Annotated in this window: 96 protein-coding genes and 5 tRNA genes (2 of these 101 running past the window's edge); 91 read left to right on the top strand and 10 right to left on the bottom strand. The window is 24.7% G+C overall.

Features of this window, described 5'->3' with window-relative positions; all coding sequences use genetic code 4:
- The 3 genes from STABA_RS04125 to STABA_RS04115 all read left to right on the top strand — a co-directional run.
- A protein-coding gene (locus STABA_RS04125) for a DDE-type integrase/transposase/recombinase (RefSeq protein ID WP_170264701.1) crosses the window boundary here: on the top strand, positions 1-343 show its 3' end. 1,013 nt of this gene lie to the left of the window's left edge; the window shows 343 of its 1,356 coding nt (coding positions 1,014-1,356); the start codon falls outside the window, past its left edge; its stop codon occupies positions 341-343.
- A 179-nt stretch (positions 344-522) separates the two neighbouring features.
- Complete coding sequence (locus tag STABA_RS04120; RefSeq protein WP_156006821.1) at positions 523-1,233, top strand: lipoprotein; 711 nt, start codon at positions 523-525, stop codon at positions 1,231-1,233.
- Positions 1,234-1,335: 102 nt separating this feature from the next.
- Positions 1,336-1,509, top strand: a complete 174-nt coding sequence (locus tag STABA_RS04115) for a hypothetical protein (RefSeq protein ID WP_156006819.1) — start codon at positions 1,336-1,338, stop codon at positions 1,507-1,509.
- A 159-nt stretch (positions 1,510-1,668) separates the two neighbouring features.
- On the opposite strand, the gene STABA_RS04110 is transcribed toward STABA_RS04115, so the two are convergent.
- Entirely contained in the window at positions 1,669-2,139 is a 471-nt protein-coding gene (locus STABA_RS04110; RefSeq protein ID WP_156006817.1) for a hypothetical protein, read from the bottom strand.
- 73 nt (positions 2,140-2,212) lie between these two features.
- On the opposite strand from STABA_RS04110, the gene oppB reads away from it, so the two are divergent.
- The 17 genes from oppB to STABA_RS04020 all read left to right on the top strand — a co-directional run bounded on the left by oppB (position 2,213) and on the right by STABA_RS04020 (position 25,168).
- The gene (oppB, locus tag STABA_RS04105) at positions 2,213-3,436 is read left to right on the top strand and encodes an oligopeptide ABC transporter permease OppB (protein ID WP_156006816.1); all 1,224 of its coding nucleotides are present in this window, start codon (positions 2,213-2,215) and stop codon (positions 3,434-3,436) included.
- 10 nt (positions 3,437-3,446) lie between these two features.
- Positions 3,447-4,412 carry an oligopeptide ABC transporter permease OppC gene (oppC, locus tag STABA_RS04100; protein WP_156006813.1) on the top strand — a complete coding sequence of 322 codons (966 nt, stop codon included), beginning with the start codon at positions 3,447-3,449 and terminating at the stop codon, positions 4,410-4,412.
- Between the two features lie 14 nt (positions 4,413-4,426).
- Complete coding sequence (locus tag STABA_RS06020) at positions 4,427-6,436, top strand: oligopeptide/dipeptide ABC transporter ATP-binding protein (protein WP_281349596.1); 2,010 nt, start codon at positions 4,427-4,429, stop codon at positions 6,434-6,436.
- Position 6,437: 1 nt separating this feature from the next.
- Positions 6,438-8,609, top strand: coding sequence for an oligopeptide ABC transporter ATP-binding protein OppF (gene oppF / locus STABA_RS06015; protein WP_156006811.1), 2,172 nt, complete (start codon positions 6,438-6,440; stop codon positions 8,607-8,609).
- Positions 8,610-8,658: 49 nt separating this feature from the next.
- Complete coding sequence (locus STABA_RS04080) at positions 8,659-11,142, top strand: ABC transporter substrate-binding protein (protein WP_156006809.1); 2,484 nt, start codon at positions 8,659-8,661, stop codon at positions 11,140-11,142.
- 86 nt (positions 11,143-11,228) lie between these two features.
- On the top strand, positions 11,229-12,167 hold the full coding sequence (locus STABA_RS04075; RefSeq protein WP_156006807.1) for an alpha/beta hydrolase: 939 nt from the start codon (positions 11,229-11,231) through the stop codon (positions 12,165-12,167).
- A gap of 19 nt (positions 12,168-12,186) precedes the next feature.
- On the top strand, positions 12,187-13,566 hold the full coding sequence (locus STABA_RS04070; protein ID WP_156006805.1) for an ATP-binding cassette domain-containing protein: 1,380 nt from the start codon (positions 12,187-12,189) through the stop codon (positions 13,564-13,566).
- A gap of 6 nt (positions 13,567-13,572) precedes the next feature.
- On the top strand, positions 13,573-14,616 hold the full coding sequence (locus STABA_RS04065) for an ABC transporter permease (RefSeq protein WP_156006803.1): 1,044 nt from the start codon (positions 13,573-13,575) through the stop codon (positions 14,614-14,616).
- Positions 14,579-15,628 carry a hypothetical protein gene (locus STABA_RS04060; RefSeq protein WP_156006801.1) on the top strand — a complete coding sequence of 350 codons (1,050 nt, stop codon included), beginning with the start codon at positions 14,579-14,581 and terminating at the stop codon, positions 15,626-15,628. The genes STABA_RS04065 and STABA_RS04060 overlap by 38 nt, the downstream gene beginning before the upstream one ends.
- 18 nt (positions 15,629-15,646) lie before the next feature.
- Entirely contained in the window at positions 15,647-16,501 is an 855-nt protein-coding gene (locus STABA_RS04055) for a MurR/RpiR family transcriptional regulator (protein WP_156006798.1), read from the top strand.
- Position 16,502: 1 nt separating this feature from the next.
- Positions 16,503-16,844, top strand: a complete 342-nt coding sequence (locus tag STABA_RS04050) for a hypothetical protein (protein WP_156006796.1) — start codon at positions 16,503-16,505, stop codon at positions 16,842-16,844.
- A 291-nt stretch (positions 16,845-17,135) separates the two neighbouring features.
- Positions 17,136-19,850: an isoleucine--tRNA ligase gene (ileS, locus tag STABA_RS04045; RefSeq protein ID WP_156006794.1), complete on the top strand. Its 2,715-nt coding sequence runs from the start codon at positions 17,136-17,138 to the stop codon at positions 19,848-19,850.
- A gap of 14 nt (positions 19,851-19,864) precedes the next feature.
- The gene (locus STABA_RS04040) at positions 19,865-20,659 is read left to right on the top strand and encodes a signal peptidase II (protein WP_156006792.1); all 795 of its coding nucleotides are present in this window, start codon (positions 19,865-19,867) and stop codon (positions 20,657-20,659) included.
- Between the two features lie 2 nt (positions 20,660-20,661).
- Positions 20,662-21,576: an RluA family pseudouridine synthase gene (locus STABA_RS04035; protein ID WP_156006790.1), complete on the top strand. Its 915-nt coding sequence runs from the start codon at positions 20,662-20,664 to the stop codon at positions 21,574-21,576.
- A gap of 9 nt (positions 21,577-21,585) precedes the next feature.
- A complete protein-coding gene (locus STABA_RS04030) occupies positions 21,586-22,914 on the top strand; it encodes a hypothetical protein (protein ID WP_156006788.1) in 1,329 nt (442 codons plus the stop codon).
- A gap of 14 nt (positions 22,915-22,928) precedes the next feature.
- Positions 22,929-23,405 carry a deoxycytidylate deaminase gene (locus STABA_RS04025; RefSeq protein WP_156006786.1) on the top strand — a complete coding sequence of 159 codons (477 nt, stop codon included), beginning with the start codon at positions 22,929-22,931 and terminating at the stop codon, positions 23,403-23,405.
- 278 nt (positions 23,406-23,683) lie between these two features.
- Positions 23,684-25,168: an NCS2 family permease gene (locus tag STABA_RS04020; protein ID WP_156006784.1), complete on the top strand. Its 1,485-nt coding sequence runs from the start codon at positions 23,684-23,686 to the stop codon at positions 25,166-25,168.
- Between the two features lie 86 nt (positions 25,169-25,254).
- Here the strand turns inward: STABA_RS04020 and STABA_RS04015 are convergent, their stop codons facing one another.
- Positions 25,255-26,625, bottom strand: a complete 1,371-nt coding sequence (locus STABA_RS04015) for an ISNCY family transposase (RefSeq protein ID WP_156006782.1) — start codon at positions 26,623-26,625, stop codon at positions 25,255-25,257.
- Between the two features lie 180 nt (positions 26,626-26,805).
- Between STABA_RS04015 and STABA_RS04010 the strand changes: the two genes are divergently transcribed.
- Positions 26,806-27,795, top strand: a complete 990-nt coding sequence (locus tag STABA_RS04010; RefSeq protein WP_156006780.1) for a lipoprotein — start codon at positions 26,806-26,808, stop codon at positions 27,793-27,795.
- Positions 27,796-27,831: 36 nt separating this feature from the next.
- Here STABA_RS04010 and rnhC read toward each other — a convergent pair whose 3' ends face one another.
- Entirely contained in the window at positions 27,832-28,749 is a 918-nt protein-coding gene (rnhC, locus tag STABA_RS04005; RefSeq protein ID WP_156006778.1) for a ribonuclease HIII, read from the bottom strand.
- 99 nt (positions 28,750-28,848) lie between these two features.
- Here rnhC and STABA_RS04000 point away from each other — a divergent pair, with 99 nt between their 5' ends.
- The 8 genes from STABA_RS04000 (at position 28,849) to STABA_RS03965 (ending at position 37,478) form a co-directional block, all read left to right on the top strand.
- A complete protein-coding gene (locus STABA_RS04000; protein WP_156006776.1) occupies positions 28,849-30,555 on the top strand; it encodes a hypothetical protein in 1,707 nt (568 codons plus the stop codon).
- A gap of 1 nt (position 30,556) precedes the next feature.
- Positions 30,557-30,880 carry a holo-ACP synthase gene (locus tag STABA_RS03995; protein WP_156006774.1) on the top strand — a complete coding sequence of 108 codons (324 nt, stop codon included), beginning with the start codon at positions 30,557-30,559 and terminating at the stop codon, positions 30,878-30,880.
- Positions 30,881-30,894: 14 nt separating this feature from the next.
- A complete protein-coding gene (locus tag STABA_RS03990; RefSeq protein ID WP_156006772.1) occupies positions 30,895-31,764 on the top strand; it encodes a thymidylate synthase in 870 nt (289 codons plus the stop codon).
- Entirely contained in the window at positions 31,764-32,237 is a 474-nt protein-coding gene (locus STABA_RS03985; protein ID WP_156006770.1) for a dihydrofolate reductase, read from the top strand. Before STABA_RS03990 ends, STABA_RS03985 begins: the two co-directional genes overlap by 1 nt.
- Positions 32,237-33,151, top strand: coding sequence for a lysophospholipid acyltransferase family protein (locus tag STABA_RS03980; RefSeq protein WP_156006768.1), 915 nt, complete (start codon positions 32,237-32,239; stop codon positions 33,149-33,151). Before STABA_RS03985 ends, STABA_RS03980 begins: the two co-directional genes overlap by 1 nt.
- 16 nt (positions 33,152-33,167) lie before the next feature.
- Positions 33,168-34,466 (top strand): thymidine phosphorylase, encoded by a 1,299-nt coding sequence (locus tag STABA_RS03975; RefSeq protein ID WP_156006766.1) that lies wholly within the window; start codon positions 33,168-33,170, stop codon positions 34,464-34,466.
- A gap of 52 nt (positions 34,467-34,518) precedes the next feature.
- On the top strand, positions 34,519-35,286 hold the full coding sequence (locus STABA_RS03970) for a hypothetical protein (protein ID WP_156006764.1): 768 nt from the start codon (positions 34,519-34,521) through the stop codon (positions 35,284-35,286).
- Positions 35,287-35,597: 311 nt separating this feature from the next.
- Positions 35,598-37,478, top strand: coding sequence for an ABC transporter ATP-binding protein (locus STABA_RS03965; RefSeq protein ID WP_156006762.1), 1,881 nt, complete (start codon positions 35,598-35,600; stop codon positions 37,476-37,478).
- Positions 37,479-37,501: 23 nt separating this feature from the next.
- Here STABA_RS03965 and STABA_RS03960 read toward each other — a convergent pair whose 3' ends face one another.
- Positions 37,502-38,332: a hypothetical protein gene (locus STABA_RS03960; RefSeq protein WP_156006760.1), complete on the bottom strand. Its 831-nt coding sequence runs from the start codon at positions 38,330-38,332 to the stop codon at positions 37,502-37,504.
- A gap of 180 nt (positions 38,333-38,512) precedes the next feature.
- On the opposite strand from STABA_RS03960, the gene STABA_RS03955 reads away from it, so the two are divergent.
- From STABA_RS03955 to STABA_RS03935, 5 genes are all read left to right on the top strand, one after another.
- A tRNA-Thr gene (locus STABA_RS03955) sits at positions 38,513-38,588 on the top strand.
- A 12-nt stretch (positions 38,589-38,600) separates the two neighbouring features.
- A tRNA-Tyr gene (locus STABA_RS03950) sits at positions 38,601-38,684 on the top strand.
- Between the two features lie 5 nt (positions 38,685-38,689).
- Positions 38,690-38,764: transfer RNA gene (locus STABA_RS03945), tRNA-Gln, on the top strand.
- A gap of 18 nt (positions 38,765-38,782) precedes the next feature.
- Positions 38,783-38,858: transfer RNA gene (locus tag STABA_RS03940), tRNA-Lys, on the top strand.
- A 13-nt stretch (positions 38,859-38,871) separates the two neighbouring features.
- Positions 38,872-38,960 (top strand) — tRNA-Leu (locus STABA_RS03935).
- 91 nt (positions 38,961-39,051) lie between these two features.
- Here the strand turns inward: STABA_RS03935 and STABA_RS03930 are convergent.
- Positions 39,052-39,963, bottom strand: coding sequence for a hypothetical protein (locus tag STABA_RS03930; RefSeq protein WP_156006758.1), 912 nt, complete (start codon positions 39,961-39,963; stop codon positions 39,052-39,054).
- Between the two features lie 150 nt (positions 39,964-40,113).
- Between STABA_RS03930 and rpmG the strand changes: the two genes are divergently transcribed.
- The 24 genes from rpmG (at position 40,114) to STABA_RS03810 (ending at position 66,164) form a co-directional block, all read left to right on the top strand.
- Positions 40,114-40,257: a 50S ribosomal protein L33 gene (gene rpmG, locus STABA_RS03925; protein ID WP_156006756.1), complete on the top strand. Its 144-nt coding sequence runs from the start codon at positions 40,114-40,116 to the stop codon at positions 40,255-40,257.
- A gap of 53 nt (positions 40,258-40,310) precedes the next feature.
- Positions 40,311-41,381, top strand: a complete 1,071-nt coding sequence (locus tag STABA_RS03920) for an aminopeptidase P family protein (RefSeq protein ID WP_156006754.1) — start codon at positions 40,311-40,313, stop codon at positions 41,379-41,381.
- A 20-nt stretch (positions 41,382-41,401) separates the two neighbouring features.
- Positions 41,402-42,115: a polyprenyl diphosphate synthase gene (gene uppS / locus STABA_RS03915; RefSeq protein ID WP_170264700.1), complete on the top strand. Its 714-nt coding sequence runs from the start codon at positions 41,402-41,404 to the stop codon at positions 42,113-42,115.
- Between the two features lie 2 nt (positions 42,116-42,117).
- The gene (locus STABA_RS03910) at positions 42,118-43,194 is read left to right on the top strand and encodes a phosphatidate cytidylyltransferase (RefSeq protein WP_156006750.1); all 1,077 of its coding nucleotides are present in this window, start codon (positions 42,118-42,120) and stop codon (positions 43,192-43,194) included.
- 4 nt (positions 43,195-43,198) lie between these two features.
- The gene (gene dxr / locus STABA_RS03905) at positions 43,199-44,332 is read left to right on the top strand and encodes a 1-deoxy-D-xylulose-5-phosphate reductoisomerase (RefSeq protein WP_156006748.1); all 1,134 of its coding nucleotides are present in this window, start codon (positions 43,199-43,201) and stop codon (positions 44,330-44,332) included.
- Positions 44,333-45,592: a site-2 protease family protein gene (locus STABA_RS03900; protein ID WP_156006746.1), complete on the top strand. Its 1,260-nt coding sequence runs from the start codon at positions 44,333-44,335 to the stop codon at positions 45,590-45,592.
- A gap of 18 nt (positions 45,593-45,610) precedes the next feature.
- A complete protein-coding gene (locus tag STABA_RS03895; RefSeq protein ID WP_156006744.1) occupies positions 45,611-50,041 on the top strand; it encodes a PolC-type DNA polymerase III in 4,431 nt (1,476 codons plus the stop codon).
- Between the two features lie 72 nt (positions 50,042-50,113).
- Positions 50,114-50,605: an LSm family protein gene (locus tag STABA_RS03890; protein WP_156006742.1), complete on the top strand. Its 492-nt coding sequence runs from the start codon at positions 50,114-50,116 to the stop codon at positions 50,603-50,605.
- A 32-nt stretch (positions 50,606-50,637) separates the two neighbouring features.
- Positions 50,638-51,516, top strand: coding sequence for a hypothetical protein (locus tag STABA_RS03885; RefSeq protein WP_156006740.1), 879 nt, complete (start codon positions 50,638-50,640; stop codon positions 51,514-51,516).
- A 55-nt stretch (positions 51,517-51,571) separates the two neighbouring features.
- Positions 51,572-53,593 carry a cysteine peptidase family C39 domain-containing protein gene (locus tag STABA_RS03880; protein ID WP_156006738.1) on the top strand — a complete coding sequence of 674 codons (2,022 nt, stop codon included), beginning with the start codon at positions 51,572-51,574 and terminating at the stop codon, positions 53,591-53,593.
- 2 nt (positions 53,594-53,595) lie between these two features.
- On the top strand, positions 53,596-53,973 hold the full coding sequence (locus STABA_RS03875) for a hypothetical protein (RefSeq protein ID WP_156006736.1): 378 nt from the start codon (positions 53,596-53,598) through the stop codon (positions 53,971-53,973).
- A 31-nt stretch (positions 53,974-54,004) separates the two neighbouring features.
- On the top strand, positions 54,005-54,478 hold the full coding sequence (gene ybeY / locus STABA_RS03870) for an rRNA maturation RNase YbeY (protein WP_156006734.1): 474 nt from the start codon (positions 54,005-54,007) through the stop codon (positions 54,476-54,478).
- 19 nt (positions 54,479-54,497) lie between these two features.
- Positions 54,498-54,902 (top strand): diacylglycerol kinase family protein, encoded by a 405-nt coding sequence (locus STABA_RS03865; RefSeq protein WP_156006731.1) that lies wholly within the window; start codon positions 54,498-54,500, stop codon positions 54,900-54,902.
- A 28-nt stretch (positions 54,903-54,930) separates the two neighbouring features.
- Positions 54,931-55,332, top strand: a complete 402-nt coding sequence (cdd, locus tag STABA_RS03860; protein WP_246157311.1) for a cytidine deaminase — start codon at positions 54,931-54,933, stop codon at positions 55,330-55,332.
- A gap of 82 nt (positions 55,333-55,414) precedes the next feature.
- Complete coding sequence (locus tag STABA_RS03855; RefSeq protein WP_156006730.1) at positions 55,415-56,149, top strand: hypothetical protein; 735 nt, start codon at positions 55,415-55,417, stop codon at positions 56,147-56,149.
- Positions 56,150-56,232: 83 nt separating this feature from the next.
- Entirely contained in the window at positions 56,233-56,904 is a 672-nt protein-coding gene (locus STABA_RS03850) for a hypothetical protein (RefSeq protein ID WP_156006727.1), read from the top strand.
- 13 nt (positions 56,905-56,917) lie between these two features.
- Positions 56,918-58,114, top strand: coding sequence for a hypothetical protein (locus STABA_RS03845; protein WP_156006725.1), 1,197 nt, complete (start codon positions 56,918-56,920; stop codon positions 58,112-58,114).
- Positions 58,115-58,126: 12 nt separating this feature from the next.
- Positions 58,127-59,029: a GTPase Era gene (gene era / locus STABA_RS03840; RefSeq protein ID WP_156006723.1), complete on the top strand. Its 903-nt coding sequence runs from the start codon at positions 58,127-58,129 to the stop codon at positions 59,027-59,029.
- A gap of 8 nt (positions 59,030-59,037) precedes the next feature.
- On the top strand, positions 59,038-59,820 hold the full coding sequence (recO, locus tag STABA_RS03835) for a DNA repair protein RecO (RefSeq protein WP_156006721.1): 783 nt from the start codon (positions 59,038-59,040) through the stop codon (positions 59,818-59,820).
- 107 nt (positions 59,821-59,927) lie between these two features.
- On the top strand, positions 59,928-61,301 hold the full coding sequence (locus STABA_RS03830) for a glycine--tRNA ligase (RefSeq protein WP_156006719.1): 1,374 nt from the start codon (positions 59,928-59,930) through the stop codon (positions 61,299-61,301).
- 15 nt (positions 61,302-61,316) lie between these two features.
- The gene (dnaG, locus tag STABA_RS03825; RefSeq protein WP_156006717.1) at positions 61,317-63,272 is read left to right on the top strand and encodes a DNA primase; all 1,956 of its coding nucleotides are present in this window, start codon (positions 61,317-61,319) and stop codon (positions 63,270-63,272) included.
- Positions 63,256-64,680: a sigma-70 family RNA polymerase sigma factor gene (locus STABA_RS03820; RefSeq protein ID WP_156006715.1), complete on the top strand. Its 1,425-nt coding sequence runs from the start codon at positions 63,256-63,258 to the stop codon at positions 64,678-64,680. The genes dnaG and STABA_RS03820 overlap by 17 nt, the downstream gene beginning before the upstream one ends.
- Position 64,681: 1 nt before the next feature.
- Positions 64,682-65,383 carry a tRNA (adenine(22)-N(1))-methyltransferase gene (locus tag STABA_RS03815; protein WP_156006713.1) on the top strand — a complete coding sequence of 234 codons (702 nt, stop codon included), beginning with the start codon at positions 64,682-64,684 and terminating at the stop codon, positions 65,381-65,383.
- Entirely contained in the window at positions 65,370-66,164 is a 795-nt protein-coding gene (locus tag STABA_RS03810) for a Nif3-like dinuclear metal center hexameric protein (RefSeq protein ID WP_156006711.1), read from the top strand. The genes STABA_RS03815 and STABA_RS03810 overlap by 14 nt, the downstream gene beginning before the upstream one ends.
- Before the next feature lie 24 nt (positions 66,165-66,188).
- On the opposite strand, the gene ispH is transcribed toward STABA_RS03810, so the two are convergent.
- The gene (gene ispH, locus STABA_RS03805) at positions 66,189-67,061 is read right to left on the bottom strand and encodes a 4-hydroxy-3-methylbut-2-enyl diphosphate reductase (protein ID WP_156006709.1); all 873 of its coding nucleotides are present in this window, start codon (positions 67,059-67,061) and stop codon (positions 66,189-66,191) included.
- A 98-nt stretch (positions 67,062-67,159) separates the two neighbouring features.
- Between ispH and STABA_RS03800 the strand changes: the two genes are divergently transcribed.
- From STABA_RS03800 to STABA_RS03735, 14 genes are all read left to right on the top strand, one after another.
- On the top strand, positions 67,160-67,864 hold the full coding sequence (locus STABA_RS03800; RefSeq protein WP_156006707.1) for a hypothetical protein: 705 nt from the start codon (positions 67,160-67,162) through the stop codon (positions 67,862-67,864).
- An 81-nt stretch (positions 67,865-67,945) separates the two neighbouring features.
- Positions 67,946-70,498 carry a hypothetical protein gene (locus STABA_RS03795; protein WP_156006705.1) on the top strand — a complete coding sequence of 851 codons (2,553 nt, stop codon included), beginning with the start codon at positions 67,946-67,948 and terminating at the stop codon, positions 70,496-70,498.
- A gap of 399 nt (positions 70,499-70,897) precedes the next feature.
- Positions 70,898-72,631 carry a hypothetical protein gene (locus STABA_RS03790; RefSeq protein ID WP_156006703.1) on the top strand — a complete coding sequence of 578 codons (1,734 nt, stop codon included), beginning with the start codon at positions 70,898-70,900 and terminating at the stop codon, positions 72,629-72,631.
- 81 nt (positions 72,632-72,712) lie between these two features.
- On the top strand, positions 72,713-73,570 hold the full coding sequence (locus STABA_RS03785; protein WP_156006701.1) for a Cof-type HAD-IIB family hydrolase: 858 nt from the start codon (positions 72,713-72,715) through the stop codon (positions 73,568-73,570).
- Positions 73,570-74,682, top strand: a complete 1,113-nt coding sequence (locus tag STABA_RS03780) for a nicotinate-nucleotide adenylyltransferase (RefSeq protein ID WP_156006699.1) — start codon at positions 73,570-73,572, stop codon at positions 74,680-74,682. Before STABA_RS03785 ends, STABA_RS03780 begins: the two co-directional genes overlap by 1 nt.
- Complete coding sequence (locus STABA_RS03775; RefSeq protein WP_156006697.1) at positions 74,675-75,361, top strand: 5'-methylthioadenosine/S-adenosylhomocysteine nucleosidase family protein; 687 nt, start codon at positions 74,675-74,677, stop codon at positions 75,359-75,361. The genes STABA_RS03780 and STABA_RS03775 overlap by 8 nt, the downstream gene beginning before the upstream one ends.
- A 67-nt stretch (positions 75,362-75,428) precedes the next feature.
- Complete coding sequence (locus STABA_RS03770) at positions 75,429-76,163, top strand: methyltransferase domain-containing protein (RefSeq protein ID WP_156006695.1); 735 nt, start codon at positions 75,429-75,431, stop codon at positions 76,161-76,163.
- Between the two features lie 62 nt (positions 76,164-76,225).
- A complete protein-coding gene (locus tag STABA_RS03765; protein ID WP_156006693.1) occupies positions 76,226-77,536 on the top strand; it encodes a hypothetical protein in 1,311 nt (436 codons plus the stop codon).
- A gap of 106 nt (positions 77,537-77,642) precedes the next feature.
- The gene (locus STABA_RS03760) at positions 77,643-78,293 is read left to right on the top strand and encodes a hypothetical protein (protein ID WP_156006691.1); all 651 of its coding nucleotides are present in this window, start codon (positions 77,643-77,645) and stop codon (positions 78,291-78,293) included.
- 76 nt (positions 78,294-78,369) lie between these two features.
- Positions 78,370-80,388, top strand: coding sequence for an ABC transporter ATP-binding protein (locus tag STABA_RS03755; RefSeq protein WP_170264699.1), 2,019 nt, complete (start codon positions 78,370-78,372; stop codon positions 80,386-80,388).
- A 127-nt stretch (positions 80,389-80,515) separates the two neighbouring features.
- Entirely contained in the window at positions 80,516-81,442 is a 927-nt protein-coding gene (locus STABA_RS03750) for a hypothetical protein (RefSeq protein WP_156006688.1), read from the top strand.
- Complete coding sequence (locus tag STABA_RS03745) at positions 81,442-82,602, top strand: SGNH/GDSL hydrolase family protein (RefSeq protein ID WP_156006686.1); 1,161 nt, start codon at positions 81,442-81,444, stop codon at positions 82,600-82,602. The genes STABA_RS03750 and STABA_RS03745 overlap by 1 nt, the downstream gene beginning before the upstream one ends.
- Positions 82,603-82,617: 15 nt before the next feature.
- The gene (locus tag STABA_RS03740; RefSeq protein WP_156006684.1) at positions 82,618-84,813 is read left to right on the top strand and encodes a lipoprotein; all 2,196 of its coding nucleotides are present in this window, start codon (positions 82,618-82,620) and stop codon (positions 84,811-84,813) included.
- A gap of 114 nt (positions 84,814-84,927) precedes the next feature.
- Positions 84,928-85,917, top strand: a complete 990-nt coding sequence (locus STABA_RS03735; protein WP_156006682.1) for an alpha/beta fold hydrolase — start codon at positions 84,928-84,930, stop codon at positions 85,915-85,917.
- Here the strand turns inward: STABA_RS03735 and STABA_RS03730 are convergent.
- Positions 85,914-88,490, bottom strand: a complete 2,577-nt coding sequence (locus tag STABA_RS03730; protein WP_156006680.1) for a hypothetical protein — start codon at positions 88,488-88,490, stop codon at positions 85,914-85,916. The two genes, STABA_RS03735 and STABA_RS03730, sit on opposite strands and share 4 nt — an antisense overlap.
- Before the next feature lie 120 nt (positions 88,491-88,610).
- On the opposite strand from STABA_RS03730, the gene STABA_RS03725 reads away from it, so the two are divergent.
- Positions 88,611-94,058 (top strand): ABC transporter permease, encoded by a 5,448-nt coding sequence (locus STABA_RS03725; protein WP_156006677.1) that lies wholly within the window; start codon positions 88,611-88,613, stop codon positions 94,056-94,058.
- Between the two features lie 40 nt (positions 94,059-94,098).
- On the opposite strand, the gene STABA_RS03720 is transcribed toward STABA_RS03725, so the two are convergent.
- Entirely contained in the window at positions 94,099-95,523 is a 1,425-nt protein-coding gene (locus tag STABA_RS03720; RefSeq protein ID WP_156006675.1) for a lipoprotein, read from the bottom strand.
- Between the two features lie 150 nt (positions 95,524-95,673).
- Between STABA_RS03720 and STABA_RS03715 the strand changes: the two genes are divergently transcribed.
- The 17 genes from STABA_RS03715 (at position 95,674) to STABA_RS03635 (ending at position 113,128) form a co-directional block, all read left to right on the top strand.
- Positions 95,674-96,456 (top strand): hypothetical protein, encoded by a 783-nt coding sequence (locus STABA_RS03715; RefSeq protein ID WP_156006673.1) that lies wholly within the window; start codon positions 95,674-95,676, stop codon positions 96,454-96,456.
- A gap of 119 nt (positions 96,457-96,575) precedes the next feature.
- Positions 96,576-97,622, top strand: a complete 1,047-nt coding sequence (locus STABA_RS03710) for an alcohol dehydrogenase catalytic domain-containing protein (protein WP_156006670.1) — start codon at positions 96,576-96,578, stop codon at positions 97,620-97,622.
- Between the two features lie 848 nt (positions 97,623-98,470).
- Positions 98,471-98,923, top strand: a complete 453-nt coding sequence (locus STABA_RS03700) for a hypothetical protein (protein ID WP_156006668.1) — start codon at positions 98,471-98,473, stop codon at positions 98,921-98,923.
- A 795-nt stretch (positions 98,924-99,718) separates the two neighbouring features.
- A complete protein-coding gene (locus tag STABA_RS03695) occupies positions 99,719-100,012 on the top strand; it encodes a hypothetical protein (protein WP_156006666.1) in 294 nt (97 codons plus the stop codon).
- Between the two features lie 65 nt (positions 100,013-100,077).
- Positions 100,078-100,239, top strand: a complete 162-nt coding sequence (locus STABA_RS05955) for an ATP-binding cassette domain-containing protein (protein WP_343031707.1) — start codon at positions 100,078-100,080, stop codon at positions 100,237-100,239.
- A 3-nt stretch (positions 100,240-100,242) separates the two neighbouring features.
- The gene (locus tag STABA_RS05950) at positions 100,243-100,725 is read left to right on the top strand and encodes an AAA family ATPase (protein ID WP_425505173.1); all 483 of its coding nucleotides are present in this window, start codon (positions 100,243-100,245) and stop codon (positions 100,723-100,725) included.
- Positions 100,726-100,884: 159 nt separating this feature from the next.
- Complete coding sequence (locus STABA_RS03685; RefSeq protein WP_156006664.1) at positions 100,885-101,709, top strand: MurR/RpiR family transcriptional regulator; 825 nt, start codon at positions 100,885-100,887, stop codon at positions 101,707-101,709.
- A gap of 90 nt (positions 101,710-101,799) precedes the next feature.
- Positions 101,800-103,434 (top strand): PTS transporter subunit EIIC, encoded by a 1,635-nt coding sequence (locus STABA_RS03680; RefSeq protein WP_156006663.1) that lies wholly within the window; start codon positions 101,800-101,802, stop codon positions 103,432-103,434.
- Positions 103,434-103,934 (top strand): protein-tyrosine phosphatase family protein, encoded by a 501-nt coding sequence (locus STABA_RS03675; RefSeq protein ID WP_156006662.1) that lies wholly within the window; start codon positions 103,434-103,436, stop codon positions 103,932-103,934. The genes STABA_RS03680 and STABA_RS03675 overlap by 1 nt, the downstream gene beginning before the upstream one ends.
- Entirely contained in the window at positions 103,934-104,662 is a 729-nt protein-coding gene (locus STABA_RS03670; protein ID WP_156006661.1) for a hypothetical protein, read from the top strand. Before STABA_RS03675 ends, STABA_RS03670 begins: the two co-directional genes overlap by 1 nt.
- Before the next feature lie 324 nt (positions 104,663-104,986).
- On the top strand, positions 104,987-106,867 hold the full coding sequence (locus STABA_RS03665) for a DUF2075 domain-containing protein (RefSeq protein WP_156006659.1): 1,881 nt from the start codon (positions 104,987-104,989) through the stop codon (positions 106,865-106,867).
- Between the two features lie 17 nt (positions 106,868-106,884).
- The gene (locus STABA_RS03660; protein WP_156006657.1) at positions 106,885-109,398 is read left to right on the top strand and encodes a DEAD/DEAH box helicase family protein; all 2,514 of its coding nucleotides are present in this window, start codon (positions 106,885-106,887) and stop codon (positions 109,396-109,398) included.
- An 81-nt stretch (positions 109,399-109,479) separates the two neighbouring features.
- On the top strand, positions 109,480-110,649 hold the full coding sequence (gene rmuC / locus STABA_RS03655) for a DNA recombination protein RmuC (RefSeq protein WP_156006655.1): 1,170 nt from the start codon (positions 109,480-109,482) through the stop codon (positions 110,647-110,649).
- A gap of 111 nt (positions 110,650-110,760) precedes the next feature.
- Positions 110,761-111,783 (top strand): hypothetical protein, encoded by a 1,023-nt coding sequence (locus tag STABA_RS03650; protein ID WP_156006653.1) that lies wholly within the window; start codon positions 110,761-110,763, stop codon positions 111,781-111,783.
- Positions 111,784-111,874: 91 nt separating this feature from the next.
- Entirely contained in the window at positions 111,875-112,132 is a 258-nt protein-coding gene (locus tag STABA_RS03645) for a hypothetical protein (protein ID WP_156006651.1), read from the top strand.
- Positions 112,133-112,361: 229 nt separating this feature from the next.
- Entirely contained in the window at positions 112,362-112,670 is a 309-nt protein-coding gene (locus STABA_RS03640) for an IS3 family transposase (RefSeq protein WP_156006649.1), read from the top strand.
- Positions 112,616-113,128 (top strand): DDE-type integrase/transposase/recombinase, encoded by a 513-nt coding sequence (locus tag STABA_RS03635; RefSeq protein ID WP_156006648.1) that lies wholly within the window; start codon positions 112,616-112,618, stop codon positions 113,126-113,128. Before STABA_RS03640 ends, STABA_RS03635 begins: the two co-directional genes overlap by 55 nt.
- 179 nt (positions 113,129-113,307) lie before the next feature.
- Here STABA_RS03635 and STABA_RS03630 read toward each other — a convergent pair whose 3' ends face one another.
- Positions 113,308-113,862 carry an IS3 family transposase gene (locus STABA_RS03630; protein WP_281349618.1) on the bottom strand — a complete coding sequence of 185 codons (555 nt, stop codon included), beginning with the start codon at positions 113,860-113,862 and terminating at the stop codon, positions 113,308-113,310.
- A 41-nt stretch (positions 113,863-113,903) separates the two neighbouring features.
- Positions 113,904-114,464, bottom strand: a complete 561-nt coding sequence (locus tag STABA_RS03625) for an IS3 family transposase (RefSeq protein ID WP_156006644.1) — start codon at positions 114,462-114,464, stop codon at positions 113,904-113,906.
- Between the two features lie 293 nt (positions 114,465-114,757).
- Here STABA_RS03625 and STABA_RS03620 point away from each other — a divergent pair, with 293 nt between their 5' ends.
- Positions 114,758-115,343, top strand: partial view of an alpha/beta hydrolase gene (locus tag STABA_RS03620; protein WP_170264698.1) — the 5' portion only. Its footprint extends 449 nt past the window's final position; the window shows 586 of its 1,035 coding nt (coding positions 1-586); it begins with the start codon at positions 114,758-114,760; the stop codon falls past the right edge of the window.

The following is a 115,343-nucleotide window of genomic DNA, read 5'->3' as shown; positions in this document are numbered from 1 at the left end:
TATTGTTTTTTCATATAGAACCACAAGAATCGTCAATAAAGGTTCAAGTATTGATTATGATAATAAAAAATGGTTTGTTTGTTCAGGGTATGAGCCGCTGTATTTAAAACCAAAAACAAAAGTTATGGTTATGAAAACTCAGGATAATAAATATTATTCTTCAATTGATAATGATGTATATAACTTAATAGAAATAGATGACAATAGGCTTCACGGTAATAAATATACAATTAAAAAAGAAGAACTAGAGTCTATTAAACCACCAAAAACTGATAGTCCATGAAAATATAGTAATTGATACTTCTTTAATAAAAAAAGAAGAAATACAAGAAGCATATATTAATATATTGTTTTTTTTGTGACATAATCGCTTACAATCAACAAAATAAATACTTTTTTTGAGATTTCATATTTATTTCTTTTTTTTTTTAAAATATAAAATAAAGTGCTTTTTTTCTTGCCTAAAATCAGTATTAAACATATAATAATAATACGGTCTAACCGTGAATAGGAGAAAAATTTATGAAAAAATTATTAAGTTTATTAGGTGCAATGGGAATGGTTGCTGCTTCAAGTAGTGTTGCTGTTGCATGTAAAAACGACAAATCAAGTTCAGAACCTGCTGATTTGTCTAAATTAACAGCACAAAGTTTAACAGTTGCTCCTACAGCAAATGATGAAGCTGCTGCTAAAGTTGCTGTTATTACAAAAATAAAAACTGAATTAAGCAAACAAGTTGTAGAAACTACTGATGTTATTTTCGATAGATTCTCAGCTGCTACAAAAGAAAAAGCTGGATCAATAATTGTGAAAGCTGCTGAAAAAAGTAATTTAGTAACTGGAACAGCAACATTTACTCTTACTTTTAAAGATTCTAGTGAGTCAAGTACAGATCCTCAACCAGAACAAAGTCCTGAATTGTCATTTGTTACATTAGATCATTTACAAAATAATGTTTTAGAATTACAAGATAAAAATCCTGTTACAGTTACTATTAAAGTTGCTAACAAAAAAGCCGATGCTCAAGTACAATTTGATGAGATATCTGAAAAACCTCAATCATTCACAATTGAAGCAAATGAAAGTAATGCTGTTAATTTAGAAGAATATAAATTTAACATTTCATCATCAGCTGTTATTGCTGAAAACGGAATTAAAATAACATTTAAATACAGTGGAGCAAATAATTTAGAATTAACTGTTAAAACTAAAAGTGATTTTTCTGTTGGCTAAATATATATATTTAAAATAAAATAATTGTAATAAAAAATTGAATTTTATTGCAATTATTTTTTAATTTTGTTAGTATTTACATAGGCGATGGAGGTATACATAATGAGAAAATATGAAATAAACCATTTTTTAAGTAGTTTAGAACAATCATTTGTTTTATCTTTATTGTCATTGAAAAATAACTTTTTTAATGATTTTTTAGTGTGCAAAAATATTAATGGCAAAACCATTAAAACTGCCGCTAAACGTGCTATTAAGTTCATTATGCTTAAATAGGTGCTATTAATTAGAAAGCTATTTTTAAATGTGTTATTAGAGATAATATGAAATTTTTAAAAATAATAAAAAAAACGTTCTAATTTAAATAAGTACCTATTAAATGTGATTTTAGTACTTGTTTAAGTTAGAACGTTTATTTTTTATGGCAAACTTTTGCTAAATTGAAAAATAGCATATTAAACTTATAATTAACAATATTATTGAACCAAAAAAGAAACATTTATTAATCCTTCTGCTTAGTGCTTCTTCAGGAGATAAGGTTGAAGAATATCTTCTTCTTGAATCGTTATAAAACTTAGCAGTTCTTCTGTTTATGACAAATCCATAAACAATTCAGATAAAGAGACCTAGAAAACCAGCAGCTGCTGTGAAATAATTTGTTCTAGTAATATCTTTAAAACCATAAATAGATATAATAAATGATAAACCAGTTATTAAAATTGAAATAAAAACTATAATTATATAATCGTACCATCTTAGTTTTTTAGAGCTTATGTATTCAGAATGCTTTTCAACATAATCATCAAGAACTTCATCAACTTTATTATTAACGAAGTCTTTATGAGCGTCTCTTTGATCTTTTCTAAGCTCTTTAAGTACATTATATTTATTCTTATTGTTTTTCATGAATTCACCTCTGTATTAATTATTGTATAGTAAAAATTTATGTTTATAAAATAATAAGTTGGAAAGGATAAAAATGAAAAATGATTTAACTTCTCAAAATGAATTAATTGAGCAAGATTTACAATCAGTCTTTGATAGAATCGAACTAAAAGACGAAATTGGTAAAACAAAAGTACCTATTTATAAAAAACTTGGTTACTTATATGCAAAATTTAATTCAGGTCGTAGAGAATTTTTAGCAAAGACTCCTTTGCTAAGTTATTCGGTTAAAAGAATTTTATATGCTTTTTTAACATTTTATTTAGCCGTTGCTGTTGTTTATGTTTTAATGGTTGCCTTTTTAAAGGATGATGCACTTTTAAGTGATTATGATCCAATAAAAAACCCAATAAAACCAAATACTCCTGAGTTTTATGACTTAATAGAAAATAAACGAAAAGCATTTGGTTTATACGGAAGTATGATAAAACAAGTTCTTATATTTTGAAGAAATATAACACCATTTATTCCAAAAACAATTATGGAGGTTACAAAAGTAAGTTCTACAGGAGTTTATGGTAATGAAACTAAAAAATGATTCTGATTAGGAATGATTATGAACGGAACAAACGGTAACTTATATAATTCTGTTCTAGATACTTTTAAAGATGCTATGCCTATATCATTTATTTTAGGATTTTCTTCAACTATCATAACTTACTTGATTGGAGTTCCGATGGGTATAGTTATGGCAAGGTTTAAAGAAAAACCATTAGATAACTCTTTAAATTGAATCTTTTTAGGATTTACAGCAGTACCATCAGTAATTATTGTTTCAATTTATTGAACAGTTACAGTTAAATATTTCAACTCCGCCGGTGTGTGGGACATGAACGACTATACAAAATTTGTTGCAATATTTGCACTTGTTATATTAGGAGTTCCTGGTCTATCGATTATAACAAGAAGATTTATAATTGATGAAATGACAGCAGATTATACAAAATTTGCACAATCAAAAGGTTTAAGTAATTCTTATGTTTTCTATATTCATATTTTTAGAAATGCAGGAATAAGAATTATTAGAACAATACCAGCAAGTATTATTTATTCATTATTTGGATCAAGTATTCTTGTTGAGCAATTTTATGTAGCTCCAGGTATGAGTAAATACATTCTTAAAGGTGTTGGTACAAATGATATATACATTGTTTTAGGATATATTGTACTATCTGCAGGAATTGGTATATTTGTGTCATTATTAAGTGACTTATTAATGGCTGTATTAGACCCAAGAGTTAAATTATCTAAAAAATAGAAAGGTATTTATGGAAGTAATTTTACATAATCAAAAAGAAATTGAAATTAGTTCTATAGATGCATCTCTTTTTAAGTTTGTTGAGAAGAGAGAAGAATCTATAGAAAAAATCAATTCAAAACCATATAGTTATTGAAAATCAGTATCTAAGTTGGTTTTGAAAAGCAAGGTTTTTATAATATCTTCAATAATACTCATAAGCTTTGTACTTATGGCTTTTATAATAGGTAAAAATGCAGACATTTCTTCTGTGTCTAGTGATCCATTTCATCCAGAATCTCCAAGTGTTAAACATTGATTCGGGATCGGTTACAATGGTGAAGATTTATGAAATAAAATGTGACTTGGTTCAAGAAAAACTATAATATTTGCCTTTATTATATCGGCAATAGAAATATCATTAGGTTTAGTTTTAGGAGCTATTTGAGGATACTACTCTAAACTAGACATATTATTTATAGAATTTATTAGATTTATGACAATCATTCCATCTCTAATATTGTGATTATTCATTATATTCTTATTTGGTGGAAAAGCAGATTTATTTAAAATAATTGTTGCTATATCAATTACAAGTTGGATTGGTTTAGCAGAGACAATGAGAATTCAAATGATTTTAGTTAGAAATTCAGAATATAATGTTGCTTCTCAAGTTCTTGGTACAAGAGGTCCAAGAATTATTGTGAAAAACATTTTACCAAAAATTTTACCAATCATTATTCAAACAATATCATTCTCAATTCCTGGAGCAATTGGTTTAGATGCAGCGCTATCATACTATAGCTTTGGATTTATAGAAAATTATGCATCTGATGCCTCATTAGGTACAATTTTAAACCAGGCATTACAAAGTCCATATACTTTATATCCGCATTTACTTTATATACCACTTTCATTTATCGGTGTTATATCATTATTGTTCTACTTTAATGGAAAAATATTTGCAGACTCACTAGATCCAAAATTACATAGATAGGAATTTTAAAAAAAATGGAAAAAAGCAAAATATTAGCTATAAGAAATTTAGAAGTAAAATTTCAAGTTAGACAACGTTTTTTAACAGCAATTAGAAACATTTCTTTAGATATTTACGACAAAGAAGTGTTGGCAATTGTTGGAGAATCAGGTAGTGGTAAATCAGTTATAACCAAAACGTTCACAGGTATGTTGGAATCAAATGGTTATATAAGTGATGGATCAATTATATACAGTCCAAATCAAGAATCTATAGATGATAAAAAAGCTTATTTTAAAAAACCTATCAATCTAGTAAACTTTCAAAGATTAATTATGGACGGAAGTACTGTAAAAAATATTGTTAAAATAAATAAAAATTCTATAAAAAAATTAAAAAACGAAATTAAAAATTTTGAAAAATTAAAAGAAGAAAAGCTAAAAGCTACTAAAGATGATTTGTTAAAAAAAATAGACAAATTAAGAGCAGGATTAAACTTTTCTAAAAGTAATACTAATAGTTATAAAATAGGATTGCTTGAAGAAAAAGTAAAAGAAGTAACAAGTAAGCTTGAAGTTATTTTTGATGAAGATAAAAAGCAAAAATATTTTGAAGATTTAAATTTTAAAATTGAGTTACTTAAACAAGATATTACCAAAGTTAAAGGAATATCTTTAATAAGTAAAATATTAAATAGAATTAATGTTGATAGATTATTAAAAGCTAAAGAATTTGTTAAAACACATGGATTTGAAGCATTTAAAAATCAATTAAGCATATTAAAGTTAAATACTAAAATTAATTTTATAAATAGTTTAATAAATAACTTTAATTCATATAGTGAAGAAAAAATTTTATCTGAAATTAAAAATATCGAAAAAAAAGAATTTCTTTTTAAAGAATATAAATTAAATTGTTTACATAATTTTAAAAAAGAGATTTTAGAAAAAGAATTAAATAATTTACAAGCTGAGCTTGAAAATATAAATGTAAAAAAAGAAGTTGCTTTGAATGATGCAAAATTAAATTCAAACAATTTACATTTATTCTCTATAAAAGAGTTGGATTCATTTTATAGATGATATGAACACAGAAATTATCACTTTAAAATAGAAGCAGAGTTAAAAAGTTTAGTTGATGATTATTGGAATGAAAAAGAAATTGATAATGATCACTTTGAAAATTTATTAACAGACTGAAATAGAGTTAAAGGTATCTTTGGTACTTTTAATAAATTAAAAGCAGCAAGAGAAATAAGAAAATTACGTGGAAAAACTATTGCTACAATATTTCAAGATCCTATGACATCTTTAAACCCGTTGTTATCTGTTGGATTTCAAATAACCGAAGTTTTAAGAAAGCAATTAGGTCTTTCAAGAAGAGAAGCGAAAGCAGAAGCGATTAATTTATTAGGTAAGGTTGGAATACCAGAACCAGAAAAAAGATATAAAGATATACCAGGAAGATATTCTGGGGGGATGAGACAAAGAGTTGTTATAGCTATTGCTTTAGCATGTAGACCTAAAATTCTTATTTGTGATGAACCAACAACCGCGCTTGATGTAACTATTCAAGCTCAAATACTAGATTTAATTAGAGAACTTCAAGAAGAGTATAAATTTACAGTTATTTTTATTACACATGACTTAGGAGTTGTTGCAAAACTAGCTGATAGAATTGCTGTTATGTATGCGGGTCAAATTGTTGAGTATGGAACATCAGATGAAATATTTCATGATCCAAAACATCCATATACATGAGCATTATTATCATCATTACCACAATTAAGTAATAAAGGAGAAGAATTGTTTTCAATATCAGGAACACCTCCATCATTATTTAATAACTTAACAGGTGATGCATTTGCACCAAGAAATAATTACGCAATGGAGATCGATTATCTATATGAACCGCCAATGTTTAAAGTTAGTGATACACATTATGCAAAAACCTGATTGTTAGATAAAAGAGCACCAAAAATAAACAAACCAGAAGCAATTACGAACTTAAAAGAAAAAATAAAAAACCAAGGAAAGCGAGATTAATATGTCTACAAAAAACAGAGAAAATAATTCTTTTTTAAAAATTAGAAATATAGAAGTTGTTTTCAGAAATAGTGGTCATAAGTTTTATGCTGTAAAACAAACTTCGTTAGATGTTCAAAAAGGTGAAATATTTGGTTTAGTAGGAGAATCTGGTAGTGGTAAAACAACAATAGCAAGAGCTATAGTTGGTGTTCAACCTTTATATGATGGAGCAATTTATATGGATGAAAAATTAATTGCAGGTAAACCATCAAGTTTATATCAATTGAATAGACAAATAACTAGAAAGTTATTTGATATGAAAAGAAAAATGAACTTCACAAGTATTTATTTAAAACAATTTATTGATATATTGAGAAGTTTTTATGAAAGAGATAATTCTCTTTCAAGTATAACAAAAAAAGAATTTTTAAAAAAATTTAAATTATCAAGTGTAGAGTTTATAGATGATGTTTTTCTATCAAACTTAAAGCACGTAAATGAGATCATAAATAACCAAGAAAGAATAATTAGATTTATATCTAACATTCATTCACAAATACCTAAAATTTCACAAGAATTAGAAGATGCGATTTTAGAAAAGCAAGAACAAACCAATGAAGTTGTTTATGAAATAAAAGAAGTTTTAGCAAACAACTATAAACTTATTCATCCTTTAGTAAAACATAGGAAAAAAATGGAAAAAGATGAAGAAGTCGATATGAATAATGTTGTTAAAAAATTACTAGTAAGTATTGAAGAAATTGTAAAACATCACAAAGAAACAATTAATAAAGTTGATGTTGCAGTTAATATTCAAAAAGAGAATGAATTACTAACCGCTCCGGTTACAATTAAAAATAAAGTTATTAAAGAATACTATAAAAAATTATATGTATTTAGAGAAGATTTTATTAAAGAATGCGAAAATCAAATTGCACGCTTATCTACACTTCCAAATTATGAGAATAACCCAGAATATATTAAAGCTTTTCATCATAAAAAAGATTTTTGATCAAAAGGAAATATAAATATAAGTTGTTTATTCCTAATTTTAGAAGAATTTAAAAAAGAAGAAATAAACTATGATTTATTAGACAAGCATAGCAATAATTTATTTGAAACGGATTTTGAATTAAATATTAAATTAGCTATTCAAAATAGATCATTTGATAAAAAAGATTTACAAAAATTAGAAAAACAATTAAAATACATTGATAAAATAGTAAAAAGAAATGTTGTTAAAGATAAAAGTGCAATCGAAGATTACTATAATTGAAAAAATATTAATAAGGAAGTAAACAGCGAAATAAATGAAGATGAGTTAGAAAAATTTATTGAATTCTTAGAACTACCTTCTATTGATAGATTGGTAAAAAAATCTTTCTTATTTGAAAAAATAACTAGTAAGCAAAAACGCTTAAATAGAAAAAATACCCAAATGATTTTTCAAGATCCTGGAAGTTCATTAAACGATAGAATGGCTGTTGAAGAAATTATTGGAGAGGGTTTAATTAACTTTCCAAAAACATATAAAAATCCAGAAGTAGTGAATGAGTATTTATTAGATTACAACCAAAAAAATCCTAATAATAAAATTTCAATAGATCAAGTTAAGTACAGAGATGTTAAAAAATATTTAATTTTAAAGGCTTTAACTTCTGTGGGGTTAATACCAGAACATTTGTCAAGATATCCACATGAATTTTCAGGAGGTCAAAGACAAAGAATTGGAATTGCTAGAAGTTTAATTCTTAAACCAAAAATTATCGTTGCAGATGAACCAATATCTGCATTAGATGTTTCAATTAGAGCGCAAGTTCTTAACTTGTTCAAAAAATTCCAACAAGAATTAGGAATTACATTTATATTTGTAGCTCACGATTTATCAGTTGTTAAATTTATTGCTGATAAAATTGCAGTTATTTATAGAGGTCAAATTGTTGAAGTAGCTGCGGCTGAAGAATTATTTAATAATCCACTTCATCCTTATACAAGATCATTATTATCAGCAATTCCTCAACCTGAACCATCAATTGCAAAAGAAACTAAAAATATTATTTATAACCCTGAGCAAGAGCATTTTGATTATGTCTTTGATTTACCAAAATTAGTTGAAGTTTCTCCTGGTCATCAAGTATTTTTAAATTCTAGAGAACTTGCAAATATAAAAAAACAAATACAAAATAAATAAAATTAGCAATCTTATTCATAATAAAATATGAATAGAAAGGAAATAAAAAATGAGAAAATTAATGTCAAGTTTATTGGCTATATCTTTAGTTTCTACTTCGTCAGCATCATTAGTTGCTTGTGGAAAAGCAAAAGATCCAGCCAAAACTTTTAAAACAGCATATACAGCAGAAATTTCAAACTGAAATACTGCTTATTCTGCTAGTGGAGAAGATTCACAATTTACTGCATCAACAAATGCTACTTTATTGGGAATAGATAGTTATGGTAGAACTTATGGAGACTTAGTAGACCCAAGTTCTAACCCTAATTACGGATCAAGTGATAAGTCATTAGCTAGTCACCCAGGTTCAGATAAAAAAGTTTATCAATATAAAATTAGATCTAATGCAACATGAAGTAATTTCAAAGGAAAATTAGTTAGAAACATTGAAATGAATGACTTTTTAAATACAGCTAGATATGTATTAAATCCTCAAAATGGTTCAGCTGTTTATTCTTTATGAGCAAGTTTCATCAAAGGAGCAGAAGAATATCATGATGGTTTAAAAGATTTAATTGAAGAAAAAGGAGATAGTTTTAGTGATGAAGATCTAAAAAAATATGAAGATGATAACTTACTAAAAAAAGTTGGTATTGCGGTTAATGATACTGATAGAACAGTAACATATACTTTACAAAGAGATATGCCGTATTTTGAATCATTATTAACTTATCATGCATTTTCACCAATTCCAGTTGAAATGTTAGATATAAACTCAAACATTAACACTGATTATACAAAAGGTTTATATTCAGGAGAATACATTCCAACTAGTCATGTTAAAGAAAGTTCATTAATCTTAGACAAAAACCAAAATTATCACTTGAAAGATGATGTACATGTAAATAGAATAAGATATACTTTCTTAGGAAAATCAGATGCAACAACTACAAGAAAATTATTTGAAGGTGGAAGTTTAAGTTCATTTGGACCAAGTCAAGCAGACGAAGAAGGATTCCAAAAATATGTAGGAGACATTGCAAATCCAAAAGCTACTGATGGATTAGCAATGTATACAACATCTGCTGGTGATTATTCATCAGTTATTAACTACTTTAACTTCTTCAACTCAGATATATTAAATAAAAAAATAAATGATAAAAATATAGCATTACTAAAATCAAGATTATTCCAATTAAAAAGTGTTAGAGAATTTTTTGCAAAAGACATTAATAGAAGTTATTATTTAAAATATGCAACTAACCTTTATGATGGGGCAAACAATAAATATTCAAATTATCTTAGAAATGCTTATGTACCTGATGGAATGCACTCTGAAGAAGCTAGTCAAGTTGAAGCAGGACATAGTAGCGGAATGAACACTAGTGGTAAAAAAGGATATGTAGAATATTTATCAGAGCAATTAAAAACATCAGAAAGTGTGAGGTCAGCTGAATGAGCAACTGTTAATAAAGCAGCAGACGGTAAAGGTAGTGCTGCAGAGAAATTCTCATATGATTGATTAAAAGACGGAGTTGATCCATTCTATGTAGGTTCATTTAATGAAGAAGATATGAAAGCTGGAAAAATAACAGATCAACAAAGTAAATTAATACAAGCTATGTTAAAAGACATTAATGCTGATACTAATTTAAAAAGTTACTTTAAAGTTTCAGGTAGTGATGGTAGTCTAAAAATAGATACTAGTGTTGCAAAACTTCCAGTAAATATAATAATGACTCAACAATCTGGATCTCAATCAGAAGTAAGATTACAAAAAATGTGAGATTACTTCAATGCAATTCCAAATAACCCATTTGAAGTTAAATTATTATATCAAAACTCTTATCAAGACTTTTTAAGTCTTGTTAGAGGGGGATACCAAGACTTCTCCGGAAGTTCATGAAGTCCAGATTATGATGATCCTTATTCATATGTTCAAACATGAGAAACAGGAGAAATTTATGATCAAATGTATATGCATAGAGGTTCTCTATTCATTTCAAATAATCCTGACCCAAAAACTAATGCTGTTAAAGTTAACGGAGTTAATGTAACAAATGTTAACCAAAAAGATGAAATGGGTGAGTTTGTAATTAAACAAGAAAGCGACTTACAACAAGCTATGGACCCAGGAGTATTTGTAAAAGGTTCATCGTGAGCGTTATTAGAAGCAAGTAGAGCTTATGATGCTGGAATAGAAAAAACTGATAAAACAGAAACATCAAGTGATGTTAATGCAGACAAAGATAAAAGATATCAAGGATTTGCAAAAGCGGAATCAAGTTTAATGTATGAAAACTATTTAGGATTATACTACTACAAACCTTTTGCTGGAAAATCATTTACAGTTTCTTACAACGTTCCATTTGTTCAATCAAAAGTTGCTTATGGATTATCTGCAAATAAATTTATAAACTTTAAATTAGTGGATAAACTATTAACACATGAAGAAATTGAATACTTAAGAAATGAATGAGAAACATTTACAAAAGAAGTTAGTGCAAACCCAAAATCTCATCAAGATACTGCAGCTTGAAAATCAAGTTAAAAAAGTTTTTAAAAATTAATATTATAAAAAATCACTCATTTTGAGTGATTTTTTATATTAAAATATCATTTATAGGAGTAAAAAAAATGAACAATTTAATAATTGATAAATTAATAAAAGTAATAAATAATACAAAAGCGAATAATAAAAAATTTTATGAAGAATATGGTTGAGAACAGTTGCTACATTTATATCAACAGTCATTAGTAACCGAATATGAATTAAAAGAAATAGATTTCTCTAACTTTGACGGATGAGAAAAAAAAATAATAAATAATCGTATTCATGCAATCTATCACATTAATAAAAATAATAGTGATAAATGAATTGTTGGTTGCCATGGATATAGTAGTTCAAAAGAATCAAGTGCTTTATCAACATACTTATTTGATAATTTGGGATATAACATTATGGTTTTTGATTTTATAAATCATGGGGAATCAATTGATGGTTATGTTTCATTTGGAGTAAATGAACTAAATGCATTGCTAGAAGTTTTAGATCATTTGATAAATAATTTTCAAGTAGAACATCTTGGCTTAATTGGATTTAGTATGGGAGCATTCACTGTAAATTTATTTTCAGTTGCAGATAAAAATTATATCGATAAATATAAAGTAAAGTTTACAATTTCTGACTCAACTTATATGTTTATTAAACAAGTTTTTAAAACTATTTTAGTTTTTTCAAATCAACAGTTTCAAGATTATGTTGAAAGTTTTATGGACAAAATTATTGAAAAATATCAAAAAGATTATAAAATAAATGTATTAGAATATGATATTGTTAAATTAATTGAAAAAAATGAAAAAACAGTTCCAACTCTTTTTATTCATTCAAAAAAAGATTTAGTTACTTATCCAAAAGATAGTGAAGCTTTATTTAAATACCGAACAAAAATCTCTAAGCAAGACCAAATACTATTATTTGATACTGGTGCTCACGTTAAAACCCAACTTGAACACACTAGCGATTATATAAATGCTATAAAAAAATTCTTACAATCAATTGATTTATTAAAATAAGAAAGGTAAAAATCTGGTTATGGAAAATAAAAAAGAGCTTTTAGTAGAGTTAGAAAATGTAAGTAAGATTTTCGATAAAAAAATATGAGCTATTAAAAAAATTAACTTAAGAATTTATAAAGGTGAAGGTATTTCTATAATTGGGCCAAATCAATCAGGAAAAACAGTTTTAGGAAGATTGATAGCAAATCAAATTCCTCAAACTAGTGGAATTATTGAATATAACTTTACAAGAGAATATGCTTTAAGTTCAATTGGATTTCAATTTAGACAAACTGCATGACCAGATGGATTTACTGTTAGAGATGTAATTGAATTGTATAAAGGTATTTATGATATAAAAGATGAAGAGTGACTAGATAAATTATTTACTACTTTTGAAATTAATAATAGATTAGATAAAAGATTAGCAACTTGTGCTGTTTCATGATTACAGTTGTTTTCTTTATTTTTAGCATTTTTACATAAACCAGAACTTGTAGTTTTAGATGAAGTTTCAAATACAATTGGTTTAGATATGAAAACAAAGGTAATTGAGTTTTTAAAAAATTATAAAAAAGATCATAATGCAACTTATGTAATAGTTTCTCCAGATAAATCAATTTTTCAAGCATTGTGTGACAGAATTGTTGTTATGGAAATGGGATTAATTTTATCTGATGACTATATTGATGAAACAACTTTAAATTTTGATTATGATGAATATGCTTATAAAATTTTAGCAGCGATTGAAGCCAAACAAACTACTTTAAAACCAGATCCTGTTTTTAAACCAATTTTAAAAAAATTTGAAAAATATTTAGAAAAGTTTAATGCAGATTATGAAAAGTTAAATTCAAAAGAAGAAATATTAGATTTTTTTGACACTGATAAAATTTTAGTTATGGTAAAAAACATAAACTTTTATATTCAAGAAATGCATACAAAATTTATAACTGTAGCATCAAGTGGTTTAAATCGTTTGTTGATTGAAGAACTTAAAGTAAGTATCAAAAATGTTATAAATAAAATTAAAGAATTATCAAAGACTTGAAAAAAACATCGTGAAGCTTATAAATGAAAATCTTATTTAGATAAGTTTATTCAAAAAATTAAACCATTTTTTTTATATTTAAAAACTGATTTTTATCCAATTTTTAAAAATAAAAGAACAATCATTTATGAAAACGAAAATACAGGAGAGTTGTCAAAACAAGAGTTGACAAAACTTCGTTTTTTAAAGAAAAAATATATTCAAGAAGAAATAAGAATTATGAAATTAGAAGCAAAAATATTAAAACGTCAACAAAAATTAAGAACATTTGGTGATGCAAAAGATATTGAACAAAAAGAACTTGAAAAAGCTTTAGAACAAGAAATAGAAAACACACAATCAGAAGAGATAGTAGTAGGAGAATAGTTAAAAATGTCAAAATGGAGTATTTTTAAGAAATTATTTGTTATGCAATACAAAAACTACATAAGAGATAAGTTTAACCTTTTTTCTGGATGATTTGTAACTATTATTACATTAGTTGGATGACTAACATTTAGAGATACTTCTCAAAGTAGTTTGTCTTATGATCCTTTCGTTTTGGCAAGTGCACTTGGAGTTTGTGGAATTAGAAATTGTATGTATAATTTTGTAAAAACAATTCACGAATTTAGAAAAAAAGACTTTTTTAACAGATTATTTTCAACAAATATCTCAAAAAAATTTATTTTTATGACAATGGTTGTATTTAATTTATCTGCAAATATGGTTGTAACTTTAGTAACCTTAGCAATTGCAATGTTATATCCTGAACAAAGAGAAACTATTCTACATGTCAATTGACCAATATTTTTAGTTGGATATATATTATTATTAATACTTTCAAATTTAATGGCATTTTTGATTGCTTTTTGAACAAAGTCAATTGAATGATGTTTTACAATAGGTAATTTTTATTATTTTGGATCTGTTTATTTACTAGGACTTGGAATTCCTTATAATGTTTTAGTTTCTGAAAAATGAGTAATATATGTTTCGTACTTATTTCCTCAGCGATATATGTCCAATATTATGGCAGCAGGCTGGATAAATGCACCAGACTTCCATTATAAGGGAAATAATGGAAACAATATTGATTTTGGATATGGCAATTTTGCTTGGATACCATATGTGGTTAGTTTATTAATAATTTTAGTACTTTCATTTTTAGTTTTAATAATGTTTAAAAAAGCATTTGAGTTTGAAAATAGAAGATATAAAAAGTTTAAAAATCAACATAAACATTTAGCAATAATTTATGCAATTAATAGAAGTTCTACAGTTGAAGAATTAGAAAGTTTAATTGAAGTTAGAGATAATATTAATTTAAATAAGAAAAAATTAAATAACACTTTAAAAGATTTAAAACATCAAGTTTCAGAAAGGAAAAATGCAAAAAATGGCAAAAAACATGTTGAGCTCAAAAGTAAAAAATAGAATGTATGTTTTTTGAAAGTTTTATCGACTTTCTACAAAAACTTATTTTTGTTCGCCAATTAATGTTTTTTTAGGGATATTTTTATTTTATTTTATAACCTTGATTTGATTATTGTATCGTAGTACTGACCCATTTATTTTGGCATCTGCAACAGGAGCTATTACAGTTAGAAATGCTATCCATATGCTATATCGTAATTTAAATATTCATAGAGAAACTGGATTTAGCTCAAAAGTTGATTTTCTACCAGTTAGTCCATTTCGAGTATTATTTGCAAATATTTTAGCAAATTTTGTTATTGTATTTATTGCAAATTCTGGACTGATTTTAATCACATATTTAGCATATCCTCATCAAAGAACCTTAATTGCAAATGTAAACTGATCAATGTATATTTCAAGCATATTAATGCTTTATTTTTTAATGGTTATTTTATGTTATATAATGTATATTTACATAAAAGACCCAATGGTTTCTATGATTTTAGCAAATGTAATTTATATATTTACATGATATTTTTTAGGTTGTGCATATCCGTATAACATTGTTACTCACTATAAATGGTTGAATATAGTGATGTATGCATTTCCGCCGCGATACATGATGAATGTTATGCAAGCTGGATGAGTAAATGCTCCTGATTTGAAATATGTAGATACTTTTAATACTTCAAGTCATAATTATAGTGTTGAATGAAATTTAGGGGGAAATTTAGCAATTCCTTATGCAGCAACTATTGGTATAATCTTATTTTTTGGATTCTTTTTAGTATTACATTTTTTAATCAAATTAAGAAGAAGAACAAAAGATGACTATGGAACAAGCATTATTTTAAAACTATCAAATCGTTATATTAGAGATATAAAACGTTGTTCAAGTATCGAACAATTAGCAAATTTAAGATCTTCTCATTTAAAAGAGATGGGATATAGCAATGATAACTTATCCTATGATAAAATAATAAAGTGGCAGGCAAAAGATAAAAAACATCATAAACCTAAACACAAATAAAAGAAGAGGTATTTAGTAATGAAAATACTAAAATTAAGTGAAGATAAATTAAATAGTACAGAACAAGCGATAGTTAATGAGATTAATAATAATCCTGATTATTTTTGTTCACACAATATTCAAGAGGTTTCAAGAGCTAGTAATGTAAGTTCAAGTACAATGACAAGAGTTTGTCAAAAACTTGGTTTTAAAAGCTTTAAAGCAGCACAAATGTTTGTGTATGAAAAATCAAGAATGCAAACAGAATACTATAAACTTGGTGAAGATAAGACTCCTGAACAAGTTATTCATAACGTAAAAGGTAGTGCTTTATTTACAATTAATGAAACATTAAATAATTTAGACCCTGAATATGCTAATCAAATTGCAAAAAAAATATATGAAGCCAGAAGTATCATAGTTTTTGGTGTAGAACAACAAGAAGTTTCTGCAAACTCATTTGTACAAAATTTATGTAGATTAAACAAAGAAGCTGTTGCTGTTTCAAATATTCACTTATTTGTTCAAAAAGCGGTATTTTTTACAAATCAAGATTTTTGTGTATTTGTTTCAAGGACTGGATGAACTAAAGAAGTTATTGAGTCTGCAAAATGAGCAATTAATAGAGGTATTCCTGTATTAATTTTAACAACTGATCAAGAAACTACTCTTGAAATGATGGGTGAAGAAAATAAAGAATTAATTTATACAATTGAAACTCAAACATTAAGTTATGATAAAATTCAATATCCTGCAATATCATCACTTCCTGGAGAACTAATCATTTTTGATGTATTGTTTAATATTGTAGTTACTAAAAATAAAGAATATCGTGAGAAATTTCAAAAAACTAGTGAGATTTCACTAAGATGAAACTTTGAAGGACATTTATAATATGCCAACAAATGAAGAATTATTAAATGAAATTGAAAAATTAAAAAAAGAGATAAATATTTATAAAGAAAAAGAAGATTATATTAATCAACAATTATCTAGATCACAAGAAATGTATAAAATTGCAAAACACAATGCTCAAAAAATTATTATTAAATCTGTTGATATTGCATATGAAATCAAAGACGAAATGGAAAAGTGTTTAAATATTATAAAAAACCAACCTAATAATTTTCAAAGCATTGTTGAAAAATTTTTAGAAGATAATGGTGAAGTTTTTAATTATTCAAAAGAAGAAGTTGAAGAAATTGCTCAAAAAATTGTTGATAATATCAAGATTTAATCTTATATATTGTATAATTATTAAGTTAAATAAAATTAAATATTAAAGTTGTTAAGACACAAATTTATATAAATTATTTTCAGAGAGTTAGTGTGTGGTGTGAACTAATAATGATCTATAAATTTATCACTTAACTATAACGGGAGAAGAAAAGGTCAACTTAGTAGAACTCCACGCTGATAGCGTCAAAATCATAAGAGATATATGACTTTTTTGTTATATAAAAAGGATGGTACCGCGTTCAAACGCTCCTTACTAGGAGCGTTTTTATTTTGAAAGGAAATTAAAATTATGAATAAGAATTATAAAGACACGTTATTGATATCAAATACAGATTTTGATATGAAAGCTGATTTAAAAACAAAAGAACCAATAATGCAAAGAGAATGAGAAAAATTAAATATATATAATAAAAAAATTGAAGCAAATAAAAATAAACCACAATTTGTTCTTCATGATGGACCTCCATATGCAAATGGAAATATTCATGTAGGACATGCTTTAAACAAAATTTTAAAAGACTTTATAGTTAGATGAAAAAACTATACTGGATTTAAATCACCTTATATAATGGGATGAGATACTCACGGTCTTCCAATTGAAACAGCTGTTACAAAGTCTGGAGTTGATAGAAAATCAGTTCCACCAGCTCGATTTAGAAAACTATGTGAAGAATATGCTTTAGGACAAGTTGAAATTCAAACAGAACAATTTAAAAGATTAGGAATATTTTCAGATTATGATGTTAAATATATAACTTTAACAAAAGGTTATGAATCAAGTCAGTTAAGATTATTTGCAAAAATGGTAGAAAAAGGATTAATTTATCGTGGATTAAAACCAATTTATTGATCACCATCAAGCGAATCAGCGCTTGCTGAAGCTGAAATAGAATATAAAGATGTTAGAAGTCCTTCTATATATGTTGGTTTTCCAATAGTAAATAATGATGAGTTTAAAGATACTCACATTGTTATATGAACAACAACTCCATGAACATTACCTTCAAACCAGTTAACATGTGTTGGTAAAGATATTGACTATGTTCAAGTTGCAGTTGAAGGAAAAAACACAAAATATATTTTGGCAAAAAAACTTTTAGAAGAAGTTAGCGAAACTATTGGTTGAGAAAATGTAAAAGTTTTAAAAGAATTTAAAGGAGAAAAATTAAACAACATTTATTATCAACATCCTTGATTTGATGACAAAACTGCACCAATTTTTTTAGGAGATCATGTTAGTGATGAAGCAGGAACTGGATTAGTTCATAGTGCTGGGGGATTTGGTGAAGATGACTTTAATATAGTTACAGCAAACGGAATGGAAGCATTTGTTCCAATTGATGACCAAGGAAAATTTAATAGCAAAATTAATGATAAAAGACTTGAAGGGGTATTTTATGAGGATGCTAATAAAATAATTGGTGTTGAACTAGAAAATAAAGGTTTAGCTTTAAAACTGAAATTTGTAAAGCACTCATATCCACATGATTGAAGAACTAAATTACCAATAATTTATCGTGCAACAAGTCAATGATTTGTTAGTTTAGATAAAGTAAAAAAAGAAATTGATGATGTAATTGTTAAAAATGTAAAAACTCAACCTGAATGAGCAAAAGAAAGATTAAGAAATATAATTGGCGATAGAAATGATTGAACAATTTCTAGACAAAGACTTTGAGGAGTTCCGATTATTGCTTTTTATGATAAAAATTTAGAACCAGTATTTGATTATAAGGTTGTAAATTATGCAGTTAAAGTTTTAGAAGAAAAAGGAACTAACGCATGATTTGAGCTTGATGCTGACGAATTTTTAGAACCAGAAAATAGAAACAAAGGTTGAACAAAAGAAAAAGACATCTTGGATGTATGATTTGATTCAGGAAGTTCTAATATTGCTTTGGAAGATAACTTCAAGTTAGCAAGACCTTATGATGTTTATTTAGAAGGAACAGATCAATATCGTGGATGATTTAACTCATCAATGATTAACTCAGTTGTTTATGATGGTAAACCAGCATATAAAGAATTAATTTCTCACGGAATGACAAACGATGAGCAAGGTAAAAAAATGTCTAAATCAATCGGAAACACAATTGATCCTTTAGAAATTGCAAATGATCTGGGAGTAGATATCTTAAGGTTATGAGTTGCTTCTGCTGACTATACTGATGATCAAAAATTAGGAAAAGAAATTTTAAAACAAGTTAGTGAAAATTATCGTAAGTTAAGAAATACATTAAGATTTTTATTATCAAATTTAAGTGATTTTGATAGTCAAAAAAATTATCAAAATGAATTTAAAGATGTTGATTTGTTTGCTTTACATAATTTAACTACTGTAAAAAATAAATTTATAGCTTCATTTAATGATTATAATTTCAATATTGCATTAAAACATCTTAATAACTATGTTGTTAATGATTTATCAGCATTTTACTTAGACTTTATAAAAGATATAGTTTATGTTGAAGGTCAAGATTCTGTAAGAAGAAGACAAGTTCAAACAGTTATGTATGAACAATTATGAGCATTATTGGATATGTTAAAACCAATTTTAATTCATACAGTTGAAGAAGCTTATAAAAATATAAAAAACTTACAATTAGAAGAGTCTATTCATTTATTAGATTTAAGAGAACAAAACTTTTTGAAAGACAATGAGTTTGTAGATAAATGAAAAACAGTTTTGAAATTAAGAGATGATGTTAATGAAGCATTAGAAAAAGCAAGAAATGAAAAAATTATTAAAAAAGGTTTTGAAGCAAAAATAACTTTAAGTTTAAAATCTGAATATGATTATATAAAACAAATTGATGATTTAAGTCAAATATTAATTGTTAACTCGATTGATTTTGATGAAAATGCAAAAGATGCAAATAACAATAATGTTGCTGCTGTAAAAGTAGAATTAAAGCAAGGTTTAAAATGTGAACGTTGTTGAGCTATATTTGATCAATTGGTAGAAGATATATGCCAAAGATGTTATGATGTTATTAATACATAAAAGGAGACAATAAGATGGAAATTATTGAAAATATTAAATTATTTTTCAAAAATCATAATTATGCTTGAAGATACAAATTAATCTGATGTTTACCTTTTTTAATCCTTCTTGCTAGTTTTGATTGAATCACAAAAATTATTGTTTCATCAAAAATGGAGTATTTGGCACAACCTACTGCTTTTATTCCAGGTTTATTAAAATTCCAATACATAATTAATCCAGGGGCTGCATTAAGTATGAATGCAGGAAAACCTTCTGTTGCAATTGCATTAGCAGCACTTGTTACAATTGCTTTGATTATTGTATGAATATTTTGTTATCCAAAATTTTGAACCCAGTCTGTTAATTTAATGTTGGCTGGTAGTTTAGCAAATTTATTAGGAAGAGCATGAGCTCCTACTATTCCACAAAATGCTGGTAAAGATGGCGGAATTAAAGGTGGGGTTGTTGATTTTTTACAATGAGATTTTGATTTTTTTGGATTAACTGATTATACATTTAATATCGCTGATGTCTATGTTAATGTTGCAGTAGGTCTCTTAGTTATCGCTTTAATTATTTTTATTGTTCAAGAAATAATTCTTGGTTTTTATAAAAAACAAGGTGATTTATATGACTTATATCAAAACTTTAAAGAAGATTTAAAACTACTTGAAAGTAAATATTTACAATCTGTGAAAAAACAACCAATAAAAGTACAATTCAAAATGTTTCAAGATTATTTGGCAAATGGTAAAAAAATTAGAAGTGATTGAAAACAAACAAAAATGGATTTTAAAAATAAAAATTCAAAAGAGAATAGTAATTAAATATGGAACCAATTACAATTGAAATTACTACTAATTCTGATCGTTTAGATAAATATGTAACTGATTATTTAAAACAAGATTATGATTTTTCAAGAAGTTATGTTCAATCTTTAATAAAACAAGGTTTTATTAAAGTTAATGATAATTTAGTTTCATCTAATTATAACTTATTGATCGGAGACATAATCACAATTGATCCAAAGTCTCCTGAAGAATTAAATGCTATTCCTCAAGATGTAGATTTTGAAATAGTTTATCAAGATAAAGATATAATCGTTGTTAATAAACCAAACCACTTAGTTGTGCATCCTGCAATAGGAAATCCTGATAAAACACTTGTCAATGGATTATTATTTAAGATTAAAGATTTATCTTCTATTGGAGGATATTTAAGACCAGGAATAGTTCATCGTTTAGATAAAGATACAACTGGTTTAATGATTGTTGCAAAAAATGATAAAGCACACAAAAGATTAACAGAAATGTTAGCAAATAATGAAATTTATAAAGAATATTTAGCACTTGTCCATGGTAATGTTGAGCCAAATAAAGGAAAAATTGATGCACCAATTGGAAGAGATAAAAATAATCGAAAAAAAATGACAGTAACTGAAATCAATTCAAAAAAAGCAGTGACTAATTTTGAAGTAGTTAAAAGATTTGATAAATTCTCCTTGCTAAGCTGTGTTATTGAAACAGGAAGAACACATCAAATTAGAGTTCATATGGCTTTTATAAAACACCCAGTGTTAGGAGACCATTTATATGCATTTAAAGAAGATAAAAATATTGAGTTTGGACAATTTTTGCATTCTCATAAATTAAGTTTTGATCACCCTGTAACAAATGAAAGATTTGAATTTTCTTGTGAATTACCAAAAGAGTTTAATGATAAAATAGTAGAGATAGAAAAATAGGTGCATAAAATGTCAAATAATAATAATGACTTAAGATTAACATTAGTTCATTATCTAGTTAAAGTTGAAAAATATAAAGTAAATGCTGAAATAAGTGATGATTACAATGTATATCTTTATAATAAAAAAGCACAATTTAAAGTTATTGCTTTAACAATAGGAGAAGCTTTAGAACATGATGAAAAACTAAATAAATTAGTTAATTCATTAAAAGGTTCAAAAAGAGAAAAAGTTGATACTTTAAAGATTGCGATTTATGATGGAAGTCAGCAAGGAGTAGTTTGTATCTCTTCGTTAGACGAAGCAAGAATGAATCTAAAAAAGTATTTTCCAAAAATCACATCTTTACAAATTAAACAAGCAGAAGTTGAAGAAGAAAATTTAAGTGAAGAAGAACTTTTAGAAACTCTTACAGATCCAAGTGGTTCATCAAATATCAAATTAAAAAAATTAGTTGGAAAAATGAATTCTAACAGTGCGGTTTCAATATTTATTTCTGTAGCATTTTGTATTTTACCAGTTATTTGTTTACTATTATCTTCATTTATTAGTGATGCATGAATTGGTGTTAATGGTACTAGTGCAACAGCAATGTTTTTTGGCGGAACAAATAAAGCATTAACAATTATTGGTCAACAATTTTGAAGAATTTTTACTTATATTTTTAATGTTCAAGGTAACGGAGTTGTTGCATCAGCATTTCAATTAATTTTTTTAGGTGTATTTGTCTTAAAAGTTACAAAATACACAGAAGGATTATTAGGAACTTTAAAATTTGCATTTGTAATTTTTATTACTTATCCATTAGTTGGATTGTTCTTATCTGTAATGTTTCCTTCACCAACTTTTAGTGGAAACTTAATATTACCAGCAATGGTTGTAGGTAGTTTAGGAGTAACAACTTGATCAAAAAAATCAGATACAATTGTATTATTTTCAAAAAATAGATTAATTTATCCTTTAATAATCATGCTTATTTATGTTCTATTTATTACTGTAAGTGAATATGATGTTGTATTAATTATATTAGGTTGTGGAGTATCTGCATCTATAACATTATTATTTACATATGATTATAAAAATATTGATGGATATATTATTTTGCCAGTTTTAATATTAGGTATTGCATTTGTAGTGCCGGTTGTATTTATTTTTATTCCTTCTTATGGAATAGCACCTGATTTAAATGCATTATTAGCAATGTTATCTTATGCAAATCATAAAGTTTTTAGTGCTGATTATTTAAATAAAATAATTCATGATTTGAATGGATGAAACTATTCACTTCAATCATCTGGAGTGGATGCAAGTTCTTATGTAATTTCTGCATTTATTTAAAAGAGAATTTTAAAATGAAAAAAAGAAATGATTATATTGATTGAACAACTTATTTTTTGGCGATGGTTGAATTAAACGCTATGAGAAGTAAAGATCCAAATACTCAAGTTGGAGCTGTTGTTGTAAATGATTTAAATCATATTATTGCATCTGGATATAATGGTTTACCAAGAGGTTTGAGTGATGATAATTTTCCATGAGCAAGAGAAGGTAATTGAGAAGAAACTAAATACCCATATGTAGTTCATGCTGAATCGAATGCAATTTTAAGTGCAACAACTAGTGTTAGAGGATGTATTATGTATACTTCACAATTTCCTTGTTTTGAATGCGCAAAAATTATTGTTCAATCGGGAATACAAACAGTAATTTATTCAGACAATAAATACGAAAATACAATTAAAGATGATGTAGCTAAAAAAATTTTAAAAACTGCAAAAGTAAATTTAATATATAAAGAGGCTGTAAAAGTAAATATAATCAAAAAATAAATTAGACAACTAATTTATTTTTTATTTAAATAAATATATTAATTACAAATAAATTAATATAAAATGAAAATGTAATTAAATAGCATTTGTATAATCTAACATATAGGGTTAGAGTATCTACGTTGGACCTATCCAAACACTATAAATTGCTTTTTAAAAGAAATTATTCGCAAATTATATTTAATTACACGAATTATACTAAAATAAGAATTTGTCTATTTAATTAAGTGTAATTTTTTTTATTTTTAATTCAAATAGATAAACAATATGGAGGAAAAATGTCAATAGACAATAATGATATTAAAATCAAAGAAGCTAGTAAGTCTAAAATGAGATTTGACAATGAAAACTCAAAACTTGCTAAGTTCTTTGGATTTAAAAAATTTAATACAACTTTAAAAAAAGAAATCATTGGTGGAATTAGTACACTTCTTGCAATGATCTATATACTATCTGTTGAGCCAGAAATATTAAAATATGCTCCAAGTGTTGATGGTGGAGCAAAATTAGATGGTAAAGGAGTATTTTTAGCAACTGCAATTATTGCTTTTGCAGCAACTTTTGTAATGGGTATGGTTTCAAATATACCTGTTGCACTAGCACCAAGTATGGGTGTAAATGCTATGTTTACATATAGTGTCGCTATGAAAGGAATCGGATATCAAGGTGCGTTATTTGCAACAATGATATCAGGTGTTCTATTTTGTATAATAAGTATTTCAAATGTTAGAAAAATGCTTATCAAAGCTTTACCAAAATCTTTACATATTGCAATTGGTTTAGGAATTGGATTTTTTATCGCTTATGTAGGAGTAGCTAATATAGGTTGAGTTAAAATTGGAGATGAAAATACAGAAATAAGTGGTTTACCAGTAGCTACATTAAATAATTTTAAAGTATTTTATCCAGCAATAATTATAGGAACATTGGTATTACTTGGAGCAGTAGTATTACACTTTAAAAAATTTGTAGCTCCAATTGCAGTTATGATGTTGGCGGGATTTATAATTGCAGTTATACTTGCAAATGTACTTCCAAATAATGATGTAATTAAAAATTCATTTGGTACTGCAAAATTTAACTCAAATTGAGAATATAAATCAATGTTTAATGGATTTGTAAATAATATTAAATCAACATTTAACAATGCAGGAAATTTAGCAATTTGAAAAAGTCCTACTATGTATATATCAATATTTGTATTTACTATTTTAACTTTCTTTGATGCTACAGGAACATTAACTTCAGTAATGGTAGAATCAAATAAAAACTCACCTTATGAAAGAGAAATTCCAAAATCTGCAATGATTATTGATGGAGGATCTACAATTTTCAGTTCATTTATGGCAATTTCTCATAATGCAGTTTATGCAGAAAGTTGTGTTGGTATTTCTCAAGGAGCAAGAACTGGATTTTCTTCAATTGTAACTTCAATTGGATTGTTATTAAGTATTGCTTTATCACCATTATTTACAATGTTACCATCATGTATAAGTGGTGCTGCAACTGTATTTATTGGAATAATTATGATTTCAAATATAACTGAAATCGAATGAAAAAAACCAGAAATTTCATTAGCATCATTCTTTATCATATTATTTATGATAATTACATATAATATTGCTGTAGGAATTGGTTTAGGATTAATAACTTATACAATTGGATGTTTAGCAACTAAAAAAGTTAAAGAAGTACATCCAATTATATGAGTCTTGGATGTTGTGTTTATCGCATACTTTATAGCTTTTGCTTTTATTCAATAATTTATAAAACACTTAAATCTTATGTAGTAATTTGCATAAGATTTTTTTTTTTTTTTAATTTTTATGCTTTTTACCCCTGTCAATAACTAATCAATTTTTCCCAAAACTTTATTTTTAGAGTTTTTGTAAAATATTCAATTAGTATATTTTCATGGACTATTGGTTTTAATTTGCTTATGTGTTTTTTGTATATCAGAAACACTTTTATCTTCATAAGCTTCTTTATAAGTTGAGTTTTGTTGAACTTCAATTAAAGGCATTCATTCACTAAATGAGTTTGAATATAACTGCCCATCAAAAGTTTCTACTACAAAGATTTTTGTTTTATTTTTATAAAAGACTGGCTCGCCATTCGAATGTGGTAAATAAAATTTATTTTGGTATTTTATTGTAGATCCTTTATTAATAGTTCTTTCAAATCTTCTTGATAAATAAAAGTCTATGTTTTTATGTTCTTTAAAAATAGAAAAAGAGTTAATGATATTATTTAATTGAAGGGAAAACTGTGAATTATATCTTTTAATATATTCATTTAAAAATGAATTTGCTTCATTTATATCTGATAAATTATTTTCTTTGAGTTCCTTTGGTAGGCGATCTTGAAGTGTATTTCACAACCTTTCAATACGGCCTTTTGTTTGAGGAACACTTGAAGTTGTTAGCTTTATTCCTAAGTTATGACATAAGAATCCGTATTGTGTTAAAGAGTCAGAGTGAAGGTCTGACTCTTTTTCTTTTTGACTTCAAAATACAGTCCTTTTGTCAGTAATTATCTCCTTTGGAATCCCATACTCCAATAAAACTTTTTTTGTTATATTGTAGTATCCCATAAGAGTTTCTTCTTTATCAAAATATAAAGCTAAAACTTTACCTGTTGCATCATCTATAAAACCATGTAAATACCATTTCTCATTATCAACTCAGTAGTGGACTGATGCATCAGTTTGCAAGCGCTCACCAAACTCTGTTTTTCGATTTTGCATAGGATGAATATTTTCTATTGAAAGCAAAGTATTTAAATACTCTCGTTTCTCAAGTTTTTTAATATTTTCATTTTTTAATAAGTTAGTAATTTTTTGTTTAATCATTTTTTTAGTTACTTTATGAATTCTTGGTGAATATAAATTATTCTTTTTTAATAAATTGATTAAGTAAGTATATGAAACACTTATTTGATGGTTTGATCAAAGCTTTTCTAAAAAGTGTTTATAATTATATTCTTCATATTTATTAATGTACAAGTCAATAATTTGATCACTTATTTGATGTTTTATTTTTTTATTTGATATTCTTCCAGTATTTTTGTGGATAAATGCTGTGTAACCATACTTTTTATATTTGTTAATTAATAAGTTAACATTTCTTATTGTTTGACAGATTTTTATTGCTGCAGCTTTTTTAGATAGTTTTTCATCAATTACAGCTTTAATTATTTCCATTTTATTTTTTTCATTCATTTTTAAATATCTCCTCATATTTAAATCCCCCATTATAAATTATATATTTGGGAAATTTTTATTTGTTATATATAGGGAAAATATCATATGTTATTGACATTTTTTTTAATTTTTATGCTTTTTACCCCTTTACAAAAAAAAAAAAAAAAGTGTATAAATTATTTAGAAAAGGAAAAAAATATGAATAAATTATTAAGTTTTTTAGGATCGTTTGGAATGATAGCAACTGCTTCAAATAGTGTTATATCTTGTTTTGGAAGTAGTGTATCATTTGGAAGTGGTTTCAAAGATAGTTCTGTTGAGGTTGGTAAAAAAATAACTTTAGATTTAAAAGTTGACAAACCACAAAAAAATGCAGAAATAAAAGCTGAAACAAGTGATGGTGATATTGCAAGAGTAGCACCATCTATATCATCTGATGATGCAGGAAATGGTATTTTTAGTGTTGATATTAGTGGGACTGATGTTGGAGAGTGTGACATTAAAGTAACATATGGAAAATCATCGGCTTCTATAAAAGTTAAAGTTATAAGATTATCTGCACAATACTTAGATTTAGCAACTTTAAAAGATGATGATTTAAAAATTAAACCAGAGATGAATTATCAAACTTATGCTAAAAAAGCAATTTTAAAAAAATTATCAGACATAACAACAAATGACATTAAAGAAAAACAAGATATTATATTCTCTGATTTTGAACAAGCAACTAAAGATAAAGAAGGAAAAATTGTTGCAACAGCAAATGAAGAAATGTCAAAACTTAAAGGAAAAACAACTTTTGTTTTATTATTCAATGAAGCACAAAGTGCTCAAGTTCCAGATATTAAAGTAACAGGAGATGGTGTAGAAAATAACACTCTTACAATTGAAACAAATAGTGACGGTATAGGACAAGAACTATATAGAACAATAAACATACAAGTATTAAATCCAGCAAAAAATGGATATTTACAAACATATGTTTTACCAGCAGCATATTCATTTTATATTGAAGTTTTAGAGTTAAAACAAGATGAAAGTGATAGTTCAAAATATACATTAAGAATTAAAGGAAAAACTTTAACTGACGCAGATGATACACCATACTTTTATTTACAATATATGGCTGAAGAAAAAACTGAACTACAGTTTTTTGTAAAAGTTGTAAAAACTGGCTCAGTAAAATAAAAAATAACCTAAAAAAATAGTATAAATTTATCTATTTTAAATAGGTTTTTTTATTTTTTCATTGAAATGTAGTTTTATAAAATTTTTTGCAAGTTCTTTATATTCACTTTTATACAGTTGTACTTTTTCTTTAACTTTATTACTAGCTCCAAGTGGCAAGTCAACTTGATATTTTTCTTCTAATTCTTCAATATTCATTAAAAAATAATACCTAGCAATTATACTAGCACATGCAACTGCCACTGATATGTCTTCTGCTTTAGTTTTAAATTCAATAGCTCTAACAATTTCTAAATCAAGATTTTTTAAATAATTAAAATATAATTTTTCACTAACAAATTGATCCATAAGTACTGTTTCAATTTTTAACTCTTTATTTTTTTTATAAAAATCTAATAAAGCATTATTATGACAAATTGCTTTTAAGATATGGGTATTTTTGTATTTTGAATAGAGATCATTATATTTACTATTTTCTAAGATAAATACAGAATATTTAACTTTTCTTCTTAACTCATTATAAATATTAAATATTTGATCATTATTTATTTTTTTAGAGTCTTTTAATTTGTTATATATTTCTTTATTATTATATTTAAACTCTTTATCAATATAAGCACAACAAGTTACTAAAGGACCAAAAAAATCACCAACTCCAACTTCATCACATCCTAATGTATTTAAATTATTATAGTTAATATGATTATAATCTAGTTGTTTTTCATTTTTTTTAGATGTATTTGACTTTAAATCATATTTACTTAAAAAAAATGCAGCATCATTTGCTTGAATTAAAACTGTATTATTTGTATAAATACTAATAGTTTCATCATTGTTTGTTTTACAAAAAAACTTAATTAAAGGATTATTTGATTTTTTTTCATAAGTTTTATTATCTTTAATAATTTGATTAATTAATTCTTGATTTACTTTTTTGATACTTATTGATTTCATGCCTTATTTCCTCTACTAAATTATAATACTTTTGACATATATATTTATAATTTATAGATTAATTATTGGTATAATTTTAAAAGTTAGGAGAAAAAATAAATGGTTGTTAATATTGGTCCTTGATGGCTATATGATTTCTTTACAATCTCTATTTTAATCGGAGCATTTATATTTGGTTTAAAAAGAGGTTTTTTAATCACTTTTTATATTTTATTTTTAGAACTAATCGTTGTTATTATCATAACGTTTATTCCTCCTTTATTAGTTAATGCTACAATGGACCCTATTATGAAACTATGGTCTAAATTAGGTTTAGAGGATATATTTGATCAAGTAGGTTCAAAAGTGGGTGATGTATTTTTTGATTTACTAAAATACATTGTCGAAGGTGCTATGGTTGATGGAAAACCAGTGCAATTACCAAGTTTATCATGAGATGGAATGGGAACTTTAATCTTAAAAATTATAACCGGACTTGGATTATATGTTATTTATTGTGTGTTGTTTATTTTTATAATAAACTTAATAGGATTTGCTTTTTACTTTTCTGTCAAATCTAAAATTAGAAAAATTAAAATCTTAGGAGCTGCAGATATGCTACTTGGGGGATTTAACGGACTTGCATTTGGAATGATTTTTGTAGTTTGAATTAACTGAATTTTATCATTATCTTTTTTTGCAACTGAAACTCAAAAATTTGGTATGTTAGATTATAATAGTTTAACAGATGAACAAAAAGTAAATTGAGCTAAAAACGGAAACTCATATAGCCGATATTCCTTATCAAATAAATTATCTGTAAAAATACCACAAATCAAAGCTTTTTCTTATATTTTTACTAATGCATGTATAAGAAAATACATTTTAAACCCAGCTTCAACTATTGTTAGTCAATTAACTTCAAAAGGAATGAGTGTTGATAATTTAGCAAATTTACCACCTGAAGTTTTAGAAACTTATTCGATTTTGGCATTAAAAGGTTATGTTGAAACAAATCCTACAAAAATTCCTATTTCTGTATGTGTTGAGTTGTTGCCAGATGATTCAAGAATTTTATTAAGATTAGTTTCAGAATTAGCATTAGTCTCTACAAAACTTGCAAGTGCTTATTTATCAGGGCAAGATACTGAAAAAGGAAACTCAAGTGGAAACGAAAATGGTGAAAATGGAACAGATGAAAACAACACACCAAGTGATCAATCAAGTATTAAAACTTATAAAACTATAAAAGTAGGATCGGTTACAAATAAAGCCTTTGCAGAAGATCCTAACTATTCAAATAGACCATCAAGTATTGAGATAATGAATGCTTTGGAACAATATAAAGCAGAAAAAGCAATTGAAGATAACGAAGATGGAAGTGGTTTTATGAATTTAGAGAGATTTAAAGACTTTTACGCTTGAGCTGGTGAGGATATAACAAAAAACCCATTTTTAAAAAATAATAGTGTTTTGTTAAATGATAATGCAAGTGATTCAGATAAATTGCTTGGAACTATTTTGAAAAACCCTACAAGTACTTATAATTTATTAAGAAATATCACTTATGTAAATAGATTAACTCAGTATCCAAACGTGCCTGGATTTATACCATCAATTTGATCAAATTTATATTTTACAAAATCATTAGAATTAAGTTACACTTCAGCTCTATATAAATATTTCACAACAGATATCAAAAAAAATTGAGATAATTTAAATGATACTTCAAAAACTAGAATAACAAGAGATGGTGAATCTGGTTATAATGAGTTCTATGGATTTTGAATTCAATATTACTTTGATTTTGCAAAACTAGGTGGTTAGTATGGCGCAAATTGGAACAGACATTGTACAAGTTAATCGAGTTGATTTAACAAATGAAAATTTAATTAAACGCATTTTACATGATGATGAATTTGTCTATTTAGAACAAATTCAAGATATAGAGGCAAAAAAACAATTTGTTGCAGGAAGATGAGCTGCAAAAGAAGCGATTTTTAAAGCAACAAATAAAAATATTGCTCCAAATAAAATATCAATTGGGTATTTAAATAATAAACCAGTAATTTTAAATGAAGAACTAAAATCAATAGTTATTTCAATTTCGCATGAAAAAGAATATGCTATTGCGGTTGCTTTGTATTTGTAGATGGAGAATAAGATATGAAACAATATTTAAATTTAGTAGAAGATATTTTAAAAAATGGAGAAAAAAGAGATGACAGAACGAATACTGGAACTATTTCAAAGTTTGGAGTTCAAACTAGATACGATTTAAGAGAAGGTTTTCCTTTATTAACAACTAAAAAAGTTTTTTTTAAAGCTGTAGTTCACGAAATGCTTTGATTTATTAAAGGTGATACAAATATTAAATATCTTGTAGAAAATGGTGTAAAAATTTGAAATGAATGACCTTTTGAAATTTATAAAAATTCAAAAGACTATCAAAACGAAACTATTGAAGCATTTGTTGAAAAAATTAAAAACGATAGTGATTTTGCAAAAAAATATGGAGATTTAGGTCCAGTTTATGGGAAACAATGAAGAAATTTTGAAGGAAAAGATCAATTTAAATGAGTTTTAAATGAAATTAAAACCAATCCTAATTCAAGAAGATTAATTGTAAGTTCATGAAATCCAAAAGAAGTTGAAAGTATGGCTTTACCTCCATGTCATTCTTTATATCAATTTTATGTTTCAAAAGACGGTTATTTAGATTTACAACTCTATCAAAGAAGCGGAGACACTTTTTTAGGTGTTCCTTTTAATATTGCAAGTTATTCATTACTATTAACACTTGTAAGTTTAGAATGTAATTTAAAACCAAGATATTTTATTCATACAATTGGAGACGCACACATTTATTTAAACCATTTAGACCAAATTAATATTCAATTAAAAAGAGAACCAAAAAAATTACCTACATTAAAAGTTAATTTTGATAAAAAAAGTATTTTTGATATTAGTTATGAAGATATTGTTCTTGAAGATTATCAATCACATCCAGTATTAAAAGGAGTAGTTGCTGTTTAATGGTTACTTTAATATGAGCGCAATCTAAAAACAACGCAATTGGATTAAATGGACATTTGCCTTGAGATATAAAAGAAGAAATGCAGCATTTTGTAAATTATACAAGAGGAAAAACTGTTTTAATGGGTAGAAACACATGAAACTCATTAAAGTTAAAACCTTTACCTAAAAGAAAAAATATAGTTGTTACTACAAAAGGAATAGATTTTATTCATGAGAATCTTGAAATTGTTGATAATTTAGAAAAAGTCATAAAAGACTTTAAAAATAGTGACGAAGAACTTATAATAATTGGTGGAAAACAAATTTTTGATTATACAATTAATTTTGCAGATCGACTTGTGGTTAGCTATATTTTTGATGATTATAAAGGTGATTTATTCGCTTCAGAAATTGATAAAAAAAAATTTAAAGTAATTGGAACAAAAGATTTTTCTGAGTTTCAAGTTAAAATATATGAAAGGGCATTATAATGGCAAAAAAGTTAGAAGAACAAAATGTAAAAAATGAAGTGGCTGTTGAAAGTAATACCAATGAAATCGTAGAATATGACACTTACGAAAAAGATGATAAGAGTGGAAAATTACCTTACAAATTAAGTAAATGAAGATTATTTACAAGTGCTTTAGGACTTTATTTTTTAATTCGTAAAGCAAAAAAAATCTCAAAAAGAATCAAAACTGACCCAAATTCATATTCAGAAGAATATCGTTATAATTGATTTAAGAAAAAAATTTCAAAAGTACTTAGAATCCCAAATATTGAAATGCATGTTTGAGGAATAGAAAATTGATTAGATAAAGGAGTGGTATTAGCGCCAAACCATCAATCTAATCTTGACCCATTAATGCTAATAGTTATAAATGATTTTCAAAAACAACAACCAATCTCATTTGTTGCAAAAATTGAAACTTGATCTACAAAATCAATAAAACACTTTATGAATTTGATAGATAATGTACCTTTAGATAGAAAAAACCCAAGAAGTGCTTTAAATGCAATGAAAGAAGCTAAAGAATTAATTAATGAGTATAAAAGATCTGTTGTAATTTTTCCAGAAGGAACAAGAAGTCAAGGACCAGAAATGAATGAATTTCATGGCGCAAGCATGAAAGTAGCTCAAATGGCTTATGCACCAATTATTCCAGTTTCTATAGTTGATTCATATAAGGTTTATCAAAAAAGAAAAGGGATTATGCCTGTTAAAATAGTTTTTGGAAAACCAATGATGCCAAATAAATTTATTGCAACAAAAACAAGTGTTTTAACAGAAACTGTTAAAAGAGAAATTCAAAAAAATATTGATAAATATAAAGATGTAGATTTAAAATCAAAAAACTTAGTTGTTAAAAAATATGATAAAAAAAATAAAATTTATTATTATTAATATTTAGGGTGAGATAATGAACTATTCAACAATCATAAATAAAAAAAAGATAAATATCGAATTAAATAAAGAAGAGGTTGAATGAATCGTCAACTCTTTTGTTGATGGATCACTACCTGATTATCAAATGTCTAGTTTTTTAATGGTGATTTGATTTAATGGCATGACAGAAAATGAATTGATTAATTTTACAAATGCAATGGTTAATTCGGGTATAACTTATGATTTAAGCGACTTAAAAGGTCCATTTGCCGATAAACATTCAACTGGTGGAGTTGGCGATAAAACCAGTCTAATTTACGGACCATTAGTGGCTTATTTTGGTGTTAAAGTATCTAAATTATCCGGAAGAGGTTTAGGCCAAACTGGAGGGACTATTGACAAGTTAGAGAGCTGTACTGGTTGAACTGAAAATATAAGTCAAGAAAAATTTAAAGAAGTTTTAAATAAAGTCGGCTTATCAATTATGGGTCAATCTGATGATGTTGTTCCTGCAGATAAAAAAATTTATCTTTTAAGAGATGTTACAGGTTCAGTTGATTCTATCCCTTTAATTGCTTCAAGTATAATGTCTAAAAAATTAGTAATTCCTGCAGATAGTATTGAGTTAGATGTTAAAGTAGGGTCTGGTGCATTTATGAAAAATATAGAAGATGCTCAAGAACTTGCTAAAGTTATGATAAAAATAGGAAAAGCACATAATAGAAAAGTTAGTGTAATGATAACAAATATGGATAAACCATTAGGAAAAGCAATTGGAAATGCACTTGAAGTTAAAGAAGCTTGAGACACACTGCATGGTAATGGACCTGATGATTTAAATGAATTATGTATTACAGCAGCTTCTATTAGTTTGGTTTCAAATCATATTTTTAATGATTTAGAAACTGCTAAAAAAGAAGTCACAGAAGTTTTAAAAAGTGGAAAAGCAGCACATATTTTAAAAGATTTTATTGAGGCTCAAAATGGTGATTTTTCAAAGATTATTGATTATGATAAACATTTTATAACCAAATATAAAATAGAAATAAGATCTGAAAATGAAGGGTATTTAAAATTTAAATCAGCAGAAAGTTTGGGTTATTTATCAATGCATTTGGGAGCTGGAAGAGCAAAAAAAGAAGATAAAATTGATTTTTCAGCTGGAATATACTTAACAAAAACAATCGGACAATTTGTTAAAAAAGATGATTTAATTATGACTTTATATACCAATATAGATAATAAAAATGGTTTTATAAATTTAGCTAAACAATTAATAATTATTGATTCTAAACCTTCTAGTCAAGAAACAATCATTAAGTTGATTGACTAAAACTTTTTTCCTAAATTAATTTTATATATATTCAATTAAAGGAAAAAAATTAGTGAATAATAATGTTATAAAAAATAAGAAAAAGCTCATTGGAACTGTATTTTTAGTATTTTTAATATTAGGTGTAATTATAGGAGCTGCATTAATAATTATTTCAATAGTTTTTGAAAACTTGATAGTTGGATTTTTTAAAGATGATAAAAACATTTCATGATGAGCCTATTTAATATTTATATATGGTATAACTTGTATTTTAGTGAGTTTAAACTTACTTTTCTATGTTTATTTATATGTTGAAAAAAGATTAATTAGCTCAAAGCAAGGAAAAATTTATTTATTAAGTTTAAGTTCTTTTCTAACGCTATCACTAATAGGATTATTGTTTGCATTTATTGGTTATATGTATTTAAATTCAGTTAAAAAAGAAAGTCGAGAAGATGGTGTTCTTGAAAATAATTATAAAAATAATTTTAAAGCAAATCAAAAATTAAATAGAAGATTAATTTTAAGTTATGTAGGTTATGCTATTTCAATTATTTTTGTTTTGTCTTTAGTGTTAAGACACAATATATTATTTAATGGAATTGGTAATAAAGGAGATCTATTTTTATATATAATTTGAAACTTTATTGGAATAATTTATTGTTATATAATAAATTCTTTATTATTAATAAGTACAAATATATATTTAAAAGAAAATAAAAACATTAGTAAATTATGATTGGCAGTAAGTCAAATACTATTTATATCTTGTTTTATTTTAACTGCTTATTATGCTTATAAAAATGTTAAATACAAAAAAGCACATAATATTTCTTAATCTATTTTTTAACTATCTATATTACTTTAAAAAACAGTATTTTTTTAAAATTTATAGATTTTTTTAAAAAAAGTATTGTATTTAGATAATCATTACTTTATAATTTAATTGTCTGGGATAGGTAAAAAATCATTAGCCCATAATGTTTATTTAGCCCTATCAAATGAACATGATATATTTAAATAATAATATATAATATATACTTATCCTAGATTAAATAAGTACTCCGCCCAGAGTGCTTTTTTTTGTTTCTTTTTATTATTTAAAAATACTAATATATAATAGTTTTAATCATATGAAAGGAAATATATATGCAAAGAAATATTCGAACAAGAGAAACCTTGATTGAAGAAAGCAATCATTATGAAGAAATTAAAAATGCAAAAATGGATGCAGCTGATAAATTATTAAAGCTTGCAAGAGAAAGAAATAAACTTAAATTTATTTGAGTAGTATTTATTTTGGGACATAAATTTGGTAAGTACTTTTATTTTTTACTTTTCATAGTTTTAATAAATTCTTTACTAATGAGTGCAAACTCTTATATAATTAACATTACTATTCAACAAGCGCTTTGAGATTTTGCAAAAAAAGGAAAAAATTATTGAGATGTTCCTTATTGGGGTTGAATGATTGTTTGTGCAGTAAATTTAATATTGTTATATGTAACAACTTATTGAAGAAGTATTACAGGTCTTAAATTAGGGGTTAGATTAGAAGTTGAACTTAGATTATTAATTATAAAAAGATTATTAAATCAGGATATATCTTATTATAGTGATAAAAAAACTGGAGAAATAATGACAAAAGTAGTTGGGGATACTAATGTTGTTGGAAATGAAATACCTGGTATTTTAATTTGAGGTATTCAAGTTCCATTTGTTTTAGTTTTTGGATCAGTAAGTATATTATTAATTGATTTAAAAGTTGCAGCTACTTCAATTGCAGTTGTATATGTTTTAACAATTGTCATTTTCTTCTTCTCATCAACATATCGTAGAAGAAACAAAAAGGTTAGGGAAGTAATTTCAAGTGTAAATGGTGATGTTATTGACCGTCTTGGAGTAATCAAGTTGATTAAATCAACAGCGACAAGAACATATGAAGAAAAAAGAATTAGAGAGATTCACAGACCTTATATTAATGCATTTAAACCAATTACTAGAGTTGATGGTAATATGTTTGCAACATTAGTTGCTTCTGATATTATTTGTAATATTTTGGTTTTAGTAACTGCTATTTTAGTGTATGGAAATAATGATGTTGAAAAGTTCTTATCTATTTTAATTCCAATTACTTCTGCTTCAATCATTTTAACAAGACCATTATGACAAATTGCGGCATTGGTTCCTGGTATTTCAAGAGCTGGTGCTTCAACTCAACAGATTTATGAAGTAATCAAAAAAGAACCAATTTTATTTGATAATGAAGATGATGGAGTTTTATTTTCTGAAAATATTAATAAAATAGAATTTAGAGATATCAAATTTAATTATCCTGAAAAACCAAGTGTAAATATTTTGAATGGAATTAATTTAACATTTGAAAAAGGAAAAAGTTATGCATTTGTTGGTGAAACTGGAAGTGGAAAAACAACCATTTCTAAATTATTATTAAGATTTTACGATCCTACTGAAGGTGCTGTTATGATAAATGATCATGACTTAAAAACTTTAAATTTAAAATCTTATATATCTCATGTTGGATATGTTGAACAAGAACCACAAATCATTTATGGAAATGTTTATGATAATGTTAAATATGGATATTTTCAAGCAACAGACGAAGAAGTGCATGAAGCTTGTAAAAAAGCACAAATAGATAAAATAATCAATAGTTGGCCAGATGGTTATAATACAGTTTTAGGAGAAAGAGGATTATTGCTTTCAGGGGGTCAAAAACAAAGACTTGTAATCTCAAGGATATTATTAAAAAATCCTGAACTACTAGTTTTAGATGAAGCGACAAGTGCATTAGATAACATTGTTGAAAAAGAAATACAAGCACAGTTAAATGAACTTATGGTTGATAAAACCTCAGTTATTATCGCTCACAGATTAACAACAATAAAAAATGTTGATCAAATTTTTGTTTTAGCACCCGGAAAAGGAATTGTTCAAACAGGAACATATGATGAACTTATAAAAATACCAGGTCATTTTAAAAATTTACATGATGCTGGAAATAATTAAAAATACCTATTTATTAGGTATTTTTAATTATTCATAAGTTTATTAATATCTAATTCTATAAATCTGTTATGTTGTTCAAAAACATTTAAACTAAATGGATAATTACTTAATATTTGATTATATTCTTTGTTTTCATTATCAGATTTTAATAAAAGACTAAATTTAATTGTAAATGAAGTTATATAATAAAATCTTTTGTACAAAGTAAATAAATAATCATAAATAGTTTGAAAATTACTATTATCAATAATATGAAGTTGATATTTTTTTGTATAATCATTTTCAACAACATCTTTAAATGTTACGCAAATATTTTTAAGATTTTTTAGTTTTTCTATTGTAGTTTTTTCATTAAATTTATATAAATTCTTTTTTATAATATTGTAAAAATAATCTGCATCTTTATCTTTGATTTTATCAAAGTTATATTCTTTATATAATAAACAAATACTTTTAGAGAAATTCTTAGATATTTGAAAAAGAGCATTTAATAGTAAAGAAACTTGTTTAGATTCATTTAAGTTGGTTTTTTCAATATTTAATCTTTGAAATGCAGTTAAATTTATAAAATTTGTTCAAAATAATTTAGCAACAGTTAATACATCATAGAATTTATTTACTATAATGTGTGTTTCTTTTTCTATTACATTATTTAAAACAATGAAATCCTTCATATTTCTTATTATAAAATCACAAATATAATCTATTTTTTCAAGATCAAGAATCATTTTAGTTTTTTTAAAGAATTTATCTATTTTTTTAGAACTAGATAAAAAAGTTTTATAATTATATTTAAAATTATTATAAATATCATTTATAAAATCGAAAAATGCTTCTTGAAACTTGATAAACATAATAATTCCTTTCTAAAGGTATATAAATAAAAGTAATAAAACTTTATAAAAAACAATTATTAATGATATTATATATCTTGTGATTTGTTTTACAAAAAAAATAATTTATACAAAAACAATTGACATTCAACTTAAATATTTTGTATAATTGAAAAGGTTCTTAAATTTAAGGACGAGAATGCTGACTTAGCTCAGTTGGTAGAGCAATTGACTAGTAATCAATAGGTCGAAGGTTCGAGTCCTTTAGTCAGCACCACTTTATTTTTATGGGGAGATAGCGAAGTGGCTAAACGCGGGTGGCTGTAAACCATCTCCTAACGGTTCGGCGGTTCGAATCCGTCTCTCCCCACCATTTATTGGGCTATAGCCAAGCGGTAAGGCAACGGACTTTGACTCCGTCATGCGCCGGTTCGAATCCTGCTAGCCCAGCCATTTATTATATTTATTAGCGTCTCGTTAGCTCAGTCGGTAGAGCAACTGGCTTTTAACCAGTGGGTCATAAGTTCGAGTCTTATACGGGACACCATTAATTTTATTTTCCCCAGGTGGCGGAAGTGGTAGACGCACTGGACTTAAAATCCAGCGGCTTTTAACGGCCGTGCCGGTTCAAGTCCGGCCCTGGGGACCATATTAAGGACTTGATTAAGAGACATGGAAACATGTTTTTTATTTTTTAAAAGATAAAAATGATATAAAAAAATGCATTTAATAATGCATTTTTATTTTTTATAGTATTGTAAATATTTGTTAAAATCAAAACCATCAAATGTTGTCATGTTGGAAGAACTTGAACTTCCAGATTCTCCTCCAGAACTAGAACCACCACTCTCTCCTGAACCTGAACTAGAGCCTGAACCTGAACTAGAACCTGAACCTGAGTCATTTCCATTTTCACCGCTGCTACTACTTGAATTATTGATTTTTGTAAAGTTTGCATTACTAACTTGAGCATTTAAGAAATTAACTCTAATTTCACTCATTCAATTATTCAATCCACTAATAGCTGTTTCGTTAGTATTTGATGTATAACCATTTACTCATGAAACTAATTTACCGTTTCTTACAATTAAAAATATTGGTGTTCCTTTAACATCTGAACTGTTAAAGTAGTTTTCCACACGTTCTTTTGCAATAGCTTTGAATCTTTTTTCGAATTCTTTGTAATCTTTATCTGCTGAAAAAGCAACTTGCATATACATTTCAATTTCTCTATCAATTACTCATTTTCAAAGTTTTTTGCTTCATTTTTCGTTAAAATTATCTTTTTTCTCATCTATTACTATTTTTTTAAATTCAATTTTATCTTTTATGATAGATTCACCATAATCAGTAAGATTATCCTTACTTATTTGGTCTCCCTCTAACATTAATGCGTTTTTATAATCTCTATTTAATGCGCTAAAATTATTTTCTATAAAATCTATATTTTTTATATCTTTTAAGTTTGCTAGATCATCTTCGAAATGATTGCAATATTCACAATCTTTTGCTCCAAGATATAATACAAAAGATTGTTTATCTTTTATTCAACTATTAAATTGATTTCAATTTTTATACGCACAAGATACAATAGAAATTGATGATGTACTTATAAGTGCTGTTGCACTTATGGCACTTAATAATTTCTTCATTTAACCACTCCTAAAATAACTAATATTATTTTACACATATTTATCATTTTTTTATATTTTATTGAAAAAAACTTACAATATTACTTCTTTTTTTGATATTATAATTTTGCTTAACATAAAGAATCATTTTGTATTAGAGGAGGAAATAATATGCGCGAAGGAGTTATTTTGCGTTGCACAGTTTGCAAAGAAGAGAATTACATTGCTAAGAATGACAAAAGAAAAGAAAAAATTGAAGTTAATAAACATTGTTTCAAATGTAATGCCCATCAAGTGCACAAACAAAAAAAATAAGGATGTGGGTTTAATCACATCCTTATTTTTATTTTAAATTAAGGAGAGAAAGTATGAAAAAAGAATTATTGAATAAAATATTAGAAGAAACAAATAGTGATGCAATCTTATTGTACTCACCTCAAAATCGTTATTGATTTTCAAGATTCCCATCAAGTTTAGGATATCTGTTATATACAAAACAAAAATCATATTTATATTTAGATGGCAGATATATAACTGCTGCTAGAGAAAGTGAAATGTTAATTAATATTGATGAATTAGAAACTTATAGAAATGTTTTTGATCTGTTAAATAAAAAAATTAAAGAAAATAATGTTAAAAAACTTTTAATTGAATCTGATTGAGTTTATTTAAATGAAGCTGAAATTTTTAAAAAAAGATTAGAAGCTGAAGTGGAAGGATATAATTTTTCTAGAGTAAGAATGGTAAAAGATGAATGAGAAGTTGCGCAAGTTAGAAAAGCTTGTGATATAACTCATCAAGTATTTCTAGATGTATTAGAATTTGTAAAACCTGGAATGAAAGAAACAGATTTAGCAAGATTTGTATCAGATAGTTTCTTAAAACATGGAGCTCAAAAATTAAGTTTTGACACGATTGTTGCTAGTGGTGAAAATGGAAGCAAACCTCATGCCGTTCCAAGTGAAAGAGTTTTAAAAGAAGGTGACTTTGTAACTCTTGATATGGGATGTTATTTTAATGGATATGCATCAGATCAAACTAGAACTTTTGCATTAGGAAATGATAATAATGCTAAGCTTAAAGAAATTTATGATATAGTTTATAATTCCCAACAAGCAGGAATTGATGCAATTAAACCAGGAGTTTTAGGAGCAGAAATTCACAAAATTTGTTTTGATTATATTGAAAACAAAGGTTATGGAGAATACTTTACTCATGGAACTGGACACGGTTTAGGAATTGAAATTCATGAAGCGCCAAATAACTCAAGTGCTGATAAAACTCCATTAGCACCAGGAATGTGTGTTACAGTTGAACCAGGGATTTATATTCCGGGAATTGGAGGAGTTAGAATAGAAGATGATATTCTAGTCACAGAAGAAGGTCATGACTACTTAACGACCCCATTAAGAGAATTACAAATTGTAAAAAATAAATAATAAAGATAGGAGCTAATGTTTTGAAAACCTCAAATCTAAACCATCTTGCTATAATTTTAGATGGAAATGGTAGATGAGCAACTGCTCAAAAGAAATCAAGAACTTTTGGTCATGAACAAGGATTAAATAAAATTCATGATGTCATCCTTTGAGCAAAAGAATTTGATATAAAACATATAACTCTTTTTTGTTTTTCGACTGAGAATTGAAATCGTCCAAAGCAAGAAGTTAAATTTTTAGTTGAATTTCCTCAAAAAGGATTTAATGAAAAAAGAATTAAAGAATATATAAAAAATGATATTAAGGTAAATTGAATTGGAAGAAGATCAAAGGTTCCAGAAGAATGTAAAAATGTTATTGAAAGTTTAGAACAAAAAACAAAAGATTGTAAAAGTATAAAATTTAATTTGGCTTTTGATTATGGATCTTTTGATGAAGTTCTAAATACATTTAAAATAATTTACAAAAAAATTAATGATAATGATACTGATATAAATAATTTAAATTTTGAAGATATAGAAAAAAACTTATATACAAAAAATAGTCCACCAGTTGATTTTTTAATTAGAACTGGTGGAGAACAAAGATTAAGTAATTTTTTATTATTGCAATGCGCTTATGCAGAATTATATTTTACAAAAACATATTGACCTGCATTTGAAAAAAAAGACTTTGAAGCTGCTATTAAAGAATTTAAATCTAGAAATAGAAGATTTGGAGAAATTAAGGAGTAATTATGATAGATAAAAGTGAAGTTACAGATTCAAATGTTGAAGATAAAAATGATAACAATAATTTAGAATTAGAAAGAAGTATAAAACATTTTAAAACAAAAAAAGGTAAAGAAACTTTTAAAACAAGATTAATTTCTTCTGTTTTTTTATTAATTTTTTTAGTTTTTTATATTACAACCGGATCTATTTACACTTATTTTACAAGAGAAAAATATTTTGATATTTTTAGTTTCATTTCTATTGGATTAACTATATTGATTTGTGGTATTGCTTGTTTTGAAATTAATAAAGCAGCAGGATATAAAAAATGATGACAACAACTCATTTTAATAACTGTAGCATTAGTTTTATATATTTTCCCAATTACTCCAAAATTATATACTTTCTCACCTTATACTCGTATGGATTTATATTCATGATTAAAAGGATGACATTTCACATTAGTTTTGTCAATTTCTTCATTATTTTATTTATTTTTAGCTCTAATTGAAAATAAAAGAGTCGAACTTAAAAAAGTATTAATAGGATTTAGTTTTATGGCTATGATCGTTATTGCAATGAAAACATATTCGATTGTAAGTTTAGATTTACTTGAAGCAAATATGCCAATATTCTCATTTAATACAATTGTATGAATTTGATTAATGGTAATTTTAGGAGATTCATTTGCATATATCGGGGGAATGATGTTTGGAAAAACTAAATTAGCACCAAAAATTAGTCCTAATAAAACATGAGAAGGTGCTACAATCGGATCAAGCGTTGCTTCTGTTATTGGAATTGCTTATGCTGCTATATTCTATTTTGTACCAGCTTTAGATAATTTCAAACCTTTAAATATTGGAATATCATTAATTAATAATAAAGTAGTAGAGTTTTTTATTTATGTTTTACTTTCATGTGTTTTTCCAATCATTGCATTAATGGGTGATTTAATTTTTTCTTGAGTTAAAAGAGTATTTGATATTAAAGATTATTCTAGATTAATTCCTGGACATGGTGGAATTTTAGACCGCCTTGATTCAATAATATTTTCTTTATTCGTTCTATTCTTTATTGTACTTGCAATTGGAAGTTAAATAAATGAAAAATGTAGTTTTATTTGGCGCTTCAGGAAACATAGGAAAACAAACTCTTGAAATACTAAAAACAAACAAAAACAAATTTAAGTTAATTGCGATTAGTGTTGGTAAAAGAATAAATGATTTAGAAACTATTTTAGAGGAATTTAAAGATATAAAAACTGTTTATTCTTCTGTATCAATAGAAAACTTAAAAAATAAATTTACTAAAATCAATTTCGTTTCAAATAACATTGAAGAACTAATTTATAATGATGCACATATTATTGTTAATGCTTTATCTGGTTTTTTTGGTTTAAAAATTACATTAGAAGCAATTAAAAAAGAAAAAATTTTATTAAATGCAAATAAAGAAAGTTTTGTTGTTGCAGGTAACTTAATTCAAGAATTACAACAAAAATTTGTGAAAGCAAAAATTTATCCAGTTGATTCAGAACATTGTGCAATTTTTCAGTGTTTAGAAGTTGATAATCAAATAAATAATATATATTTAACTGCATCTGGTGGACCATTTAGAAATTTAACATTAGAAGAAATAAAAAATGTTAATTTAAAAGATGCATTAAATCACCCAAATTGAAATATGGGTTCTAAAATTACAATAGATAGTGCAACTATGTTTAATAAAGCATTTGAGATATTAGAAGCATATCACTTGTTTAAAACCAAAAATATCATAACACTTGTTCACCCAAATTCTATTATTCACTCGATGGTTGAATTTAAAGATGGATCAATAAAAGCACAATTATCAGTACCTGATATGAAACAAGTTATTAATTATTTTTTTAATTATCCTGATAGAGTAGAATTTACAAATCAAAAAAATTTGAATTTTAAAGAAACTTTAAACTTGCAATTAAAAGAAATTGATCAAAATCGCTTCATTCCAATAAAAATGGCATTAGGATGTTTAGATGAATATAACTCAAAAGCAATTTGTATGAATGCTGCAAACGAAGTGTGTGTTGAAGCTTTTTTAAATAATGAAATTGAATTTTATCAAATTACAGAAATTGTTAGCAAAATATTTCACACAACTCAAAAAATAAATTACAATAATTATAATGATATATGTGCTTTTGATAAAAAAGTAAGAGAACTAACTATTAGTTTAATAAAGGGAGATAAATAAATGTCAACAGGAATGTTTTTATTAGGTTTTGCAATTGGTATTATTTCTGTTTTGGTTTTAATAACTTTGCATGAACTTGGACATTGCTTGGTAGCAAAACTTAGTGGTGCTTATGTATATGAATTTGCAATTGGTTTTGGACCAAGAATTTTAACTATTAAAGGAAAAGAAACTTGAGTCACAATTAGAGCATTTCCGCTTGGTGGGTTTTGTTCAATTGCTTCAGACAAAGTTGATCCTCCATCGTATCGAGAAGATGTCGAAGTTCCTAAAGAAAGACAAATGGATTACATTAAACGATGAAAAAAATTATTATTTTTAATTTTTGGTCCTTTAATGAATTTATTTATTGCCATTTTTATCTTTACAACTATTTTTGCAGTAACAAAAGCAAAAACCGATGATATGTCTTATTTTGGGCAAAAATTTCAAACTGATGCTGTTGCTGAAAAATTAATTACTGATAAAGAAAGAAAAGATTTAAACGATGAAACAATTGTAATTGATCAATCTTATGCTATTTGAGGATGAAAATTAATCAATAAACAAGAAGATAAAGAAGAAGTCTTATTTAATAATATTGATGATAGTAATCCTGATTTAAATTGTCCAAAAATTAATGAAGCAGATTCATTAAAAGCTGCAAATTACTCAACTATTGTTTATAACTTTATTGATAATTTAACTAAACTAAAAAATGAAAATGATTTAGATAATAAAGAAGACTTACACATTATGTTTTCTTACAAAAAAGTTGACAAATATACAGGTTTTGCACTTAATGGATATCAACAAATCAAAACTACAGATTATTCAACAACTGAAATGTATAGTAAAACTCAACTTGCAGTTGGTATAATGGCTCCAACTAGATATTATTCAAGTGGAGGAAAAGCATATTTAGCTGGATGAGAAGAAACTTTTAAACAATCATTTAGTATTTTAAAAAGCTTTGGATCAATTTTTACAAAAGGATTCAAAAACTTAGCAGGACCAGTTGGAATTGCGACACAAACTGCAAATATGATGGGAACTCCAAGAACATTTTTCACTTATATTGCAATGCTAAGTGCTAACTTGTTTGTTTTAAATATGCTTATAATTCCACCGCTTGATGGATATAAAACTGTAGAATTATTAATCGAAATGATAATGAGAAAAGATTTATCAAAAAAATATAAAATTTGAGTTTATTCTACAGGAGCAGTTTTAATGCTAGCGCTATTTATTGGTGTTACATTAATGGATTTATTCCGATAACTTATATGAGAGGTATTTATGCATAAAGATCTTAAAGAATTATTAGAACAACTAAACATCTTTTTTGAAAAAAAAGAGATGATTTTTTTCGAAGATGCAAAAATACTTAAGGCAGAATTTTCAAATAGTACAAAAACAACAAGACTTTTTGTTTCGTTGAAAGATTTTTTACCAATAAATGTTCTATATAAATTAGAAAATGAATTAGTAAAAAATGTTTATATGCCTTGTAAACTAAATTTAATTGTAGAAAATCAAGATTATAATGATGATTTAATATGAAAACATATTAAATATATTAAAGATGCAAAAGCACATACTAAAGATGGTGTTATAAAAACTATTAGTCCTAGTACTGTTAAATATTTTTCAAAATACCGTTTGGTTAAATTTTTTGCAGAAAATGAAACTCAAAAAGTTTTACTTTTGGATCATAAAGAATATTATAAAAATAAATTATGTAAATATGGTTTTTCAAATATTGATTTAGAAATAGAAATTAAACAAGAAGATAATCAAAAGGTTTTAGAAGAAGTTCAACAAATGTATCAACAAGCTAGTAAAACAGTTTTTAATAATGATGAAGTAAAAAAAGAAACAAAAAGTAGTACAAGACCAAAGTTTGTAAATAAAAAAACTTTGTTAGATAATCCAACATATGAAAAATTAATTGATTTAGAAGAAAATGCAAAAAATGTTACTATTCATGGTGAAGTAATTACAAAATCTTCAAGATTGAGCAGAGCTAATAGAACAATTTATAGTTTAACAATTAGTGATAAAACCAGCTCTGTTACATGTACATATTTTGCAAAAAATAATAACGCAACTTTATTAGATGAGATCACAGAAGAGAATAAAGATGAATTAAGTGGGTTAGAAAAAGAAATTATTAGTAAAGGTGATTGAATAGCTATAAATGGAAATTATAATTATTCAACTTATGATCGTGAATTAATTTTTTATATAGATAATTTTAAAAAAATTGAATCAAAAAATATTGTAAGAAAAGATAATGCTATCGAAAAAAGAGTTGAGTTACACACCCACACAAAAATGAGTGTTATGGATGGTGTAAGTCATGTTGGAGATTACATAAAAACTGCTAAGCAATGAGGATGAAATGCAATCGCTATTACAGATCATTTAAATGTGCAATGTTTTCCTGATGCTTTTTATGCAATAAATGAAGCTAATAAAAATGTAAAAGATGAAGAAAAATTGAAGCTGATTTATGGAAGCGAACTTGTAGTAATTGATGATGATTATTGAGTGGTGAAAAACCCAAAAAATCAAAAACTTAGAGAAGCTAAGTTTGTGGTTTTTGACTTAGAAACAACTGGATTATCTCCAGAGTATGATGAAATTATTGAGTTTGGAGCTTATGTTTATGATTATGCAAAAGGTACTTCAAAAAAATATGATATTTTAATTAAACCAACAAAACCAATCTCAAGTTTTACAACTGAACTTACTCATATAACTAATGAAATGTTAGAAGATAAAAACTCTATTGAAATAGAGTTTAAAAATATAATCAATATTATTCAAGATGGAATTTTAATTGCTCATAATGCAAACTTTGACTTTAACTTTTTACAAGTTTTTGCAAATAGATTTGGATATGGTGAATTAAAAAATACTGTAATTGATACTTTAACTTTTGCAAGATTGTTAAATCCAGATTTAAAAAATCATCGTTTAGGAACGGTTGCAAAAGAATATGGAATCCTGTACGATGAAAGAATTGCTCACCGTGGTGATTATGATGCAGAAGTTTTAACAAATGTTTTTGAACATATGTGAAGTAAAGCAAAAAAAACATACAGTATTGATTATGATATTGATTTAAATAAATTTAAAAAAGATAAATATCAAAATGAAAACTCATATCGTAGTTGAGGTTATCACATAAACGTTTTAGCAAAAAATCAACAAGGGTTAAAAGATTTATACAAATTAATTTCTTTATCTCATACAAAAAGTTTTTTAGGAAGTCCTAAAGTTTTTCGTTCAGAACTTTTAGAATTCAAAAAGAAAAATAATATTTTAATTGGAAGTGGATGTATAAATGGAGAAGTTTTTGAAAATGCAAGAACAGGGACATTTAATATGTTGCGAAAAACTATCAAAGAACTTGATTATATTGAAATTCAACCATTAAGTGTTTATACTAAACTTATTCAAACTGGAGATATTGATGATAATAGATTAAAAATTTTAATTAAAAAAATAATAGAAGTTGCAAAAGAAGAAAATAAAATAATTGTTGCAACGAGTGATGCTCATTATATTGATCTAGAAAATAAAATCATTAGAGATATTTATATAAACACAAAAGGACTTGGAGGTAAATACCATCCACTTTATGATTTTAAACAAAGAGTTAAAAACAACCCCGATCAACATTTAAGAACGACTAATGAAATGTTAGAAGAGTTTAGATGATTGGAAGACAGTGAATTAATTCGTGAAATAGTAATTAAAAATACAAACAAGATTGCAGATCAATGTGATTTAGATGTTAAACCTATTAAATCAGGATCTTATCCACCAAAAATTGAAAATGCAGATAAACTTTTAACTGAAGAATGTTATAAAAATGCAAAAAGTTTATATGGAGAAAACTTACCAAAAATTGTAAAAGAACGATTAGAAAAAGAATTACATTCAATTATAAAGCACGGTTTTGCTGTTGTTTATTGAATAAGTCATTTATTAGTTAAAAAATCAAGAGATGATGGCTATTTAGTTGGAAGTCGAGGTTCGGTTGGTTCTTCATTTGTAGCAACTGTTGCAAATATAACTGAAGTAAATCCGCTAAAAGCTCATTATCGATGTACTAAATGTTGCTACTCAGACTTTGATACACCAGAAGAATATAAATGTGGATTTGATTTGCCAGAATTAAATTGTCCAAATTGTAATAATAAATTAACAGGAGATGGACATGATATTCCTTTTGAAACTTTTTTAGGATTTGACGGAGACAAAGTCCCTGATGTAGATTTGAATTTTTCAGGAGATTATCAACCAATTGCTCACAATTTCACAAAAGAAATATTTGGAAAAAACAATGTTTTTAGAGCCGGTACTATATCAACTGTTGCTGCAAAAACTGCATTCGGATATACTTTAGGATATTTTGAAAAAAGAAATATGTTAAATGTACCAAAAGCAGAAATCGAAAGACTAGCAGAACTTTCAACTGGAGTTAAAAGGACTACAGGACAACACCCTGGAGGGATTATAATTTTACCAAAAGAATATGAAATAGAAGACTTTACACCTGTTAACTATCCAGCAGATGATGACAAAAGCGATTGATTAACAACTCATTTTGATTTTCATTCAATTCATGATAACTTATTGAAAATGGATATTTTAGGACATGTTGATCCAACTGCTTTAAGAATGTTACAAGATTTAACAGGAATTGATCCAACAACAATTCCTACTGATGACAAAAAAGTTTATTCATTATTCTCATCATTAGAAAATCTTAATTTAGTTGCTGCAAACTTATATGGCGAATCAACTGGAGCGATAGGTTTGCCTGAGTTTGGGACTCAATTTGTTAAAAGTATGTTGAAAGAAACTCAACCTAAAACTTTTGCTGACTTAGTCCAAATTTCTGGATTAAGTCATGGGACTGATGTTTATGTTGGCAATGCACAAAACTTAATTAAAGAAGGGGTTGCAAACATTTCTACTGTTATTGGATGTAGGGACGATATTATGGTTTATTTAATTAATAAGAACATTGATGCATCTACTAGCTTTGCAATTATGGAAAGTGTAAGAAAAGGAAATGGTCTTAAAAAAGAATGAATTGATATATTGAAACAAAAGAATATCCCTGAATGATATATCGACAGTTGTTTAAAAATAAAATATATGTTTCCTAAAGCACATGCAACAGCATATGTATTAATGGCTTATCGTGTAGCTTGGTTTAAACTTTATTATCCTGAAGAATATTATGCGACTTGATTTACGACAAGAGCTGATTTTTTTGATATTGAAGCAGTTGTTGGTGGAGAAAATGTTGTTAGAAGTAAATATGAAAATTTAAAAGAAAGAAATGCGAATAAAGAAAAACTAAGTGCAAAAGAAATGGCAATGATTTCAATATATGAAGTTATTATTGAAATGTTTCAAAGAAAAGTTATCGTAAAAAATATTGATTTTAATATTTCGGATAGTTTAAAATTTGTTATCATTAATGAAAATAATAAAAAAGTTTTATATCCGCCTTTTAATGTTTTAGATTCTTTAGGTGAAGCTGTTGCAAAATCTATTGTTAATGCAAGAAAACAAAAACAAATTACAAGCGTTAATGATTTAAAATTAAGAACACAAGTGACTCAAACTCATATAAAAATGTTTGAAAACTTAAAAATAACGCAAAGTTTGAAAGATGATGAACAATTATCATTTGATTTTTAAAAAATCCTATTTTTAGGATTTTTTAATTTATATATGTAAATGCTGTAAAATTATATTGAATTCGAGGTAATTATGTCAAAAGAATTAATAGAAAAAAAATACTTAAAAGAAATTTTAGAAATATTAAAAAAAAATAACTTAGATTTATATGAATTAAATTGGATTTTTGAACATGAATCTAATGTATTGCAAATATTAGTTGAAAATTCTAATTCTAACTCTAAATTTGTGAATTTTGATAATTTAGTTGCTGGAAATGAAGCAATTTCAACATTATTAGATGATGAAATTGATTTGAAAGATCCTTATATTTTGGAAGTTTCTTCTGCTGGTGCTGAAAGACAAGTTAAACAAAAAGAAGTTTTAATAAAAAATATAGATAATTATTTTCATATAAAAAGTAATTTAAGTTTTGAAAATATTAATGAATTTGATGCAACTTTAGAACAATATGATAAAGAAAAGGATGAATTTGTATTTAGTTTTTTTATTAAAGGAAGGCCTAAAAAAGTTAAATTAAGATATGAAGATATAAATTTTATTAGATTTGCTATTAAATTTTAAAAGAAGTTTAATATTTTGATGGGGTGATGAGTATGGATAATCTTAAAGTATTAAAAACAATTATTGACAAGAATGAAAGTTCAAGACAAAAGCGTTTTATGGAAATTATAAAGTTATTAGATAAGTTTGTTTTAGAAAAAGATAATTTATTTTTAGAATGACATAATAAAAAACCTTATTTAATAAGAGGTTCATTTGCTCATGGTTTAGATAGTGATTTAACAACAAATATTGATGTTTGAATTTTGTTAAAAAAAGTTTCTAAACCAGAGGATGATGAACATAATTTGTTTATTTTTAATTGATTTGAAAATGTTATAAGAGAATATTTTTGAAAATATAATGTAAAAACTTATAAAAATAAATCATCAATAGATGTAGAAATAGAGAATAATTTTAATATCTCATTTGTTCCATTTTTATTAGATAGAAAACAAGTAATTTCAAGAATGTATAAAAATGATAATGGGCACTTATCGTTAATAAACGAAACTGATATAAAAGAAGAACCAGAATTTAATAGTAGAATAAAAAAAATAGCAAATAAATCATCAATTAATAATTTGAAGTTATTTATTATTGCTTCTAAAATTATAATCAGCTCAAGAATCGAAAATATTAGTGGAGATATTATAGAAAATTTCATTTTATCAAAGTATGAGGTTATGGAAAAAACGGAAAGATCAGTTTCTGTAAAAATATTTTTAGAAAAAATTGCAAATGGTGAGTTTAATGATTTTGTAAAAGAAAACTACTCAACTAGAAAAATATCTTTATATGCAAATGATGGTTTGACAAGCTTAGAAAACCTAGCAAAAAAAATGTTAAGCTCAATAGAAGAAAATAAAAATAATAAATCATACATTGATGTACTTGTAAATTATTTAAATATGTCTATTCAAAAAAAATAAGCATAAATTTGTTAATTTATGTTTTTTTATGTCGATTTAATAATTAGGTGATTATATGGAATACAAGTTTATAAAACAAAAAAGTTATGCTGATTGTGGTATAGCAATTAGTGCTATGCTTATAAATTATTTACAAAAGAAAAATTTAACTATTGAACAAATTAAATATGATAATGTGATTCCTGAAGGAGAGTTAAGTTTTTTTAATATTGAAACACTTTTAGCTAATTATAAAATAGAGTTTAAAACATATAGTTGTGATATAGATAGTTTTAGAGAGATAAAAATTGTTGATCCAATTGTTGTAAAAGTAAAAAATAAAAAAACGAGCGACCACTTTATAGTTGTCTATAAAAAATATCGCAATGGTTTTTTGATTGCTGATCCAAACGATAATGATTTAAGACATATTAGTGCAGAAGATTTTTATAAAGTTTATGAAGGATATTTAGGTGTTGCTAAAAAAATTAGTAATATTAAATTTAAAAGTAACTCTCTTTTAACGGTTGCTCAACTTTTTGTAGAAAACATTAATTTAATAGCTTGCTATTTTTTATTATCAATATTTTTAAATTGTATAATTATATTATCAAGCGGCTTTTTAAAAGTTTATTCAAATACAATTTTAATTGATGATAGGCAAAACCAAAACATTACCTTTCTGGGTTTTGGTTTATTATTTATTGGACAATTTATACTAAACTACTTTATGACTAAAATAATTTTTTTGATAAATAATAATATTTTAAAAAAATTAATTACAATTTATATAAATAAAATTTTGAAAATGCATATAGAAAAATATCAAACAATAAGTAAAGAAGAATGAATAAAAAAAGTTAGTTATGTTAATAAAGTAGTTGTATTATCATCGCACTTATTTTTATCTTTGCCAACTCAGTTGCTTTTATTTGGATTGTCGCTAATTATGATTAGTATAATTTCTAAAACTATTTTGCTAATTTTAATTACAGAAAATATTATTTCTCTTTTTATATCTTTTATTTTCTTTATTTGAGTTAAAGATAAAAAACTTAAATCATTTAATGATGAGATAAAATTTTCAAGTATCTTTAGAGAAATAATCGATGCTAATTTTGAAATAAAAACTAAAAAATTAGAAAATCATTTTGAAAAAAAATTTCTAGAGTCTTATGAAAATAACTTAAAAAACGATTATCAAATTTTTAGTATAAATAATGTAAGCGGATTTATTTTAAATATTATTTCAAAATTTTTCTCGCTGTTGATATTTTATATTGCTGGTAATTTAATTTTAAAAGAGCAAATAACTTTCTCACAATTATTATTTTATGTTACAACATCAAGTTATATATATAATTTCTCATCAATGTTATTCAACTTTATTATTAATAAAGAAGATAATAAAATCGCTATGCAGCAAATAGTTTTTTTATTTGAGAAAGAAGAAGATAAAGTTAAAGGACTAGAAATAGATAAAATTAAATCTATTGAGTTTAAAAAAATTTATAAGTACAAAAATGAAGCAAAAATTTTATTTGATATCAATCGAAAAATTGATAATAATACTTTTATTTTTGGTAAAAGTGGTTGTGGTAAAACTAGTTTAATGCATCTTATGTCAGCTAGTATAGAAGATTACGAAGGAGAGTTATTTTTTAATGGTATAGAATATAAAAAACTAAATCAAAAAGTTTTAAAAAACAAAATTTTATATATCGGACAATATGATTTTCTATTCACAGGAAGTGTCTGATCAAATATTCAACAATTCCAAAACAAAATTGACTTAAACGTTTTTAAAGAATTTCATTTATTTGAAATATTACAAAATAATAATATTGACATTAACAAAAGAATAATTGATAATGGTGCAAATTTAAGTAAAGGGCAAAGACAAATTATTAATTTTATATCTGCTTTTTTTACTAATAAAGATTTATATTTGATTGATGAGCCCTTAAGTAATGTAGATAGGCAAACTGCATATTATTTATTAGATACTTTTTTAAAACTTAAAAATGATAGTTTGATAATAATGACTGATCACAATCCTGTTTATCAACAATTTTTCGAAACAAGAATGGAGATGTAATGATGAAAAAAATAATTAATTATATTTTTTATTCTTTTATTGTAATCGTTATCTTACTATTTTGTTTGATAATGTTTAAAAAAACTACTATTTATGCAGGTAGTTATATTATTCAAGATAAATTAAATGATGATGATAAGTACGAAAAAAAAGTGTATGTTTTTTTACAAGAAAAATTTGATGTTAATAGCATAAAATCCATTAAAATAGAGTATAAAAATGGTTACAAAAAATATTCTAAGGATTTTTTAAGATTTGAAGAAGGAATATGACAACTTAAAAATATTGATTTAGAAGGATTAGAAGTTTCAAAAAATAAAGTTTTTATAATTGGTCCTAAAATAAATTTATTGAATTATATGATATCTAACATAAAATAAATTGATATAATCTTTATAAATAGGGAATAATATGGACGAAATTAGCTTTATTTATGAAGATGACAATATAGAACTAACAAAATATGAAACTATATTTGAAACATTACTTAAAATTACAAAAATGCATTTAAATATTAATCAAACGCTGCTTTTATCAGTGTTTTTCATATTACCTGAAAAATCAATATTACTAAATAAAACATATCGTAATAAAGAATATGTCGGTGATGTAATTTCTTTCCCTATTGATGATCCGAGTGGAATATATGATCAAATCGGTTTTAAAGAAATAGGAGATATTTTTATAACTTATAACGAAGCACAAAATAAAGCTCTTAAATATAAGCATAAAATTGATGATGAAATGTGTTGGTTATTTGTTCATGGTCTATTGCATGTTTTAGGATATGATCATGAAGTTGATGAAAAGCAAGAAAAAATAATGTTTAATCTAACAGAAAGTATTTTAAAAGAAGTAAATGTTATGTATGACATAGTAGTATAATAAATTTAGGAGGTTACAAATGGCAGATAAGGTAAAGAAAAAAGCCAAAGTTGGTACTAGGGTAAAAAACAAATTTGGTAATGCTGCTAGAGGTATGATTACTGCTTTCAAAGAAGAAAGCACGCTAATTGTATATTTATTTGCCATAATCCTTTGTATTGCTTTGGGGATTTGAGTAAAACTAAGTTATGTTCAATGATCAATAATATTATTAACAATTGGTGTTCTTATTGGATTTGAGTTTGTTAATACTTCAATTGAAAACTTTGTTGACTTGCTTAGTTTTGAATACAATATTCAAGCAAAAAAAATAAAAGATATATGTGCTGCTGCAAGTATTTTAAATGCAATTATATCAGTAGCTATTGGTTTTCTAATTTATTTAGAACCGTTCATATCTAAAATATCAAGTTTGATAAATTAATATAATTACTTTTGTGTGGGGAATTATTATGGATAAAAATGATATATTTAAGGAATTGTTAGAACTAAAAGAAAATGCTTATGTGCCTTATTCAGGCTTTAGAGTTTCTTGTATCATTTATTTAAAAAATAATAAAAAAATAGTTGGAGTAAATGTAGAAAATTCAGCATATAATCCAACAATTTGTGCCGAAAGATGTGCTTTGCCTCAAATGATTTCTCAAGGTTATAAAGCAAATGATGTAGAGGTTTTTTCTCTATATACTGATTCAGAAATATTAGGATCACCATGTGGGACTTGTAGACAAACAATGATAGAATTGTTAAATTCAGATCAAAAAATTTGAATATTTAATAAAAAAGGTTTTGCAGGTGAATATATTCTTGAATCACTTCTCCCATTAAGTTTTTCAAAACAAAACTTAGATTAATAAGTATAAATTATTATATTTATATTAAATATATTAAAGTTTAATAAAAATAATATTATTTTATTAAAGTCGGAGGAAAAATATGAATAAAATAGATTTAAATGATAAGGATCATATTTGAAATTGAATTGGTGCTAAAATGATTCAAAATTTTGGTAATTACTATAATATTAAAACATCAACTCAAGAATTGTATGATTGCTTATATGATGAAGAATTTGAAGATGAATCAATAAATGAAGATTTTGAACCTCAAATCATTAATGCTGGAAAAGCATGAAGTTATATTAAAAATTTTTTAACCACTGTTTATATTAATGAAAAAAATATTGATGAAAAAATTGATAACCTAACTATGTTGGATTTAAGTGAAGTTTACAGAATGTTAGATCCTAAAAAAAAGTATATAAGTCTTTTTCAAGGTGATACTATTGAAAGTATTGATTTTTTAGAATATTTTAAAAAAATGTGTTCAAGGATTTTGGAAAAATTAGATAATGATGTAGTTATTGAAGAATTAGCGTTATGAAATTTAAAATTAGTTGTAGATAAAAAATTAGGAGAATATACTGAATTTTTATCACTTATGGTAATTAATGGGTTATTAATTTTCAAAAATATACCACCAATGTGTTTTGCAAAAAAAGATTGAGAATTTGAAAATATGACAAAAATTTATAATCAATTAATAGCCGAAATTACAAATTTACCTTTTTCTCAATGAACTAGCAATCTAAATTTTAAATATTACTTAAAACTTTGAATGCACAACTCAGAATTCTTGTTAGACAAAAATTTTAGTCAAAAAAGCATTTAATATTAAATAAGACACATTAAATTGTGTTTTTTTATTTTTTTAAGCAAATATTTTATATAATTATATAAGTTAGAGGTGAAAATATGGGAATTTCAGAAAAAACAATTGTTTCAGATGTTTTGTCTGCGATTGGAATGCTTATGATAATAATTACACCTCTTTATTTTGCTGGAATTCAAAAAAGAATTTTGAATTTAAGATTGCATACTAAGGTTGATGGTGAAAAACTTTTTGAAAAGCTAAAATACGATTTAAAATTACCAAGAATAACAGGTATTGATAAAGTTAGATTGTATAGAGATGTGCATTATGCAAAAACAATATTTAAAGGAGCTATGGAATATAACTCAAGAGATTTAGTTTGATATTTTAATGAATTATATGCTAAAAAGTTTATCTTTGAAGTCATTTGGAAAAGGGCAATGTATCATTTTTTCATAATGGTGGTGTGTATTTTGATCATTTGTGGAGGAAGTTATTTAGACTTTTTTAAATGATTATTTGACCAAAAAAATATGGATTCAAATACAGGGTTTGTATCAATTTGAGTATTGTTAATGTGTGCTTTTGTATTATGTGGTATAAATAAATACTATGAATGAGTTAGAGTTAAAAAAGTTGTAAACGATGAAGTTAGACAAATTAATTTATCTAAAAAGGAAAAAGTTTGAAAAGATTTTAAAATAGTATATTTTGGAGCAATAGTACCAATTGCTGTGGGATTTATTTTTATACTTGTAAATATAGCATTTTAAGGAGAGAAAAATAGTGGGAACAACTAGAAGAAGAAGCAAAGGAGGAATTCTCTTTGCGAAAAGAAGAAGAGAAGCACTTCAAGAAGCTTTAATTCATGGACCAGTTGGAAACATGTATACTAAAAGGTTTTTAAAATCTAAACACGTTAACATGGTTTCTGAAGGTGATTTTTTAGCAAGAATTAGATGTTTATGTGCTGCTACATATGCTCTCCCATTTCAATTAATCTTTGTTTTTTATTTTATTTATGCAAGAGTTGCTGTTCAAATTGAAGCAAACAAATCTTTTATAGTACCAAGTGAAGATAACTATTTATTTAGAGATCAAGTTAACTTGTTAAATATTTTTGTAGCTTTACAACTATATCATATTTTATTACTTTCAATTACTATGATAGTTATGTTAAATCAAACTTTGGGAATTGGAACCATTATTTTTACAACGATTTATAATTTCTTATTTATAGCTGAAGCATTGCTCTATGGTAGTTTTTTATTTGTTTTAGATTGAGTAGGTATTTTAAAAAAATTTAAAGATATAAGTTACGTATGAGAAATGGTAAAAACCCAATGGCTTTGAATTGTTGGAATCTATTTACTATTAAGATCATTTAGACCTTTAATAGGTATTTTTAAAGATGTTAATATGTGAAATCGAGAATGAATTAGAATTGATAGATATAGAAAAACAGAAGATAAAGAAAATGCTTTTGTTTTTAAAACTTGAGTAACTCCTGGTGAAATCAAAGCTAGAAGAGAAATGATTGCAGCAGGATGATTTGCAATTATATTAGCAAGTGTTTTTGAAATAACAGATGTATTTTTAAATACTCATTATGAATTAACTAAGTATATTATTTTAATATTTGGATATATTGTATTTTTAGGTGCCTATGTTGTTCCTTATAATAAATATAGTTTGATATTTTTTTGAGTAAATCAAACATTTTTGCTTGGTCTTTTAATTTATGCTTTAACTTTAATTCAAAATAATGCCTGGCAACAATACAATTGATATATGTATTTTTATGGATTGTTATTAATACCTTGGGTATTAAGTTTAAAAGCTTCGATTAGATATACATGAACTATAAAAGATGCACAAGAAATAAAAGCTGTTGTTTTAAATATGTTTGACAACAAAGATGACTTTGAGAAATTTTTAGAAAAAAGAGAAGAAGATAGAAAATTAGAACCTACAAGTGTGTAGGTGGAGAAAAATGTGGAAAAAATAAAATCAGGATTTATATCAATAATTGGAAGACCAAATGTTGGTAAATCAACATTATTAAACTCATTATTAGAAAAAAAAGTTTCAATTATTACTCCAAAAGCACAAACTACAAGAAATAGAATCAATGGGATTTTAAATAAGCCTGATTGTCAATACGTTTTTGTTGATACACCAGGAGTGCATAAAGCAAAAAATGAGTTAGATAGATTTATGAATAAAACTGCAATTCAATCAACTAAAGGGGTTGATGCAATTTTATTTTTAGCACCAAGTAATGAATTTATTGGAGAAAATGATCAATTTATTTTAAACGCTTTAAAAGAACGTGATGTTCCTACCTTTTTAGTAATAACTAAATCAGATTTAGTTAGTAAAGAACAATTACAAGCAAAAATTGAAGAGTGAAATCGTCAAGAGTTTAAATTTGCAAAAACTATTTCAATTAGTGCAACTATGGGAGAAAATTTAATTGATTTACTAGATGAGATAAAAAATGTTTTACCTGAAACTGGTATTAAGTTTTATCCAGATGATCAATATACAGATCAACCAGATCGTTTTATAATTAGAGAAATAATAAGAGAAGAGATTTTGTTACAAACTGAACAAGAAATTCCTCATAGTGTAGCAATATTAATAGATAAATTTGAAGAAAATACTCATATTATTAAAGTTATTGCTTCAATTATTTGTGAAAGAAATAGTCAAAAAGGAATTATTATTGGTAACAAGGGAAGTAAAATAAAACAAATTGGAATAAAATCAAGAGAAAAACTTGAGATATTATTTGCAAATAAATTTTACTTAGAACTATTTGTGAAAGTTAAAGATAAATGAAGAAATTCTGCGTCATTAATTAAACAATTAGGTTATGATACTGATACATATTAGGTGATTTTATGGCAGCTATAAAAATAGAAGGATTTGTTTTGAATAGTTATGATTATGATGATTATGCAAAAGTAATAAAAGTATATTCAAAACAATATGGAGTTCTATCTTTTTTTGCTCCAGGGGTTAATAAAGAAGCTTCTAAAAATAAGTATTCAATACAAACTTTAAGTTATAGTGATTTTGAAATTTTTAAAAGTAGAAGTGATAATAAAATCAGTAAATTAAAAACTGGTAATTTAAAAAAAGAGTATTTTAATATTGCAAAAACTTATGTTAATTATGTTTATGTAAGTGTAACAATAAGTATGATAGAACAATTATCAGTTCCTGGTTTTCAAAACTATAAAATATATAATGCTTTTAAAACTATGCTAGAAAACATTGATAATAACATCAATGTTTTTAATAACTATGTACTATTTTTATTATTTTATATTCAAAATAGTGAGTATAAATTTAATTTAAACTATTGTTCAAGATGCAAAAAAAGAGACTATCCAATTGTAAGGTTTGAATATAGCGATAAAACTTTGGTATGTAAACGATGTTTATGACCAGGAGAAATTATTCAACCACTCTCTTTTGTAAATATTCTTTCAAACTTCAATAAACATACATTTAACTATTTAGTAGATCAAAGATATAATGCAGTTGATATTATAGTTTTACATAATCTTATGTTAGATTATTTAGAGAGTGATTTAGGCATATTTATAAGCGGTTCAAGAATACTAAAAAATAGTGCATCTACTTTCATAAGTGAAGTAAATGCTATACAATATAAATAACACTTATAGTGGGTTGACAAAGTAGTGCTTAAAGCACAAAATTATAATGTTTTTCTAGCATCGACTGAAAAGTTTGTGCTAGAAACTTTTTATATGGGAGATAACAAATGAAAATCGAAATGGAAAAGCTAATTGCACACCTTAAATCTATGGGGTTTGTATTTCAAGGTTCAGAAATTTATGGAGGGCTTGCTAATTCTTGAGATTATGGTCCACTTGGAGCAGAACTTAAAAATAATTTAAAACAAGCGTGATGAGATTTTTTTATTAAAAAAAATCCTTATAATATTGGTCTTGATACTTCTATTATAATGAATTCAAAAGTTTGACAAGCTAGTGGTCATGTAGGTAATTTTAATGATCCATTATTGGATTGTAAAAACTGCAAATCTAGATGAAGAGCTGACAAATTAATCGAAGAAAAATTTTTAGATTTAAATGTTGGGGGTTGAAGTGATACTCAACTTGAAGATTTTATTAAAGAAAAACAAATAAAATGTCCTAAATGTGAGAAATGTGATTTTACAAATATAAGAAAATTTGAATTAATGTTTAAAACTAATCAAGGAGTTGTAGAAGATGCAAGTTCAATAGTTTATTTAAGACCAGAAACTGCACAAGGAATATTTGTTCAATACAAAAATGCGCAAAGAACTCTTCGTAAACAACTACCATTTGGAATTGGACAAATTGGTAAATCATTTAGAAATGAAATAACACCTGGAAATTTTATTTTTAGAACAAGAGAGTTTGAACAAATGGAGTTAGAGTTCTTCTTTTCACCAAATGATTCAAAAGACTGATTTGAATATTGACTTAATCAAGTACAAGAATTTTTAGATAATATAGTAAAAATAAGTAAAGAAAATTATATTTTAAGAGAACATGATAAAGAAGAACTTGCTCATTACTCATCAAGAACAGTTGATATTGAATTTAAATTTCCATTTGGAATTGGTGAATTATGAGGAATTGCAAATAGAGGGAATTTTGATTTGTCTCAGCATCAAAAAGTAAGTGGAGAAGATCTTACTTATTTAGATCCAAATACTAATGAAAAATATTTAGCTCATGTAATCGAACCAAGTGTTGGAGTTGAAAGATTATTATTGGCTATATTTTGTCAAAGTTATAAAGAAGAAAAACTTGATAATGGAGAAAGAATTGTGATGCAACTTCCAGTTAATTTAGCTCCTTATAAAATTGCTATCCTACCTTTACAAAAACAACAAATAGATAAAAGTTTAGAAGTATATGAACATATTAATAAAAATTTAAATATAGCTTGTACTTTTGACGAAAAAGGTAACATAGGAAAAAGATATCGTAGACAAGATGCAATAGGAACTCCATATTGTATAACAATTGATTTTGATACTCAAAATGATAATTGTGTAACGATTAGAAATAGAGATACTATGGAACAAGAAAGAATATCAATACCAGATTTAAATAGCTATTTAAAAAACAAATTATCATAATTTGGAGGTGATAATATGGCTATTAGTAGAAATGAAATTGATAATATATTAAATCAAGTTAATATTGTTGATATTATTGGTAAATATATTGATATACAAAAAAAAGGTAGAAACTATATAGCTGTTTGTCCTTTTCATGATGACTCAGATCCATCCTTAAGTATATCGCAAGATAAAAAAATTTTTAAATGCTTTGTCTGTGGAGTTGGAGGAAATGTTATAACATTTGTTGAAGAATTTAATAATGTAACTTTTTTAAAAGCAATTTCTCTAATTGCAAAAGATGCTAATATTAGTATTGCGGGTTTAAAACTTGTAGATGATAAACCTAAATATTCAAGTGCAGCACAAAAAATATTTGATATAAATAATGATGCTGCAAAGTTTTTTAATGGATTATTAATAACAAAAACAGCAAAATTAGCAAAACAATATTTAGAAAAAAGAAATATTAAACCAAATGAGATTAATAAATTTTTAATTGGTTTTGTTCCAAAAAATATTGAACTATATAATATTTTATTAAAAAAAGGTCATCAAGAAAACGATATTATTGCTTCTGGGTTATTTTATACAAAGGGTGTAAATAATCGGTGTGTATTTGAAAATAGAATTGTTTTTCCGATTACAGATGATGAACAAAATATTATTGGATTTTCAGGAAGAGCATTTATTGATGGTGAAGAACCAAAATATAAAAATAGTTCAGAAAATTTAGTTTTTAAAAAATCACATCTTGCTTACAATTTTGCAAACGCAAGAAAAGATATAAGAATTAATGATGAAGTCATAATTCTTGAAGGATTTATGGATGTTATAAGTTTAGAAAGAATTGATATTCATAACTCAGTTGCAATAATGGGGACGAGTTTTACAGATTATCATGTTAAATTATTTTCTAAGTTCACAAAAAACTTTAAATTGTTTTTGGATGGAGATGATCCTGGAATAAAAGCTGCTTTAAAAGCGGCGAAGTTTCTAATGGATAAAAGAATAAATGTACAAATTATTTATAATAATACATATAAAGATCCTGATGAGTTAGTTGTCGAAGGAAATGCAAATTTAATTAAAGAAATGATTAAAAAAGCACTATCACCAATTGATTTTGTTATTAATTATTATCAAAAAAAATACGATTTACAAAATTCTTGAGAAATTAAAGAATTTATAGATATTGTAACTGATGTAATTAGTCATGAGTCAAGTGAAATTTTAAGAGAATCAAGTATTGAAAGATTATCAAAATTAACAAATATTGACAAAGAAGTAATTAAAAAACAAGTAAAAGAACCTTTAAAAGTAAATGATAATGTAAATGAAGCGGTTGAGTATGTTCAAAATTATGAACCAATAGATTTTGAAAATGCAATACCAGATTTCAATAAATTCATACCAAGGGATAAAGATTTTTATATAGATGATTATTATGAAGAAAAAATACCAAGTGATGTTAAACTTGAAGAATCATATATAAAAAGAACATTAAAACTCGCAAAAAGAACAAAAAACTTAGCAGAAGCAAGCATTGTTTTGAGTTTAATTAAAAGTGATATACATTTAAATATCATTGAAAAAAATATTAACAAATTCGATAGTGCGAGTTGCAAAATTATTGTAAAAAGAATTATCGAAGAATATAGAAGCAATAATTATATTGGTAATGATTATGAAGCTATTGAAAATATTTTTGAAAAAACTAATCAGCATTATTACAATGTTCTAAAAAAAATGAAAAAAGTATTATTTTTGGAACATAGCAAAGTAGTTAGTCAAAAGGCAATAGAAGATATGTTTTATCAAATTGAACTATATAAACAACTTGATGAATTAAGTAAAAAAGCTGAAGAATTAAAAAAAGCAACAGATCAGTTCATAAAAAAAGAATTAGCAGAAAACTTTGAGTTATTATCCAAAAATTATATAAAATTTAGAAACAAAGGTGGTACATATTATGACAATGAATCTTAAAAAGTTTAATACACTAGAAGAATTTAAAGAGTATTTAATTATTTATTTAGAAAAAAATGATAATGAAATTTCACAAGAAGAAATTTATGAAGCAGTAAATAAAAAATTTCCTAATATCGAAGAAGAAGAATTATCACAAATTTTTGAAGAATTAGCAAATAGAAATGTAGTTTTTACAGATGAATTAATTGATGAAGAAGATTTGGAAAAATTATCAGATTTAGATGATGAAGACGATGAAGACGATGATTCTGAAACTGCAGATGAATTAGCTGCTAAGTTTAAAACGATAAAAAAAGATTCAAAAAAAATTAAAGATGGAAGTACTAGTTCTACTCAACTTAAATATAGAGTTGGCGGAATTAGTAATGATACTAAAATTCAAGATATTATTAAATCTTACTTTAATCAAATTGGTTATTCAAAAATTTTAACAAAAGATGAAGAAGTAGAATATGCAAAAATGTTAGAAGATGAAGATCCAGATATTGTAAAAGAAGGTAGAGATAAATTAATAACTTCTAATCTTAAATTGGTTATTTCAGTTGCTAGAAAACATTTAAACCGTGGTTTAGACTTTGCGGATTTAATTGAAGAAGGAAATATTGGATTAATGAAAGCTGTTGATAAATTTGATTATACAAAAGGTTTTAAATTTTCAACTTATGCAACATGATGAATTCGTCAAGCGATTACAAGAGCTATAGCGGATCAAGCAAGAACAATTCGTATCCCGGTTCATATGGTTGAAACAATTAACAAACTTACAAGAATCGAAAGACAATTAACTCAGGAACTAGGAAGAGAACCAACACCAAAAGAAGTTGCTAAAAAGTTTGGAAAAGGATTTACTGCTCAAAAAGTTATTGAAATTAAAAAGTTATCAATAGAACCAGTAAGTTTAGAAAAACCATTTGGGGATGAAGATGATACTCACTTTGGAGATTTTGTTGAAGATAAAGATATCGCTTCACCAGATGAATATGCAGAAAAAGAAGCTTTACGTGAAGTCATAGATGATGTTTTTGCAGAAATTTTACAACCAAGAGAAGAAAAGGTTATTCGTATGCGTTTTGGAATTTTACCAACAAAACTAAGAACATTAGTTAGATTAGCAGAAGAATGTGAAGACGAAACTTTTGAAGATTTAAAAGAAACTATTAATGAATTAGATATTCACTATGATACTACAATTGAAAAAATTCAAGCAAACAAAAAATATAAAACTAAAATGATCCAATTACATTTAGCAAAATATGATTCTCCAAAAACTTTAGAAGAAGTTGGAAAAGAATTAAAAGTAACAAGAGAAAGAATCAGACAAATAGAAGCAAAAACTATTAGAAAATTTAAACCTTCAGCTTCTAATCCAAAAGCCAAAGTTTTAAGGGATTTCTTTAAAGGTTAATATGAGTATTCTTACACCAAGATTAATTGCTATTAGTAAAATGATTTCAGACGGAGAAATTGTTGCTGATATAGGAACAGATCATGGTTATATTGCTATTTATTTAGCAAAAGACAACAAAGCTAAAAAAATTTATGCAACTGATGTTGCCGAAAAGCCATTATCAGTTGCTAAAAATAATATTTTGAGTTTTGGAGTTAGTGATAGAATAGAAACGCTTTTAACGGATGGTATTGGATGAACAAAACAAAAAAATATTAAAATAACCTCATGCATTATTGCAGGAATGGGTTCAAATACAGTTCTAAATATTTTAAAAGAAGATAATGATAATATTGATTGTTATGTAATATCTTCAAACACTAATGCTGAAAATATACGATTATGAGTGAAAGAAAAAAAATATTATATTGAATCAGAAAATATAATCAAGGATAACGATATTATTTATGAGGTTTTTAAAATAAATAAGTTTGCTGGACAAAAAATTAAGTCAAAAAAAGATGTTATATTCGGTCCGATTATTTCTAAAAATAAAAATAATTCATTGTTTATTGAAAAATGAATGATTGAAGAACAAAAACTAGTTTCTTTATTAAATCAAATTCCTAAAAAAGATAAAAATTTTAAAAGATTTATGAAAAGAAAGAAATTAATATCAAAAATGTTAAAAAAGGAGAATTTAAACGATGTCAAAAATTAAGACCAGCGATATGGTTAAGTATTTAAATGATTTATTCCCAACAGAACAAATACCAGAATGAGATAAGGTTGGATTTCAAATTCAAGAAGTGTATGGTTTACCAAGTCAAGATGTTGTAGAAAATGTAGTAGTTTGTTTAGATTTAACAAAAGAAGCATTAAATAAAGCTATAGAAATTAAATCAAATTTTATAATTACAAAGCATCCTTTCATTTTTAATGAATTAGATCAGGAAATGAAGAATCAAGCAAAAAAAGTAATTTATCAACAATTAATTGAAAATGAAATTCAAGTATATTCAATTCACACAAACTATGATACTAGTAAAAATAATAATTTAATGGAATTATTAGCAAGTCAATTTAATATAGAAGAAGCAACTAAGATTGGTTCTATTAAAGAAGGATATAAAGTTAAGTTATTAAGTGAATTGACATTAAAAGAAGTAATTCAAAAAATGCAATTTGTCTTTGGAAAACAAAGCAGTTTACTTTCAAAAAATGCAAATTTAGACTGTTTGATAAAAAAATTCTATATAGCTCCAGGGGCTGGAGCTGATTGTATGATTTCTGAACAACTTGAGAATAATGTATTTGTAACAGGTGAAGCAAAATGAAGCGAATGACTTTATGCAGACCAAAACGAAATCACAATGTTAACATTAGGACATTATATGGAAAATCACTTTATTGATGATATTTCTGGAAAAATAAATAAAACATTTGGAGATGACATAGTTGTAATTCCTTACGACATCAAAAATACATTTAATTACATTTAAAAAAAATCAGATTTCTGATTTTTTTTATTCAATTTCTTCTAAAAATTTTATTACCTCATTTTGAATGATACTACTTGTTGAAGCACCAGCTGTTACTGCAACTGTTTTTATATTTATTAAATCATTTTTATTGATATCTTCTTTTCTATCAATTCTTAAAGATTTAATCCCTTTATTATTACCTAGTTCTACAAGTTTTAATGTATTATTGCTTCTTTTATCTCCAACAACATATAATAAATCAATGTGATTTTCATCTAAGTCTAAAACCGCTTGCTGTCTTAATAGTGTTGCTTCACAAATATCATTTTTTATTATGCAATTTGGATACTTATTTTTGATTTCATTATAAATAAGTTCGGTATCAATTATTGATAATGTAGTTTGATTTGTTGCTAAAATTTTTTTGTTATCTATATTCAATTTTTTTACTTCATAAATATTGGTTACTAAATGAATGTTTTTATCATTAATACTTGTTAATGCAATTGTTTCAGGATGAAAATAGGTACCTATAAAAATAATTTCATAATTTTTATTTAAATATTCTTTTATTAAGTCTTCGGTTTCTAAAACTCATTCACATTTTGTATCTATACAAATTAATCCTAATTCATTTGCTTTTTTAACAACATCCCCATTAGTTCCATGTGCTGAAAAAATAACAACACTTCCTTTTGGAATTTGTTTTATTATATCCATTCTGGATTTTTTTCAATCATCGATGGCAATAATTCCTTGATCTTCAAGTTCTTTTACAATAATTTTGTTATGAACTAATAATCCAATCATATATATTTGTTTATCAGGATATGTTTTTAAAGCATCTCTTGCCATTTTTATTGATTTTACAACGCCTAAACAAAAGCCTCTTGGTGTTACTTTTATTACATTCATAGCTAACCTACCTAGAGATATTTTAACTAAAATTATATAAAATTTTACTTATATTTATAAAAATAATTTAAAATATTATTATTGAAAGGAACAGATATATGAAATTATTTACAAACTTTTTAATTAAACTTAAACCCTATCAAAGATTATATAAAATGTTTTGATTATCTTTTACTTTAGTTTGTTTATATTTATTTCAGTTTTTTATGCTAATTTTTAGTATGATTGTTCCACATATTGAATCAGGTTTTAAATATTATGTTTTTGGATTTTATGCTCTTTTTGGAAAAAGTTTAGTTGAACCTAATGCTGCTCATGGTTTTATTTTTGCAGCAGGAGTTGCTTTAGTGCCGGTTATTATAATAGTTCCAATCTTATATTTTGTTTCAGTTAGATGATTAATTGAAGAGGTTTTAAGTGATAAATTTATAAATGTACCAAAAGATGAGTATTTAAAATGAAGTAAATTTATACATTATTCTATTCTTGCGGGTTCTTTTATATTAATTCCTGGCTTATTTTCTTACATTGGTGGTGGTGGGATATTACCTCATAAAACCTTTTTAGCAATTCTGGGAACATTTGGTGATAATTACTTAAAACATGTTGCTGGAATATTTGCTTTTTTATACTATGGTGTAGGATGTTTTTATTCAGTGGTAGTGTTTGGATGAGGAATTGGAATTGGTTGTGCATATGTATTTAAAAAAATAAATATAGTTATTGAAAAATGAAAAGCATCATATTATGAAAAAAAAGATCAAAAAAGAATTGAAAAACTTGAAAAAAAGAGAAAAAAATAATTTTGTTTGCAAATATTATTAGTAATAATAGATATTTGCAATTTTTGTTTGATATAATTTTATAAAAGGTGGGTGCTAGTTTTGAAAAAAATAATGAGTTTATTGATGACGGTTTTAATGGGTTCAGCATCAACATCGCTTGTCGCATCATGTGAAGGTGGAGCTGGAATGTCTTGGTCTTATTCAGATCAACAAAAAATACTTTCATTAACTACACTAGATACTAAAAAACTAAAAGAAAATAATGTAAAAATGGGTGCAGGAATTGAAGCTAAAAATGCAGATGCTATTATTGCAGCATTAGGTTTTTCAGATATCGTAAAAAATGGAGATAAAGCGGTTACTGGGGCGTTTATGTCAAGTTTAAGAACATATATTATGTCAAACCAACTTGTTACTCAAATCGCTCAAAAAGTTCCGGGCTTTGGATGATTATATTCAAAGTTACAATGACAAGCTTCAAAATGAAATTTAAGAGACTTATTAAATTTAAATAAAGGAAAACAAGCATTAGCAGAAAATGCTGCTGGATGATTAGGAAAAAATGATTGATCTGTTTCTGTGACATTTTTAAATGATGAATTAGTAGGTTGAACTAATCCAAAAAAAGCACCAGCATATGCACGTATAAATATAAATAGAAGTATTAAAGTTAATAGCGATACTTCTGTTGATGTCAAAAATTCAACAGTAGGAGCAGTTTGAAAAGAACCAAAAAATGATAAAATTCCTCTAGCAGTAGATCCTATTTCTTCATCTTCAAATACTCAAACTGAAAAAAGGGGAGTTATTTATCAAGGATTTACAAATAGTTCTACTTTAATTGAATTAGCAAATATTTTTGATGAAACAGATACTAGTTTACCTGCATCAATTCTTGGATATAGTCCTTCTGTAAGTGATTTTGTTAATAATATTTTATTAAATTCTCAATTAATAAATAGAATTTTAAAAGAAAAACAAGAAGAAATAAAAGATAAAGTATCTACAAATTTAAAAAACAATCAAATTATTTTAAGTGAATCTACTGATATTTTTGATATTGAAAATAGAATGAGAAATCAAGTATTTTCAGTCGTATTTATGGAACTTATTAAAAGAAATAACTTAATTGGAGATGCAACACCAATTGAAGACGAAGATAAAATTGAAGCAGCAAGAGTTTGATCAGAATTTTTTGCTCAATTAATTGAAAATACAAAAATGATTATTAATATTGTAAAAGATGATGAGTTAAAACAAAAACTTCAAGATGATTTAACTTATTATAGTGAATTACAAGATAATAATGCACAAAATAATGTTAAAGAAGAAGATATCAGCAACTTGTACGAAAGAATGGATAGAACATTCTTTTCAAGTAGATATTTAAGTCTCGGCGCAGGAGAACAAAAAGATTTTACTTCTAAAGAATTTAACTTAACTATGTATGATTTTTCACTTGATTTAAATAGCGCAAATTCAGAAAGCAATAGTAGTAAATGAGTCTATAACAAAATTAAACTTGAAAATGTTAGAGATTACTTATTCTTTGGTCTTAATTTCAATACTTTATTTAAAATGAATTACTATTACAAAGAATTTATTAAAGAAGACGAAGAAAATGAAGTAGAAATGAGCAAGTATTGATATGATCCAGATGCAGAAAATGTTAAATTAATGCCTAGTTCAACAAATGAGTTTGTTGAATGATACAACAAAACTGAATTCATTAGTGACATTGGATTTAATAATTTATTTATACAACCAAGAATATCAGGATTATTATCAAAATACTTGAAATATAACTCAGCTCATGTTTATTTAACAGCGAAAGCAGAAGATAATGCTTATGGTTCAACTAACGATACAATGATTTTCCTAGATTTATTTGCAGATGAAAATGGAAATGTTCCAAGCAATGTAAATGAATTGATTAGTTTATTAAAAAAATATAATTCTAATATCGACGATGATAAAGATAAATTTAGAATTAGATATTTAATGGATATAATTTCATCATTAGTTGATCAAAAAATATTAACTGCCTTTGATGTACAAAATCAAGCTTTAGCAACTGATTTATTGACTCCAAGAGACGTAATTAGAAAAGGAAATATATGAACATATGATATTTCTTCTGATTTTGCAGGTGAAGAAGGTGTTGATAATTGAGAGTTGATCAAAAAACGATTGAATATCAATGATATTATTACAGAAGCGCAATTATTTAATCAATTAGAAAAGAATGATGATAAACAATTTGCTGCTCATTTAAGTAATTTAAAAAATAACTTTAATGGTTTACCATTCCATGCTGCACCAGTTGATGTACTTGGTTCTGGTGAATCTCAATTAAGAAATGGAATTTATAAAGAAGGAACTAAATCAATTAATAATTATGTATCAAACATAAGTCTTCAATATTCAGCCTCAATATTAAATAACTATGGTGAAGTTTATGAGACCTATAAATCATTAGATAGAAAAACATGATGAAAATTAGAAGGAAATGACATAATGGATGCACAAGTTCCAATGTTATTAAAAATATTCTATGAAAATCAAAATGAAGATGTAATTTCTCAGCTATGAGATCAATTAGTTCGTTTAAACGAAAACAATATTGATTGATACCCTGGAAATGATCAATAAAAAAAGCTCAAAAACTTGAGCTTTTTATTTTATTAAAATTAAACAGAAAAAAAGCGTTTGAGTAGAACGCTTTTTTTTTATTATTTAGTATGTTTTCACATAATATAAATGTTGATTTACTAATAATTAAAAAGATATGAATGAGTAATGAATAAGACTTATACCAACTGAGCACTTATGGAAGTAGATACAAGTCGAGTCGAAAGAAAGGATGTTGTTTAGCGAATATTTAATGAAAGTGATGTATTAAATATTTGCAACCATAAGTGCGCCCTAAAGGACATATTAAATATATCACTTATTTTTTTACAATACAAGTATTTTTTTACAAATTAATGAAAGATTTTTTATAAAAATAAATAAGGTATAATTAATTTAGTTATCAAAATAGGGGATAATATGGAAATAGAATTTGATTTCTTTAAAAAACTTTCTGGGAGAGGTAATTTTTATGATTTTAACAGTCAATTAAATTATTTTGACTATTTTGGTATCACCCCAGATGATATTAAATTAATGATTAATATTATGAGCAAAAATGAAAACCGAATGGCAGATTTTTTTTATGAGTTAGAAAAAGAAATCTATAAAAAAATTCAATTCTATAGTACTCATTTAAGAGATTCACATTTAGGGTTTATTGCAGTTGGAGAAGAAAAATTAAAAGAGTCAGGTAGAGCTTTTGTTTGTTCAATGCTTTATTTATCTGCAAGATTATTAGCACAAGAATATATGTTACTTTCAACAGTTAATAAAACTAAATATAATGTTGATTTAAGAGTTCATAAATTTGGAAATGAAAAGTTTAGTTATAAGATTTATTTGCAAAGTCTTAGAGTTTTTTACGAGTCATTATCAGCATGAAGTTTTGCGATTATGGGACAAGATTTTGAATATTTGATTTATTTTACAAAAATGGATGAATTTGTTGATACAAAAATATATGATTTGAAAGCTTATAAAGATTTATTTATGTTGATTTGGATGCAAAGTTATGTAAAACAAGCAAAAGAATTAAGAGAATATATTTTAGAACTAGAACCAGATAATTTATCATCTATTAAAGTTGCTTATAATGCTTTAAAACCTTTAAATTTTGACTCTATTTTTAAATTAGATGATGACGATTTAGAAATAAAAAGAAAAGAATTTATTTTTGATTATAATATTTGAATTGATGATTCTTTAAAAAGAAGTATTCGTGCGAATCGTGAAGATATTTATTCAAAAGTATCATATAGTGAAAGTTTAAACTTAAATGAATATCTAGAAATTTTAGAAACTCTAATCTTTTCATTTAGGTATTATAACGTTTATGATTATGAAGGTTATGTTACAAATCTATATGGAACAATATTTAAACATTTTCATAACCGTTTAAGTGGTGAATGAGTGGTTAGTTTGATAAAAAATATAACTTATTCTAGACAAAGAGATGAACCTTTTAAAAAAAATGTATTAGAAGATTTTTATCAAGAAGGTATTTATAAAAAACCTTTATTAGCTTTTTTTGATAATAATAAAAAAAGTAATTTAGTCGGATTTCCAGAAATTATTTGAATGAGTTTTCATGCTCATAAAGAATGAATGTTATTTGATGCTTCGATTTTGACAAATTTTAATAAACTTATGAATTCAAGATTGAGAGAAATGTTAAAAGATTCATTGGTTAGTCTGCACAAGCGATTTTCAATAATAAAAAATATTGAACCTGAAAAAATTCCTTTTTTTCAGCAAAAAGCAAATATTAATCGAGGTAGTGTTGATGAGGTTTTTGTTGACGCTATTGCTTATGAAGAAAATATTAAAAAATGTTTTTTCTTTGTTAACCACTTCTTTCCAGAAGCGCCACAAATGTGACATATCTATAAATGTGGTTTAATAACTTATAAAGGTTTAGATAATATTATAAAAAAAGTTATAACACCAAGATTTAATATAATCTTTAAAGATTATAAAAAAATATCAAAACAATTGAAACTGCCAAAAGATTGTCAGTTTTCAATGGTTCTTTTAGTAAATGATATTCTTGAAGTTAATCCAAGAATTGATTTAGATAATGGAATTAAACTATACATTGTTGCTTTTCCGGCAATTGAGCATTTTTTAACTAATTTTATTTACAAAAAATAATATTTCATTTAAAAATTGTATTTATATAAAAAAGTGTTAAATTTATATAAAGGTATAGTAGTAAACATATAAGGAGGAAATATGAAATTACCTTATGTTGCAAGTGATTTAGATGGAACTATAGTTCTAAATTCTAATTTTAAAATATTAAACGAAACTGTTAAAGATATTCTTAATTATCAAGAAAAAAGTGATTCAAAATTTATGTTAATAACTGGAAGAACTTTTGCAACAACCAAAGTTTATGTTTCTCAACTTGATATAACACTTCCTGTTATTGGATGTAATGGCGCAACTATTACAGACCCAATTACAAGAGAAGTACTATTTGAAAGTGTAATTGACTTAAATATAAGTGAAAAACTACTCGATTTTGCAATTGAAAATAATATAGATTTATTGTTTTATTCAGCTGATTATTTAGTTGCTCCAAAAACTGCAGAAAGAGCTTTATATTTTCAAAATTTATATAAAGATTATGAAAAGTCATTACAACCAGATATTGAGTTTGTAGAATCATTAAATGATTTAAAAGAAGTGATTATGAATAAAACTTATAATCCAGTTAAATTTTTATTTTCTTTTCCAGATAATAAAGATGAAAGATTGTTAAATAAAACTTATAAATTATTAAGTTCATTAAATCTATCGCATCCAACAACAAGAATGCAAGGTAGAATTTTAGTTGATGCTATGAACAGTGGTATTAATAAAGCATTTGGATTAAAAATGTTTGCTGAGATAAAAAAACTAAATGTTAAAGATATTCATGTAGTTGGTGATAATAATAATGATCTAGAAATGGTAGAGTTATCAGATAATGGGTGTTGTGTTGGGAATGCAGTTGAACCTCTTAAAAAAGTTGCAAAAAAAGTTTTAGAAAGTATTGATGAAAACGGGGTTGGAAAGTACTTAACAAGTTTACTTTCTAATGGCTAATGAAAAAAATAGCAATATTTGGCGGATCTTTTGATCCAATTCATACAGATCATGTAAATATAATTAAAACTTGCAAATATGATTTAGGCTTTGATGAAGTTTGAGTATTACCTGCATATGTAAACCCCTTTAAGACAGTTTCAACTTCTAGTGTTACACAAAGACTTGAAATGATTGATTTGGCAGTAAAAAATTTAAATTATGTAAAAGTAAAAAAATTTGAAATTAGAAAAACAGTAAGAAGTTATACTTATGATACAATTTTGCACTATGTTACAAACTATCCTAATTTTGATTTTTCATTTATAATGGGTTCAGATCAACTTGATAATTTTGAAAAATGAGATCATTTTAGTGATTTGATAAAAACTGTCAAATTTAAAGTTTTTATAAGAGACCCAGAACATATAAATAATGAAATAATAAAAAAATATAATTTAGAAACTTTTAAATTCGATAATAACTTTTTAAGTTCTACTAAAATTAGAAACTTAATTGATATAGATTTACAAATTAAAGAAGTAAATGACTATATAAATAAATCTTTATTGTATTTATATGAAAGACTTGAAACAAAAATGGAAGAAGATAGATATTTTCATTGTTTAAATACAGGTCAAGCAGCATTGCAATTGGCGCAAATGAATAATTATGATTTACAAAAAGCTTTAATTGCAGGAACTTTACATGATATTACAAAAAGATGAAATGATGAAAAAACAATTGATATAATTAAAAAGTACGATCAATCTTTATTAAAAGAACCAAAACCAGTTTGGCATTCCTTTTCGGGTGCTTTTCATTTAAAATATGAATGATTATTTGATGATGAAGAAATAATCAATGCAATATTTAAACATACTGTTGCTGACAAAGAAATGTCAGTTTTGGATATGATTGTGTTTTGCGCTGATAAAATTTCAATCGAAAGAGATTATCCTGGTATTGAAAAAATAAGAACTTTGGTTTATAGAGATTTAAAACTTGGTTTTATAGAATTGCTAAAAAATCAATATGAAGCATCTGTAAAAAAACACGGAAAAGAAAATATTGGATCAAAACTAATTGATTCATATAAATATTGAGTAAAGGAGGAGGTAAATAGTGAGTAAAGTTTGTGTGTTATTTGCTATGGAACAAGAAGCAGAAGATTTTATCGGACTTTTAGAAGCTGAACAAATTACTTCAGATCCATTTCTAATATATAAAAAAGATAAAGTTTTAATTGCGATCAGCGGAATTGGTATTGTAAATGCAGCTACTTGTTTAACTTACTTAAATTCGGAATATGAAAATATTGATTTATTTATAAACTCAGGATTAGTTGGATGTATTAACTCTGATTTCAAAAGACTTGATAAATTACTTGTAAGTAAAGCTTATTATGGAGCTGCAAATGCTACTGGATTTGGTTATGCATACGGACAAATTCCAAAAATGCCCAGATACTTTACAAGTGATTCGATTGTAAATAAAGAATTTAAAAGTTTTATAGGAAACATCGAATATACAAATATTGCAACAAGTGATATTTTTATAAGTAAAAAAGAACAAGTTGAATTTTTTGTTAATAAAATTGGAGATAAAATTGATGTTGTTGATATGGAATGTAATGGTTTTTTTCAAGCAGCATACAATTTAAATAAACCAATAATTTCATTTAAAATTGTAAGTGACACAATGTCAGAAGAACCAAATGAATTTCAGTTTAGTGAAATTTTGGCAAAAGCTCAAGGTACACTTGCAAATGACCTTATTAAATATGTAAAACATAAAAAATATACAATGTAAAAAAAACAAATCTCTTTGTAAATTGCTATACTTTATAGTATATTTAATAACTAAGGAGATTTTTTTTATGGAAAATCAATATAAAAATTATAGTTGTATGCTTTATGATTTTACAAAACCACCAGGTACAAGTGTTGATGGTGATTTAGAATTCTATAAAAACCTTTTAATGCCAGTTGAAGGAAAAGTTTTAGAAGCGGGAGTTGGAAATGGTAGATTATTAATACCTTTTTTAAAATATAAGATTGATATAGAAGGCGTTGATAAGTCAAATGAAATGCTAGATTTGTGTTTGAAAAATTTAAAAGCAAATAATCTTAAAACAACACTAATAAAAGCAGATTTAAAAGCATTTAAAAAAGAAAATTATTATGAATATATTATTATGCCAAATGCAAGTATTTGTTTAATTGAATCTAGACAAGAACTATTAAAAGTTTTAACAAATTTTTATGTTAGTTTAATTTCAAATGGAAGATTAGCAATAGATTTAATTATGCCTAATGAATATAAAAAGGGGATAAATCATTTTTACACTCATAATTTAAAAGAATTTGATTTACAAGTAAATAATTATAGTAAAGAAATCAATTGAGAAGAACAATTTACTATTACTAAAATAGATTATTTAATAAATGATCAATTAGTTGAACAACAAGAAGTAAAATTAATGTGATATGGGATTTTTGAATTTGAAATGATTTTAAAATCAATTGGTTTTAAAAATATTGATATAATAAAAAATTATAATAATAAAACTCTTATAAATTTAAAAACTATAACATTTATTGCAAAAAAATAACTAGAAATTAATAATAGTTTTTTATATAATATTTAAAGTAAAGATTTGAAAGAGGAAATTTAATGAAAAGTGCAATGGCTTCAAAGGTAGATAAAAAGCGCCTAGTTTGAGCAATAAATAAAAAAAATAGTATTACTTTGATGACTTTAAGTATAATTTTTATTATTCTTTGCATTTATCAAGATTTTAAGTTACTTACATATGATGGTTTCATAGATATATTAGATGACTTTAATATTAAAGATAACAATAACAATCAAGTAGTTATTGAAGCAGGATTAAATGATGCTAATGTTTTTAATATTTTTAAAATTGGTGCTGCAATTTATATTATGTATTTTTATTCTAAATATTCATATAAACTTTTTAAAGAAAAAACAAAAGAGCAAAATGAAAAATTAAAAGTAGGATTAATTGCTTTGAACTTTATTGTAATATTAGATAATTTAATATTAATAATTTCAAATATCTGCTTATTTATTTTTTTATCTTCACAAGCATTTGATTATAATAAATCAAGTAAAGTTTTTGAACTTGTAGGATATGCAAAAGATTTTTGAAAATATGAAAATAATATACCTATTTTAAATTTAAGTGCTTTTGCTGTAATTTGTACTATTTTATCTATCACAACAATCTTGTTTAATTCATTATGTAGTATAGTTCTGTCTAGTATATTTTTTGATTTAATTGCAAAAAAAGCTAAAAAAATAAATATGGATATTGTAAGAAGAATGAAAAAAAATGATCCAAAAGATAAAGAACTTGAACTTATTCCTTTAAAACCAATTATAAGCATTACTCCAGATTTGAAAAATCATAAATTTAATATTATTGACGATTATAAATTTTGAAGTTATGACTCTTTAACAAATCAAACAAATCGATATGAGTACATTCAAAAACAAATTGATAAAAATAAGATTAAAGTTAAAAATTTTTTATTTAACTTAGATTCTAAATTTGATAAAAAAGAAATAGAAATAAAAATCCATGATTTAACAGTTAAATTTAAAAATGTTGTATTTAATTTTAATGAAATGGATTTTATTAAACAATTTGGAGATATTAAATCAAAAAAATTAATTTTATTAGCACAACTTTATGCAACTGTTAAATATAAAGCATACTCACTACAAGTTTTAAATGACTATTTTGAATTTTTAAATGCAAGTAGAATTGAAATTAGTGAAAAAACAAAAAATGACTTGATTAAAGGATTCGAAAAAAGTTTAACAAAATATGTAGATGATTTTAAACACAATTTATTTAACGGTTTAAAAAATGAAGAAGAACTAACTGATGCAATGATTGATATTGGTGCAGAAGCTTACTATGAATTTTGTAATGTGATAGTTGAATTAAAAAAATAAACATGGTAATTTTATTTAAATTACCATTTTTTTATTGGATAATTTTATAGATTTTTATTTTAATTTATAGTTATAATAATTCATAGAGGTAAGGAGGATTTAAAAAATGATAAAAACAAAATTGAAAAACAATTTATCAAAGATTATACTATATTTTTTAATTTCATTGATTATTCTTTTTTTAGATCCATTTAGTAGAGTAGTTTTTAAGTTTAAAGAATTTGCAATAATTTCGTTAGTTTTTTCATATTTTTTAATTTTACTTTTAATTATTTTTATTCATATTTTAAATATTGTTAATTTAGTTATCTATTATTTAAGTTATGATAAAAAAACTATTAATAGACTTGATAATTTGCAAACTAAGAAATTTGTAGCTATGAAAACATTAGCAACAATTTTATTATTATTAACTTTTTCATTTTTGTTACTTTCAAACAGTTCAGAAATTGCATTAATTATAAACTCAATATTCTTAACTCAATTTTCAATAATGAATTTAATTTTTATGACTTATATTGGTGTTATAACTCATTTTTTAGCACATATTGAATTTTTAGCTAAAATATTTAATTTACTATCAAAAAGTGTATCTAGACTAATGATTGTTACTACAAATTTTGTAATATTTTTAATTTCAATAATTTTAAACGTAAGAATAAAATTAAGAGATTTAATTAATTATAAAGTAGCAAATTATAAGCACACAGTATATATTAAAATCACCGAATATAATAATGGAGATTTAAGAAAATAATTTTTATTTTTACTAATCTAAAATGATGTTTTTATAAATAAAAACAATTTTTTATATGAAAAAAAGGAGAGAAAAAATGACAAAAGAAAAAGAAGCTGAGCAAAAAGTTTTTGATGATCCTAATCTAAAAGAAACAAAAGCAGCAGAAAAAGAATATTTCAAAAAAAAGCCTAAAAGTAATTTTTTAGGAATTGTAAGACATTATTTAGCAAGACATATTTGAACAGCCATCATTTTAGTTTTGATAGCAGCGATTTCATCTGGAACTTCAGTTTTGGGTCCAAAAGTTATTCAATATATGATGAAAATTTTATTAGTACCTTTAACTGCGGTACAAATTTTTCACTTATACCAATCTCAAGGTAATTCTTTAACGGTTGCGGATTTAAATGCACAACTAGAGGGAGTTAAATTTAAAGGAGATGACAGTTATGTTTTAAACAATAGTGATATTGATTTATTAAGTAACTCAAAAAACTTTTATACAGAAATTGGGAACTTACATTTAGGGTGAGTAGAATGAATTTATGTACAATTAGGATTGTTTATATTATTAGGAATAACAACATATTTAACCCAATATATCGCTGGTATTATGGGAAAAAATATTGAGATTGAGTTAAGAAACAAAGCATTAGAAAGACTTGTAAAACAAGATATGAGTTATTATTCTGATAAAAAAATTGGAGAAATCCTTACTAAAATTGTTGCAGATACTCAAATAATCGGAGAACAAGCTCAACAAGTTCCTGTTACATTTATGGGAGCATTATTTACTTTCTGTGGATCTATTGCAACTTTATCAACAATTGATTTAAAACTAACAGGAGTAGTTATTTTATTAATGATATCAATATTTGGAGTGTTGATAACTACATTTGGAGTAGTTAAAAAAATTGCTTTAAGAGTTAGAAAATCAATCACAAATATTAATGGAGATGTAACTGATAGAATTGCAACTATTAGATTAATTAAAGCAAGTGGAACTGAAAACTATGAAACTGAAAGATTTAAAAAAATACATGTTGATTACAATAAAAAATCTAGAACTCTAATAGCAACTCAGTCAAGTATAATTACTGTGATTACAGTTGGAATAAGTTCAATTCAAGTTGCAATTGTAGTTGCAGCAGCATTAATGTATTATGACAATCCAAACTATTTAGCAGTAACTTTATCATCATTTATAAGTGGAATTGGTACAATGGTTGGACCAATTATGCAAATAACAAGATTAATCGTTGGATTGATTCAAGCATCTGCTGGATCTATAAGAATTAATGAGATCATAAAATCAAAATCAATATTAAATGTTAGTTATGATGAAGAAACTGGAGAAAAAATTAAAAATATTAATGGAGATATTATCTTTAAAGATATTGAATTTGCTTATCCTGAAAAACCCGAAAAAATCATATTACCAAGATTCTCATTTACATTTGAACATGGGAAAAGTTATGCATTTGTTGGAGAAACTGGGGCAGGAAAATCAACAGTTGCAAAAATGTTATTAAGATTTTACGATCCAAGTAAAGGACAAATTTTAATTAATGGAAAAACAGATTTAAGAAATGTAAATCTAGCAAATTATTTAGATAAAGTTGGTTATGTTGAACAAGAACCTCAAATCTTATATGGAAATGTATTTGACAATATTAAATATGGTAGATTTGATGCAACTGATGAAGAAGTTATTGAAGCTGCTAAAAAAGCTGAATTACATAGTTTAATTATGACTTGACCTGATGGTTATAAAACTATTTTAGGAGAACGTGGAATGATGTTGTCTGGAGGCCAAAAACAAAGACTTGTTATAGCTAGAATGATATTAAAAGATCCTGAATTATTAATTTTAGATGAAGCTACAAGTGCTTTAGATAATATTGTGGAAAAAGAAATACAAAAAGAATTAGATAAACTTATGGTTGGTAGAACTTCAATAAGTATTGCGCATAGGCTCTCAACAATTAAAAACTGTGATCAAATTATTGTTTTAGGAAGAGATCAAGGAGTTGTTCAAGTAGGAACTTTTGATCAATTAAAAAAACAAGAAGGACATTTCAAAAAATTATATGAAGCAGGATTAATGGATTAAAATACTTCTGTTTGAAGTATTTTTTTTTATAAATTTAAAATAATTTTCAAGTTAATAAAAAACGCTTTGCTATTTTCTAAAAAAACTATAAAATAAAGCAATACAAAATATTAGGAAGGTTTTATAAATGCAAAAATTTAAAGATTTTTTTACTACAAAAGTAAAATTGAAATTAATTATTTTTCCAATAGTATTTTCAGTTTACTTTTTATTTAGCTTACTTATGGTGATTCCAGGTGTTGGTATAGAATCATTACGATTCATAAACAGTATCCATAAACAAATCGGGGAAGTTATGCCAAAAGGTGTTTTTGTTGTAGATGGTAAAGATGTATCTTACGATCTAGTAATGGAAAACGTTATTAAAAAAGCATATACAAGTGACTCAATTTCTACATTAAATTCTTACGAAACAGAAAATTATAGTCAAAAAAGAAGTGACTATGAAAAATTCTCAAATGAATGATATGAAACAAGATGAGCAAAAGTTAGAGATGAAAAAGGAGACGTAGATTTATACGACTTAGGTGAAGATCTAATTAAATTTGACAAAGCTGTTTCAACTAAATTCTTGAGTTTTGGATATGTTAATTCTGGAATTCAATGAATGTTCAAAAATGGAGGAATAAAAGAAATTTTTTCTTCATCAATTAGAAATGATTTATTAAGAAATCAAACTATTATAGATCAAGACGTGTACGAAAGTAAATTACAAGCAAGTGATCCTGGAATAAGTGGAATTGATGTTAGCGCATCTTTAGGAACATTGTTAGTAAACAACAAAATTTGATATTTAAATAAACAAATCGAAAATATAAAATTTGGTATGAATGTTATGGGACATAATATATTTAAAGATAAAACTTTAGATGAATCAAAAATGCCAAAACAAAAAGTTGAAACTAGTGAGTTATATGTTCCTTTTTTCACAAGTACATTAGATAACTTAAGAGCAGGAGTAGTATTTTTCCTTATTTTATTAATTGTTGTTATTCCTTGCTTTACATATACTTTAACAATGTTAATCATTAACAAAAAGAGAGGTAATAGCTAATGAAAAAAATACTTACATTACTTTCAATGGTAACTATTTCTATTTCAACTGCATCAGCTAGTGTAGCATGTTTACCTGCACAAGCAAAAATAAATACAACTTTTGACAATCTTATTGGTAAAGACATTGATAAATCAAATGCTGTAGATACAAGTGAAGATCCAGCAAATCATTTTGGTGTTTCTAATTTTTATACATTAGGAGATAGTTTAAGTGATAATGGTGGATTAGTTACAATTGCAAAAGATGAACTTGGTGTTGATGCAAAAATGTCAGGAGAATATAAAAATGGATTTAGTAATGGATTAAGAACTGCTGAACTAATAAACCAAAAATTAAACTTTAGTGCAGATAGTTTTAAATCATCTAACTTAATTCACCAAGCTGATGTTGACTATAAAGGTAAAAAGTCTTGAGGAAGAAATTATTCAGTTGGAGGAGCAACTGCATATGAAGGATCTGGTTTAGCATCACAATTATTGATGGGAAAAACTGGAATTTATAAACAAGCAGTTGCTCTAGTTCAACAACAAGTTATCAATGAAAATGATTTATTCTTTATTGAAATTGGGGGAAACGATTTATTTGCTCTAGCTGATGCAAGAGATGATTTGAATGCACAAGCAGATATTATGAATAATGCAATAGAAAATATAAAAAAATGTTTTTATACTTTAATCAACAATGGTGCAAAAAAAATCATTTTTGCAAGTCCTCCAGATATTTTATTAACTCCTAGATATAACAATAAAAATACAGAAAAACCATATACTGAAGATGATTTAAATAAAATTAAATTATTATGCCAAGAGTTTGACTCAAAATTATCAAATTTAATAACAAAAATAAATAAAGAAACAAATGATGTCATTAAAACATACAATCTTTATTCAGAGTTAAAAAATATTTTAGATGAATTTAAAAAAACAACTCCAAATGCAAACATAGAAAATAACTTATGTACATCAACTGCATTTGATTTAGGAAGTTTAGATTTAACAAACATTGATATTAATGCAACTGTCAGAAAAGAATATCAAGTAAATAATATAGATGAATTTTTCTTTATAGATCAAGTTCATCCTACAGCTGCTGGTCATAAATTCGTAGCAGATAAAATTTGAAACTTATTATCACAATTAGGTTTGATAAATATTTAATAAAGGGGTTATACAATGAAAAAATTAATTAGTATTTTAGGAGTATTATCTATCAGTGCTTCTCCAGTGTCATTTGCAATTGCATGTGGTGCAAAAACTAATACGAGTTTTGATGGCAAAGAAGATCAAGATAACATTTCTATTTTAATGTCTCAGTATGCAAAAGCGTTGTATTTAAATCAAAATGAAATTGATACAACAAGTGAAGGATTAAATAAAGTTCATTACAGTTCTTCATACATTATGAATGATCATGTAAAAAACAATTATATATCAAACTTAAAAATTATAAGTTTTTCTGGTGTAGAAACAAATGCCTATACTAGATATAGTGAAATAGCAAGTAAATACTTTAAAAATAGTAGTGAATTTGTTTCAAGTGATGTAGCAGTTGATGATAGTGTTTATAAAGGTGAAGTAGTTGCACCAGAAATAAGTGGTACTATGTCAACTTTAGGATCATTATTACAATCTGTTCCAACTATTTTAAAATCACTTGCAAATCCTGCTGCATTTCCAGGATTAATGGCTTTAGTTGGTCAAAAACTAAAAGATTTTGTTTCAGTTGATTTGATTAAATCATTAGGAAAAATCGTTACAGATGATGTTTTAAAAGATTTTGAAAAAGCTTTTAGTATTGATGCATATAAAGATGATAAGGGAGAATTTTTAAGTTTTGAAGATGCAATGAATGCAAGTATTATTGCATTATCAAATTCAATTGATAAAATTATAAATAAAGATAGTAGTTCTGAAGCATTAAGTTATAAAAATTCTAGAGATATCAACAGTAATATCTTTGGAGCTTCAAAAGTTTTAGGACAAAATATTGGTGGGGTCTTAAATGGATCTAAAAAAATAAATTTAGATTTATTAACAGATATTGGAAGTTTGCCTGGAGTTTTATTCTTTGTTAGAACTTTATTAGTTTATTTAAATTCTTATAGTGTTACAGAATTAACTTCAAAAGAATTAACAATAAGTGAAATTGATACAAAAAGAACAACAAAAGTTGCAGAAAAAGATAATGTGTTTAATTTTAGTAATGCATTAAAAGTTTTAAGTATTATTGTAAATGATAGTTCTACATCAGCTAAAGAAGGAGAAAGTTCAAAAGGATTAGGAGCAAGAGTTATAAGAAACCTTTTAGGTGCATTTTTAGCAACTCCTTCAGAAACAAAAAGTGAAAATACAAGTGCAAAAGGTAATTGAACAAATTTATTAAAACCTTATAATGGTTTAAAAAATGGACTAATTAATATAGTTTCTCAATTTGCAATAGCTCTATTAGGAAATGAATCAATGGATGCTGTAATTTATAAAATTTACATTGATTCATTTTTAAGAACATTCATTAATTGAGGTATAGGATGTGAAAGTTCAAACGGTCTTTTAACTAATGATTTAAAAGGTACTTTTGAAATGATTCCAAATTTTATTTCTAGTTTCCCAGATGGAATGTTAAAAACTTTAATTAAAAGTATTGTTGAAAATGGTGATTGAAATTCAAATTTTGCAACAATAGGAAAATGAATAGAATATCTTTATGATAATAAAAATGAAAAATTAGGACTATCAATTAAAAAAATGTTACAAGGTCCAATTGAAAATATCTTTAAATTACCTTTATTTGCTTCTAAAAAAGAAGAAGTAAAAGTTTTTGATAGTAAAAAAGATTTAGGAATGGGATTTTTAACTACAAATTCTTTACAATTCATTGTTAATAAAATGATTGAAAATGCTACTCCTAAAAAACCTGAAGCAAGAGATGATGATACAAGTGATGTTATTGTTAAATTTGATAGTTTTGCTGAATTGTTTAAAAGATTATATACAAATAGTACTTTATCAAATGCATTAGCAGATCTTGATAATATGATGAATATATTGGGATTAAATAGTGATGGAAGTATTAAAGAAAAATCAGTTCTAGAACAATTACAAACAGTTATTCAAGAAAATGTAACTTGAGTTGGAGTAGTTGGTAATACTTTAAATGGTATGATTAATGATTTTGGTGAAAAAATAAAAGTTACAAAATCAGAAGCAAATAAAGTATTTGATAGTTTAAAAGTTACAATTGATGGACAACAAACTAATGACTTTACTTACACTGTAAAAGATGCTACAACAAATACAGAAAATAAATTTGAAATCAAATTAAGTTATGAAGGTAAATACTTAAAAGTTAGTTCTATTTCAAAATTATAATAATTACTTAACCGATTATAACAAATCGGTTTTTTTATAAAAAATTAACTGTAACTAGATTTTTGTTTTTTATTAAATTATTATAAAATATTAAATAAAGTTAGGAAAAAATATATGAAAGAAATAAAGATTAAAAGCTTTGACAATAAAGAATTACATACATATATCTGAGATGAAGTAAAAAATCCAGTTGGAGTAATTCATCTAGTTCATGGTAGTGCAGAACACACATTGAGATATATTAATTTTGTAGAATTCTTAAACAAAAATAATTATATAGTAATTGGTTCAGATCATCGAGGTCATGGTAAAACTGCTAATTTAGAAGAAAATGAATTAGGTTTTTTTGCCAAAGAAGATGGATGAAATATTATAATTAAAGATTTACATATTATAAATAACTTTATAAAAAGTACATATAAAGATTTAAAAGTTGTAATAGTTGGACATTCGATGGGTAGTTTTATGGTTAGAAATTATATTTCTAATTATGGAGATAGTGTTGATGGAGCTATAATAGTAGGAACTGCATTATACTCAAGTTTAGTATTAAACTTTGGATTAGGTGTTGCTAAAAAAAATCAAAAAAAATATGGAGAAAAAAATGTTGATAAGCTCATTTGAAAACTAAGTTACAAACCTTTAAATGCAAAATTTAAAAAGCATGGAAAAACAGGTGTAGAGTGATTAAGTACTGATGAAAATGTTGTAAAGAATTTTTTAGATGATCCTTTAGCTGGACAAGTTTTTACAAGTTCTGCTTTTAAAGATTTATTTTTTGGATTAAATCAAATTCAAAAACAAGATTATATTGATAGAATTCCAAAAGATTTACCAATCTTTATAATTTCAGGTGATAAAGATAGTGTTGGTAAATTTGGAAAAGACCCAAGAAAGTTACAAAAGATTTATAAAAAAAATGGACTTAATTCTAAATTAAGATTATATTTAAATATGCGTCATGAAATTTTAAATGAAGTTGGAAAAGAAAAAGTTTATCGAGATATAAATGAATTTCTAGAATCAGTTTTAAATTATAAAAGTGAGTATATAGATATTTCTAAAGAAGAAAATGAAAACGAAAATGAAAAAAAAATTACTTAAGCAATTTTTTTTACTTCACTAATTTTTCAATTTTCCATTTTAGAGTTTTCCATTAATGTAATTTGATATTTATAAATGTTTTTATTTATAGGGGTGTAACTAATTTCAAAACTTATAGTTCCTAAAATATTTTTATTATCTATTTCAGAATATGTAAGTAGTTTTGAAACAAAGTTTTTAGAATCAATTAAAGGTTCAATTTTATCTTTTATATATTCTTTTTTTGTATTTGATAAAAACTTAAAGTCATCTAATGTATTTGTCATAATGTTTTCGAAATGATTATCATCAAAAATTATTTCTGCTGCTTTTAAAATCGAGTTGTCTTTAAATTCATTAACTCCTTCTTTATAACCTAATGCATACATTAAACCTTTATATCCAGCAAAAGAAAGATTATTATTTTTATAATCATCATCTCTTAATGCAAGTCCATTATATTTCATTAATGATAAAGCAGTTGTTAATGTATTATACTCTCCACTTGAATTACCAGATGTTCCTTTTAAATCTTTTACTAAACCTTCATCACTATTTATTTTATTATTAAAATATACTTTAAATTTATTTGTAGCACTAGATGCAAATTTTTTAATACCATCACTAACATTTCCTTGCTGATTTTTTTCTTTTTCAGAATTATATTTGCTTCTAGCTTCACTATTTTCATTATAAATTTCACTAAAAATTTTTAAAATTGTATTTAAATATAAACCTGAAGTTATTTCCATGCTAAAAATGTTTACAAAATTTAAAGATTTATTGTTAATTTTTCATCCTGTTAACTCTGTTAAAACATTTGAGTCTTTATTTCATAAGGCTTGAAAACCATTTTGTAATTTGTTTGTACTTTCATCACTAATACTAATTCCAGTATCTGTAAATGAGTTAATTAATTTTAATAAAGATGACAATCCCATTATACTTCTATCATTTACTATTGAATCTCCAGTTATCCCAAATAATCTTGAAGCAGCAAGAGCACCAATATTTTTTAAAAATTCAGGAAGACTTATATCTTTTAAAATATCAAATAATTTAAAACCTAATGCTTGAATAACTCCATTTAACAAACTATCTGTGCCTGTAACTTCTTGTTCTAATTTATCTGATCCTAAACTTAAAACATCTAATAATCCTAAATTTTCTGGTATTAAATAATCTTGTTTAGTTGGAGAATTAGAATATAACAATAAAAATAAAATTCTTTGCATATCTCTTCCTTTGTCTGCATTTGGATTAATTGCAAGTGAAATATTTTTTAAGAAACTGTATATACTAAATTTTCTTTTTGTTTTTATATTATTTGTAATTATTCCATTTTGTTTTTCTAATTCACTATTAAAACTTATTACTAAATGATTTTGATTGCTTTGATCATTTAATTCTTTAAAAACTTCTTTATTTGTTCTTTGTTTTTCAAATAAATGTTCTTCACTTATATTAGTGCTTAAATCATTATTGATTTGTTCAAAATCAAATAAACCAATATTGATTATTAAACTTGATAAGATATAAAAAATATCATTTATATTTTCTAAGATTGAAGCATAGTTTAATTTGTCAGTGTTTTTTATTATATATCCTAAACTTTGTGCTAAATTATTTCTAAATCAACTTGAATTATCAATAGGTAAATAGTCATCAAGACTTAATTCTGCTTTCAAATTATTATCTTCATTTCCACTTAAATTGTATAAAAATCTATTTAATTTTCTCAAAGCTGATTGTTGAACAACTTTTAAAGTTAAATCAATTTTATGAGTTTCATTAAATTTATCTTTATATTGTCCTTTAAAATCTTTAAACATTACATTATTGATATAGTCTTCAATAATAAAAGGAATATTGGTAACTTTTTCACTATTAGTTCCTAAAATCATTGGAGTTAAATTATCTATAACTGAATCATCCACTTTTTTATCATTTATAAAATTAATATTAAAAAGTAAACGACAAATTGTTGAAATTAGATTAGTTTTATCTAAATCATTTATCAATTGTTGTGCATATGGAGCAAGTTGAGACAATGAATCAGATCAATTTTTATCAATATTAAATTCATTTTTTAAATTACCAAAAATACTAGAAAGTTGAGGAATAAGTCCCTCAATAACTCCTCCAAGTGATGGTTTTATACCACCAGATGATTTAATAGTTGATAATATTAATAAACCATTATCAACAATTGAATCTGCATAAGAATTGGGTGAAGTTTTACTTGATAAATTATATTCACTATTTGAAGCTAAATTTTCATAATAACTTCTATCTAAAGTTTTATCAAAAACTGAGTTAACAACACTGCTTGTTGATGCTTGATCTGAAGCACTAAAATTAGGTTCTAAATCTTTGATTTTTTTATTACCAATAAAAGTATTTAAATAATCAACATCAATTCCCTCAACATCATTTAAAATAGCACTTCTAGAAGCTAAACTTGCTATATCAACTAGTGAATTAACTTTGTTTTTTACATATTGTTTTTCATAATTTACAAGCGAGCATGAAGTCACTGAAAATAAGGTTGATGATATTGATAATGAACATAGTACTGCTAATAGTTTTTTCATACTTTTTCTCCTTAAATAGATTATATAGAAGCATTTTACTAAAAGTTTTTTGTATAAAAAAAGTTATTTTCTTATAATTAATATTAAAGTATAAATATATTAACAAAAGGTAGGTAAATAATGAAAAAGTTTAGTATATTCCTATATTTAAAACAAGGAATAAAAGGTGTATATAAATTTAAAATTCAATTTTATGTAATTATTATTTTAACTTTTATAGCTTCATTAATTTTAGGAATATCTCTATCTGCTTCAACAAGAATAATAAACAACTATAAACAAGTCATGTCAAAAATGGATAAGTTTGATTATGTTTCTTCTAGAGAAGTAGGAACTGTAAATAATTTAGATTTAAAATCTGTTCCTATGATGGATTTTGTAGATTTTCAATTTTTAGCAAAAAAATTTAGTGATTTAGATACATATAATCAAGCAAATAATGGAGTTGGTTATAATTTTAACTTAATTTCATTAAATGAAAATGCAACATATTTATCTGGAAATGCATCAAAAAATCAAGATCAATTCTCATTAAAAAATATTGATAATAGTTTTGTTGATGAATATAAAAAAGAATATATTGATACATTTATTGCAAAATCTTTTAGACAAACTGAAGTGAAAAACTCATTTTTTAACCTATTATCTAGTGATAGTTTTTTAGAACCTATTTTTCATTATAAATATGATGAATATAGCGGAAAAATTGAGTATAAAAATTCTTATGAAAAATATAATCAATTAAAAATTACAAACTTAACAAAGTATGCTGACTTTATTGATAATAGTTCAATTAAAAGTAAAGTATATAAAGATTTTTATCAAACCACAATTTTAGCTTTAAGAACTAATTTTTTAAATGATTTAAAAGATAAAAAAGATTATTTAAAAACAACAACTTATAATAAATTGTTTGAAAATAACATAATTAATGAGAGTAATTTTAATCAAATTTTTAATGAGAATAATCCTTTAACAAACGAAAATATATCTATATATGATTTATATTTATTATCTGCATTTAATACTTTAATTGGACAAATTATTAATAACACAATTGATTATGTACAACACTATATTGACTTATCAATATTTATAGCACAAAATGATAAAGAAAATAAAGTTATTGATCAAACAGTTTTAACAAAAACTTTTGATGCTTTAAAAAATACAAATGAAAACCCAGGATTTGCTTATTATGATGAGTCAAGTAACGATAATGATAGAAAAGTAATCGCAAATGTTTTATATACATATATTTTTGGAAATATATATTCAGATCAAAAAGATTACTTAAATGAAGATTATAAAAATAAACTTTATCAAATGCAATATAATGTTGAAGAAAATAAATATCAATTACCATATTTGCAACAAATTGATTTAGCGTCAAATACATTAAATGAAAATAAAAATATTAATTATAAAAATTATTATGTTAATGAAAGTGATGATAATTATGAAAGGGGAATAAGAGGAAGTTTAAATCAGTTAGTAGTTAGTGTTGATAATAAAAATCAACCAACAGGTAATGTAATTAGAAGAGATAGATTAAAACTTTTAAAATTAGAATCTGAAACTTCTACATTAAATGAAAATTTAGTTGAAAAAAATGGTTTTACTACATTTGCAACAAAAAATGAGTTAAATAGAAACAATATTGATAATATAAAACTATTTTATTTAAAAAATAAAATAGTTGCACAAGCGTCAAATGTTAAATCTGATTTAAGAGCAGAAATGTCTTTTCCTGATTCTCAAAAAGAAATGAAATATCGTTTAATAGTTTTAGATGATCAATGACAATCAAGATTGTCAATAGTTTCTGGAAACTTTCCTACAGCATCAAATGAAATTATAATTAATCCGCAATTTGCAAAAGCAAATAATTATAAGCTAGGTTCAACTATTTCAATAGGAGGTTCTACTTTTGTAATCAGTGGTTTTGGAGTTGACCCATTAACTTTTTTTCCTATTGCAGATATAAATATACCAGTTCCAAATAGTAAAAAAAGTGTAATTGTTTATGGAACTCAAGAAACTTTAGCACAAGTTGTAACAAATGATTATGCAAAATATACTTCTAAATTTTTATATAATTTTGTTACTGCAAATGAAAAAAACAAGAGTGAATTACAAGTTTTAGATTACTATTCAAATATGATGTCAGAAGAGTGATATTTATATCAGTCTTACAATGCTAAACAAGAAGTTAGTCAAAATATAAATCAAACTAATAAAAGTATTAATACACAAGATTTACTTGCATCATTTAATAAAAATTTTGAAGAGTATAAAACATTTGATAGTTCAAATTTTGCATACAATTGGACATTAGCGCCAAAAATTACAAAAACATTTCAAATATTTTCATATTTAGCTGCAACTTTAATTGCATTGATAGCACTTGCTGCTACTTTAATTGCAATTAAAAAAACAATTCAATTAAATGCTGGAGAAATATCAATCTTAAAAGCAATGGGTTCAAAAAATTCTCACATTGCTGTATCATATTTATCTTATGGAATTATTTCTTCGTTTATAATTGTTCCAATTGCTTGAGTTATTTCTGCATTTTGCCAAGAAGCCATAGTAAGTTTACTTATTTCTTATGCTGGAGGTTCTTATTGGCAATCAACTTTTGATTGAGAAGCAATTTTAGCTTCATTTAGTATATTTGGTATTTTAACATTAGGAGTTTCATATCTTGTTGCATATTTATTAGTAAAAAAACCAGTATTAGAAATTGCAACAGATCAAAGTTTAAATAAAAGAAATAAGTTTTTAGAAACACTAAAAAAAGTATTAACTTATAAACAATCATTTTCTACAAAGTTTAGTACTGAGCTTGCTATTAATGGTTTTTCAAAAACTTTATTAACTGCTATTACAATATTTTTAAATTCATTTTTAATTTCAGGAGTCATGTCAATGCCTGGAGTTGTTAAAAAAACTTTAAATGAATATTATAAAAATGCTGATTACTCAAGTTCTGTTTCAAATGTTGATGTAATAGGTAATGCACCTTTTTCAAAAACAGCATTATCTCCATGAAATGGAGTAGAGAGTTATGAAAATAATTATATTGATACAAAAGGTGTATTAGATAGTGATATTGGACTAATTGGTAAATCTACTTCTGCTGTTCAACCACTTTCAGAACATTCTGTCATACCAAAAATTTTAATTTCAGAAGATAAAAAAGTTGATAATAAACTTAATTATAATTGAACCTATGACAGAGTAATTGAAGGTGTAAAAGATGAAAATGGAAATTCATTAGATAATGCAAATATAATTTCATATATGACTTCTTTATTTGGGAACAACTTAGTTCAAATGATCGGAAAAAGTATTAGTATTGAAGATGTGCAATTATTATTAGAATGAATCATTCATTCAGACAATCCAAAATATAATGACTTAGAACAAAGAAAAGAAAAAATTTTACAAGTATCATCTTTATTAACTAATGGTTTACCTCCAATTTTAAAAACTTTATTTGCAAATATAGATATAAATGCATTTGAAGGAACTTGAAAAGATAAAATCATAAGTATAATATTAGCTGAAACTCCAGCTTATGTAAGAAATTATGTTAATCAATCTAATAACAGAATAAATCAATATCGCTTTGGATGAGATTTTAACTCATATATACCAAAAGATGATTCCTTTTATACAAAAGTAGTTATGAACAATCAAAAAGATAATCCTTTAGTCACAGGTTTAGATAAAACTCAAAGTGCTTATAAAATATCAAATAGTGCAAATAATATTTTTTTAAGTGATAAAGATATTAAAGATATCGAAAATATTTTGTATGGAAGAGTTATTCCAAAAGAAAACTTAATTATAAACGGAATAAAAGTTTATGATATTGATTCAAAAACTTTAAATATTCCAGTGCTTGCAAATAAACAATCAAGTATCAACTATGAGTTTAAAGATAGTCAAATTCAAGATGTTAAAACAAATGTAACTAGATTTACTTTAACAAAAGATGGAATAAATATTCCAAATAGTGCTTGAAAATATGATGATAGAGATTATCAAAGTTATAATAATTCAATAGTAAATAGTCAAAACAAAGGTTGACTTGATCCTGCATCATTAAGTAACTCAAAATTTACTTATGCTCCAATATTTAAAACCCAAGATAATATTTCAGGAGATGATTTTTATATTGATGGATTTGATAGATATAAAAAAGCAAAAAAAATTGTTGATGATGCATATGGTTTTTATAACCTAGAACAAGTTAACATAAATGATCAAGAACAATTAAAAGCATCAATTAGACCATATTATCAATATGATAATGTGATGTTATTTATACCATATGAAAAATATGATGACTTTAAAAATATTTTAAGTTTAGGAAATAATAAGTATAAAGATGCATGATATGGACAAGTAGATCAATCACAAGTTCCAGATGATACAATAAATGATTGAAAAAATACTTTAGGTTATAGTCCAAGTAGTTATTTGTGAATTAGACCTTATTCGTATTATTTTGAACCAACAAATGTTTATTCAAAACCAAAAACAAACTTATCTGGTAGTGAAACAAGCAACTTAACAACAATTAGAACTAGTTTCTTAGAATATGCTTTTGCAAGATCAGATAATCCAATTAATATATCTAATAATGTACAAATAGAATGAAATAAAATTTCAAATCAAAATGTAAGTAAAATAAATCTTCAAAAATATGATGATATTTCGGTTTATGGAGATAGTATGATTGTTGCAGATCAAAGTTTAGTAAACTTAATTAATGGTTATAGTACAGCTAGATATTTACCATTTGATTTTAGTTATGAAGATAAAAATAATCCTTCAGGACAATATGAAGCAGGAGAAGGGGTAAATATAGATACTTATAAAATAAATACACCTGAATCACAAATTAGTGAATCAAATAAAAATAACTGAATGTTTGGTTCAAGTGAAGAACAAAAATCAGTAAAACCCCATTTATGATACAATGGAAGTTATTTAAACTCTAAAGAACCTTATTTTATGAGTACACAAGCTTCATTTTCAATGAACCCAAAAATGGGAGATTATTCAGTTAATGCTCCAAATAATTTCTTAGCAACAACAGAAATTAAAGATACAAAATTTATTAGTGAAGAAAAAAACTTAGTTAATCAAATATCTTCATTAATAATTACAATTGGAGCTTTCTTTATAGCATTTACTATTATTATTTCTACATTATCAATAATTTTAATTTCTGATTTGTATGTAAATCAATATAAGAAATTTATGGTTGTTATGAAATCAATGGGGTATTCAAATCGAGAAATTATTACATATACATTTAAATTTGTAACCATTTTTTCAGTAATTTTGTTTGTATTAGCAACAGCATTAAGTTATTTATGTGTTTATTATGTGCTTCAATATGTTTCTACATACTTAGTTTCTATACCTGTTGGATTTATGTGGTGAACTCCAATAGTTTCTTCAGTTTTAATAGTAAGTTCTTATGTGGGGGCAATTGTCTTAACAACAAAAAAAATTAGAACTGAATCACCAACAATTCTAATAGATTAATTTTTATAAAAAAAGTGATAAATTTATCACTTTTTTCTTTTTATACACTATATCAAGTTTTTAATTTACCAGATAAAATATATCCTTTATCTAAGTATTTATTTTCTTGTCCTTTTTTAACTTCTATTGTTATAGAACCAGTTGCATCAAATGGTCCTTCGTTTTCAGAAGGCACATCGTTTGTATTAACAGTTACATCAAATATTGATAAAAAATCATTTTTAAAATCACTAAATTTAACTTTACCTTGTTCTTCGCCACTACCTTGTGTATCTAAAAAATATTTTTTACCTTCATTAAATTGAATTCAATACATTGAGTAAGGTTCGCTATCTTCTAAACTCATTATATAATTTATTAAAGTAGTTAATTCATCATCGTTTAAAGCGCTTGAATTAGGATCTTTTTTTAGCTTCATTGCATCAAAAAAACTTCAATCAGTTCATTCTTCGCTATTTGGACTATTGCTCATAATTGATAAATCTCAATTTTGAATATTCTCATTATTTTGAATATCAGCAATGAATTTAACAGTAACTTCATTAGTGTAACTACCGTTAAATCCATTATTTATTGTTGCAAATCCACCTTTTAAATTATAATTTGATATAGAAAATTGACTGGCATTATCCACAGTGATATTAGAATTTTTATTCATGAATTCTACAATAATTTTTGATTTTTGGTCTTCTTCATAATCCATGTTTATAAAAGTTATTTTTCCTAAATCTTTTTGAGTTGCAGCTGTTTTTAAGTCTATTTGTTCTTTTAAATTAATTTTTGCAACTCCATAAGATATATAATTTTTAATATCATTTTGGTGGCCATCTTTTACAGTTATATAAAGTTTTTCAATTTTTGTTTCTTTATCTGTTTCTATAATTGATTTATTTTGTCCATCTCTATAATTGATATCTATCATATCCATAATTTGATCTGCTGTAAAAGCAACATAACTACTTGCTTTTTTTGCAAGTTCTACAACAAATTTTTTTAAACTATCTTTAACAACTAATCTATTTTGTAAGTTTGAAGACATTAAAAAGCCTGAATTATAGCTATTTGGTCTTAAACTTGCTCCAAATCCAACGTTATTGATTGCATCTTCAAATATTGAAATGCTAAAAGCATTTCCAACACTATAATTGTAAGTTACATTAACTTTTCCTTTAAAGATTTTTGCATCATCTTTTGCTTTTATAGTTGCTTTTGAAGTGGTAGGTTCACCGCTAAATTCAACCTCATCAACTGTTAAACTAATATTGTCATTATATCAATTGATTGCTTGTACAATGCTTTCAAGACTTGGTGTTTGATCTTTTCCAACAAGTGTTTTTAAATCTTTGTTAGAAATTTTATTTAAATCAGTAATAACATCTTGTGTGGTGTTATTGCATGCAATAATTGCAGTTGAAGCTGTGCTTACAAGTCCGATTGATGCTAATAATGTTAATAATTTTTTCATTTATATCTATACTCCTTAAATATTAATATTATCTTTTTTATAAAGAAATTACTATTGATATTTATAAAAAAATATAAAATAATATAAAAAAACTTTAATAAAAAAATTGTTATAAACTTTTGATTTATAATTAAAAAATGGAGAAAAAATATGCATTTAGTTAAAAAAGAGAATTATTACTTAGCATTTAATAAAAATACAGCTATTCAAGTAATTAATAGATTAAAACCTCAACGTTTATGTGTAATTGATTTTGAAGCATTTCAGTTTACAAAATGAACTAGAGAAAAATTTGAAAAAATTACAATTAATGATATTCCATATACAGTATGTTTAAATACATTAGTATTTGATGAAGTCTGTAATAAATTTGTAAGCTCAAATGAAGTTGTATATCAATTTAAAGATGATTGATCTACACAAAGTGATTTATTAGCAAAATTAGAAGAATTGGCAATATTTGTTGCAAATTATGTAAAAGAAAATAATATTGAAAAATTCTTATATATGGCAAAGTTTTTAGAAGTAGCTGCTTTAGAGTTTTTTGTAAGTATTTTTAATGATTTACCCATTTTAAAAGAGTATTTATTAATTAAAGGATATGATTTGTATGATTTTTTCTTTAATCAAAATAACTTTAAAATCATTTCATATAAATATAAAACACAACATATTTTAAAAGATTATATGATTAATTATGGTGATGAGTATGAAAACTTTGAAATTGGAAAAGATGGTATGAAGCATTTTGAAAAAATTGCTAAAGGAAGAGATGCAGATGATTTAGACTTTGATAAAGTAAAAGAACATAGTTTTAATGATTTAAAAAAAGGTGTGGATTTATTAAATTATATAAATGAACTTGCAAATTTTCCAGATGATCAAGTTATTAATATAAAAGAGTTAAAAGATGATGAAATAAGTGAAGAGTAATTTATAGTCAAAAAAACCTATATTTATATAGTTTTTTGTATAAAATATATTTATAAAAAATTCCAAGATATTTTAATCATTTGGAAAAAGTGTTAATATAATCTTGGAGGTAATAATATATGAAAGCAGCATGTTTTGATAAAAGTAATTTAAAATACGTAGTAAAAGAAATAGAAAAACCAGGGATACAAAAGCAAACTGATGCAATTGTAAAAATGATGTATACAACAATTTGTGGAACAGATTTACATATTCTTAAAGGTGATGTTCCTGAAGTTCCAGATGGATGTGTTTTAGGTCATGAAGGTATTGGTAGAATTGAACAATTAGGAAGTGAAGTTTCTAACTTAAAAATAGGAGATGTAGTAATAGTTTCATGTATTACTAGTTGTGGAAAATGTAAGTATTGTTCAACAAACTGTCAATCTCACTGTGAAGATGGAGGATGAATTTTTGGACATTTAATTAATGGAACGCATTCAGAATATTTAAGAGTTCCGCATGCAACAAATTCATTACATAAAATTGATCCAAAAAAGGGATTTGAAAACTATGTTTTAATAAGTGATATTTTCCCAACTTCTTATGAAATTGGAGTTTTAAATGGCCGAATTAAAGAAGGGGATGTTGTTACTATAATTGGAGCTGGTCCAATTGGATTGGCTGGATTAATGACAGCAAAACAAATAAATCCTAAAAAAATTATTATGATCGATTTAGATCGATCAAGATTAGACTTTGCAAAAGAACATGGCGCAACTGATATAGTTTGTGCAACTGGAGAAGAAGCTATAAAAGAAATTATGAAAATAACAAATAATGAAGGCTCAAATGTAGTTATTGAAGCAATTGGTACAAAATTCACCTTTGATTTAGCTCAAAAAATAGTTTCTACAGCAGGACATATAGCAATTGTTGGAGTATTTGGAGAATCTGTTGAATTTAATTTACAAGATTTATGAATAAAAAACATTACTTTAACAACTGGATTAGTTAATGCTAATTCTTCACTAGAATTAATTGAAAACATTAATAAAAATAAAATACCTTTTGAAAAATTAATATCTCATAAATTTAATTTTGAAGATATTGAAAAAGCATTTGATGTATTTAAAAATGCAAAAGATAATAAAACGTTAAAAGTATTAATTAAATTTCCAGAATAAATTAAAAACATATAAATAATCTTATTATTTATATGTTTTTTTAATGATACTAATAGTCATTATAAATAACCATATTGACTTATTTTACTAGTTCAATTATATTTTTTATTTATTTAGAATTTATTCTAATAGAAAGGATTGTTATATGTATAAATAAATAAAAAGTAAAACTTTATATTGAGGTTTTCCAGTTTGTATAATTTCAAGTATTGATGAAAATAAAAATACAAATATTACTCCAATTAGTTCTATTTATAATGTAAATGATATTGTTATGATTGGAATTAATACTTCTTCAAATGCATATAAAAATATAAAAACTAATAAAAATATAATAATAAATGTTATAACAGACACTATGTAAGAACAAATTGAATCAATTGCTAAATCTACAGGTAATGAACAGAACAAAAAACGATTGTATTCTTCAAATAAAGATATTTTAGGATTATTTATTTTATTAAAAAGTGAGTTTCAAAATATTAAATATATTAACAATTGTTTAATATATTTAGAATTAGAATATAGTAATGAAAAGGTTTTAAATGGTATTGCAAATATAAGTTATTATGAAAAAATATATATGTAAAAAATTATTTATTAAATAATCAAAATTATATTATTTAAGAAAATTTTAATACTTTAATTTATCAATTTAGAAATTATAAAAAGCTAAATAATAAAATTTTAGGTAAGTCTTTTAAATATATATAATCTGATTAATAAATATTTATTTACTAAAAAACTTTTATTTTATTTTAAAAATTGTTTTCATAGAAAAAAGTTCAAAATATTTCAAAGGAGTTATTATTCTAAATAAGTTTTTAAAAACAACGTTTATTCTAGCGATGTTTATAGCTTTATCGACATATTTTTTGAATTTCTTTTTTAATCCTTATGATACAAATAATAATTACATATTTAAAACTGATTTTTTAAAGTATTTTGGATTAGTTTTATTTATAGTTTTATTTTTAGCATTTATGGTATATGAATCTGTTTATCAATTTAAACAATATTTAAAAGCATCTAAAAATAATAACTCTAATTTTAATGTAGTTAAAAATAATGTCTTATTTTTATTGAACCTAATCAATACATGTGTACCATTATTAATAGTTAGATTAACACAATTTGCTTTAAAAGTAGAAAAGGTAGATAATCTTAGTTTTTTTGAAAGTTTAGTTATGATTAAAACATTTGGTTTTTTTGCTTGTTTTTTAGTAACAACAATAATAGCTTATTTTTGTTTTAAACTTATTAAAGCAATTATTAGATATGATTTTTTAAAGAAATTTTAAAAATTTTTACAATATATTAAATATGAACTATTAAAATTTTTAAGTTTTTTAGCTAATTTCTTTAAAAGTTCAAAAATATTTGCTTTTATACGATCCTTTATTAAAACTAAAAGTTTAAAAGCAAAAATAAAATTAAATAAAATTTTTCTTCTAAGTAAAATAATGGAGGAACCACCACACTTTACAACTTATAAAACATTTTAAAAAATTTTATAAGGAGTAAAAGTTATGAAGGAAAATTTAAATATTAAAGACGATTTAAGTTTTGATAAAAAAAGAAGCTTTTATGAATTTTTTTGAATTGTTTAAATTAATTTAAAAATCATATTTTAAAAATATTAGAGGACAATTATTTACATATGTAATTCCAGTATTTTTTACAGTAATGTTATATTTATTATTTAAAGTAAATATGTAAACCAGGAAGCTCAATATTAAATTATTATGTACTTCCTTCATTATGAATTATTGTTTCATTATATTCTACAATAGTAGAATGAAAAAACTCAATATTTTTAAAAAGAGTAGAAACCACAGCTATTAATAAACCCTTATTCTTATTATGTATAGCAGCATTTTATTTTTTAATTACATGATCTGGAGTATTATTAGAACTATTAGTTGGATATATTCTTGATAATTAAAATGTTGCAATATTATATAAAACTATGAATTGAGGATATTTTATTTTATCAATTTGTTTACTTTCTTTAATTGCAATTAGTATTGGAGTTTTACTTGGTGGAATAATGGGAGATGAAGGATTAAATCAAGGAATATCTCTAATGGATATGTATGTTTTTTTCAGGAACAATGTTAGATCCAAGATTATATGAAGGAGTAGAGGGAATAAGAATATTTACATATTTTGTGCCTTTAAAGTATGCAGTTTCAATAATGTTATTTTCTCAGTATAAAAATGGTACTTTAGAAAGTGCAGGTTTTAATATTGGAAGATATGATGATAATGAAGTACCTTTATTTAAAGATTTTAGTAGTACATGACAACCAGTACTTGGATCAATCTTAATAATTATTGCTTTTTCAACACTGGGAATCTGAAGATTTAGATGACATAAAAAAGGTTAGAAAGGAAGAATTATTTTATGAGTTTAATTGAAGTAAAAAATGTATGTAAATAATTTAAAAACAAAATTGTATTAGATGATGTATCTTTAAATATTGAAAAATGTGAAGCTGTTGCTTTTTTAGGAAGAAATGGTGCTGGAAAAACTACATTAGTAGAAATGATTGCAAAAATTAAAAGCCCTACTAAAGGAGAAATTAATATAAATATTGAAAAAAATTTAAAATAAGAAATTGGGATTCAATTTCAAGAAGGAAATTGACCAACTGGAATTTGTGCAAAAGATATAATTGATTTTTATTATAGTGTATTTCCAAAATTTACAAAAGAAAAATTTTTAGAACTTGATAAAACTTTTGATGTTATGCCATTTTTTAAAACACCACTAAACGGTTTAAGTGGAGGACAAAAACAAAGATTTAATGCTTTATTATCTGTAATAAATGACCCAAAAATTATAATTCTTGATGAATTAACAACTGGATTAGATTTAGAATTACAGTTTAAAATAATTGAATTTTTTAAACAAAAAGTAAAAAATAAACAAACTTTATTAATTGTTTCTCATCACCCTGATGAAATTGAACAATTGTGTAATCGTTTAATTATAATTTCTGATAATAAAGTTTTACTAGATAAAACAATTGAAGAAATTAGAAAAGAATATGGGACAGTAAGAAATTTAATGAATAAGTTTTATAAAGGAAAAATTTAATAAAAAAGCACTTTTAATTAAAAGTGCTTTTTTATAATAAATAATATTGAAAAGCATAATTAATTGCACTAAATTTATTTAGATAAACTAATTTACAAACTTTTGAAAAGATAAGGTAATTATGTATAATAAAAATTAAGTAAGAAAGAGTTAATAAATATGGATGTTAAGTATAAGTTTTTAAATGAAATAAATAAATTATCGCCGCAAGAAAAAGAAATTAGTAATTATATTTTAGAAAATTTAAATAGTTATAAAGAACTCTCTTTAAAAAATATATCTAATAAAATAAAATGTGAACAAAGTGCTATTACAAAAACTTTAAAAAAGCTTGGTTTTAGTGGTTTAAAAGAACTTAAAATTAGTCTTGATAAACAATTTTATTTAGATCAAGAAAAACAAAACGATAATGATTATTCATTTTTATTGCAAAGTTTTTTGGAAAAAATAATTACAAGTATCAAAAAAACAAACGATGATTTAAATTTTGAAAATTTTCTAAAACTATCAAAAACATTACTAGTCTCTAATAAGAAAATTAAAATATTTGCAACAGGTAAGACAAAAATTATAGCTCAATTGTTATTTTTTCAGTTAATTGAAATGGGATTTATTGTTGAAATATTTTCGTCACTTTATGATATTAATGCTTTTGAAGTAGAAGATAACATTGTAATATTAATATCTTTATCTGGTAATAATAGCAAAATTAATAGATATTTAAACACAATTTATAATAAAAAGTCTTATAAAATAATAGCTATTTGTGGTTCTTATAATTTTTTTTTAGATAAAGAAGTAGATATTCTTATTAAAAGTAATGAAACTAATTTTTTTGTTGATAATAATAAGGCTAATCCATTTGTTGAAAAATATAACCTTTTATATTTGATAGATCTTTTATTATTAATTTTGTCTATAAATATAGATGAAGATAAAAAACATTTTAAAAGTAAAATTAAATCAAATAATTTCATTAATTAATAAATTTTACATAAATTGTAAAAAAAGAAAATTTATACTTTTTTTAAATACCTGCAAAATAAATATAATTAAAGCAGGAGGAAATAGAGTATGAATAAAAGTATAAAAATAAATTACAAACATTTTTTTGGAAAATTACGTTCTTCACTTGAAGGTTTTGGAAGAGCTATTTTAGTTCCTGTTACTGTTATTCCATTATTAGCGTTAATTGGTAGTATTGGATATGCAGGACAAGCAATTGCTACACAAGCGGGAACATATACAGGAAATGTAAAAATTGCATTTGATGCAATAAAAAACATTGGTATGATTGCAATATCTAATATTGACTTTTTAGTAGCTGTTGGATTAGCAGCTGGACTTGCAAAATCAGAAAAAGTTTCAGCAGCACTTTCTGGATTAATGGCATATGCAGCAATTCACTTTGCAGCAAACTTAATGCTACAAAGTGTATATCCAGAGATGTTAAAAACACCTAAAGAATTTGGTCTTTCTACAAGATTTGGAGTAACATCATTCCAATATAGTGCCTTTGGAGGTATGATAGCAGGTTTATTAGGATTTTATATACATAAATTAACTTATAAATTAAAATTTCCAGAGTTTCTATCATTTTTTGGAGGCCCAAGATTTTCACCGGTTGCTTCAACTTTGGTTGCTTGAATCATTGGTATGCCACTTGGTATTTTATGAATATATATCTCTCAAGGTTTAAAAGCTGTTGGGAATTCTTGACAATATTTAGATGCAGGAGCTCCATTTTTGTATGGAGTCGCAAATAGGGCTTTAATTCCATTTGGATTACATCAAGTTTTAAATTATTTCTTATATTATACATCAGTAGGTGGAGAATGAATTTCTCCTTCTGGAGAAAAAATTGAAGGAATATACAACATTGCTATAGCTAAATTAGGATCAGGAGAATTTATAAAAGCAAAAGACACTTGAATTGTTAATGGAACATTTCCTACAAATATATTTAGTTTAACAGGTGCTGCATTAGCGATGTACTTCTGTATTCCAAAAGGAAATAGAAAAGTTGTTGGTAGTGCCATAATATCAGCTTTATTGGCATCAATGTTAGCTGGAACTACAGAACCCTTAGAATTCACATTTTTATTTTCAGCTCCAATATTATATGGTATCCATGTTTTCTTTACAGGATTCACTTATATGATTATGTACGTATGTAATTTTGCTCAAGTTAGCACACGAGGAAGCGGTATAATAACTTGATTAGCGGTAGATGCCATAAATTGAAATAAAATTCAAAACGTATGAGGTTTATTTGTAGTTGGACCTATAATGGGGGCATTATATTTCGGTACATTCTTTATATTGATAAAAAAACTAAATCTTAAAACTCCAGGTAGAGATGGTAAAGTTGCTGTTATTGGTAAAGATTTAAAAAAAGTTGATCAATCAGAAAATGTAAATAAAAAAATAAAATCTAGTACAAAAAATAAAAAAGAAGAATATGATGAAGAATTTATAAAAAACATTATTGATGGTTGTGGAGGGCCAGAAAATATTAAAATAATGGCAAATTGTGTCACAAGACTTAGAGTAACCATGTTTGATAAAAGTAAGTTTAACAAAGAATTGGTTGATAAAACAAAACCTTATGGATATGCTGAAATTGGTGATCAAATGCAAATAATATATGGACCAAGAGTTACAAACATAGCAACTATAGTTAGAGAAAAATTAGGAGTTGAAAGCTAATGCCTTTTAAAAATATTTTAAATAACATTTATCTTGGCGATCAATTTTCTTTAAATTTAATTGATCATCAATGTGAATTAAAAATAGGTGACATATATTATAATATTTTAAATTCTAAAAAAGAGTATAACTATAAAAATCAATATTTCATTTTAAGTGGTGATAAAATGGCTATTAATATGAAAGATTCACATGATCCTGATGACTTTTGTAATGATTTGTTTGTACCAGCAATTAAATTCCTAATTGAAAATAGTGAAAAGACAAATATTTACACTCATTGTCAACTAGGTGTTAGTAGAAGTGCTTCAACTATATTCATTTTTCTAGTTGTTATGAAAGTTTTACCACATGATAATTTTAAACAGGCTTTAAAAAAATATATAAAAGATTTTTATCCGTATATGAAATTAAACTTAGGAGTTTATAAATTTTTGGAAAATAATTTCCCATTTAAAGAAATAGCAAATAAAATGAACACAAACTGAGGTGATCTATAATGGGATATATAATTGATGCTGACTGAAATGTAATTAATATTTATGAAGGTAAAAAACTTATTAAAAAAGAAAATGCTATGGTACTAAGAAATTTATTAAGTAATGAAATAATTGAAATAGGTGATGGTTGTACAGAAAAATTAAAAGAAAACATAAATATGTTAGCTATAAATTTTAGCGAAAATAGAAAAATAAATTCTTTTGAAGATTTTGAAGTAAGAATATTTAAATTATTAGAAACAAATAATATAAAAAACTTTAAGTTTGTAAATAGATATAATTTAAAAAAACAAGATAATATAGAGATGATTTCTGAAATAGATTTTTTGAACTCTTTGATAGAAGAAGAAAATGAAGTTTATATAGAATTAAGAAAAAAAGAAATTATTATATTTTTTGTTAAAGAGCAAAAAATAGAGATTATAAGAAAAGGATATGTAAATATACTTTCTTATATTAATAGTTATTTTTATTTAAATCATAACTGTACTTTGAATACAAAAAAAACAATAGATTTGCTTAATAAAATTAGTAAAAATATAGAAGTAAAAAGTGTTATTTGTAGAAGTTATGAAGATGGCAGTGATGTTCTAATTAAAGTTGAAGATTTTGAATTATTGTTAAAACCTTTAAAAAATTTAAAAGAAGAAGTTAATACAAAGATTGTGAAATATAAAAATATTAAATTTAATAATGATTATGAAGAGGTGTTTAAATATGTTAGTTAAAATTTTTGTTCCTTTAATACTTTCTATAATATTTTTGGTTATAGGCATAATAATTAAAATATTTATTGTTAACAAAAAAAATTTTAGTTTAAGCATAACAAAAAAAGGTTTTTTTGGTAACTTCATAAGAAATTTACCAGTTGCATTTTACACATGCTCTATATTTATATTATTATTTTGTATTATAAGTCCTTTAATGTTATAAAATAATTAATTTTTTAAAAACCTAATCTGTTATTTTGAAGGATTAGGTTTTTTTATTAATTAATTATTTATTACAAATTTATTAACAAATATATATAATAATTTGTAAAAGAGGTATTTATGATAATTTATAGAAATAACGTTGATGGATTTAATGAAGATGTAGATAATGGTATTTTAATTGAAAAAATTAAAGAAGAACTTAAATTTAAAATGAATAAAAAAGTAAATATTAATGAAGAAAATAGTTGAAATAATTCCTTAAGAGAAATGAGAATAGTTTTTTCAGATAACGATATTAGTAAAAATATTGGAGTAGCAATAGAATATAATTTGCCAAGAAGTAGTAAGAGAATTGATATTATTTTGTCAGGATTAAATGATGAAAAAAGAAGAATTATAATAATTGAATTGAAACAATGACAAGAGTGTATAAAAGTTATAGGTAGTGATATGATTGTTGACACTTATGTCGGAGGAAGAAGAAGAGAAGTTAGTCACCCATCTTATCAAGCTTTTGCGTATGGAAGATTTTTGAATGACTTTTCAGAAGTGGTTTATAGTAATAAAAATATAGAAGTTTTAACATGTGCTTTTTTGCATAATTATGATGTTGATAAGCATCCTGATATAATTGATAGTCAATATAATGATTATTTATATGATGCACCTTTATTCTTTAAAAAAGATCTTAAGAAATTAAGAGATTATATTAAAGAAAATTTAATAAGTGGTGATAATGCTCAACTTATAGATGAGATAGATAATGGTCAAATAAGGCCAGGTAAATCAATTCAAGATAGTATGCGTGAAATTATTGATAATAATAGTGATTTTTACTTATTAGATGATCAAAAAGTTGTATATGAAAAAATAGTTTCTTTATCTGTTAAATCAAAAAAAGATAATAAAAAAAGAGTTTTAATAGTGCCTGGAGGACCGGGTACTGGTAAAACACTAATAGCTTTAAAAGTATTATCTAGTTGTATTCAAAAAGAACAAAATGCAATATATTGTTCTAAAAATGCTTCTGTAAGAGAAGCGTTTAAAAAACTAATTTTAGATAAAAATGAGGATAAAAAATTTACAAAAGTTAGATTAGATAATTTGTTTAAAGGCTCTTCTATATTTTCTGATTTGCTTAAAAATCATTATGATTTAACAATAGTTGATGAATCGCATAGGCTAATTGAAAGAAGTCAATATACTCCTATTGGGAAAGGCTACAATAATCAAATTAGAGAAATAATTTGTGAATCTAGAGTTTCGGTTTTTTTTATAGATGAAAAACAACTTGTTACTAATAGTGATATTGGAACAATTAAAGAAATTAAAAGACAAGCTAAATTAGAAGGAATTTTAGATGAAAATATATTAGAATTTGAAGAACTTACTTCTCAGTTTAGATCTAGTGGTGCAGATGACTATATTCAATTTATAGATAATATTTTATATGATGGATTAAAATGTGATATGTCATTTAGAAACGCTTTTGATTTTAAAGTTTTTGATAACCCACAAGATATGTATGAAGCAATTGTTAAAAAATCTAAATGTTGCTCAGCAAGGGTATTGGCAGGTTATTGTTGAAATTGAGTGTCAAAAAAAGATAAAAAACTGTATGATATTGTGATAGGTAATTTTAAAAGGCAATGAAATTTACAAAATGATAAGTATTTTATGCTTGAAAAAAACTCTATTGAACAAATTGGTTGTATTCATACCTCTCAAGGATTAGAAATTGATTATGTTGGAGTTATTATAGGTCCAGATTTGATTGTGAAAAATAATAAAATAGAAACAGATTGAACAAAAAGAGCATCTACTGACAAATCAATAAAAGGTTTAAAAAAGCTTGATTCAAAAGTTTCTTCTGAAATAGGAGATTTTATAGTTAGAAATACATACAACGTTTTGTTAACAAGAGCGATCAAAGGATGTTATATTTATTGTATAGATGAAAATTTATCAAAGTATATTAAAGATAAACTTAATGATTAAAAAGGGAAGGATATATTATGCATTATTCTGATTTAAGTTCTACAAGTTTAGTAGAAGCTATTAAAAGCTTTATAAATAAAACAAATACTTTTTATATAATAAGTCCTTTTATAACCAAGGAAGCATTTTATGAATTTGATAAGGAACTTGAAGATTTTTTTGGTAGAAATGGAAAATTAAAAATTATAACTTCAACATTTACTGAAAGTGGAGAGTCATTTAATTATGATGATCTTTTTTATATAAGCAAAAAGTATAAAAGAAATATTGAAATTAAAGTACAAATTGTTAAAAGAGGAGAGAAACCTTTACATAAAAAAATTTATGGTTTTATGTATGAAAATGATTTTGATATCATTTTAGGAAGTGCAAATTTTACATATAGAGGATTATATGGCAAAGAAATTTCTTCGTTACAATCTAATGAAAGCAAACAAAACTTATTAAATGAGATTGAATATATGTGAAATGAACAAGGTAATTATAAATTAGTTAATTTTAAAGAGTTATCAAAGGAAGATTGAATTAAGATGGAAAATAACTATTTTAATCCTTTTAGAGATAAAGAAAATGATAATAGTGGTTTTATATTAAAAGATTATCAACAAGAAATAATTGAAAAGTATAAAGAAGATCTTTTTGAGTATAAAAATCATAGTGTAATTTTACCAACAGGAACTGGAAAAACTATTGTTGCAGCTTTTATGTTTTTGCATTTACAAGATGTAATTGATAAACCAAAATTATTATTCACAACACACAGAACAGAAATTTTAAATAATGCTTTTAATAGATTCAAACAAATTGTAAAAGGTTTTGAACCAGTATTAATTGATACAAATAATCAAAAAATTATTGATTTTGAAAGTATAAAAAATAAATCTGTTTTTGTTACTAATAAATTATTAAAAAATCTAATTGATAAAAATAAATTTAATAAAAATCAGTTTGATATTATTTTTTATGATGAGGCTCATCATTTTGATAATGAATCTGAAACAAATATTTTTGATTATATTTTTAAGTATTTTAATCCGACAAATAATATTGCTTTAACAGCAACACCTGAAAGAAGACAAGGTTTAGAAAGTATAACAAATATATTTGATAATGTTTTGTATCATATGGAATTACATGAAGCAATTGAAAAAAAACTAGTTTGTGAAATAAATTATTATTTAATGCATGATAAAAGTGAAATAAAACTTACAAGAGATGATTTAAACAGTGAAGTTAAGTTGCTTTTGAAAGCAGATAATTTAAAAAGAAATAGTTTAGTTTTAGATGCAATTAGAAAATATTTAGAATATTGTTTTACAACTATAATATTTTGTATAAATATAGAACATGCAAAAAGAATTAATGAAATTTTAATTAACAACGGCTATAATTCAGATTACTTAGTGTCAGATGATATAAATAGATCTGAAAAATTAGATAAATTTATTAACAAAAAATTAAATTTTCTTTGTGTGGTTGATATTTTAAATGAGGGAATTGATATACCTGAAATTGATAGTGTTATTTTTTTGAGACCAACTCAATCTAAAACAATATATTTGCAACAATTAGGGAGAGGTTTAAGAAAGTTCAATGATAAGAAATTAAAAGTCATTGATATAGCTACAAATATAGAAATAAAAGATTACTGATTAAATAGATTTTGCAATTTAATCACTGAAACACAGTTAGTTGAATTAGTTGATAACAACTGTACTAAATTTTCAGGTTTAACATTTGATTTTGATGAATTAAGTTACAATGAGTTATTAAAAAAATTAAAACAGCAAAAAGATGTTCTGTATAAAAATAGTTTATCTAATTACATAGTTTGAGATTTAAAATGTTTTGAAATATTATCAGAAACCAATAAGGATTTTGTTTTAATATTTGATAAAAATAGTAGATGATGATATGAGATTTATGAAGTTAATGGGGATAATTTAAGTATTTTTGATATAAATGATACATCTTACAATCTTGTCTACAAATATAATGGATTAGATTTTTCTGAATTTGATATTTTAAAGTTTTTAAAGATTACTAAATCGGAAGATGATTTAAAAATCACATATATTCATAATAACATCGAAAAAATTAATGAATATTCTAAAAGAAAGATTAATCAACTGCCATATAACTATAGCTTATCTGTATTTCCTAATGCAAAATATATACAAGAAGGAAAAATTTTATATAAAAAGTTTAAAGAAAATAAAACAGCTTATGTTAAAAAAACTAAAAATGGTTATATTTTACTAAAAAACTCTTGAATATATCCTTATAAAAGAAAATTAATAGATAAAGATGTAATAAAAGTTTGAAATCAATTAAATGTACCTGAAAATTTTGATAGTTTATTTGAGATTAAAAATGATTATTTTTTTGCTAGAAGTAAAATTTTAGCGGATGTAATTGTTGGTGGCAATTCTTCTTTTCCAAATGAGTTATCTTATGAAGATAATAAAAAATTATTAAGAAATCATTATATAAGTAATATATGTAAAATATTAAACAAATATGATTTATAAAATTAACTATATTTTTTTTAATAATAGCGGGTTATAAAATAAAAGTAATTAAAAAGTATAAAAAAGGTGAAAGGTTAAATTATGCAAACTGTAATTATAGTTTTATTATCAATTGTAATAATATTGATATCAATCTTCATGATTATTTTTTTCACTAGAAAAAGTAATGTAAAAATAGAAGGTGTAGACAAAAATGATATAGAAATTCTAAAAAGAGATTTAGAACTTGAAAACGAAAAAAGAGCAACTAATATAAATACTTTATTAAGCAATATAATAAGTGAACAAAAAAATACTATTACTAAATCAGAGTCTGATCTTAAAACATTTTTAAGTGATATTTCTTCAAAATCAGATAAAAACTTAAATGATACCGAAAGACAAGTTAGAGATTTTATTTTAAAACAAGCAAACGAAACAAAAAATAAATTAGATAGTTCCACTACAAAACTAGAAGAAGCATTAAAAGCAATAAATGAAAAAACTATACCAATTAGCGAAGTTAAAGAAAAGGTTAGTCGTTTAGATAATTTATTAAGTCAAAATAATAAAGCAGGTAAAGCCGGTGAATACATGCTAGAAAGAATTTTATCTAATATTGTCAATCTAAAAAAATCTGATAATATTTTATACGAAGCCCAATATAAAATGATAAAAAAAACTAATGATAACAAAAGTTTAATAGTAGATTTATTTATAAAAGGTGATTCTACAAAATTTATTAATATTCCAGTTGATGCTAAGTTTCCATTTAATGCTTTTGAAAAGTTGTCAGGTTTAGATCTTTCTTCTGAAGAGTATAAAAAATATTTGAATGAATTTATTAACGATTGTAAAAACAGAATTAAAGAAACCGAGAAATACATAAGTGAAGAAGATAAAACGGTTTATTCTGTAATGTTTGTGCCAAGTGAAGGTATATTTTCTTTTTTATGTGAGCAAACTCAATTGATAGATTATGCATTTAAAAGTAAAGTTATAATTGCAGGTCCAAGTACATTAACTGCTATTATTTATTCAATTGATAATTATATGAATCTTTTTGAAATGATTAGTAGTTATGACAAGAAAATTGATATCTTAAAAAAAATTTTAAAATATATAGAAAATTATGATGAAGAAATGACAAAACTATTTGAAATAATAAAAAAACTTCATGATCAATATTTAGAAGTCATGAAAAAAGATAACTCATTGAAAAAAATGTATAAAAATTTATCAATAGAAAATAATATAAAAGATGATTTATAATCATTTAGTAAAAATAACTTAAATTGAAAAAATAATAAGTTAAATATTAAGTTATTTATAGATCTAGTATTTAAAAATTATAAAATATAACTATATAAAAAGGAGGATAAAATGAAAAAATTATTATTACTATTAAACAGTTTAAACATTTTAGTATTTTCAACAGGTTCAATTATTGCGTGTAATAAAAAACCAGCTGATACAAACCAAAACAATAATAATAACAATGATACAAATCAAGGAGGATCAACTTCTTCAACACATACTAAAAGAGATTTAAATTCTATAAAAATTAAAGAATTAGGAGATATTAAAGGAAGTAATAAATTACCAACTTTACAAGATATTTTATCTAAACTTTTAGATGTAAATAAAGAAGAATTTTTTACTACAAGTGATGTTAAATTTTCAAGTGATCCAACTTTAAAAGAAGCAAAAATTGAAGCTTTAGCAACTTCTACAAAAGTATTTGGATCAACTACTATTACTTATAATTATGTACAATTAAAACCAAGTTTTGCACAAGAAGAAATCAATTTATATATTAAAGTATTTGAAGAAAGATCGTTTTCTATAAGAATTAATAATCCAGTAGTAAACCAAAAATTAGAAGTTATTGTTCCAAGTGAAGAAAGAGATGCTAAATGCTTAAAAATAATAACTCCTGAAACATCTTCTAATAATAGTGATGGTGTATTTACAATAAAATATAAATTAGAAAAATATATAGATAGTGGACAAGGTGAAGAAGAAAAATATTATTTTGTAGCACCAATTTTATTAAAATATGATGGATTAGAAAAAATAGTTCATGTTGAATGTTCAAGAATTAATTTATATCAAGATATAGTAGACACTGCAATTGTTGATCTTGGAGAAATTGATATGGAAGGAGATCATCCCACTTTAGAAGAGGTATTAAAAGCATGAAATGGTTCAGAAAATACAAGTAGAGAAGATAAACCTTGACAAGCTTATAAATTAACTACAAATGATGTTAAATTAGATTATTGAAATGAAGAAGAACATGTTGGACCAGAACTTATGTCAACTTATAATAAAGATTCAGCATATTCTAATTTTATTCAAATAAAATTTGAAAAAAAAGGTGCTAATGAAAAAGTGGATAGGTAAAATAAAAACTAATATTAACTTATTAAATATAATTCTCTAAGTATACATTATGTTAAAAAAAACATAAAATTATACAAGGAGAATTTTTTATATGGCAAATCATAAAGGCAACAAATCAACAATTTTAGACTTAAACGCTAAAAAAGATCTTGTGAATAAACATTTCAATGAGCATATTTTTTACAAAAAATTATCAATGATTTATAACATTTCTTATTCAGCAGCTAGAAGGATGTTTATAGATTGAGAAATTTATAGAGAAGCAGCACTTATTTCTAAAAATGGAAAGCACAACAAGCACAATGGTAAAATTAAGATTAATTCAAAAATTCAAAAGATAAAAAAATAGCAGAATTAAATAAAAAATTAAAAGGACTAGAAATGGAGAATGAAATTTTAAAAAAACTCAGTGAACTAATGGAGGATTCAGAAAAAGAGTAATAAATTACTATAAAACCATAGAGAAATATAAAAATAAGTACACTGTTTTATCATTATGTAAACTATTTAAAATTACAAGAGCAAGTTATTATAGATGATGCTGTAAAGGTAAACCAGAATATGATTTAAAAATTGATATGAATCTAGCTCTTAAGATTAAAAATATTTTTACAAATAATAATGGAATATATGGATCACCTAGAATTAGAATTATTTTAAATAATCAAGGTTTAGAGGTAAGTCAAACCAAAGTAGCTAGGATTATGAAAATATTCAAATTATATTCAATTATAAGGGTAAAAAAAATGTATAGAAAGCCAAAAGAAATTAAAACAATTACTCATGGTCCAAATTACGTCAATAGAAACTGATCAATATTTTTAAAAAACGAATGTTGAGTAACTGATGTTTCTTATATACCTTTAATAAAAAGTTTGCTTATTTAAGCATTATTAAAGATGCTAATACTGGTTTTATTGTTGGTCATAAATTATCACTAAAAAATGATGTTGAACTATATAGAAAAACGCTTGAAAAGGCATCTTTTTATAGAAATGATTTATCTAAAAAGCTTATGATTCATTCTGACAATGGAAATCAATACACTTCTATATTTGCGAAAAGATATGCTAAAAGAAATAATATTATTATTTCGTTATCTAGGCCCGGCAATTCTATAGATAATGCAATGTGTGAAACTTTTTTTTCATCATTAAAAGAAGAATGAAAACAACAACTAAAACAAAATAACTTTTTAGATTTAGAAAAATCAATTGATAATTACATAGAATTTTATAATTATGAAAGAATAATGGTAAAACATAAAACCCCACCAGCCTATGTTTATTTAAAACTAACACAAAATAAAAAGAATGTTTCAAACTATGTTGAAACATTCTTATAAAAAACATTATGTATACTTGACAAAGTATATTTAGCATTTTAATAAATTGTTATTTTTTATTTAGATCTTAGTTTAAAACTAAGTTCTATTAAAAATTGCTATTAAAAACATTTGTAATGTTGATCTAACTCATTTTTAGTTTCAAGCATTTGCATAACCATGCACATTTATTTTACAATTTATAGTTGCAAAAAAATAGTTATTAGAAAAGAAAAAAGAAACTTAAGTTGAACTTGTCAATTAAAATTGACATTAAAAAGATACTTTCTCCATACGAATTTGTATGGAGTTTTTTTATACTTTAATATAGGTCTTACGTAATTATAAAACTCAATATAATCAGAAATTACATTATATATATTAGAATAATTTAGCTCATTTACTTTATAAGTATAAATACACTCGTTTTTTAAAGTTCCAAAAAACGATTCACATGCACCGTTATCAGGAGAATTTCCTCTTCTCGACATAGAAATCTTTATATTATTAGAATCACATAAATATTTTCAAGTTTCATTTGTGTATGGCGAACCTTGATCAGAATGAATAAGTTTTGGTTTAACTTTTTTTGTGATTGCAGATTTTAAATTTGTATGGCAAAGTTCATTACCAGGTCTTTTAGAAAGTTTTCAATCTACTATTTCTGAACTGTATAAGTCTTTAATGACTGATAAATAAACCATCCCTGAACTTGTTTTAATGTAAGTAACATCTGTAACCCATTTTTCATTTAAGTTATTTGCTTTAAAATTTCTGTTTAAAATATTTTTAAATCTTAATGGACCTGATTTATCATAATCGGTACTCTTTTCTTTTTGACTGCCTTAATGCCTAATATTTTCATATATCTGTATACAACCCAAGGTTTTAAGTTCATTTTAAAATACTTATTTAACATGAGTGTAATCATATTGTAGCCATAACGTTTTTTAAAAAGATTATGTATATAAATGATTTTGTTAGCAATTTTTGTATCATAGTTTTTGTATTTAGGTTTACCTGTCTTTAATCATTTTAAATAACCATATCTTGATACTCCTAAGTATTCACAAACTATTTTTAATGAAAAACACTTTTTCGCATTAAAAATGGCGAAGTACTTTTCCTTAACAGTTTTCGCCAAATGCTTTTTTAAAGCGCGCTCTAATTTTAACGCTTCTCTCAATTCTTCTAAACTCATATCATCAGGATCTTTAAATAACCAATCATGAGATTTGAATTTCTTAATATTACTTTTAGCTTGAACTCCATTACCTCATTCTAAAGCACCTTCACCTTTAGTTCTTATTTCATGTTTTCATCTCTTAATAGTACTGGTGCTTAAATTAAATTTCACTGCAGTATTAATTATTCTAACTTCTTTTGCCTCATTAACTATGTTAATTTTTTCTTGTTTTGATCATTGTTTTGCCGTATAAAAAGAACACCTTTCAATTAAATTTTAACAATAAAAGTACTTTTTTACTGTCAATTTTATTTTAGATGTTCAAAGTAGACCAGTTTTTTAATTAGTCTACTTATACTTATTTTTTCTTAGTTTAAAAATAAATATTTTAATATTGAAAAAAATATTCAAAAACTTTAATTTAAAATTTTTTTGTAATTTAAAAATGATAGAAAGATAAAGATATGTCAAAAAAAATGAAAAAATATACTTATAACTTATTAACAATTATTTTGACCGTTATTTTATTTCCGATTATTTATTTTAAGTCGAAAAAACATTTTAATAGCTTTAAAAATTTTTGTTATACTTATCCTCGATATGGCAAGTATAAAGGAGACAACAAATATTATCAATTAATACCAACGTTAACAAACACCTTAGAATATCACTACTGAGATCTTAAAAAAATGAACTTAAAATTTGATTCTTTTAAATCAGAAGAGATTTTAGAATATGATATTAAAACAAAAAAAGGAAATATTAGCTGTATTAAGGCAACTGTTGCTAACTCTAAAAAATGAGTATTTGGATTACATGGTTGAACAGAAGATAAATTTTTAGGACTAAGATTAGTTCATCATTTTTACAAACAAGGTTATAACATTTTAACATTTGATTCATTTGCTCATGGAAAAAGCTATGGTAAATATACAGATATTGGTTATTCATGTGTTGAAATTATTGATGAAATTATAGCTAATCTAAAAAATGAATATGAAATTGAATCAATTGGATTAATTGGAAATAGTATGGGCGCATCTACTTCAG

The organism is Spiroplasma tabanidicola (assembly GCF_009730595.1).
Taxonomy (GTDB): Bacteria; Bacillota_I; Bacilli_A; order Mycoplasmatales; family Mycoplasmataceae; genus Spiroplasma_A; species Spiroplasma_A tabanidicola.
Note: the sequence above shows the minus strand (reverse complement) of the source record. Positions and strands in the feature narration are given on the sequence as shown.